The 111,031-nt window shown below is 62.1% G+C and carries 104 protein-coding genes and 4 tRNA genes (2 of these 108 running past the window's edge); 59 read left to right on the top strand and 49 right to left on the bottom strand.

Translation table 11 applies throughout. The features are described from left to right. Window positions 1-169, top strand: partial view of a DNA repair protein RadA gene (radA, locus tag PFLCHA0_RS26570; protein WP_011063580.1) — the 3' end only. Its footprint begins 1,199 nt before the window's first position; 169 of the gene's 1,368 nt are visible here — the last part of the coding sequence; its start codon lies off the left edge, out of view; it ends in the stop codon at window positions 167-169. Window positions 170-203: 34 nt separating this feature from the next. Then, window positions 204-932, top strand: a complete 729-nt coding sequence (locus tag PFLCHA0_RS26565) for a hypothetical protein (RefSeq protein WP_041752604.1) — start codon at window positions 204-206, stop codon at window positions 930-932. 7 nt (window positions 933-939) lie between these two features. On the opposite strand, the gene PFLCHA0_RS26560 is transcribed toward PFLCHA0_RS26565, so the two are convergent. Beyond that, window positions 940-1,308: a PilZ domain-containing protein gene (locus tag PFLCHA0_RS26560; RefSeq protein ID WP_011063578.1), complete on the bottom strand. Its 369-nt coding sequence runs from the start codon at window positions 1,306-1,308 to the stop codon at window positions 940-942. Window positions 1,309-1,362: 54 nt separating this feature from the next. Beyond that, a complete protein-coding gene (locus PFLCHA0_RS26555; RefSeq protein WP_015637107.1) occupies window positions 1,363-1,824 on the bottom strand; it encodes a methyltransferase family protein in 462 nt (153 codons plus the stop codon). A gap of 216 nt (window positions 1,825-2,040) precedes the next feature. On the opposite strand from PFLCHA0_RS26555, the gene PFLCHA0_RS26550 reads away from it, so the two are divergent. The 3 genes from PFLCHA0_RS26550 to yjiA all read left to right on the top strand — a co-directional run bounded on the left by PFLCHA0_RS26550 (window position 2,041) and on the right by yjiA (window position 5,407). Next, window positions 2,041-4,107 (top strand): carbon starvation CstA family protein, encoded by a 2,067-nt coding sequence (locus PFLCHA0_RS26550; RefSeq protein ID WP_011063576.1) that lies wholly within the window; start codon window positions 2,041-2,043, stop codon window positions 4,105-4,107. Window positions 4,108-4,123: 16 nt separating this feature from the next. Further along, window positions 4,124-4,321 (top strand): YbdD/YjiX family protein, encoded by a 198-nt coding sequence (locus PFLCHA0_RS26545; RefSeq protein ID WP_007937254.1) that lies wholly within the window; start codon window positions 4,124-4,126, stop codon window positions 4,319-4,321. 114 nt (window positions 4,322-4,435) lie between these two features. Continuing rightward, the gene (yjiA, locus tag PFLCHA0_RS26540; protein ID WP_015637106.1) at window positions 4,436-5,407 is read left to right on the top strand and encodes a GTPase; all 972 of its coding nucleotides are present in this window, start codon (window positions 4,436-4,438) and stop codon (window positions 5,405-5,407) included. Window positions 5,408-5,413: 6 nt separating this feature from the next. On the opposite strand, the gene PFLCHA0_RS26535 is transcribed toward yjiA, so the two are convergent. From PFLCHA0_RS26535 to PFLCHA0_RS26515, 5 genes are all read right to left on the bottom strand, one after another. Beyond that, window positions 5,414-6,109, bottom strand: coding sequence for a GntR family transcriptional regulator (locus PFLCHA0_RS26535; RefSeq protein WP_011063574.1), 696 nt, complete (start codon window positions 6,107-6,109; stop codon window positions 5,414-5,416). Between the two features lie 35 nt (window positions 6,110-6,144). Further along, the gene (locus PFLCHA0_RS26530) at window positions 6,145-6,858 is read right to left on the bottom strand and encodes a FadR/GntR family transcriptional regulator (protein ID WP_011063573.1); all 714 of its coding nucleotides are present in this window, start codon (window positions 6,856-6,858) and stop codon (window positions 6,145-6,147) included. A 79-nt stretch (window positions 6,859-6,937) separates the two neighbouring features. Further along, window positions 6,938-8,251, bottom strand: coding sequence for a C4-dicarboxylate transporter DctA (locus tag PFLCHA0_RS26525; protein ID WP_015637104.1), 1,314 nt, complete (start codon window positions 8,249-8,251; stop codon window positions 6,938-6,940). A 353-nt stretch (window positions 8,252-8,604) separates the two neighbouring features. Beyond that, the gene (glyA, locus tag PFLCHA0_RS26520) at window positions 8,605-9,858 is read right to left on the bottom strand and encodes a serine hydroxymethyltransferase (RefSeq protein WP_011063571.1); all 1,254 of its coding nucleotides are present in this window, start codon (window positions 9,856-9,858) and stop codon (window positions 8,605-8,607) included. A gap of 196 nt (window positions 9,859-10,054) precedes the next feature. Beyond that, window positions 10,055-13,903 carry a bifunctional diguanylate cyclase/phosphodiesterase gene (locus PFLCHA0_RS26515; protein ID WP_041752600.1) on the bottom strand — a complete coding sequence of 1,283 codons (3,849 nt, stop codon included), beginning with the start codon at window positions 13,901-13,903 and terminating at the stop codon, window positions 10,055-10,057. 282 nt (window positions 13,904-14,185) lie between these two features. Between PFLCHA0_RS26515 and ettA the strand changes: the two genes are divergently transcribed. Together ettA and gdhA are read left to right on the top strand one after the other, a co-directional pair. Beyond that, a complete protein-coding gene (gene ettA / locus PFLCHA0_RS26510) occupies window positions 14,186-15,850 on the top strand; it encodes an energy-dependent translational throttle protein EttA (protein WP_011063569.1) in 1,665 nt (554 codons plus the stop codon). A 287-nt stretch (window positions 15,851-16,137) separates the two neighbouring features. Next, on the top strand, window positions 16,138-17,475 hold the full coding sequence (gdhA, locus tag PFLCHA0_RS26505) for an NADP-specific glutamate dehydrogenase (protein ID WP_015637102.1): 1,338 nt from the start codon (window positions 16,138-16,140) through the stop codon (window positions 17,473-17,475). 6 nt (window positions 17,476-17,481) lie between these two features. On the opposite strand, the gene PFLCHA0_RS26500 is transcribed toward gdhA, so the two are convergent. From PFLCHA0_RS26500 to PFLCHA0_RS26485, 4 genes are all read right to left on the bottom strand, one after another. Continuing rightward, window positions 17,482-17,973, bottom strand: a complete 492-nt coding sequence (locus PFLCHA0_RS26500) for a GreA/GreB family elongation factor (RefSeq protein ID WP_041119949.1) — start codon at window positions 17,971-17,973, stop codon at window positions 17,482-17,484. 73 nt (window positions 17,974-18,046) lie between these two features. Continuing rightward, on the bottom strand, window positions 18,047-18,403 hold the full coding sequence (locus PFLCHA0_RS26495; protein WP_011063566.1) for a hypothetical protein: 357 nt from the start codon (window positions 18,401-18,403) through the stop codon (window positions 18,047-18,049). A 159-nt stretch (window positions 18,404-18,562) separates the two neighbouring features. Next, on the bottom strand, window positions 18,563-20,416 hold the full coding sequence (locus PFLCHA0_RS26490) for an Lnb N-terminal periplasmic domain-containing protein (protein ID WP_015637100.1): 1,854 nt from the start codon (window positions 20,414-20,416) through the stop codon (window positions 18,563-18,565). Window positions 20,417-20,508: 92 nt separating this feature from the next. After that, window positions 20,509-20,997: a DUF3015 domain-containing protein gene (locus PFLCHA0_RS26485; RefSeq protein ID WP_015637099.1), complete on the bottom strand. Its 489-nt coding sequence runs from the start codon at window positions 20,995-20,997 to the stop codon at window positions 20,509-20,511. 276 nt (window positions 20,998-21,273) lie between these two features. Between PFLCHA0_RS26485 and PFLCHA0_RS26480 the strand changes: the two genes are divergently transcribed. Both PFLCHA0_RS26480 and PFLCHA0_RS26475 read left to right on the top strand, forming a co-directional pair. Then, window positions 21,274-23,712: a Lon protease family protein gene (locus tag PFLCHA0_RS26480; RefSeq protein ID WP_015637098.1), complete on the top strand. Its 2,439-nt coding sequence runs from the start codon at window positions 21,274-21,276 to the stop codon at window positions 23,710-23,712. Between the two features lie 214 nt (window positions 23,713-23,926). Next, window positions 23,927-24,268: a PA4575 family protein gene (locus tag PFLCHA0_RS26475; RefSeq protein ID WP_015637097.1), complete on the top strand. Its 342-nt coding sequence runs from the start codon at window positions 23,927-23,929 to the stop codon at window positions 24,266-24,268. 3 nt (window positions 24,269-24,271) lie between these two features. On the opposite strand, the gene PFLCHA0_RS26470 is transcribed toward PFLCHA0_RS26475, so the two are convergent. Then, window positions 24,272-26,098 (bottom strand): hypothetical protein, encoded by a 1,827-nt coding sequence (locus tag PFLCHA0_RS26470; RefSeq protein WP_015637096.1) that lies wholly within the window; start codon window positions 26,096-26,098, stop codon window positions 24,272-24,274. 162 nt (window positions 26,099-26,260) lie between these two features. On the opposite strand from PFLCHA0_RS26470, the gene PFLCHA0_RS26465 reads away from it, so the two are divergent. The 3 genes from PFLCHA0_RS26465 (at window position 26,261) to PFLCHA0_RS26455 (ending at window position 27,935) form a co-directional block, all read left to right on the top strand. Continuing rightward, complete coding sequence (locus tag PFLCHA0_RS26465; protein ID WP_015637095.1) at window positions 26,261-26,749, top strand: TIGR00645 family protein; 489 nt, start codon at window positions 26,261-26,263, stop codon at window positions 26,747-26,749. Between the two features lie 135 nt (window positions 26,750-26,884). Continuing rightward, window positions 26,885-27,190 (top strand): DUF6482 family protein, encoded by a 306-nt coding sequence (locus tag PFLCHA0_RS26460; protein ID WP_011063559.1) that lies wholly within the window; start codon window positions 26,885-26,887, stop codon window positions 27,188-27,190. Between the two features lie 127 nt (window positions 27,191-27,317). Continuing rightward, window positions 27,318-27,935, top strand: a complete 618-nt coding sequence (locus tag PFLCHA0_RS26455; RefSeq protein WP_007924751.1) for an FKBP-type peptidyl-prolyl cis-trans isomerase — start codon at window positions 27,318-27,320, stop codon at window positions 27,933-27,935. A 90-nt stretch (window positions 27,936-28,025) separates the two neighbouring features. On the opposite strand, the gene PFLCHA0_RS26450 is transcribed toward PFLCHA0_RS26455, so the two are convergent. The 3 genes from PFLCHA0_RS26450 to PFLCHA0_RS26440 form a co-directional block, all read right to left on the bottom strand. Next, window positions 28,026-28,295 carry a PA4570 family protein gene (locus PFLCHA0_RS26450; protein ID WP_015637094.1) on the bottom strand — a complete coding sequence of 90 codons (270 nt, stop codon included), beginning with the start codon at window positions 28,293-28,295 and terminating at the stop codon, window positions 28,026-28,028. A gap of 206 nt (window positions 28,296-28,501) precedes the next feature. After that, the gene (locus tag PFLCHA0_RS26445) at window positions 28,502-28,843 is read right to left on the bottom strand and encodes a zinc ribbon domain-containing protein YjdM (protein ID WP_011063557.1); all 342 of its coding nucleotides are present in this window, start codon (window positions 28,841-28,843) and stop codon (window positions 28,502-28,504) included. Window positions 28,844-28,966: 123 nt separating this feature from the next. Further along, complete coding sequence (locus PFLCHA0_RS26440; protein WP_011063556.1) at window positions 28,967-29,935, bottom strand: polyprenyl synthetase family protein; 969 nt, start codon at window positions 29,933-29,935, stop codon at window positions 28,967-28,969. A 378-nt stretch (window positions 29,936-30,313) separates the two neighbouring features. Between PFLCHA0_RS26440 and rplU the strand changes: the two genes are divergently transcribed. From rplU to PFLCHA0_RS26415, 5 genes are all read left to right on the top strand, one after another. Then, a complete protein-coding gene (rplU, locus tag PFLCHA0_RS26435) occupies window positions 30,314-30,625 on the top strand; it encodes a 50S ribosomal protein L21 (RefSeq protein ID WP_003228361.1) in 312 nt (103 codons plus the stop codon). 35 nt (window positions 30,626-30,660) lie between these two features. Then, window positions 30,661-30,918, top strand: coding sequence for a 50S ribosomal protein L27 (rpmA, locus tag PFLCHA0_RS26430; RefSeq protein ID WP_003228360.1), 258 nt, complete (start codon window positions 30,661-30,663; stop codon window positions 30,916-30,918). Between the two features lie 195 nt (window positions 30,919-31,113). Continuing rightward, a complete protein-coding gene (gene cgtA / locus PFLCHA0_RS26425) occupies window positions 31,114-32,337 on the top strand; it encodes an Obg family GTPase CgtA (protein ID WP_011063554.1) in 1,224 nt (407 codons plus the stop codon). Between the two features lie 186 nt (window positions 32,338-32,523). Further along, window positions 32,524-33,642 carry a glutamate 5-kinase gene (proB, locus tag PFLCHA0_RS26420; RefSeq protein ID WP_011063553.1) on the top strand — a complete coding sequence of 373 codons (1,119 nt, stop codon included), beginning with the start codon at window positions 32,524-32,526 and terminating at the stop codon, window positions 33,640-33,642. Between the two features lie 19 nt (window positions 33,643-33,661). Further along, window positions 33,662-34,123, top strand: coding sequence for a CreA family protein (locus tag PFLCHA0_RS26415; protein ID WP_011063552.1), 462 nt, complete (start codon window positions 33,662-33,664; stop codon window positions 34,121-34,123). A gap of 116 nt (window positions 34,124-34,239) precedes the next feature. Here the strand turns inward: PFLCHA0_RS26415 and rpsT are convergent, their stop codons facing one another. Then, window positions 34,240-34,518, bottom strand: coding sequence for a 30S ribosomal protein S20 (gene rpsT / locus PFLCHA0_RS26410; RefSeq protein WP_007924739.1), 279 nt, complete (start codon window positions 34,516-34,518; stop codon window positions 34,240-34,242). Between the two features lie 252 nt (window positions 34,519-34,770). Here rpsT and murJ point away from each other — a divergent pair, with 252 nt between their 5' ends. From murJ to ispH, 6 genes are all read left to right on the top strand, one after another. Continuing rightward, window positions 34,771-36,309, top strand: coding sequence for a murein biosynthesis integral membrane protein MurJ (gene murJ / locus PFLCHA0_RS26405; protein ID WP_011063551.1), 1,539 nt, complete (start codon window positions 34,771-34,773; stop codon window positions 36,307-36,309). 128 nt (window positions 36,310-36,437) lie between these two features. Next, window positions 36,438-37,382, top strand: a complete 945-nt coding sequence (ribF, locus tag PFLCHA0_RS26400) for a bifunctional riboflavin kinase/FAD synthetase (protein WP_011063550.1) — start codon at window positions 36,438-36,440, stop codon at window positions 37,380-37,382. Between the two features lie 13 nt (window positions 37,383-37,395). Then, window positions 37,396-40,227 carry an isoleucine--tRNA ligase gene (gene ileS / locus PFLCHA0_RS26395; protein ID WP_015637091.1) on the top strand — a complete coding sequence of 944 codons (2,832 nt, stop codon included), beginning with the start codon at window positions 37,396-37,398 and terminating at the stop codon, window positions 40,225-40,227. Next, window positions 40,220-40,732 carry a signal peptidase II gene (lspA, locus tag PFLCHA0_RS26390; RefSeq protein WP_011063548.1) on the top strand — a complete coding sequence of 171 codons (513 nt, stop codon included), beginning with the start codon at window positions 40,220-40,222 and terminating at the stop codon, window positions 40,730-40,732. Before ileS ends, lspA begins: the two co-directional genes overlap by 8 nt. Continuing rightward, complete coding sequence (gene fkpB, locus PFLCHA0_RS26385; protein WP_011063547.1) at window positions 40,725-41,177, top strand: FKBP-type peptidyl-prolyl cis-trans isomerase; 453 nt, start codon at window positions 40,725-40,727, stop codon at window positions 41,175-41,177. The genes lspA and fkpB overlap by 8 nt, the downstream gene beginning before the upstream one ends. 102 nt (window positions 41,178-41,279) lie before the next feature. Beyond that, window positions 41,280-42,227 carry a 4-hydroxy-3-methylbut-2-enyl diphosphate reductase gene (gene ispH / locus PFLCHA0_RS26380; protein ID WP_011063546.1) on the top strand — a complete coding sequence of 316 codons (948 nt, stop codon included), beginning with the start codon at window positions 41,280-41,282 and terminating at the stop codon, window positions 42,225-42,227. Here the strand turns inward: ispH and PFLCHA0_RS26375 are convergent, their stop codons facing one another. After that, window positions 42,228-42,752 (bottom strand): GspH/FimT family protein, encoded by a 525-nt coding sequence (locus PFLCHA0_RS26375; RefSeq protein WP_015637090.1) that lies wholly within the window; start codon window positions 42,750-42,752, stop codon window positions 42,228-42,230. A gap of 131 nt (window positions 42,753-42,883) precedes the next feature. Between PFLCHA0_RS26375 and PFLCHA0_RS26370 the strand changes: the two genes are divergently transcribed. From PFLCHA0_RS26370 to thiO, 7 genes are read left to right on the top strand one after another with little or no spacing between them, the layout of a single operon-like run. Next, window positions 42,884-43,354, top strand: a complete 471-nt coding sequence (locus PFLCHA0_RS26370) for a GspH/FimT family pseudopilin (protein ID WP_041120713.1) — start codon at window positions 42,884-42,886, stop codon at window positions 43,352-43,354. Next, the gene (gene pilV / locus PFLCHA0_RS26365) at window positions 43,351-43,794 is read left to right on the top strand and encodes a type IV pilus modification protein PilV (protein ID WP_015637088.1); all 444 of its coding nucleotides are present in this window, start codon (window positions 43,351-43,353) and stop codon (window positions 43,792-43,794) included. Before PFLCHA0_RS26370 ends, pilV begins: the two co-directional genes overlap by 4 nt. Next, window positions 43,791-44,501: a PilW family protein gene (locus tag PFLCHA0_RS26360; protein WP_015637087.1), complete on the top strand. Its 711-nt coding sequence runs from the start codon at window positions 43,791-43,793 to the stop codon at window positions 44,499-44,501. The genes pilV and PFLCHA0_RS26360 overlap by 4 nt, the downstream gene beginning before the upstream one ends. Beyond that, window positions 44,501-44,983, top strand: coding sequence for a pilus assembly PilX family protein (locus PFLCHA0_RS26355; protein WP_015637086.1), 483 nt, complete (start codon window positions 44,501-44,503; stop codon window positions 44,981-44,983). Before PFLCHA0_RS26360 ends, PFLCHA0_RS26355 begins: the two co-directional genes overlap by 1 nt. Continuing rightward, entirely contained in the window at window positions 44,970-48,032 is a 3,063-nt protein-coding gene (locus PFLCHA0_RS26350) for a pilus assembly protein (RefSeq protein ID WP_015637085.1), read from the top strand. Before PFLCHA0_RS26355 ends, PFLCHA0_RS26350 begins: the two co-directional genes overlap by 14 nt. 15 nt (window positions 48,033-48,047) lie before the next feature. Then, the gene (locus tag PFLCHA0_RS26345; RefSeq protein WP_015637084.1) at window positions 48,048-48,449 is read left to right on the top strand and encodes a type IV pilin protein; all 402 of its coding nucleotides are present in this window, start codon (window positions 48,048-48,050) and stop codon (window positions 48,447-48,449) included. A 53-nt stretch (window positions 48,450-48,502) separates the two neighbouring features. Next, entirely contained in the window at window positions 48,503-49,603 is a 1,101-nt protein-coding gene (thiO, locus tag PFLCHA0_RS26340; protein ID WP_015637083.1) for a glycine oxidase ThiO, read from the top strand. Here the strand turns inward: thiO and PFLCHA0_RS26335 are convergent. The 3 genes from PFLCHA0_RS26335 to PFLCHA0_RS26325 form a co-directional block, all read right to left on the bottom strand. Then, complete coding sequence (locus tag PFLCHA0_RS26335; protein WP_041752595.1) at window positions 49,600-50,934, bottom strand: sigma-54-dependent transcriptional regulator; 1,335 nt, start codon at window positions 50,932-50,934, stop codon at window positions 49,600-49,602. The genes thiO and PFLCHA0_RS26335 overlap by 4 nt on opposite strands. Window positions 50,935-51,359: 425 nt before the next feature. Beyond that, window positions 51,360-51,593, bottom strand: coding sequence for a PP0621 family protein (locus tag PFLCHA0_RS26330; protein ID WP_015637081.1), 234 nt, complete (start codon window positions 51,591-51,593; stop codon window positions 51,360-51,362). A gap of 124 nt (window positions 51,594-51,717) precedes the next feature. Then, a complete protein-coding gene (locus tag PFLCHA0_RS26325) occupies window positions 51,718-52,743 on the bottom strand; it encodes an outer membrane protein assembly factor BamD (protein WP_011063536.1) in 1,026 nt (341 codons plus the stop codon). 150 nt (window positions 52,744-52,893) lie between these two features. Between PFLCHA0_RS26325 and rluD the strand changes: the two genes are divergently transcribed. The 7 genes from rluD to PFLCHA0_RS26290 all read left to right on the top strand — a co-directional run bounded on the left by rluD (window position 52,894) and on the right by PFLCHA0_RS26290 (window position 57,984). Then, on the top strand, window positions 52,894-53,856 hold the full coding sequence (gene rluD / locus PFLCHA0_RS26320; protein WP_011063535.1) for a 23S rRNA pseudouridine(1911/1915/1917) synthase RluD: 963 nt from the start codon (window positions 52,894-52,896) through the stop codon (window positions 53,854-53,856). After that, on the top strand, window positions 53,853-54,578 hold the full coding sequence (gene pgeF / locus PFLCHA0_RS26315) for a peptidoglycan editing factor PgeF (protein ID WP_015637079.1): 726 nt from the start codon (window positions 53,853-53,855) through the stop codon (window positions 54,576-54,578). Before rluD ends, pgeF begins: the two co-directional genes overlap by 4 nt. A gap of 130 nt (window positions 54,579-54,708) precedes the next feature. Next, window positions 54,709-57,273, top strand: a complete 2,565-nt coding sequence (gene clpB / locus PFLCHA0_RS26310) for an ATP-dependent chaperone ClpB (protein ID WP_011063533.1) — start codon at window positions 54,709-54,711, stop codon at window positions 57,271-57,273. Window positions 57,274-57,569: 296 nt separating this feature from the next. Beyond that, a tRNA-Asn gene (locus PFLCHA0_RS26305) sits at window positions 57,570-57,645 on the top strand. A 9-nt stretch (window positions 57,646-57,654) separates the two neighbouring features. Beyond that, window positions 57,655-57,731: transfer RNA gene (locus PFLCHA0_RS26300), tRNA-Pro, on the top strand. 5 nt (window positions 57,732-57,736) lie between these two features. Beyond that, window positions 57,737-57,812, top strand: a tRNA-Lys gene (locus PFLCHA0_RS26295). Window positions 57,813-57,907: 95 nt separating this feature from the next. After that, window positions 57,908-57,984 (top strand) — tRNA-Pro (locus PFLCHA0_RS26290). Window positions 57,985-58,207: 223 nt separating this feature from the next. Here the strand turns inward: PFLCHA0_RS26290 and PFLCHA0_RS26285 are convergent. Next, the gene (locus tag PFLCHA0_RS26285) at window positions 58,208-59,419 is read right to left on the bottom strand and encodes an aminopeptidase P family protein (protein ID WP_015637078.1); all 1,212 of its coding nucleotides are present in this window, start codon (window positions 59,417-59,419) and stop codon (window positions 58,208-58,210) included. Window positions 59,420-59,703: 284 nt separating this feature from the next. Between PFLCHA0_RS26285 and PFLCHA0_RS26280 the strand changes: the two genes are divergently transcribed. Further along, window positions 59,704-60,462 carry a LuxR family transcriptional regulator gene (locus tag PFLCHA0_RS26280; protein ID WP_015637076.1) on the top strand — a complete coding sequence of 253 codons (759 nt, stop codon included), beginning with the start codon at window positions 59,704-59,706 and terminating at the stop codon, window positions 60,460-60,462. A 95-nt stretch (window positions 60,463-60,557) separates the two neighbouring features. Beyond that, entirely contained in the window at window positions 60,558-61,448 is an 891-nt protein-coding gene (locus PFLCHA0_RS26275; protein WP_015637075.1) for a proline iminopeptidase-family hydrolase, read from the top strand. 57 nt (window positions 61,449-61,505) lie between these two features. On the opposite strand, the gene PFLCHA0_RS26270 is transcribed toward PFLCHA0_RS26275, so the two are convergent. The 3 genes from PFLCHA0_RS26270 to PFLCHA0_RS26260 all read right to left on the bottom strand — a co-directional run bounded on the left by PFLCHA0_RS26270 (window position 61,506) and on the right by PFLCHA0_RS26260 (window position 63,857). Further along, complete coding sequence (locus PFLCHA0_RS26270) at window positions 61,506-62,804, bottom strand: NAD(P)/FAD-dependent oxidoreductase (protein ID WP_015637074.1); 1,299 nt, start codon at window positions 62,802-62,804, stop codon at window positions 61,506-61,508. 60 nt (window positions 62,805-62,864) lie between these two features. Further along, on the bottom strand, window positions 62,865-63,038 hold the full coding sequence (locus PFLCHA0_RS26265; RefSeq protein ID WP_015637073.1) for a DUF3094 family protein: 174 nt from the start codon (window positions 63,036-63,038) through the stop codon (window positions 62,865-62,867). A 189-nt stretch (window positions 63,039-63,227) separates the two neighbouring features. Continuing rightward, window positions 63,228-63,857, bottom strand: a complete 630-nt coding sequence (locus tag PFLCHA0_RS26260) for a DUF1780 domain-containing protein (protein ID WP_011063528.1) — start codon at window positions 63,855-63,857, stop codon at window positions 63,228-63,230. A gap of 143 nt (window positions 63,858-64,000) precedes the next feature. On the opposite strand from PFLCHA0_RS26260, the gene PFLCHA0_RS26255 reads away from it, so the two are divergent. From PFLCHA0_RS26255 to PFLCHA0_RS26245, 3 genes are all read left to right on the top strand, one after another. Further along, the gene (locus PFLCHA0_RS26255; RefSeq protein ID WP_026019989.1) at window positions 64,001-64,468 is read left to right on the top strand and encodes a hypothetical protein; all 468 of its coding nucleotides are present in this window, start codon (window positions 64,001-64,003) and stop codon (window positions 64,466-64,468) included. Further along, window positions 64,465-65,154: an energy-coupling factor ABC transporter permease gene (locus PFLCHA0_RS26250; protein ID WP_015637070.1), complete on the top strand. Its 690-nt coding sequence runs from the start codon at window positions 64,465-64,467 to the stop codon at window positions 65,152-65,154. Before PFLCHA0_RS26255 ends, PFLCHA0_RS26250 begins: the two co-directional genes overlap by 4 nt. 63 nt (window positions 65,155-65,217) lie before the next feature. Beyond that, on the top strand, window positions 65,218-65,433 hold the full coding sequence (locus tag PFLCHA0_RS26245; protein ID WP_011063525.1) for a hypothetical protein: 216 nt from the start codon (window positions 65,218-65,220) through the stop codon (window positions 65,431-65,433). A gap of 19 nt (window positions 65,434-65,452) precedes the next feature. Here PFLCHA0_RS26245 and yacG read toward each other — a convergent pair whose 3' ends face one another. From yacG to PFLCHA0_RS26225, 4 genes are read right to left on the bottom strand one after another with little or no spacing between them, the layout of a single operon-like run. Beyond that, entirely contained in the window at window positions 65,453-65,656 is a 204-nt protein-coding gene (gene yacG / locus PFLCHA0_RS26240) for a DNA gyrase inhibitor YacG (RefSeq protein ID WP_015637069.1), read from the bottom strand. Beyond that, window positions 65,653-66,276 (bottom strand): dephospho-CoA kinase, encoded by a 624-nt coding sequence (gene coaE, locus PFLCHA0_RS26235; RefSeq protein WP_011063523.1) that lies wholly within the window; start codon window positions 66,274-66,276, stop codon window positions 65,653-65,655. The genes yacG and coaE overlap by 4 nt, the downstream gene beginning before the upstream one ends. Beyond that, the gene (locus PFLCHA0_RS26230) at window positions 66,273-67,145 is read right to left on the bottom strand and encodes a prepilin peptidase (RefSeq protein ID WP_015637068.1); all 873 of its coding nucleotides are present in this window, start codon (window positions 67,143-67,145) and stop codon (window positions 66,273-66,275) included. Before PFLCHA0_RS26230 ends, coaE begins: the two co-directional genes overlap by 4 nt. Window positions 67,146-67,147: 2 nt before the next feature. After that, complete coding sequence (locus tag PFLCHA0_RS26225; protein ID WP_015637067.1) at window positions 67,148-68,365, bottom strand: type II secretion system F family protein; 1,218 nt, start codon at window positions 68,363-68,365, stop codon at window positions 67,148-67,150. Window positions 68,366-68,694: 329 nt separating this feature from the next. Here PFLCHA0_RS26225 and PFLCHA0_RS26220 point away from each other — a divergent pair, with 329 nt between their 5' ends. Together PFLCHA0_RS26220 and PFLCHA0_RS26215 are read left to right on the top strand one after the other, a co-directional pair. Continuing rightward, window positions 68,695-69,111, top strand: a complete 417-nt coding sequence (locus PFLCHA0_RS26220) for a pilin (protein WP_011063520.1) — start codon at window positions 68,695-68,697, stop codon at window positions 69,109-69,111. A gap of 228 nt (window positions 69,112-69,339) precedes the next feature. After that, window positions 69,340-69,696, top strand: a complete 357-nt coding sequence (locus PFLCHA0_RS26215; protein ID WP_011063519.1) for a BON domain-containing protein — start codon at window positions 69,340-69,342, stop codon at window positions 69,694-69,696. A 210-nt stretch (window positions 69,697-69,906) separates the two neighbouring features. Here PFLCHA0_RS26215 and PFLCHA0_RS26210 read toward each other — a convergent pair whose 3' ends face one another. The 16 genes from PFLCHA0_RS26210 to dksA all read right to left on the bottom strand — a co-directional run bounded on the left by PFLCHA0_RS26210 (window position 69,907) and on the right by dksA (window position 91,484). Continuing rightward, the gene (locus PFLCHA0_RS26210; protein ID WP_041752592.1) at window positions 69,907-72,825 is read right to left on the bottom strand and encodes a DUF748 domain-containing protein; all 2,919 of its coding nucleotides are present in this window, start codon (window positions 72,823-72,825) and stop codon (window positions 69,907-69,909) included. A 105-nt stretch (window positions 72,826-72,930) separates the two neighbouring features. Then, a complete protein-coding gene (locus PFLCHA0_RS26205; protein ID WP_041752589.1) occupies window positions 72,931-73,947 on the bottom strand; it encodes a class I SAM-dependent rRNA methyltransferase in 1,017 nt (338 codons plus the stop codon). 240 nt (window positions 73,948-74,187) lie between these two features. Beyond that, entirely contained in the window at window positions 74,188-75,366 is a 1,179-nt protein-coding gene (locus PFLCHA0_RS26200) for an acetyl-CoA C-acetyltransferase (RefSeq protein ID WP_015637063.1), read from the bottom strand. 159 nt (window positions 75,367-75,525) lie between these two features. Continuing rightward, the gene (locus PFLCHA0_RS26195; protein ID WP_011063515.1) at window positions 75,526-76,392 is read right to left on the bottom strand and encodes an oxygenase MpaB family protein; all 867 of its coding nucleotides are present in this window, start codon (window positions 76,390-76,392) and stop codon (window positions 75,526-75,528) included. A gap of 53 nt (window positions 76,393-76,445) precedes the next feature. Beyond that, window positions 76,446-78,383 carry an acetate--CoA ligase gene (gene acs, locus PFLCHA0_RS26190; RefSeq protein ID WP_011063514.1) on the bottom strand — a complete coding sequence of 646 codons (1,938 nt, stop codon included), beginning with the start codon at window positions 78,381-78,383 and terminating at the stop codon, window positions 76,446-76,448. 128 nt (window positions 78,384-78,511) lie between these two features. Beyond that, on the bottom strand, window positions 78,512-80,176 hold the full coding sequence (gene pgi, locus PFLCHA0_RS26185; RefSeq protein ID WP_011063513.1) for a glucose-6-phosphate isomerase: 1,665 nt from the start codon (window positions 80,174-80,176) through the stop codon (window positions 78,512-78,514). 246 nt (window positions 80,177-80,422) lie between these two features. Next, the gene (locus tag PFLCHA0_RS26180; protein WP_015637062.1) at window positions 80,423-80,590 is read right to left on the bottom strand and encodes a hypothetical protein; all 168 of its coding nucleotides are present in this window, start codon (window positions 80,588-80,590) and stop codon (window positions 80,423-80,425) included. Window positions 80,591-80,695: 105 nt separating this feature from the next. Further along, window positions 80,696-81,556: a pantoate--beta-alanine ligase gene (panC, locus tag PFLCHA0_RS26175; RefSeq protein ID WP_011063512.1), complete on the bottom strand. Its 861-nt coding sequence runs from the start codon at window positions 81,554-81,556 to the stop codon at window positions 80,696-80,698. Next, a complete protein-coding gene (gene panB / locus PFLCHA0_RS26170) occupies window positions 81,553-82,353 on the bottom strand; it encodes a 3-methyl-2-oxobutanoate hydroxymethyltransferase (protein ID WP_015637061.1) in 801 nt (266 codons plus the stop codon). Before panB ends, panC begins: the two co-directional genes overlap by 4 nt. A gap of 394 nt (window positions 82,354-82,747) precedes the next feature. After that, the gene (gene folK, locus PFLCHA0_RS26165; RefSeq protein WP_015637060.1) at window positions 82,748-83,227 is read right to left on the bottom strand and encodes a 2-amino-4-hydroxy-6-hydroxymethyldihydropteridine diphosphokinase; all 480 of its coding nucleotides are present in this window, start codon (window positions 83,225-83,227) and stop codon (window positions 82,748-82,750) included. Window positions 83,228-83,230: 3 nt separating this feature from the next. Further along, on the bottom strand, window positions 83,231-84,622 hold the full coding sequence (locus PFLCHA0_RS26160) for a polynucleotide adenylyltransferase PcnB (RefSeq protein ID WP_011063509.1): 1,392 nt from the start codon (window positions 84,620-84,622) through the stop codon (window positions 83,231-83,233). A gap of 744 nt (window positions 84,623-85,366) precedes the next feature. Then, window positions 85,367-86,794 carry a sigma-54-dependent transcriptional regulator gene (locus tag PFLCHA0_RS26155; protein ID WP_011063508.1) on the bottom strand — a complete coding sequence of 476 codons (1,428 nt, stop codon included), beginning with the start codon at window positions 86,792-86,794 and terminating at the stop codon, window positions 85,367-85,369. A gap of 22 nt (window positions 86,795-86,816) precedes the next feature. Then, complete coding sequence (locus tag PFLCHA0_RS26150; RefSeq protein WP_015637059.1) at window positions 86,817-89,771, bottom strand: sensor histidine kinase; 2,955 nt, start codon at window positions 89,769-89,771, stop codon at window positions 86,817-86,819. Then, window positions 89,755-89,931: a hypothetical protein gene (locus tag PFLCHA0_RS31760; protein ID WP_003176118.1), complete on the bottom strand. Its 177-nt coding sequence runs from the start codon at window positions 89,929-89,931 to the stop codon at window positions 89,755-89,757. The genes PFLCHA0_RS26150 and PFLCHA0_RS31760 overlap by 17 nt, the downstream gene beginning before the upstream one ends. 77 nt (window positions 89,932-90,008) lie before the next feature. Further along, entirely contained in the window at window positions 90,009-90,905 is an 897-nt protein-coding gene (gluQRS, locus tag PFLCHA0_RS26140; protein ID WP_011063505.1) for a tRNA glutamyl-Q(34) synthetase GluQRS, read from the bottom strand. A gap of 138 nt (window positions 90,906-91,043) precedes the next feature. Then, window positions 91,044-91,484, bottom strand: coding sequence for an RNA polymerase-binding protein DksA (dksA, locus tag PFLCHA0_RS26135; protein WP_011063504.1), 441 nt, complete (start codon window positions 91,482-91,484; stop codon window positions 91,044-91,046). A 341-nt stretch (window positions 91,485-91,825) separates the two neighbouring features. Between dksA and PFLCHA0_RS26130 the strand changes: the two genes are divergently transcribed. Together PFLCHA0_RS26130 and sfsA are read left to right on the top strand one after the other, a co-directional pair. Next, window positions 91,826-92,998, top strand: a complete 1,173-nt coding sequence (locus PFLCHA0_RS26130) for a pyridoxal phosphate-dependent aminotransferase (RefSeq protein ID WP_011063503.1) — start codon at window positions 91,826-91,828, stop codon at window positions 92,996-92,998. Further along, window positions 92,998-93,711, top strand: coding sequence for a DNA/RNA nuclease SfsA (sfsA, locus tag PFLCHA0_RS26125; RefSeq protein WP_015637057.1), 714 nt, complete (start codon window positions 92,998-93,000; stop codon window positions 93,709-93,711). The genes PFLCHA0_RS26130 and sfsA overlap by 1 nt, the downstream gene beginning before the upstream one ends. Here sfsA and PFLCHA0_RS26120 read toward each other — a convergent pair. Then, the gene (locus PFLCHA0_RS26120) at window positions 93,708-94,025 is read right to left on the bottom strand and encodes a Rieske (2Fe-2S) protein (RefSeq protein ID WP_015637056.1); all 318 of its coding nucleotides are present in this window, start codon (window positions 94,023-94,025) and stop codon (window positions 93,708-93,710) included. The two genes, sfsA and PFLCHA0_RS26120, sit on opposite strands and share 4 nt — an antisense overlap. 219 nt (window positions 94,026-94,244) lie before the next feature. Here PFLCHA0_RS26120 and PFLCHA0_RS26115 point away from each other — a divergent pair, with 219 nt between their 5' ends. Genes PFLCHA0_RS26115 through PFLCHA0_RS26100 form a run of 4 tightly spaced genes read left to right on the top strand, consistent with a single transcriptional unit; the run spans window position 94,245 to window position 97,806 of the window. Then, on the top strand, window positions 94,245-95,120 hold the full coding sequence (locus PFLCHA0_RS26115; RefSeq protein ID WP_015637055.1) for a heme/hemin ABC transporter substrate-binding protein: 876 nt from the start codon (window positions 94,245-94,247) through the stop codon (window positions 95,118-95,120). Continuing rightward, window positions 95,117-96,154 carry a FecCD family ABC transporter permease gene (locus tag PFLCHA0_RS26110; protein ID WP_015637054.1) on the top strand — a complete coding sequence of 346 codons (1,038 nt, stop codon included), beginning with the start codon at window positions 95,117-95,119 and terminating at the stop codon, window positions 96,152-96,154. Before PFLCHA0_RS26115 ends, PFLCHA0_RS26110 begins: the two co-directional genes overlap by 4 nt. Next, a complete protein-coding gene (locus PFLCHA0_RS26105; RefSeq protein WP_015637053.1) occupies window positions 96,154-96,921 on the top strand; it encodes a heme ABC transporter ATP-binding protein in 768 nt (255 codons plus the stop codon). Before PFLCHA0_RS26110 ends, PFLCHA0_RS26105 begins: the two co-directional genes overlap by 1 nt. 21 nt (window positions 96,922-96,942) lie before the next feature. Next, window positions 96,943-97,806, top strand: coding sequence for a ChaN family lipoprotein (locus PFLCHA0_RS26100; RefSeq protein ID WP_015637052.1), 864 nt, complete (start codon window positions 96,943-96,945; stop codon window positions 97,804-97,806). 234 nt (window positions 97,807-98,040) lie between these two features. Here PFLCHA0_RS26100 and PFLCHA0_RS26095 read toward each other — a convergent pair whose 3' ends face one another. The 4 genes from PFLCHA0_RS26095 to PFLCHA0_RS26080 form a co-directional block, all read right to left on the bottom strand. After that, a complete protein-coding gene (locus tag PFLCHA0_RS26095; protein ID WP_015637051.1) occupies window positions 98,041-98,841 on the bottom strand; it encodes a Crp/Fnr family transcriptional regulator in 801 nt (266 codons plus the stop codon). A 13-nt stretch (window positions 98,842-98,854) separates the two neighbouring features. Continuing rightward, a complete protein-coding gene (locus PFLCHA0_RS26090; RefSeq protein WP_011063495.1) occupies window positions 98,855-99,127 on the bottom strand; it encodes a TfoX/Sxy family protein in 273 nt (90 codons plus the stop codon). A gap of 228 nt (window positions 99,128-99,355) precedes the next feature. Next, entirely contained in the window at window positions 99,356-99,700 is a 345-nt protein-coding gene (locus PFLCHA0_RS26085; protein ID WP_011063494.1) for a pentapeptide repeat-containing protein, read from the bottom strand. Between the two features lie 93 nt (window positions 99,701-99,793). Continuing rightward, window positions 99,794-101,350 carry a bifunctional aminoglycoside phosphotransferase/ATP-binding protein gene (locus PFLCHA0_RS26080; RefSeq protein WP_041752583.1) on the bottom strand — a complete coding sequence of 519 codons (1,557 nt, stop codon included), beginning with the start codon at window positions 101,348-101,350 and terminating at the stop codon, window positions 99,794-99,796. A gap of 115 nt (window positions 101,351-101,465) precedes the next feature. Here PFLCHA0_RS26080 and mrcB point away from each other — a divergent pair, with 115 nt between their 5' ends. From mrcB to msrQ, 9 genes are all read left to right on the top strand, one after another. After that, on the top strand, window positions 101,466-103,790 hold the full coding sequence (mrcB, locus tag PFLCHA0_RS26075; RefSeq protein ID WP_011063492.1) for a penicillin-binding protein 1B: 2,325 nt from the start codon (window positions 101,466-101,468) through the stop codon (window positions 103,788-103,790). 16 nt (window positions 103,791-103,806) lie between these two features. Continuing rightward, window positions 103,807-104,553, top strand: coding sequence for a tetratricopeptide repeat protein (locus PFLCHA0_RS26070; protein WP_011063491.1), 747 nt, complete (start codon window positions 103,807-103,809; stop codon window positions 104,551-104,553). Continuing rightward, the gene (locus PFLCHA0_RS26065) at window positions 104,553-104,888 is read left to right on the top strand and encodes a YqcC family protein (protein ID WP_011063490.1); all 336 of its coding nucleotides are present in this window, start codon (window positions 104,553-104,555) and stop codon (window positions 104,886-104,888) included. The genes PFLCHA0_RS26070 and PFLCHA0_RS26065 overlap by 1 nt, the downstream gene beginning before the upstream one ends. 582 nt (window positions 104,889-105,470) lie before the next feature. Continuing rightward, window positions 105,471-107,195, top strand: a complete 1,725-nt coding sequence (locus PFLCHA0_RS26060) for an acetolactate synthase 3 large subunit (protein ID WP_026019946.1) — start codon at window positions 105,471-105,473, stop codon at window positions 107,193-107,195. Between the two features lie 2 nt (window positions 107,196-107,197). Beyond that, window positions 107,198-107,689: an acetolactate synthase small subunit gene (gene ilvN / locus PFLCHA0_RS26055; RefSeq protein ID WP_011063488.1), complete on the top strand. Its 492-nt coding sequence runs from the start codon at window positions 107,198-107,200 to the stop codon at window positions 107,687-107,689. A gap of 44 nt (window positions 107,690-107,733) precedes the next feature. Next, window positions 107,734-108,750, top strand: a complete 1,017-nt coding sequence (ilvC, locus tag PFLCHA0_RS26050; RefSeq protein ID WP_007959661.1) for a ketol-acid reductoisomerase — start codon at window positions 107,734-107,736, stop codon at window positions 108,748-108,750. A gap of 146 nt (window positions 108,751-108,896) precedes the next feature. Then, window positions 108,897-109,754: a CDP-diacylglycerol--serine O-phosphatidyltransferase gene (pssA, locus tag PFLCHA0_RS26045; RefSeq protein WP_015637048.1), complete on the top strand. Its 858-nt coding sequence runs from the start codon at window positions 108,897-108,899 to the stop codon at window positions 109,752-109,754. Between the two features lie 63 nt (window positions 109,755-109,817). Then, window positions 109,818-110,831, top strand: a complete 1,014-nt coding sequence (msrP, locus tag PFLCHA0_RS26040; protein ID WP_015637047.1) for a protein-methionine-sulfoxide reductase catalytic subunit MsrP — start codon at window positions 109,818-109,820, stop codon at window positions 110,829-110,831. Next, on the top strand, window positions 110,831-111,031 hold the beginning of the coding sequence (gene msrQ / locus PFLCHA0_RS26035) for a protein-methionine-sulfoxide reductase heme-binding subunit MsrQ (RefSeq protein WP_015637046.1). Its footprint extends 420 nt past the window's final position; 201 of the gene's 621 nt are visible here — the first part of the coding sequence; the start codon lies at window positions 110,831-110,833; its stop codon lies beyond the right edge, outside the window. The genes msrP and msrQ overlap by 1 nt, the downstream gene beginning before the upstream one ends.

The raw sequence follows: 111,031 nt of genomic DNA, 5'->3' as shown, positions 1-111,031 counted from the left end.
TGAGGTGCGCCCGGTGCCCAGCGGTCAGGAGCGCTTGAAGGAAGCGGCCAAGCACGGCTTCAAGCGAGCTATCGTGCCCAAGGGCAACGCGCCGAAAGAGGCGCCGCCGGGCTTGAAGATCATTGCCGTGACCCGCCTAGAGCAGGCGCTGGATGCACTTTTCGAGTAAGCATGTAGGTCTTTTTTGAAAGGAAGCAGGTGATATGGCCATGAGCGGATTCAGGGGGCGGGTGTTGGGTTGGGGGTTGCTGGGCTATTGCGGCCTGGCCCTGGCACAGCCGGCCGAGGTGCCGGAAGGCTATCGGATTGCCCAGCAGGTGTTGGTGGGCGACGGTTCGGTGCTGGAGGTGCTGGAGGATGTGCGCATCACCCCCCAGTTGCATGCCGATAGCTGGGGCAATGGCCTAGACGCCGACAGCTTTGCCGAGCCGGAGGGGGATCAGCCGAGCGCGCCGTTGGGAGCCCAGGCGCGCCTGGTGTCCGATAGCGGCGAGGTACTGGCGCAGAAGTCCCTGGGCTACCCGATGGCCACCGTGGAAAAGGCACCGCTGAACGGCCTGCCGTCCCCGGCGTTTTTCCTGACCATCGACCAGACCGCTCCCATGGGCAGCTACAGCGGCCCGGCCACCCAAGTGCTGATGCCGGAACAGAATCAGTTGGACCCGGTGCTGTGCCAGGGGGAGGGCGCGGAGAAGCAGCCGCTGGTGTTTGCCCAGACCGGCAAGGCGGCCTGGCAGATCGTACCGTCCGTTGGTGGCGGCACGGAAAGCATCCAGCAGGTGTCGTCCGCTTCATCGATGGAGAACGAAGAGTTCGTTACCACCTATCGCACCTTCCGTTATGCCGACGGCCAGTGGACTGTCACCACGCGCCAGCAGGCGGGTTACTGGGACACGGAAAGCGAGTTTCCCGAGCCCGCGCTGTTTCCCTGAAAGGGCATCAGATATCGATCAAGGCCCCGAGCTCGCGCTCAAGCTCCTCGGGGTCTCCCAGGTTCAATTCGATCAGGCGCCTGAGGTGCTCGATGGACTCCAGGCCGATGTGCAGGCAGACGAAGCCCAGTTGGCCCTTATTGTCATGGGCCAGTTGTACGTCCATGCGCACATCGGCGTCGGAGCTCAGGTGAATGTCGGCCTCGAAGGGGCGCGCCGGGTCGCCCAGCCACGGATCGGGGCGCTCGATCAGCAGGCCCTTCAGTGAAAGATCCAGCAGCCGTACCGGCCAGCGGTGGGTGCCTTGGCTGAGTTCGGTCCGGGCATCGAAGGCGATGCGTTTGAAGCGTCGGCGGTCGTCGTGTTGCTCGGTCATGGGCTGGCCCTCTGCATGGTGCCCTGAACTATAGACCCCGGTTCGCGCCTGTCGCTACAACCAGCGCCGGACCTTGCGGCAGTAGTCACGGTAGGGCTGGCCAAAGAGCTCCAGCAGTTGTCTCTCGTCCGGGCGGATTACCGTGCGGTTCATCAGGTACAGCAGCCCCGGCAGCAACAGCCAGGGCCACAGGTTGCCCAGCAGCAGGGCAATGGCGCAGTAGCCCAGGGTGTCGCCCAGGTTGATCGGGTTGCGCGAGATGGCGAAGGGGCCATCGCGGAGCAACTGGTCGGGCTGGTCGAAGTTGCTGGAGGTGGTGCGCTGTTGCCGGAAACGCCACATGGCCCAGAACGACAAGCCCTGCCCGAAGACGATCAGGATCACTGCCAGGCTGCGCACGCCGTTATTGACCGGCAGCGGCAAGGGCAGCCAGCCGCTGAGAAACAGCGCCAGGGTCAGGCACAGTAAATACAGGAGTGGCGGTGGCAATGGCGGTTGTTCGGGTGGCGTTGACATGGAGGTTCCTGCACCAGGGCTCAAGCGTGCGACTGTCGGCAAGTGCCCAGGGTTCCGGTTTTTTCCTGGCGGGCGCCGCTCAGGCAGATCGGGAGCAAGAAAAACCGCCCTCATAAGTTAAAAGAAGGCTCTAGACCAACGTGGGGGGTGGTCTTTAAGAGCAGTAGCGCTACACTCGAAACGCGGTTTTTCTATCCTCCTGGCTGGAATAAAAAAATGAAAAATAATAATAGCCTGCTGCGCCATGTTCCTTGGCTGCTGCTGGCAATCGTAGGAGCTTGCGCCCTTGGCGTAGTTGCATTGCGTCGCGGCGAGGCGATCAACGCCTTGTGGATTGTGGTCGCCGCCGTGGCCATCTATCTGGTGGCGTACCGGTATTACAGTCTGTTCATTGCCAACAACGTGATGCAGCTGGACCCGGGACGGGCCACGCCCGCCGTGGTCAACAATGATGGTCTGGACTACGTCCCGACCAACAAGCACATCCTCTTCGGTCACCACTTCGCGGCCATTGCCGGCGCAGGCCCCCTGGTGGGCCCGGTGCTGGCGGCGCAGATGGGCTACCTGCCCGGCACCCTGTGGCTGATTGCCGGGGTGGTCCTGGCCGGTGCGGTGCAGGACTTCATGGTGCTGTTCCTGTCCACCCGGCGTAACGGCCGTTCCCTGGGCGACATGGTCCGTGAGGAAATGGGCCGTATCCCGGGGACCATCGCGCTGTTCGGCTGCTTCCTGATCATGATCATCATCCTCGCGGTGCTGGCGCTGATCGTGGTCAAGGCCCTGGCCGAGAGCCCGTGGGGCATCTTCACGGTGATGGCGACCATCCCGATCGCGGTGTTCATGGGCGTGTACATGCGCTACATCCGCCCGGGCCGCATTGGTGAGATCTCGTTGATCGGCGTGCTGCTGTTGCTCGGCTCCATCTGGCTGGGTGGCCAGGTGGCGGCGGATCCGGTGTGGGGCAAGATGTTCACCTTCACCGGCGTGCAGATCACCTGGATGCTGATCGGCTACGGTTTCGTCGCGGCAGTACTGCCGGTGTGGCTGATCCTGGCACCGCGGGACTACCTGTCGACCTTCCTCAAGATCGGCACCATCATCGCTCTGGCGATCGGCATCCTGATCACCATGCCCGAGCTGAAGATGCCGGCCCTGACCCAGTTCACCGACGGCACCGGCCCGGTGTGGAAAGGCGGCCTGTTCCCCTTCCTGTTCATCACCATCGCCTGTGGCGCGGTCTCCGGCTTCCATGCGCTGATCTCCTCGGGCACCACGCCCAAGCTGCTGGATAACGAAGCCAACGCCCGCTACATCGGCTACGGCGGCATGCTCATGGAGTCCTTCGTGGCGATCATGGCCATGGTCGCGGCCTCGGTGATCGAGCCGGGCGTGTACTTCGCCATGAACAGTCCGGCGGCCATCGTCGGCGGCGACGTGGTGGCGGTAGCCCAGACTGTCAGCAGCTGGGGCTTTGCGATCAGCCCGGACCAACTGCAGGCGGTGGCCAAGGACATCGGTGAAAACACCATCCTGGCCCGTGCCGGCGGCGCGCCGACCCTGGCAGTGGGGATCGCGCAGATCCTCCACCATGTATTGCCGGGTGAGAACACCATGGCCTTCTGGTACCACTTCGCGATCCTGTTCGAAGCCCTGTTCATCCTCACTGCGGTGGACGCCGGTACCCGTGCCGGGCGCTTCATGCTCCAGGACCTGCTGGGCTCCTTCGTTCCGGCGCTGAAACGCACCGAGTCGTGGACCGCCAACCTGATTGCCACCGCAGGCTGCGTGGCGCTCTGGGGCTACCTGCTGTACCAGGGCGTGATCGATCCTCTGGGCGGCATCAACACCCTGTGGCCGCTGTTCGGCATCTCCAACCAGATGCTGGCCGGTATCGCCCTGATGCTGGGTACCGTGGTGCTGATCAAGATGAAGCGCCAGCGCTACATTTGGGTCACCCTGCTGCCGGCTGTGTGGCTGCTGATCTGCACCACCACCGCAGGCTTCATCAAGCTGTTCGACGCCAACCCGGCGATCGGCTTCCTGTCGCTGGCGAAGAAATACAGCGATGCAATGGCCAACGGCCAGATCATCGCTCCGGCCAAGGACATCACGCAGATGCAGCACGTGATCTTCAACGCCTACACCAACGCGACCCTGACAGCCCTGTTCCTGCTGGTGGTGTTCAGCATCCTGTTCTACGCGCTCAAGGTCGGCATCGCCGCCTGGGGCAGCAAGGAGCGTACGGATAAAGAATCGCCCTATCAGGCCGTGCCGGACGCGTAACTCGAGGATTGCAACGATGTTCAATGACCTGAGTCGCCTCGGTAAATACCTCGGTCAGGCCGCGCGCCTGATGGTCGGCATGCCCGACTACGACAACTACGTCGAGCATATGCAAACCAAGCACCCGGACAAGCCGGTGATGTCGTACGAGGCGTTCTTCCGGGAACGCCAGGAGGCGCGATACGGCGGTAAGGGCGGTCCGAAGTGCTGTTGAAATACAGCGTTTGAGCCACACCCCTGTAGGAGCCGGTTTGCCGGCGATAGCGGTTCTTCGGACGCCATCGCCGACAAGCCGGCTTCTACGTTTTTATGCGTGGGAGATCCTGTTTTGCACAACCCTATTCCCGTGACCGTGCTCAGCGGTTTTCTTGGCGCCGGCAAGACCACTTTGTTGCGCCACCTGCTCAAGGCCGAGCACGGCCTGAAAATCGCCGTGATCGAGAACGAATTCAGCGATGCCGGCATCGACACCCAGTTGCTGGGCGAGCAGCCGGTACAGGTCATGACCCTGTCCAACGGCTGCGTCTGCTGCACTATCCACACCGACCTGACCAAGGCCCTGTACCTGTTGCTGGAGCGTCTGGACAGCGGCGAGATCGACTTTGACCGGCTGGTGATCGAGTGTACCGGGTTGGCCGATCCGGCGCCGGTGGCACAGACCTTCTTCATCGATGAGGAACTGCGCGAACGCTATATCCTCGACGGCATCATCACCCTGGTGGACGCCAAGCACGCCGAGTTCCACCTGACCCAGACCATTGCCCAGGCGCAGATCGGTTTTGCCGACCGGCTGCTGGTGAGCAAGCGTGACCTGGTGGACGAGGCGACTTTCGAAGCCCTCGGCCAGCGCCTGACCCGGATCAACCGCCGGGCACCGATCCGCCTGGTGGAGCACGGCCAGATCGACCTGGCCGAACTGCTGGATGTGCGGGGGTTCAATCTCAATGCCGACCTGGGGGGCGGTCTCAGCCTGCGGCCAGTGAGCAAGGCGCCGTCAGTGGACCGGATTTCCAGCCTGGTGCTGCGCACCGAGCAAGCCCTGGACCTGGATCGCCTGAGCGAATTCATGAATGAGCTGCTGGAAGACCACGGCAAGCAACTGCTGCGCTACAAAGGTGTGCTGAGCGTTATCGACGAGCCCCGGCGCATGGTGTTCCAGGGCGTGCTCAAGCTCTATGGCTTCGATTGGGACAGCGAATGGGCCGAAGGCGAAGTGCGCGAGAGCGTGATGGTGTTCATTGCCGACGATCTGCCGGAAGAGAAGATCCGGCAGGGGTTCGAGCGGATGCTCGCGGGCTGATGGCGGCTACAGGCCGCCCAGCAGGCGCTGCTCCAGGTGCGCCAGGTGCTGGTTCATCAGGGTTTCGGCCTTTTCGGCATCGGCCTCCTGTAGTGCATCGATGATCTTCGAGTGTTCCTGCCAGGAGCAGTAGTTGCGGGCCTGGCCCTCGAACTGGGCGATGGCCAGTGAGGTCAGGGGCACCAGGCTGCCGAGGAACTGTGCCAGGGGTCCGTTGCCGGCGATTTCCGCCAGTTGCAGATGGAACTCCCCGGACAGGCGGATAGCCGGCCCGCGCTGGTCGCGGGCAATGGCCTCGCGCTCCTGGGCGATCAACTCGCGCAAGGGTTGCAACTGGCGCCGGGGCTGCTGGCAGGCCAGGCGCACCAGGGTGATTTCCGTCAGGCGCCGGGCATGCAGGATCTGCCGGGTCTGTTCCAGGTCCGGCGCCGCCACCTGGGGCCGGTAATTGGGCCGCAGGATCACCACTTGCTGATGGGAAAGCCGCGCCAGGACCTGGCGCACTATGCTGCGGCTGACGCCGAAGGCCTGCCCCAGGCTGTCTTCGGTGAAGCGGCTGCCGGGAGCGATGCGCTGTTCGAGAATGGCGTCGAAGATCTGCGGGTAGACATCATCCACCAGCAGCTTCCTTTCGCCCCGCGGGCGCCTTGGCAGGCTGGCCACCCGGGTGAAGGGATTGTTTTTCAGGGCGTAGCTGACCATGGCCTGTCTCCAGTCCGGTTGCTGACTCGGGGGGATTACTGGGCGCTGTTGCCCAGGTGATCGTCCGGGATATTCAGTTCGATGCCCATGCGCTGGCCTTCCTGGAGGATGTGCCGGCGCATCTCGGCGCTGGCCAGGGCGCTGTTCTTGTTGCGGATGGCCCGCACCACCGCCTCATTTTCTTCCAGGCGTTCGGCCAGGTGCTCCGGTGAATTGCGCAGGATCTGTGCACTTTGCTTGAGGGCATTGCTGGTCTGTTGCACCACGTTCTGGAAGATCGGGTTGCTGGTCAGGGTGAAGAGTTCCTCGTGGAAGGCGATGTAGGCGTTGACCCCGGCTTCGCTGTCGCCGGCTTCAAGGGCTTCGCGCATGTCCATCAGCGTCAGGCGCAACTGGCCGACTTCCTTGCTGCTGATGGATTGCGCCACCAGGCCGACGATGAAGGGCTCCAGGGTGTAGCGCAGTTGCAGCACGTCTTCGAGGCTGGCCCCGGCCACTGCACTGTCGCTGTTCTGCGCTTCGTCCAGGGGGGTGTCCAGCACCACCACGCCTTTGCCGGGCATGGAGCGCACCAGGCCCAGGGTCTCCAGGACGATCACCGCTTCGCGCAGGCTGGGGCGGCTGATGCCCAGTTGCTCGGCCAATTCGCGTTGCCCTGGCAGCATGTCGCCGGAGCGCCACTGGCCGCGGGCCAGGGCGGCCCGGAGCTTTTCTACCACTGAATTCACCACTGTTGACGAGCTGATCACTGCTGACTCCATGAACGATTAATAGCGCGCTGTTGCCGCGCCGAGTGTTGTGCCTGCCGATGACAGGCACAAGGTCGGGTCAAAATTCCTGCTGGTGGGCGCCGGTCACCGGTTTTCGGGCCTGGAAGGTGTAGCCCTGCTGGCCGCTGAGCACCTTGTTGGCCCGCTGCACGTCGATGTCCTTTTCCCAGCGGGCGATGGCGACGGTGGCCACGCAGTTGCCGATCAGGTTGGTCAAGGCGCGGCCAATGCCCATGAACCAGTCCACCGCCAGCACCAGCACCAGGCCCACCACTGGAATCGCCGGGATTGCAGTCAGGGTTGCCGCCAGGATCACCAGCGCCGAGCCGGGGATGCCGTGGGCGCCCTTGGAGGTGATCAGCGACACCAGAAGAATGGTCAAGAGGTCCGACATGGACAGCGGAGTGCCGGTGGCGTTGGCAATGAAGACGATGGCCAGGGTCAGGTAGATGGAGAAGCCGTCGAGGTTGAACGAGTAGCCGGTGGGAATCACCAGGCCTACGGTGGAACTGCCGATCCCCAGGTGTTCCAGCTTGCGCATGATCTGCGGCAGCACGGCGTCGGAGGAAGCGGTGCCGAGGACGATCAGCAACTCTTCGCGCAGGTACTTGAGAAAGGGCAGCATGCGCAGGCCCGACAAACGCATCACCAGGCCCAGGATCACCGCGACGAAGGCAAAGCAGGTCAGGTAGAACAGCCCCACCAGGCTGCCCAGGTGCTGCAGCGAATCCAGGCCGTACTTGCTGGTGGTGAAGGCGATGGCACCGAACACGCCGATGGGCGCCAGACGCACGATCATGCCCATGATGCGGAAGATCACATGGCTCAGTTCGTTGATCAGCCGGGAGATGCCCGAGGCGGCTTCACCCACCAGGTTAAGGGCGCTGCCGAACAGCACCGAGAACAGCAGTACCTGGAGGATGTTGTTCTCGGCGAAGGCACCGATCACCGAGGTGGGAATCAGGTCCATGAGGAACTGAGTGGTGGTGTGCATGTGCTGGCCACGCTGGGCGATGTCGCCCATGTCCGCGGTGGACAGTTGCTCCAGATGGATGTTGGCGCCGCTGCCGATGCCGGTGCTGAAGGCCATGATCAGGCCGATCACCAGGGCCACGGTGGTGAGGATCTCGAAGTAGATCACCGACTTGAGGCCGATGCGGCCGACCTTCTTCAGGTCGCCGGCACCGGAGATGCCGCTGACGACCACGCAGAACACGATCAGCCCGATCAGCATCTTGATCAGCTTGATGAAACCATCGCCTAGGGGTTTGAGCTGGGAGGAGTATTCGGGGAGGGTGAGTCCGCACACGATGCCGAGCATCAGTCCGAGGACAACCTGGAGGAAAATCGAACGCGAGCACCATCTGAGCATGGGGGGGAATCCTGGTCGGTGTCCTGTCTGCCGTGCGCGGGGGACGCGCAACGGATGGAGGACTTAATTATTGTGGTCTTACCGGTATGTCCAGTGCAGGCGCAGTCTACGCTCGGGTTTTATGGATTTACAAGGGGGAGGGTGCAGATTGGCTTTACCGGTCTGACCAGTGGTTTTTCCTCCTCTGGCCACTGTAGCCGTTGTCGCAGGCTGCGATCGGCCGGACCAGCCGCCCGGGCATCTTGCGTTCGCAAGACCTCGCAGGCTCCTTTCACCGCCTGTCGCCGCGGCCCTGCGGGCACAAAAAAGCCCGGCACTGGGCCGGGCTTTTTCTGCTGCGGTCTGCGGGCTGATTAAGCGCCGTATACCGGCAGCTTCTTGCAGATGGCCTTGACCTTCTCACGCACAGCGTCGATCACCGCTTCGTTGTTCAGGTCCGCCAGGATGTCGCAGATCCAGCCGGCCAGTTCCTTGCACTCGGCTTCCTTGAAGCCACGAGTGGTCACGGCCGGAGTACCGAAGCGCAGGCCGGAGGTGACGAACGGGGAGCGTGGATCGTTTGGCACGGAGTTCTTGTTCACGGTGATGAAGGCTTTGCCCAGAGCGGCGTCGGCGTCTTTACCGGAGATGTCCTGCTTGATCAGCGACAGCAGGAACAGGTGGTTCTTGGTACCACCGGAAACCACGTCGAAACCGCGGGCGATGAACACTTCGGCCATGGCCTGGGCGTTCTTCACCACTTGTTCCTGGTAGGCCTTGAACTCAGGCTGCAGCGCTTCCTTGAAGCAGATCGCTTTAGCGGCGATCACGTGCTCCAGCGGGCCACCCTGGGCGCCCGGGAATACGGCGGAGTTGAGCTTCTTCTCGATATCGGCGTTGGCGCGAGCCAGGATCAGGCCGCCACGTGGACCGCGCAGGGTCTTGTGGGTGGTGGTGGTGACCACGTCGGCGAATGGTACTGGGTTCGGGTAGACGCCAGCGGCGACCAGACCGGCCACGTGGGCCATGTCGACGAACAGGTAGGCGCCCACTTTGTCAGCGATTTCGCGGAAACGCGGGAAGTCGAGGATCTGCGAGTAGGCGGAGAAACCGGCCACGATCATTTTCGGCTTGTGCTCGACGGCCAGGCGCTCGACTTCGTCGTAGTCGATCAGGCCGTTGGCGTCGATGCCGTACTGGATAGCGTTGTACAGCTTGCCGGAGGAGGACACCGCGGCGCCGTGGGTCAGGTGACCGCCGTGGGCCAGGCTCATGCCCAGGATGGTGTCGCCGCCTTGCAGCAGGGCCAGGTAGACCGCGGCGTTGGCCTGGGAACCGGCGTGTGGCTGGACGTTGGCGTAGTCGGCGCCGAACAGCTCCTTGGCGCGGTCGATGGCCAGCTGTTCAACCACGTCGACGTATTCGCAGCCGCCGTAGTAGCGCTTGCCTGGGTAGCCTTCGGCGTATTTGTTGGTCAGTACCGAGCCTTGAGCTTCCATCACCGCTGGGCTGGTGTAGTTTTCCGAAGCGATCAGCTCAATGTGCTCTTCCTGGCGCTGAGCTTCTTGCTCCATGGCGGCAAAGAGATCGGCGTCGTACTTGGCAATAGTCAAATCACGGCTGAACATGGCGGTCCTCAAGGATCGGGGGCAGAAAAGGGAGGCATTCTAACCCAATGGGTTTTAGATGGCATATGAAAGGACATCATGTCGCAGACAAGTGGCCTTCACTTGGGTACGGGCTTGTATAGGAGCTGGCTTGCCAGCGAAGAGGCCCCTGAGACCGCCTTCGCCGGCAAGCCGGCAATTACGCAAGCAGGGGATGTTAGTCGAACATGAACAGGGCGTCGTTGCTGAACTGCGCCTCGAAGCGGTTGGCCGGCATCGGCCGGCCGAACAGGTAGCCCTGGACCTCGTCGCAGCCATGTTCGCGCAGGAACTCCAGCTGTTCGTGGGTTTCCACGCCTTCGGCGATCACCGCCAGGTTCAGGCTGTGGGCCATGGCGATGATGGCGCGGGCGATCTGCGCATCCTGCTCGCCGGACGGCAGGCCGTCGACGAAGGTGCGGTCGATCTTCAGCACGTCGATGGGGAACTGCTTGAGGTAGTTCAGCGATGAGTAGCCGGTGCCGAAGTCGTCCACCGCGATGCTCAGGCCGAGGTTCTTCAAGCCATCGAGAATCTGCATCGCCTCGCTGACTTCGCGCATCAGGATACTTTCGGTCAGTTCCAGCTCCAGGCACGCCGGTGGCAGGCCGGTGTCCTTGAGGATGGTGGCGATGCGCATGCCCAGCTGGCCGTCGGAGAACTGCCGGGCGGAGATGTTCACCGAAACCTTCGGCACCCGCACCTTGGCCTGGTGCCAGGACTTGAGCTGGCGGCAGGCTTCACTGATCACCCAGTCGCCCACATCCACCACCAGCCCCAGTTCTTCGAGCACCGGAATGAAGTCACCCGGCGGTACCAGGCCGCGACGCGGGTGACGCCAGCGCAGCAGCGCCTCGGCGCCGGTCAGGCGCTTGCCGTCACCGCTGAACTGCGGTTGGTAATAAAGCACGAATTCTTCCTGCTCCAGGGCGTGGCGCAGGTCGCTTTCCAGTTCCAGGCGCTCCAGGGCGCTGGCGTTCATGTCCGCCTGGTAGAACTGGAAGTTGTTCTTGCCGCGTTCCTTGGCGTGGTACATCGCGGTGTCGGCGTTCTTCATCAGCTGGCTCAGCTCGTTGCCATCCTGGGGGCTCAGGGCGATGCCGATACTGGCGGTAACAAAGAACTCGCGGCCTTCGAGGACGAAGGGTTTGACCAGGCTGGCGAGAATCTGCTCGGCCACATGGATCGCCCGGTTCAGGGCCATCTCACGGCTGGAGCGCGGCTGCAGGAGCAGGGTGAATTCGTCGCCGCCCATGCGTGCCACGGTGTCGTCTTCATCGACGCAGCCCAGTAGGCGCGTGGCCATTTCCTTGAGCATGCGATCGCCGGCGGCATGGCCCAGGGAGTCGTTGATCGGCTTGAAGCGGTCCAGGTCGAGGAACATCAGCACCACCCAGGACTTCTGTCGTTCTGCCGATTGCAGGGCGGTGTGCAGGCGGTCCTGGAACAGAGTGCGGTTGGGCAGGTGGGTCAGGGCGTCGTAGTAGGCCAGGCGGTGGATGCGCTGTTCACTGGCCTTGCGTTCGCTGATGTCGCTGAAGAAGCACACGTAGCTGGCCAGGTCGCCTTCATCGTCGAGCACTGCGGTGATCCCGACCCACGCCGGGTAGTGCTCGCCATTGCGGCGCTTGAGCCAGACTTCGCCTTCCCAGGTGCTGTGCTGGTTCAGCTGCTTGAGTACATAGCGCAGGTGGGCTTCCTGCTGGTCGTCCACGGTGAGCATGTTCGGCAACTGGTCGAGCACCTGGGACACCGCGTAGCCGCTGACCCGGCTGAACGCCTCGTTGGCCTGGACGATATAGCCGGCGGGGTCGGTGATCAGGATCGCCGAGGTCGAGTGCTCGAATACCGTGGCCGCCATGCGCAGGTCCTTTTCCGCTCGGCGCTGCTGGCTGATGTCGCGGCCGACCCCGAGCACGCCCTCGAAGGCGCCATGCTCGTCCCACACCAGTACCAGGCGCAGTTCGATGGGGATCTTGCGGCCATCGGCCCGCAGGCAGTCGAACAGGAACAGCTGGGTCTGCACCTGGCTGCGCAATTGCGCCAGTTGCTCGGGTTTGTCCAGGGCCTTGCTGACCCGGTCCATGAGGGTGTAGATGCCGCTCAACTGCTGCGGGTTGGCGATGGTCGACTGCCAGCCGTTCTGGAAGATCCACTCCACGTCGTAGCCGAGCACCGCGTGCACCGAAGGGCTGACGTAGTTCAGCGAAAGCTTGCTGTCGGTGGAGAAAATCACGTCGCTGATGCTTTCGGCGAGCATGCGGTAGCGCTGCTCGCTGTCACGCAGGGACTCGCTGGCCTCGATCTGGTCGGTGATGTCCTTGGCTACGCCGATGATCCGCGTCACCTGGTCGTAGCGGTCCCGGGCCAGGGCCTGCTCGCGGATCTCGAAGCGCCGCCACTGGCCGCTGCGGTGGCGGAAGCGCAACTGGCATTGCAGCAATTGGGCATAGGCCGAGTGCCGCTGCTCCTGGCGCAGGCGGTGGTACAGGTCGGCGTCTTCCGGGTGCAGGAGGATTTCCCAGAAGTACTCGCCCATCTGGTGCAGCTCGGTCTTGTTGTAGCCCAGGGTCTGGCCCAGATGGTGGTTGCTGAAGATCATCCGCTGGCTGATCACATCCTGTACGTACAGGTGATCGGGCACGGTGCGCACCACGTCCGACCAGAACCCTTCGCGCTCCAGCAGTGAAAGTTCGATCAGCTTGCGGCTGGTGATGTCGCTGATGCTGAGGATCACCGCGCTGTAGTCCGCGATGGCCTCGGGCAGGCGCAGGACCAGCCACAGATGCTGGTCGTTGCCCTGGGCGTCGCTGAGCTTGATCTCCAGTTCCAGCTGTTTCTGCTGGTTGATCACGGCTTCGAGCAACTGGCTGCCGATGGCGTTGCCGTTCTTCGGGCTGCCTTCGATCAGCAGTTGCCAGGCCTGCTCGCTGGATTCGACGTTGAGCAGGCGCAGGGCAACCTGGTTGACCTCGGTGATGCGCAATTCACTGAGCAGTTGCAGGCGGTGGCCAGGATCGCTGGCCTGCCAGCGCTTGAGTTGGTCGCTGTTGTGCAGGTTGTGCTTGTCGAGCAAGCCTGGAAGCCCGGAGACATCCATGACGCACAAGGCCACGCCGGTGCCTTCGAAAATGTCCTGATAGCGCCGCCGGCCTTCGTGCAGTTGGCGCTGGCGCCGGCGCATGTTCAGCAGGGCGATCACCGGCAGCAGGGAGAAGGCCAGGCCCAGCAGGCACTTGCCAATGAAGGCCGGCAGTAGCGCCTCGAGCACGGCCCGCTGGTCGAACAGGCCGCGCAGTTGCCAGTCGCTGTTGCTCAGGGGCACCAGCAGCACGCTGCTGGCCATTTCGTCGGGATCCAGCATGCCTGGGGTCGAAGTGCTGCGCTCATCGCGCTTGATCACCTGGTGGCTGAGGCGGTTCTCGATCACCCAGGTGGGCTTGAAGCCCTCTTCGCTTTGCCGCACCAGGGTCTGCAGAAAGCTCGGAGCCAGGCGCAGGACCCAGTAGCCGCGGCTCCCTCCGCTGGACTGGTGCAGCAGGACATGCACCACCGAGCCATCGGCGGGGTTGCTGTAGTAGTAGCGTTGGGCACGGCTGCGCTGGACCAGCTCGGCGAGCCACAGGGCGTCCTGGCTGTCGGTGGCGCTGTCGCTGAGGATCTGCCCCTTGCTGTCCAGCAGGGCAAAGCTGCGTACGTCCGGCAGCGAGCGCTGGAGTTTCTGAAGCAGTTGCTGTTGCTGCTGGCTGTCTCGCGGTGCCTCGATGATGGGCAGCAGATTGAGGGCGATCTGGGCGTTGAGCGCCAGGTTCAGGCTCAGGTGGTCGGCCAGGTCGGCGCTGTAGTCGATGGCATGCTGACGCTGGTCCTGGCGGGTCTGTTGCAGTTGATCGAGCAACTGCCAGAACAACAGGGCCAGCAGCAACAGCACCAGCGTCGCCAGTGCGCCTTTGAGTGTGCCACGCATAGGATAGGCCGGCCCGGGGGCAGCGGCGCGCGCGGGCTTTGGCGAAGTGACGTTGAACAAGCTGTGATCCTGCGGTTTGGCTGGGCTGGCGCGACGTGCACTATAAGCCGGACGCCCGAAGGGCGGCTAGCATGCCTTGAGTTGTGGCAAAGTGCCAGTCCCGCCTGGCTGGACCTGGATCGTGCATTGAGGTAGTTTTGCCGGTTACGCGGGAGCGTTCCAGCTCCAGACAATCAGGCTTTTTCCGCCCGTCGGTATTGATCATGGTCAATGCCGGCGCAGCGCATGGCCTGGCCCGGGCCCGGCCCGTTCTATTCATCTGTCACTGACGCTAGGTTCACCATGGCTCAATACGTCTTCACCATGCATCGGCTGGGCAAGGTTGTTCCGCCGAAGCGGGAAATCCTGAAAAACATCTCCCTGTCCTTTTTCCCTGGCGCCAAGATCGGCGTGCTGGGCCTCAACGGTTCGGGCAAGTCCACGCTGCTGAAGATCATGGCCGGCGTCGACACCGAGTTCGAGGGCGAAGCCCGCCCGATGCCGGACCTGAACATCGGTTACCTGCCCCAGGAACCCCAGCTGGACCCGGCCAAGACCGTGCGTGAAGTGGTCGAGGAAGCGGTCAGCGTGATCAAGGATGCCCAGGCTCGCCTGGACGAGGTCTACGCCGCCTATGCCGAGCCGGATGCCGACTTCGACAAGCTGGCCGCCGAGCAGGCCAAGCTGGAAGCCATCCTGCAGGCCAGCGACGGCCACAACCTGGAGCGCCAGCTGGAAGTGGCCGCCGACGCCCTGCGCCTGCCGGCCTGGGACGCCAAGGTCGAGCACCTGTCCGGTGGCGAGAAGCGTCGTGTGGCCCTGTGCCGCCTGCTGCTGTCGGCCCCTGACATGCTGCTGCTCGACGAACCCACCAACCACCTGGACGCCGACTCCGTCGCCTGGCTGGAGCACTTCCTCCACGACTTCCCGGGCACCGTGGTTGCGATCACGCACGACCGTTACTTCCTGGACAACGTTGCCGGCTGGATTCTGGAACTCGACCGCGGCGCCGGCATTCCTTACGAGGGCAACTACTCCGGTTGGCTGGAAGCCAAGTCCGACCGTCTGGCCCAGGAATCCAAGCAGCAGTCGGCCCATGAAAAGGCCATGAAGGAAGAGCTGGAGTGGGTGCGCAAAGGCGCCAAGGCCCGCCAGTCGAAATCCAAGGCTCGTCTGCAACGCTTCGAGGAAATGCAGTCCCAGGAATTCCAGAAGCGCAGCGAAACCAACGAGATCTACATCCCGGCCGGCCCGCGCCTGGGTGACAAGGTCATCGAATTCAAGAACGTCACCAAGGGCTACGGCGATCGCGTGCTGATCGACAACCTGTCGTTCTCCATGCCCAAAGGCGCCATTGTCGGCGTGATCGGCGGTAACGGTGCCGGTAAATCGACCCTGTTCCGCATGCTCATGGGCAAGGAAACCCCGGATTCGGGCAGCATCGAGATCGGTGAAACCGTGCAGCTTGCCTGCGTGGATCAGAGCCGTGAGGACCTGGACGGCAGCAAGACCGTGTTCCAGCAGATCTCCGACGGCTCCGACCAGATCCGCATCGGCAACTACGAGATCCCGTCGCGTACCTACGTCGGCCGTTTCAACTTCAAGGGCGGCGACCAGCAGAAGTTCGTCAAGGACCTGTCCGGTGGTGAGCGCGGCCGCCTGCACCTGGCCCTGACCCTGAAGGAGGGTGGCAACGTCCTGCTGCTCGACGAACCTTCCAACGACCTCGACGTTGAAACCCTGCGCTCCCTGGAAGAAGCCCTGCTGGACTTCCCGGGCGCCGCCATTGTGATTTCCCACGATCGGTGGTTCCTGGACCGGGTGGCCACTCACATCCTGGCGTACGAAGACGACTCCCAAGCGGTGTTCTTCGAAGGCAACTACACCGAGTACGAAGCCGATCGCAAGAAACGCCTGGGCGAAGCCGCGGCGCAACCGCACCGGGTACGGCACAAGAAGCTGGCCTGATCGGTTAGCTGCTTGAAAAAACGGGGCCTTCGGGCTCCGTTTTTTTATGCCTGGCAGAAACCACGGCGGTTAATTTGGGGGCGTGACTCAACGTTCAAAGTGAGTGCAAAACAGTCAATTTTTGTCACCAATTCGGTGCGTAAAATACCTGTAAAACCGGGCTATTTATATTTATTGCACCATTTAAATTCATATCTGCGACATTTTGCGCTGTCGCGGTGCGGATTGAATTGATAAAGTCCCGGGCAAATCTCTTCTTAACGACAATAAATTTGCCGAGACTTCCCATGATCGAATCCGTCGAAGACTTCCTCGCCCGCCTGAAAAAACGCGACCCGGACCAGCCTGAATTCCATCAGGCGGTGGAAGAGGTCCTGCGCAGCCTCTGGCCGTTTCTCGAAGCCAATCCGCACTACCTGAGCTCCGGTATTCTCGAGCGGATCTGCGAGCCTGAACGCGCGGTGGTCTTTCGCGTGTCGTGGGTCGACGATCAGGGCAAGGTCCGGGTCAACCGCGGCTTCCGCATCCAGATGAACAGTGCCATCGGCCCGTACAAGGGCGGCCTGCGCTTCCATCCCTCGGTCAACATGGGCGTGCTGAAATTCCTCGCCTTCGAGCAGACCTTCAAGAACTCCCTGACCTCCCTGCCCATGGGCGGCGGCAAGGGCGGTTCGGACTTCAATCCCAAGGGCAAGAGCGACGCCGAGGTGATGCGCTTCTGCCAGGCCTTCATGAGCGAGTTGTACCGGCATATCGGTGCCGACGTTGACGTCCCGGCCGGTGACATCGGCGTGGGTGCCCGGGAAATCGGTTTCCTCTTTGGCCAGTACAAACGCCTGAGCAACCAGTTCACGTCGGTGCTGACCGGCAAGGGCATCAGCTACGGTGGCAGCCTGATCCGCCCCGAGGCCACGGGCTTTGGCTGCGTGTACTTCGCCGAGGAAATGCTCAAGCGCCGCGGTGATCGGGTCGAAGGCAAGCGCGTGGCCATCTCCGGCTCCGGCAACGTGGCCCAGTATGCGGCGCGCAAGGTCATGGACCTGGGTGGCAAGGTGATCTCCCTGTCCGATTCCGAAGGCACCCTGTATTGCGAGTCGGGCCTGAGCGAAGAGCAGTGGCTGGCGGTACTGGAACTCAAGAACGTGCAGCGTGGGCGTATCAGCGAGCTGGCGAGCCAGTTCGGCCTGGAGTTCCGCGCCGGCAAGACTCCGTGGGACCTGCCGTGCGATATCGCCTTGCCCTGCGCCACGCAGAATGAACTGGACGCCGAGGCGGCCCGTACCCTGCTGCGCAACGACTGCACCTGTGTCGCCGAAGGTGCCAACATGCCGACCACTCTGGAGGCTGTGGATATCTTTATCGACGCGGGCATCCTCTTCGCCCCGGGCAAGGCGTCCAACGCCGGTGGCGTGGCGGTGAGTGGCCTGGAAATGTCGCAGAACGCCATGCGCCTGCTGTGGACCGCCGGTGAAGTGGACAGCAAGCTGCACAACATCATGCAGTCGATCCACCACGCTTGCGTGCACTATGGCGAAGAGAATGGCCGGATCAACTACGTGAAGGGCGCGAACATCGCCGGCTTCGTCAAGGTCGCCGATGCCATGCTGGCCCAGGGCGTGGTCTGAACCGTCTCAGGCCGGTTCGATGCGGATGATCTCGATCAACTGATTGCCCGCCGGCCTTTGCCACAGGACTTCGTCCCCCGGTTGTGCTCCCAGTAGGGCACGACCCAGGGGCGAGGCCCAGTTGATCAGCCCCTTGGCCGCATCCGCTTGATCCTCCCCCACCAATTGCACGCTTTGCTGGCGATCCTGTTCATCGGCGAAGGTCACTCGGCTGCCGATCTGCACCTTGTCGGTTGAAGTGGCCGTCGTCACCACTTGGGCGCTGTGCAGGCGCTGGGTGAAATAGCGCAGGTCGCGCTCAAGCTCGGCCATTCGCTGCTTGTCGGCGTCATCCCCCAGGTCGTTTTGCTCGCTGTGCTGGCTGTGCAGCAGGGCAACCCTGGCCTGCAATTCGGCAAGGCCCTGGGGCGTGACGTAATTGGGTTGGGCGCTGATCTGGCGCTCCACCGGCTGCTCGGTCTGGGCGGCTTGATCTTCATTGACGAAAGCGCGGCTCACGGTTTTCTCCTTGAAGGGAGGCGGGTGGACCATGGTTGCAGGCTTTTCACCTGGGCGGTTACCTGAAAGCGACCTACGGCGAACGATAGGCCCGGGCCGCATCGCGGTCCTTTTCCTGCTGCCAGGCTCGCTCGCGCTCGTCCCAGTGCCGCTCTCGATACTCGTTGCGGTCCTGGTTCTCCAACATGGCCTGGCATTGGCGGAAACCATCGTTCCAGCCTTCGGCATATTGCGCGTCCTTGAGGTAGCGCGGTACGTCCTTGCGAAACTCTCCGCTCATGGAGCCTGCCGCCTGGCGGCCGCTGACGCAGCCGGCATCGAAGCCATCGGCAAAGGCCGGCGGATAGCCCTGCGCCAGCAGATGCTCATGGGTTGATTCACAGCCACCGACTAGCGCCAGCAACAGCGCTGCCCACCCGTACCGCCACATTTTCGTCTCCCAGGCTTCCTCTGCGTGAAGTCTAGAAGGGCGTTTGTCAGCAAGCCGTGAAAGCCGGGTGATCAACCCATTTATCCGTGGCCGCTGGTGCAGGCTGCGACAAGGTTCGCAGCACCTTCCAGGGCCCTTGAGAGCGGCCTCTGGCTGCCTTTAGTAGTGATACCACTTGAGTTCGAGCATGACCTCGTTGACCGGAGTCGCCAGTTGGCTGAACTCCCGCTGTGCGCTCAGGCGCAGGCCCAGGTTGCGCGACAGCTCCCACTGCTGGTTGAGGCTCAGGCTGCGGCGTACCTCGCCATTGGTGAAGTAGTCGCCCTTGGCCTCAAGGCTGAAGTTACCCAGCGGGTTTTTCCACAGCAGCCCGGAGTTGAAGCCCGCTGCCGGGGCGATGAAACCAGCAAAGTCGGCGTTGTGCTCGACTCGCACCGTGCCCAGGACAAAGCCCAGGGTGTCCTCGCCCAACTGCCAGGTGCCGCCGGCCCCGCCGTTGACGTGGCTGACCAGGGTCTGGTCGTCGTGTTTGCCCGGTACTCGCTCCAGGCCGCCGGTGACCTGCCAGGACCAGGGTTGCAGCAGGTCGTTGCGTGGGGTCAGGGAACGGATGGTCGCCAGGTCCAACTGTTGCAACTGCCAGTGGTTGCCTTCGTACTGGCGCAGCTTCATCTGCAGGATCTCGATCTGCGCCCCCAGGGGGAAGCCTTCGGCGTTGTCGTTGAGGTCGTGATAGGCCATGCGCAGGCCGTACTCGGCGAAGGCCTTGTCGTCCCGGGTGCCGACTCCCAGCTGCCAGGTGCGCGACTGGTGGCCGTCTTCCGGCAGGCCGGGGCGCTGGATCTGCAGCTCCGGTGCCGGGTTCTGGTTGATTGCCCGCAGCAGTTCGAAACTGCGTTGCGAGCGCTGCGCATCTCGCTCCAGGCCGTTGGCCCGGTAGCGTTCAAGACGGTAGGCGGCATCCACGATCAGGGCCTGGCGATCCCGGGGCAGAGCCTTCAGCTCAGGGGCCTGCAATTGCTTCTGGTCAGCGCTGACCTTGAGCACCCATTGCTGTTCTTCCGGGTCCAGGGGCTGGGCGCGGCTCAGCAGCTCCCGCTCCCGGGACGGGCGATAGTCGATGCGTTCCACCAGCCCGGCGTCCTTGACTGCCTTGACCGTATCGGTAGGGATCGCCGTCAGCGGGAACTGTTCGGTCAGGCGCAGGCTGGGGCGCGCCACTTGCAGCAGTTCCAGCAGCCGGTAGGAGCAGTTTTCATCGAAGAAGAAGTAGTCGAACTTGATCTGCTTGAGTTCCCAGACATGCTCCACCATGCGTTCGGTTTCGGCCTGGGTCAGGTTCAGGCGGTATTCCCACAGGTCGCGGTTTTCCAGGCTGCGGTATTCCGAGAGCTTCTCCTGGTAGGGCACCAGAGCGAACAGCCCCGGATAGCCGCCCATCAGGCCTTTCCAGGCGTAGAGAATGCTGTTGTCCGAGCCCTCGATATAGGCCCCGAAGTTGATTGCGTAGCTGAGCAGCGCGGTGTTGTTGCTCTGTACGTCCGCCTGATCGATGCGCAGCAGGGTGTGGCCGAACATCGACGAGGGGCTGTTCAGGTAGGCCGCGGGAAAGATCATCACCGTGCTGTGGGGCGAGACATCCTTGAACCATTGCTTGAACTCGGCGCACTCCACCGCAGGCAAGTCATTCAGGCCCAGTTGCGCCTTGAGCCAGCGGGCGCGGGACGGGTAGACGCACTGGGCATGCTGGTCACCCGCATCGGCGGGGGCGTAGAGGGCGTTCAGGGTCGCGGCCAGCTCAGCGTCGGGATGGTGGGCACCGTCGGCAGCGAGGAAGAATTTCGGGTCGCTGACATAACTGCGCCAGCCGCCGAGCTTGGCAGTTTCGTAGTGACCTATGGATATCCAGAAGGGGTCATTGGCCAGTTGCTGCAAACGTTGAGGGTCGATGTGAGGCGCGGCATACAGCGGGGCGCAGACACAGAGCGCCAGGTAGGCAAGGCGTTTGAGCATGTTGGGCAACTTAAGTCGGAAATACAAAGACCCAAGGTGGGCAAGGTCCGGAAAATAAAACCCGCTCCTCGCGAGGAGCGGGTGGGGCGAGCTTAAGCTGGGGTTGCGTACTTGGCCAGGCGCGCGTCGTTTTTCAACACGGCCAGGGTATTGGAGTGCACATCTTCCGCGGTCACGTCAGCCTTGCTGAAGATCTGTTGGAAGTGCTCGTGGGTAACCGCGGCAAAGTGCGCGCGATCCTCAGGGGCTACACCGAGTACCACGGCGTAGGTGGTCAGGGCTTCGCCTTGACCCTTGGCCATGTCTTCGGAGAGCTCGTTCATCATGCCGTTCATGGCGAACCAGGACTTGCCGCCATAGGTCAGCGAGGCATTGGTCGAGCAGCCGTTGGTACCGGAGGTCATGCCGAAAGTGGCGTTGCCTGAGGTGCCGTTGGTGGTGGATGCGAGGAAGTGCGCCGGAGTGCCGCGCTGGCCTTCGAACAGCATGTTGCCCCAGCCGCAATCCGGGCCGCCTGGCGCCTGGGCCATGGCGTTGAGGGATACAGCGGTGAAAAGAGTACCGAGAAGAATCCGTTTCATAGCGTTGTTCTCTTTGTGTGCATACCAATGGACAGGGAGACTGGCCCGTGTGGGCGCCAGTGGGCCGGTTATCTATCCAGCCGCGCAGTTTGGAGTTTAGGCAGGTTCCTCAGGTTCCGTAACTATTTACAAAACAATACCTGAAACAGCTGGTTTTACTTGGTGCGGGTCGTGGCCTGCGGCTTGGCTATGCTTTCCCCTGAGGCGCGCCTTGCCAGCCGGGCATACCCGGCGCCAGAATGCCGCCATCTGCCCCGCCTGATGTAAGGAAGCCCGATGCCTGATCCTGTTGCTGCCAGCCTGCGTCTTGCGCCTGAAGCGCTGACCCGTCCTTTCTCTGCTGAACAGTTCAGCTTCTCCACCACCAATGATCTGGAGCCCTTCCGCGGTGTGCTAGGCCAGGAACGTGCGGTCGAAGCCTTGCAGTTTGGCGTGGCCATGCCGCGCCCCGGCTACAACGTCTTTGTCATGGGCGAGCCGGGCACCGGCCGCTTCTCTTTCGTCAAACGCTATCTGAAGGCCGAAGGCAAGCGCCTGCAGACCCCGTCGGACTGGGTCTACGTCAACAACTTCGACGAGCCCCGGGAACCCCGGGCACTGGAGCTGCCAGCGGGGGCCGCGGGCAGTTTCATCAGCGACATCAACGGCCTGATCGATAACCTGCTGGCCACCTTTCCGGCGGTCTTCGAGCACCCTTCGTACCAGCAGAAGAAGAGCGCCATCGATCGCGCCTTCAACCAGCGCTATGACCGCGCCCTGGATGTGATCGAGCGCCTGGCCCTGGAAAAGGACGTGGCGCTGTACCGCGACAGCAGCAACATCGCCTTTACCCCGATGTTCGAAGGCAAGGCCCTGGACGAGGCTGAGTTCGCCCAGTTGCCCGAGGCCGATCGCGAACGCTTCCACGAGGACATTTCCGCCCTGGAGGAGCGCCTCAACGAAGAACTGGCGAGCCTGCCGCAATGGAAGCGCGAGTCGAGCAACCAGTTGCGCCAGCTCAATGAAGAAACCATCACCCTGGCCCTGCAGCCCTTGCTCGCGCCGCTGTCCGAGAAGTACGCGGAAAACGCCGCGGTCTGCGGTTACCTGCAGGCCATGCAGGTCTATCTGTTGAAGACCGTGGTCGAACAACTGGTGGACGACAGCAAGACCGACGCCGTGGCGCGCAAGCTGCTGGAAGAACAGTACTGCCCGAGCCTGGTGGTCGGTCACCCGGCCAGCGGTGGCGCCCCGGTGGTATTCGAGCCCCATCCGACCTACGACAACCTGTTCGGGCGTATCGAGTACAGCACCGACCAGGGGGCGCTCTACACCACCTACCGGCAGTTGCGCCCTGGCGCCTTGCACCGGGCCAATGGCGGTTTCCTGATTCTGGAAGCCGAGAAGATGCTCAGCGAGCCCTTTGTCTGGGACGCGCTCAAGCGTGCCCTGCAATCGCGCAAGCTGAAGATGGAGTCGCCACTGGGCGAGATGGGCCGCCTGGCCACTGTGACCCTGACGCCGCAGGTGATTCCGCTGCAGGTCAAGGTTATCATCATTGGCGCCCGCCAGTTGTATTACACGCTGCAGGACCTGGATCCGGACTTCCAGGAGATGTTCCGGGTACTGGTGGATTTCGACGAAGACATTCCGATGGTGGACGAAAGCCTGGAGCAGTTCGCCCAGTTGCTGAAAACCCGCACCTCGGAAGAGGGCATGGCGCCACTGACCGCCGACGCCGTGGCGCGGCTGGCCACCTACAGTGCGCGCCTGGCGGAGCATCAGGGACGCTTGTCGGCGCGTATCGGTGATCTGTTCCAACTGGTCAGCGAAGCCGATTTCATCCGGCACCTGGCTTCGGATGAAATGACCGACGCCGGGCATATCGAGCGCGCGCTGAAGGCCAAGGCCACGCGTACCGGGCGGGTGTCGGCGCGGATTCTCGACGACATGCTGGCGGGCATCATCCTCATCGACACCGATGGTGCCGCGGTAGGCAAGTGCAACGGCCTGACGGTGCTGGAGGTCGGGGACTCGGCCTTTGGCGTGCCGGCGCGGATCTCGGCCACGGTCTACCCCGGCGGCAGCGGTATCGTCGACATCGAGCGCGAGGTCAATCTCGGCCAGCCGATCCACTCCAAGGGGGTGATGATCCTCACGGGTTACCTGGGCAGCCGTTACGCCCAGGAGTTCCCCCTGGCGATTTCCGCGAGCATCGCCCTGGAGCAGTCCTATGGCTATGTGGACGGTGACAGTGCTTCGCTGGGCGAGGCCTGCACGCTGATTTCGGCGCTCTCCAAAACCCCGCTCAAGCAGTGCTTCGCCATTACCGGCTCGATCAACCAGTTTGGTGAGGTGCAGGCGGTCGGCGGGGTCAACGAGAAGATCGAGGGCTTCTTCCGTCTGTGCGAGGCCCGTGGCCTGACCGGGGAGCAGGGGGCGATCATTCCCCAGGCCAACGTCGCCACACTGATGCTCGACGAGAAGGTCTTGCAGGCGGTGCGAGCCGGGCAGTTCCATGTGTATGCGGTGCGCCAGGCCGATGAGGCCCTGAGCCTCCTGGTGGGCGAGCCGGCTGGCGAGCCGGATGCCGAAGGGCAGTTCCCCGAGGGCAGCGTCAATGCGCGTGTGGTGGAGCGGCTGCGGGTGATTGCCGAGATGATCAGCGAAGACGACCTGAAGGAGGCCGAGAAGGAACAGGCCCAGGAGGCGTTGGCCGATACCAAGCCGGCGTGATGCTGTTCGATGGCGAGGGGAGTATTCCCTCGCCATCGGCGCCAGGCCGCTGACGCCAATTTTTCAAAATAGACCATTCGGCGCCTGTTGGATCGGTCAACTTTGTTTATCAGGCTTTTCTTCTATTCTCAGGGCAAGGAGAACGACAGTCGTCGCTGGATCGAAACAGCCTTGCGTTGAAGGCTGAATAGTGGATCTACCGAGGGTCGCCGCCATGTCGCGCAACCTTTGCCTTACTCGCCAATGCCTTGGCCTGGTTACCCGTATCGAATGCATTGTTCGCCCTTTGGCGGGGGACAACGGTATGTGGACCCTTCTCTTCGCCGCCGGAATGGCCGGTGAACAACCCTCGGCGATCAAGTCCCAGGGGCCGTTCTGCGGACCTGTTGTGGCCGAATCGATCCTCGATTCGATCGTTGAAAGCCTGACCACCCACGGTTACCAACTGGCCGACGATCCGCAGATATGGTGCCTGCATCTGCAGGCCCAACTGCGGCAGATCAACGGTGAGCGGGGGCGTCACGCCGGGGATTTCCAGTTCCATCCCGAACATTGATGGCTAGGGTGGTGTCGGCTCGGCTTTGTCGAGTTTGACCTCGAAGCCGTATTCGACGGCATTGAGTTCGCTGCGCTCGTAGCTTTCCAGTTGGCTGGGCTGGCCGTAGAAGTAATGCACGTCGAACAGCGCGGGCCCGTTGTTCGAGGCTCCGTGGCTGACGGCAAGGATCTCCTTCAGGTACTGGCCACTGTCGTCCTTGGCATAGAAGCGCCAGGCATCCGCGGGAAAGAGCTTCTGATCGACTATCAGGGCATTGCCCTGGAGCTCCAGGCCCTTGGGCAGTTGCTGGGCACTGATGGTCTTTTTCTCGATGTTGGCGAGAAACAGCGGGATAGAGCCGACGGCATAGGCCGGGGTTTCCGGGAACAGGTTCAGGTCATAGGTGATGACGCCACGCATGGGGTCGATTTCAAAGGCCTCGTCCGGCAGTTCGATCGGTTCGCCACGCTGGCCCTTGTCGTCCTGAGTGAAGAAGGTCAGCGGGGTGTCGCCGGCATTGAACTCCGAGCCCAGCAGTTCGTCGTTGAAGGTCCGCGGATGGCTGAACTCAATGCGTGCTGCACTGGCATCTTCCACCGATTGGCTGATGGTCACGGACTTTTTCAATGAGTCCTCATCAAGCTCCGCGCCCTTGAGGTAGCTGGCGGCCTGATCGTCATAGACCACCACCGGCATCGGCAGTGGCTGGATGTTCTTGTCGGTGGTGAGCCGATCGAAGTGGTGTACCGGCAGGTCGAGGTTCTTGCGGGTCACGCTGGCCTGAGCGAAGTCGAGTACGGCGACCTCCAGCTTGTCGATCTGGCCGTTGAAATACACCTTGGCGTAATGCTGGGTGTGCTGTTGGTCAAAGGCTTTCTGCTCATCCTCCAGTTGCTTCTCGAAGGCCTCGCTCCAGCTCTTCTGCTTCTGCATCTCGGCCAGTTGCTGGCGGTAAAAGGCGACCTGCTGGGCGCTCTCATTGATCGAGCCCGACCGAGAGAGGATTTGCCCGCTGCTGTCCCGAGCCTGCGCCAGCAAGGGGTTGAGGGAGGCGTCGTCGGCTTCCTCAGGCAGGGCGGCGTTATTGCTCAGTTCGATTTCGGCGACATTCTTTTCCAGCGCCAGCAAGGTCAGGCTGATGTTGCCGTCCTGGCGTGGCTTGCCGATGTCGGCCCGGGTCAGTTCGAAGGTCAGGGTGCGGCCGGGAGCTATCACTTCCAGCTTGCCCTGCAGCGAGACCGGCTGCGGCTGGTTCTTGTTGTCCACTTCCAGGCCCTCGATGAAGGGATAGGTCACGGTCAGGTCATCCGGGTTGGTCAGGTTGGAACTGGACGGGCTGAGTTGAATCCCCGGGTCGGTTTCCGACCATTCGGGCTGAAAGGGGATGACCTTCTTGTTGCTCAGGGTGACGGACTGCCACTCCAGGCCATGGGGAAAGGGGAACTGCGCGGGCATGTTGAAGCTGAAGGGGAGCACCGGCTGCAGGTCGGTCAGGTAGTCCGAGCTGGAGGGCTTGCGCAGCACGAATAGGCCATTGATGTAGGTGTCCACCAGCGCCTGGGCCGTGGGGTAGTGCTTGAGCAGGGCCAGGCTGTCGTCACCGTATTCGGTTTCGATCGGCTTGCTGTCGAGCTTGATCTGCGCACGCTCCAGCAGCAGCAGTGAGCCGCCGAGGTCGGCGATGGCGTCTTTGAGCTTGGGGTCCTGGATGGCGTCCAGGGATTTTTCAAACTGTGCGGTCCTCTCTTCGAGGCTGGCCTGCTTCTTTTCGTCGCTGGGTGAACAGCCGCCGCTGATCAGCAGCGCCAGACCGAGGCCGAAGCTGGCCAAAGGCAATCGCAAATCCATTTTCCAGTCTTCCTGTCCAGTGTCGATGGGCGGTGGCAATGGCTTCGACACTAGCAGAAAAAACGTTCGGAAAAACCCGTGGGTCAGGGGATTGTCTGTGGTTTATGGGCTTTTGGCGCGCTGATATACTCGCCGCCGTTTTTACACCGGGTACGAGATTCAATGGAACGTTTTATCGAAAATGCAATGTATGCCTCACGCTGGCTGCTGGCGCCGATCTACTTCGGATTGTCCCTGGGCCTGCTGGCACTGGCATTGAAGTTTTTCCAGGAAGTCTTCCACGTTATTCCCAATGTGTTCTCCATGGCCGAGTCCGACCTGATCCTGGTGCTGCTGTCGCTGATCGACATGGCGCTGGTGGGTGGCCTGCTGGTGATGGTGATGATTTCCGGCTACGAAAATTTCGTGTCGCAACTGGACATCGATGAGGACAAGGAAAAGCTCAGCTGGCTGGGCAAGATGGATTCTTCGTCGTTGAAGATGAAAGTGGCGGCGTCCATCGTCGCGATCTCCTCGATCCACCTGCTGCGGGTGTTCATGGACGCCAAGAACACCCCCACCGAGTACCTGCTGTGGTACGTGGTGATCCACATGACCTTCGTGATCTCGGCATTTGCCATGGGGTACCTGGACAAGCTGACCAAGCACTGACCGCCCCCTGCCCACCGGACACCTGCCGCCCGGCCGTTGCGAAACGGACGGGCGGCGTTGTTTGTGGCTTGTGCTTTTTCCGGGCGGGGCATATGCCTGTAGGGGTCATGGCTTTCAATTGCACGAGGTGCGCTCATGAACCTGCAGGAAATGAATGCCTACGCCATTGCCGGAAAAGTCGATGAGTTGAACCTGATTTCGCTGGAAGGCGGAATCTACCTGCTTGAGGCGCGCATGCACGGGGCTGCATACCCGTTGAGCGATGCCCATGGGCAGATGTTTCATCTGCGTTCGGTGGAGCATGCCCGTGAAGTGCTGCAGTCGTTTCCCAAGCTGCCGTTCAACCTGATCCACACCTCGGTGCATGACGAGATGTGCGGGTTGTCTGCCAGCGCCGAGGAAAGCCTCAAGGTGCCGATCACCCTGCACTCCGGCTGGTAGCGCCGGGGTTGCGCTGATTGTCGCCGGACTTCTGTGCTAGTCTGCTCGCCCTTTTGGTTCCGGGCGCTCCGGAAGGTGCTGTGTTTCCACGGCCTTTCCCGAGCCGTCCGCACAGCGGAGCAGTGTCATGTCCGAAGTAAATCTGTCCACCGACGAAACCCGCGTCAGCTACGGCATCGGCCGTCAGCTGGGCGACCAACTGCGTGACAACCCGCCACCGGGCGTGAGCCTGGATGCAATCCTGGCCGGTCTGACCGACGCTTTCGCCGGTAAGCCAAGCCGTGTGGGTCAGGAAGAAATGTCTGCCAGCTTCAAGGTCATCCGCGAAATCATGCAGGCTGAAGCCGCTGCCAAGGCCGAAGCGGCTGCCGGTGCCGGTCTGGCATTCCTGGCGGAAAACGCCAAGCGTGAAGGCATCACCACCCTGGCTTCCGGCCTGCAGTTCGAAGTGCTGACCCAGGGCGAAGGCGCCAAGCCATCCCGTGAAGACAGCGTTCGCACTCACTACCACGGCACCCTGATCGACGGCACTGTGTTCGACAGCTCCTACGAGCGCGGCCAGCCTGCCGAATTCCCGGTTGGCGGCGTGATCGCTGGCTGGACCGAAGCGCTGCAACTGATGAACGCCGGTAGCAAATGGCGTCTGTACGTGCCGAGCGAACTGGCTTACGGCGCACAAGGCGTGGGCAGCATCCCGCCGCACAGCGTTCTGGTGTTCGACGTCGAGCTGCTGGACGTTCTGTAACCCCTGTAGGAGCCAGCTTGCTGGCGATGAAGTCTGCGCACTCGCGGTCTGCTCATCGCCGGCAAGCTTGCCCCTTGATCGGCTTTGGTTTCATAGACGGATTTTTGCGCTCAGGCTTTGACCATCGGTGCCGGTCGGCCGCAAGGCTCTGGCGTAGCAGAACAAAAACAGGTTGCGCACCAATTCCTTGAGTACCAGCGGTTCGCTGGAGCTCAGGCCGTTCAGGTCCAGATCTCCCTGGTCCTGCAGCTCGTTCAGGGCTTCCTCTTCCAGTACCGCACAGACTTCCCCGGTTTCCCGATGCAGGATTCGCAGGTAAGGGTGTGGGCGGTCCAGCCAGGCATCAATCAAATAAGTCATGGTCGTCATCTCCTTGAATGGGGTTCAATGAGAATAATTCTTATTCAATGAATAGCAAGTGCCTATTGGCGGTTTCTGCTTTTTTCTGTGCAGAAATTGTTTTCGATCAAATCGACTGGCTTTTTGCTAGCAAGGTTGCGGGTTGACCGAGCGGGGAGGGACGCAGGGGGGGAACCCTCTCGCGGCGGGCGCGAGAGGGGCTGGATTCAGACCTTGCGGACGAACTCGGACTTGAGTTTCATCGGGCCGATTCCGTCGATCTTGCAGTCGATGTCATGGTCGCCATCGCACAGGCGGATGTTCTTGACCTTGGTGCCGACCTTGACCACCAGCGAGGTGCCCTTGACCTTGAGGTCCTTGATCACGGTAATGGTGTCGCCGTCTTGCAGCACGTTGCCCACCGAATCTTTCTTCACGGCTTCATCGGATACGGCTTCGGCTTCACCGCTGGCGGACCACTCGTGGGCGCACTCAGGGCAGATCAGCTGGGTGCCGTCCTCGTAGGTGTATTCGGAATTGCATTTTGGGCAGGGTGGCAAAGTGCTCACTTAAGCTCCTCAAAGTCAGGATGGCTAAAAAGCGCACATTGTATAGGGTTTTGTGGGCGAGAGGGGATGAAGGGGGGGGCAGAGCAACGAGCCGGCTCCTGTGATGAGCAGGAGCCGGGCTGTTTAGTGGGTGCGGGCGACGGCGAATTCGCTCAGTTCCACCAGGGCATCGCGGTACTCGCTCGGTGGCAGGGCTTCCAGGCAAGTGATGGCGCGCGCGACGTAATCGCGGGCCAGTTGTGCGGTGTAGTCCAGGGAACCCGAGGCCTCGACGGCGGCACGGATGCTTTCCAGATCTTCGATGCCGCCTTTCTGGATCGCCTGGCGAACCAGGGCTGCCTGCTCCGGTGTGCCTTCGCGCATGGTGTAGATCAGCGGCAGCGTCGGCTTGCCTTCTGCCAGATCGTCACCGACGTTCTTGCCCAGGGTCTCGGCATCGCCGCGGTAGTCCAGCAGGTCGTCCACCAGTTGGAAGGCCACGCCCAGATGGTCGCCAAAGGTGCGCAGGGCTTCGGCCTGTTCCTCGGTGGCGCCGGCCAGTGCGGCGGCGCTGTGGGTCGAGGCTTCGAAGAGCATCGCGGTCTTGCCGCGGATGACTTCCATGTAGGTTTCTTCGGTGGTGCTGGCGTCACGCACCTTGGAGAGCTGCAGGACTTCGCCTTCAGCGATGATCCGGGTGGCCTGGGACAGGATGCGCATGACCGGCATCGAGCCGAGCTCGACCATCATTTCGAACGAGCGCGAGTACAGGAAGTCGCCCACCAGTACGCTGGGAGCGTTGCCCCACATGGCGTTGGCGGTTGAGCGGCCACGGCGCATGCCGGACATGTCGACCACGTCGTCATGCAGCAGAGTGGCGGTGTGCAGGAATTCGATGGTGGCGGCCAGCAGGCGCAGGTCGTCGCCTTCGCGGCCCAGGGCCTTGCCGCACAGCAGCACCAATAAAGGACGCAGGCGCTTGCCTCCGGCCGAGGTGATGTAATCGCCGATTTTGGAAACCAGCGGAACTCGGGAGGTCAGCTGTTTCTTGATGATGCCGTCGACGGCGCTAAAATCGTCCGCCACCGCGCGGTAGAAAGCTTGGGGTTGCATCAGCGACAGGTGCTCCAGAAGGGTTGCGCGGCATGCTAGGACCCACGTCCGCGGGTGTCAAGGCGCGGTCCCGCAAGGCTAAAGCCCCGACGGGCTGTAATTTGTCAGGGTAAAACACTGGGGTATAGTCGCGTGCTGCCATTAAACCCAGGTTTCAGGGGGTTAGGTCCCCGGCGCCAGGGCTGGCAGCGTTGTCCGGCGTGGCCTGAACGGCACTTGCAAGGCCATTGAGCCTTGCGTACAATCGCGCACCCTGAACTTCCTGGGCAGCACCTGCCTTACGCAATTGCACTTGGGCCGTTCCAGCCCCATGCAGCCATGCCAGCCAATACCTCTTCTTATAAAGAGCTGGGTGAGCAGGATTATCGGAGAAATACCATGTACGCAGTAATCGTTACCGGCGGTAAGCAATACAAGGTCGCTGAAGGTGAATACCTGAAGATCGAAAAACTGGAAGTCGCTACTGGCGAATCCGTGACTTTTGACCGCGTTCTGTTGGTCGCCAACGGCGACGACGTGAACATCGGCGCACCTGTTGTTGCTGGCGCAACCGTCAAGGCTGAAGTGATCTCCCAAGGTCGTCACGATAAAGTCCGCATCATCAAGTTCCGTCGCCGTAAGCACCACATGAAGCGTATGGGCCACCGCCAGTGGTTCACCGAGATCAAAATCACCGGTATTCAGGCTTAATTTCAGCCTAATTCCTCACTAGGAGAATTGAACTCATGGCACACAAAAAAGCTGGTGGTAGTACCCGTAACGGTCGCGACTCAGAAGCCAAACGCCTTGGCGTGAAGATGTATGGCGGCCAGGTCATCAAGGCCGGCAACATCATCGTGCGTCAGCGCGGCACCCAATTCCACGCTGGCTACGGCGTTGGCATGGGTAAAGATCACACCCTGTTCGCGAAAATCGAAGGCGTGATCAAGTTTGAAGTAAAAGGCGCCTTCGGTCGTCGTTACGTGAGCGTCGTCGCAGCTTAATTGCGCGATCGCTGGAAAAGCCCTGTCTCGCGACGGGGCTTTTTCGTTTGTGGGATGAGTCTCTTGCAAAACTGTTTGTACGAGCTGCCAGCGTTGGATGTTTCGGTCGTTGATTGAGGTCGCTGCGCTCATTTTTGCAAGAGTCTTATGTCTTAGTGCTTTTCAGCTCGCCCGTGTGGCGAGAGGCGTTTGAACATGAAGTTTGTTGATGAAGTATCGATTCGAGTAAAGGCTGGCGACGGCGGCAATGGTTGCATGAGTTTCCGTCGGGAAAAGTTCATCGAAAACGGTGGTCCCAACGGTGGTGATGGTGGTGATGGCGGCTCGATCTACATGGTCGCCGACGAAAACCTCAATACCCTGGTGGACTACCGCTACACCCGGCACTTCGATGCCGAGCGCGGCTCCAACGGCGGCAGTACCGACTGTACCGGCAAGAAGGGTGAGGATCTGGAGCTGCGGGTTCCGGTCGGTACCACGATCATTGATGCGGGCACTCAGGAAGTCATTGGCGACCTGACCAAGGCTGGCCAGCGGTTGATGGTGGTGCAGGGCGGCTGGCACGGTTTGGGCAACACCCGTTTCAAGTCCAGTACCAACCGTGCGCCGCGCCAGACCACTCCGGGCAAGCCGGGTGAGCAGCGTGATCTCAAGCTGGAGCTGAAGGTGTTGGCGGACGTGGGTCTGCTGGGCTTGCCGAATGCGGGCAAAAGTACCTTTATCCGCTCGGTGTCCGCGGCCAAGCCGAAGGTGGCCGATTACCCGTTCACCACCCTGGTGCCGAACCTGGGTGTGGTCAGCGTCGATCGCTGGAAGAGCTTCGTGATCGCCGATATTCCGGGTCTGATCGAGGGTGCTTCCGATGGTGCCGGCCTGGGGATTCGCTTCCTCAAGCACCTGGCGCGTACGCGCATCCTGCTGCACCTGGTGGACATGGCGCCGCTGGATGAAAGCAGCCCGGCGGATGCGGCAGAGGTGATTGTCAATGAGTTGATGAAGTTCAGCCCGTCCCTGGCCGAGCGCGAGCGCTGGCTGGTGCTGAACAAGTCCGATCAGATCCTCGAGGAAGAGCGCGAGGAGCGGGTCAAGGAAATCGTTGATCGCCTGGAGTGGACGGGGCCGGTATACGTGATCTCGGCCATCTCCAAGGATGGTACCGAGCGCTTGAGCCGCGACATCATGCGTTACCTGGAGGATCGTGCCGATCGCCTGGCAGCCGACCCTGCCTATGCCGACGAGCTGGCTGAGCTGGATCAGCGCATCGAAGACGAGGCGCGTGCCCAGTTGCAAGCCCTCGACGATCAGCGTGCTCTGCGCCGCAGTGGCGTGAAGAGCGTCCATGACATCGGTGACGATGACTGGGACGAAGAAGACGTTGACGATGAAGATGGTCCGGAAATCATTTACGTCCGCGACTGATTCGGCAGGAGCGGGCTTGCCCCGCGAAGACGGTTTATCTGGCAGGGTGCGGTGTTATCATCGCTGCCAAGCCAGCTTCCAAGGCGCCGCTCATTTGAGCGGCGTTTTGGTGTCTGCAGGATACAAATACGAATAACCCCATGAGTGGCGCTCGGTCGCGTCGCTCGCTGGCAAAGGTTGAATAAGATGCGGAGCAAGGTGACAGGTGCGCAGCGCTGGGTCGTTAAGATCGGCAGTGCGCTGCTGACGGCGGACGGCAAGGGGCTGGATCGCACGGCAATGGGTGTGTGGGTGGAGCAGATGGTGGCCTTGCATGAGGCCGGCGTCGAGCTGGTACTGGTTTCCTCCGGTGCTGTAGCGGCCGGCATGAGCCGCCTGGGCTGGACCGCACGACCGAGTGCGATGCATGAGTTGCAGGCCGCTGCGGCCATCGGCCAGATGGGGCTGGTGCAGGCCTGGGAGTCGAGCTTTGCCGAGCATGGCCGGCATACTGCACAGATTCTCCTGACCCATGACGACCTCTCCGATCGCAAGCGCTACCTCAATGCTCGCAGTACCTTGCGTGCCCTGGTGGAGCTCAAGGTGATCCCGGTGATCAACGAGAACGACACCGTGGTGACCGACGAGATCCGCTTTGGCGACAACGATACTCTGGCGGCGCTGGTGGCCAACCTGGTTGAGGCTGATCTGCTGGTGATTCTTACCGACCGTGACGGCATGTTCGATGCCGACCCGCGTAACAATCCTGATGCCCAGCTGATCTATGAGGCGCGGGCCGACGACCCGGCGCTGGATGCGGTGGCCGGTGGTACGGGCGGTGCGCTGGGGCGTGGCGGCATGCAGACCAAGTTGCGTGCGGCGCGGCTGGCTGCGCGTTCCGGGGCGCATACAATCATCGTTGGTGGGCGTCTGGATCGCGTGCTGGACCGCCTCAAGGCTGGCGAGCGCATCGGCACCTTGCTGTCGCCGGAGCGCGGCATGCTGGCGGCGCGCAAGCAGTGGCTGGCCGGGCATCTGCAGACCCGCGGCACCCTGGTGCTGGATGAGGGGGCGGTGTCGGCTCTGTCCCAGGGTAACAAGAGCCTGTTGCCGGTGGGGGTCAAGCAGGTCCAGGGTGGTTTCCGGCGTGGTGAGATGGTGGTGTGCGTAGCGCCGGATGGTCGTGAAATTGCTCGTGGCCTGGCCAACTACAGTGCGCTTGAGGCGCAGAAGATCATTGGTCAGCCGTCCGACGCTATTGTCGGTGTCCTGGGGTATATGGCGGAGCCTGAACTGGTACACCGCGATAACCTGATTCTGGTGTAAGTGGCGTAAGGAAAAGCGTATGCGCGTAGCAAAAGGATTGTTGGGCTTGCTCTTGGCGATGCCGTTCATGGCTTCGGCCGAGGAGATTGGCCAGGTGTCCACGGTGTTCAAGTTTGTCGGGCCGAATGACCGGATCGTGGTCGAGGCGTTCGATGATCCCAAGGTCGATGGGGTGACGTGCTATCTGTCGCGAGCCAAGACGGGTGGGCTCAAGGGTGGCCTGGGCCTGGCGGAAGATCGTGCGGAAGCCTCCATTGCCTGTCGTCAGGTGGGGCCTATTGCGTTCAAGGGTGAGCTCAAGGATGGCGACGAGGTATTCAAGGAGCGCACCTCGCTGGTATTCAAGACCATGCAGGTGGTGCGTTTCCTGGATAAGAAGCGCAATACCCTGGTGTACCTGGTCTACAGCGATCGCCTGATCGAGGGCAGTCCGCAGAATGCGGTGACGGCTATCCCGATCCTGCCCTGGCCGCACCCGTAACGGAGTTTCTCCTGGCATGCTGGCCCTCTGTTGAAGGCGGGGCTGGTTTGCCGGGTGGGTAAATCGCGGGCAATAAAAAACCGACCCTTGGGTCGGTTTTTTAACAAGCGTGTCGCTTAGGCTGCAGCAGCAAGGTTCAGAGCCTTGATGTGGCCATTCAGACGACCTTTATGGCGAGCAGCCTTGTTCTTGTGGATGATGCCTTTATCGGCCATGCGGTCGATAACTGGCACAGCCAGAACATAAGCAGCTTGCGCTTTTTCAGCGTCTTTTGCGTCGATGGCTTTAACTACATTCTTGATGTAGGTACGAACCATGGAACGCAGGCTGGCGTTGTGGCTGCGACGCTTCTCAGCCTGTTTTGCACGTTTTTTGGCGGAAGGTGAGTTGGCCACCGTCGAGCTCCTCGAAAGACTTTTTGGGAAATAGCAAACAAAATAGGCCGCGAATCATGCCGATGAGTTGAAGTCTTGTCAAGGGCGGGTGATGCGTTCCGCTGAGTGGTCGATCTGAAGAGGCGGGATATTTATTTCCGGCGCTTGACCTGTAAACTCGCGAGCTTTGGCTCTGTGCTGTTGCGGCGCGGAGTATCGCATAAGTGGGTGTCTTTTCGCCTGCTGTTTATCTACAAGGCGCAAAACCTTTTCATGAACCTGCTCAAGTCGTTGGCCGCCGTCAGCTCTATCACGATGCTTTCCCGGATACTGGGGTTTGTGCGTGACACCATCATCGCGCGCACTTTCGGTGCCGGGATGGCCACCGATGCCTTCTTCATTGCCTTCAAGCTGCCCAACCTGCTGCGGCGCATCTTTGCCGAAGGAGCGTTCTCCCAGGCGTTCGTGCCGATCCTGGCGGAATACAAGAGCCAGCAGGGGGAAGAGGCGACCCGTACCTTCATTGCCTATGTCTCGGGTCTGCTGACCCTGGTCCTGGCGCTGGTGACGGCTTTGGGCATCATCGCCGCGCCCTGGGTGATCTGGGCCACGGCACCGGGGTTCGTCGACTCTCCGGAAAAGTTCGCCCTGACCTCTGACCTGTTGCGGGTGACCTTTCCTTATATATTGCTGATCTCGCTGTCGTCTCTGGCCGGGGCAATCCTCAATACCTGGAATCGTTTCTCGGTGCCGGCCTTCGTGCCGACCCTGCTCAACGTCAGCATGATCATTTTTGCGGTGTTTCTCACGCCGTACTTCGATCCGCCAGTGATGGCTCTGGGCTGGGCGGTGCTGGCTGGTGGCCTGGCGCAGTTGCTGTATCAGCTGCCGCACCTGAAGAAGATCGGCATGCTGGTGCTGCCACGCCTGAACCTGCGGGATACCGGGGTCTGGCGGGTGATGAAGCAGATGCTGCCGGCGATTCTCGGGGTTTCGGTGAGCCAGATCTCGTTGATCATCAACACCATCTTCGCCTCTTTCCTGGTAGCCGGTTCGGTGTCGTGGATGTATTACGCCGACCGCCTGATGGAGCTGCCGTCCGGTGTGCTGGGGGTGGCGCTGGGCACCATTCTTCTGCCGACCCTGGCCAAGACCTACGCCAGCAAGGACCGCCACGAGTATTCGCGGATTCTCGATTGGGGCCTGCGCCTGTGTTTCATCCTGGTGCTGCCGTGCTCCCTGGCCCTGGGTATCCTCGCTGAGCCGCTGACTGTGTCACTGTTCCAATACGGTGAGTTCAGTGCCTTCGATGCGTCCATGACCCAGCGTGCGCTGGTGGCTTATGCCGTGGGTTTGCTGGGGATCATCGTGATCAAGGTGCTGGCGCCGGGCTTCTATGCGCAGCAGAACATTCGTACACCGGTGAAAATCGCCATCTTTACGCTGATCGTCACCCAACTGCTGAACCTGGCCTTTATCGGCCCCCTGAAACACGCGGGCCTGGCCCTGGCCATCAGCGCCGGGGCCTGTATCAACGCCGGACTGCTGTTCTACCAGTTGCGCAAGCAGCAGATGTTCCAGCCGCTGCCAGGGTGGGGGCGGTTCACCTTGAAGTTGCTGTTGGCGGTCGCGGTCATGTCCGCGGTATTGCTGGGCCTGATGCATTTCATGCCGGCCTGGGATCAAGGCCACATGCTCCAGCGGTTCCTGCGCCTGGGCGTGCTGGTGGTGGCTGGGGTGGTGGCATATTTCGGCATGCTGGCGCTGCTGGGCTTCCGTTTGCGCGACTTCAATCGCAAGGCCTTGAACTGACGGCTGTTTAGTCGCCAGGGCAGGGCAGGCATCGGTTTTGTCGGATCAACCACATTGGGTGCGGTGCTGCCTGTCGTCGGCCGCCGGGTGTGGTTATAATCGACCACTTTATGAGCAAGAAGCGCGTTATGCAGCTGGTTCGAGGCCTCCACAATCTGCGCCCCCAGCATCGGGGCTGCGTCGCCACTATTGGCAACTTTGACGGTGTTCACCGTGGTCACCAGGCTATCCTGGGCCGGCTGCGCGAACGTGCGCTCGAGTTGGGCGTGCCCAGCTGCGTGGTGATTTTCGAGCCCCAGCCGCGGGAATTCTTTGCCCCCGAGACGGCTCCGGCGCGTCTGGCCCGCCTGCGGGACAAGCTGCAGTTGCTGGCTGACGCCGGTGTCGACCGGGTGCTGTGCCTGGCCTTCAACCAGCGCCTGAGCAAACTCAGCGCCAGCGAGTTCGTCGAGCGAATCCTGGTGGATGGCCTGGGTGTACAGCACCTGGAAGTGGGTGATGACTTCCGCTTCGGTTGCGACCGGGTCGGTGATTTTGACTTCTTGCAGCAGGCCGGAGCCACCCACGGCTTTACCGTGGAGGCGGCGCAGACCGTCGAGCTCGACGGCCTGCGGGTGAGTAGTACCCAGGTTCGCAATGCCCTGGCCGCCGCCGATTTCGATCTGGCCGAGCGCCTGCTGGGTCGCCCGTACCGCATTGCCGGGCGGGTGTTGCACGGCCAGAAACTGGCGCGCCAGTTGGGTACGCCCACTGCCAATGTGCAGTTGAAGCGCCGTCGCGTGCCGCTTTCCGGGGTGTACCTGGTGAGCGTCGAGCTCGATGGCAGGACCTGGCCCGGCGTCGCCAATATCGGCGTGCGGCCCACGGTTGCAGGTGATGGCAAGGCCCACCTGGAAGTACATCTTTTAGATTTTGCCGGCGATCTGTATGACCGGCGTTTGACGGTGGTTTTCCACCACAAGCTGCGTGAAGAGCAGCGTTTCGCCTCCCTGGAGGCGTTGAAGACGGCGATCAATGCGGATGTTGCCGCCGCCCGTGCCCAAGTGGCACGTATCCATAGCGCCAATCGCTAATGAAGAGCCTTAAATGACCGACTATAAAGCCACGTTAAACCTTCCGGACACCGCCTTCCCAATGAAGGCCGGCCTGCCTCAGCGCGAACCACAGATTCTGCAGCGTTGGGACAGCATTGGCCTGTACGGAAAGTTGCGCGAGATTGGCAAGGATCGTCCCAAGTTCGTACTGCACGACGGTCCTCCCTATGCCAACGGCTCGATTCACATCGGTCATGCGGTCAACAAGATTCTCAAGGACATGATCATCCGCTCGAAAACCCTGGCGGGTTTCGACGCGCCTTACGTTCCTGGCTGGGACTGCCACGGTCTGCCGATCGAGCACAAGGTCGAGGTGACCCACGGCAAGAACCTGTCCTCGGACCAGACCCGCGAGCTGTGCCGCGCCTACGCTTCCGAGCAGATCGAAGGGCAGAAGGCCGAGTTCATCCGCCTGGGTGTGCTGGGCGACTGGGCCAATCCCTACAAGACCATGAACTTCGCCAACGAGGCCGGCGAGATCCGTGCCCTGGCGGAAATGGTCAAGGGCGGCTTCGTGTTCAAGGGCCTGAAGCCGGTGAACTGGTGCTTCGACTGCGGCTCGGCCCTGGCTGAAGCAGAAGTCGAGTATCAGGACAAGAAGTCCGCGACCATCGACGTGGCCTTCCCGGTCGCCGACGAAGCCAAGCTGGCCGGCGCCTTCGGCCTGGCCAAGCTGGCCAAGCCTGCTGCCATCGTGATCTGGACCACCACCCCCTGGACCATCCCGGCCAACCAGGCGCTGAACGTACACCCTGAGTTCAACTATGCCCTGGTCGACACCGGCGAACGCCTGCTGGTGCTGGCCGAAGAGCTGGTGGAATCCTGCCTGGCCCGCTACAACCTGGAAGGCTCGGTGATTGCCACGGCTCCAGGTTCGGCCCTGGAACTGATCAATTTCCGTCATCCGTTCTACGATCGTCTGTCGCCGGTGTATCTGGCCGAATACGTGGAGCTGGGTGCCGGCACTGGCGTGGTTCACTCGGCCCCGGCCTATGGTGAAGACGACTTCGTGACCTGCAAGCGTTATGGCATGGTCAACGACGACATCCTCAACCCGGTGCAGAGCAACGGTGTCTACGCGACATCGCTGGAGTTCTTCGGCGGCCAGTTCATCTGGAAGGCCAACCCGGCCATTGTCGACAAGCTGAGCGAAGTCGGTGCGCTGCTGCACACCGAAACCATCAGCCACAGCTACATGCACTGCTGGCGCCACAAGACCCCGCTGATCTATCGCGCCACCGCGCAGTGGTTCGTTGGCATGGACAAGCAGCCGGAAGCCGGCGACACCCTGCGCCAACGCGCCCTGCAAGCCATCGAAGACACCCAGTTCGTACCGGCCTGGGGCCAGGCACGCCTGCACTCGATGATCGCCAACCGCCCGGACTGGTGCATCTCCCGCCAGCGCAACTGGGGTGTGCCGATCCCGTTCTTCCTGAACAAGGAAAGCGGCGACCTGCACCCACGCACTGTCGAGCTGATGGAAGAAGTGGCCCAGCGCGTCGAGCAGGAAGGCATCGAGGCCTGGTTCAAGATGGACGCCGCTGAGCTGCTGGGCGACGAAGCCGCCCAGTACGACAAGATCAGCGACACCCTGGACGTCTGGTTCGACTCCGGGACCACTCACTGGCACGTGCTGCGCGGTTCGCACCCCATGGGCCACGAAAGCGGTCCGCGGGCCGACCTGTACCTGGAGGGCTCCGACCAGCACCGTGGCTGGTTCCACTCGTCCCTGCTCACCGGTTGCGCCATCGACAACCACGCGCCGTACCGCGAACTGTTGACCCACGGCTTCACCGTGGACGAGAACGGCCGCAAGATGTCCAAGTCCCTGGGCAACGTGATCGCGCCACAGAAGGTCAACGACACCCTGGGTGCCGACATCATGCGCCTGTGGGTCTCGGCCACCGACTACTCCGGCGAGATGGCGGTTTCCGATCAGATCCTGCAGCGCAGCGCCGACGCCTACCGGCGGATCCGCAACACTGCGCGTTTCCTGCTTTCCAACCTGAGCGGCTTCAACCCGGCCACCGACCTGCTGCCGGCCGAAGACATGCTGGCCCTGGACCGTTGGGCCGTGGACCGTACCTTGTTGCTGCAGCGCGAGCTGGAGCTGCACTACGGCGAATACCGCTTCTGGAACGTCTACTCCAAGGTGCACAACTTCTGCGTGCAGGAGTTGGGCGGCTTCTACCTCGACATCATCAAGGACCGCCAGTACACCACCGGCGCCAACAGCAAGGCGCGCCGCTCGGCGCAGACCGCGCTGTACCACATCTCCGAAGCGCTGGTGCGCTGGATCGCACCGATCCTGGCCTTCACCGCCGATGAGCTGTGGGAATACCTGCCGGGCGAGCGTAACGAATCCGTGATGCTCAACACCTGGTACGAAGGCCTGACCGAATTGCCCGCGGACTTCGAACTGGGCCGCGAGTACTGGGAAGGCGTGATGGCCGTCAAGGTTGCGGTGAACAAGGAGCTGGAAGTTCAGCGCGCGGCCAAGGCCGTCGGTGGCAACCTGCAAGCCGAAGTCACCCTGTTTGCCGAGGATGGCCTGGCCGCTGACCTGGCCAAGCTGAGCAACGAACTGCGTTTCGTGCTGATCACCTCGACCGCCAGCCTGGCCCCGTTTGCCCAGGCACCAGCGGACGCCGTGGCCACCGAAGTACCGGGCCTCAAGCTCAAAGTCGTCAAGTCGGCCTTCCCCAAGTGCGCCCGTTGCTGGCACTGCCGTGAAGACGTCGGTGTGCACCCTGAGCACCCGGAAATCTGCGGTCGTTGTGTAGACAACATCAGCGGAGCAGGCGAGGTCCGTCACTATGCCTAACGCCGCAGGCCGTTTCGGCCGTCTGGGCTGGCTGTGGTTGAGCGTGCTGGTCCTGGTCATCGACCAGGTCAGCAAGCTGCACTTCGAAAGTTCGCTGAGCATGTACCAGCAGATTGTGGTGATCCCGGATTACTTCAGTTGGACCCTGGCCTACAACACCGGCGCCGCCTTCAGCTTCCTCGCTGACGGCTCCGGCTGGCAGCGCTGGCTGTTCGCCCTGATCGCGATTGCGGTCAGTGCGGTGCTGGTGGTCTGGCTCAAGCGTCTGGGGCGCAATGAAACCTGGCTGGCCATCGCTCTGGCGCTGGTGCTGGGCGGGGCCCTGGGTAACCTGTACGACCGCATCGCACTGGGCCATGTGATCGATTTCATCCTGGTGCACTGGCAGAACCGCTGGTACTTCCCGGCATTCAACTTCGCCGACAGTGCCATTACCGTTGGCGCGGTGATGCTGGCCCTGGATATGTTCAAGAGCAAGAAAACCGGAGAAGCCGTTCATGACTGAACAGGTATTGACTGAGCAACGCATCGGTCAGAACACGGAAGTCACTTTGCATTTCGCATTGCGCCTGGAGAACGGCGACACCGTAGACAGCACGTTCGACAAGGCCCCGGCGACCTTCAAGGTCGGCGATGGCAACCTGCTGCCAGGGTTCGAGGCGGCGCTGTTCGGCTTCAAGGCCGGCGACAAGCGCAACCTGACCATCGAACCGGAAAACGCCTTCGGCCAGCCCAACCCGCAGAACGTGCAGGTCATCCCGCGTTCGCAGTTCCAGGACATGGAGCTTTCGGAAGGCTTGCTGGTGATCTTCAACGATGCGGCGAACACCGAGTTGCCAGGTGTGGTCAAAACTTTCGATGACGCGCAGGTGACCATCGATTTCAACCACCCGCTGGCCGGCAAGACCTTGACCTTCGACGTTGAAATCATCGACGTCAAAGCGCTTTAAAAGCATCGCCGGCATGCCGTCTTCTATTATCCAGGAGCCGGCTGCAGGCGATCCGCTGTCTACAACGATCTAACTTCTTGCGCGCAAGACACGAGGCACAGCATGCAAATCAAACTCGCCAACCCCCGTGGCTTCTGCGCCGGCGTGGACCGGGCGATCGAAATCGTCAATCGCGCCCTGGAAGTCTTCGGGCCGCCGATCTACGTCCGGCATGAAGTGGTGCACAACAAATTTGTCGTCGAAGACCTGCGCAATCGTGGAGCGATCTTCGTCGAAGAGCTGGACCAGGTGCCGGATGATGTCATCGTCATCTTCAGCGCCCACGGTGTTTCCCAGGCGGTGCGCAGCGAGGCTGCAGGTCGTGGCCTCAAAGTGTTCGACGCCACCTGCCCGCTGGTGACCAAGGTGCATATCGAAGTGGCGCGCTACAGCCGCGACGGCCGTGAATGCATCCTGATCGGCCACGCCGGCCACCCCGAGGTCGAAGGCACCATGGGCCAATACGACGCCAGCAATGGCGGCGCCATCTACCTGGTGGAAGACGAAAAGGATGTGGCCGAATTGCAGGTGCGCAACCCCGAGCGCCTGGCATTCGTGACCCAGACCACCTTGTCCATGGATGACACCAGCCGGGTGATCGATGCCTTGCGCACGCGCTTTCCGGCCATCGGCGGGCCACGCAAGGACGACATCTGCTACGCCACGCAGAACCGTCAGGACGCGGTCAAGCAACTGGCCGACGAATGCGACGTGGTGCTGGTGGTCGGCAGCCCCAACAGCTCCAACTCCAACCGCCTGCGCGAGCTGGCCGAACGCATGGCCACCCCGGCCTACCTGATCGACGGTGCCGAAGACCTGCAGCGCAGCTGGTTCGATGGAGTGGAGCGCATCGGCATTACCGCCGGCGCCTCGGCCCCGGAAGTGCTGGTGCGTGGCGTGATCCAGCAACTGCAGGCCTGGGGTGCCACCGGCGCCGATGAGCTGGCCGGCCGCGAAGAAAACATCACCTTCTCCATGCCCAAAGAGCTGCGGGTTCGCTCGCTGCTCTGATCAGCCGACGCCTGCACACAAGGCCTGCTCGGCGTTTTCCCTGCGCAGGCTGACCCTCCCGCTACGTGACAGCACCACTTGATGGCGGCTGTACTCCTGGCCTGCCTGGCAGACATGGAGTGTTCCGGCCTGGAAGGCGCCACTGGGCAGCAGCGGATGGCCCAGGGCACTGAAGCGCACGAAGTGCTGCACCGGGCGATTGCCCACGATCAATACCTGCCCACTGCCTTGGCGCTCGATCAGTTGCGGGTTGCGTGCGTCCTGGGCGCCCTTGCCGCTGATATCCAGGATGATCCTCCAGCCCCGGCTCCAGTCGTCCTCCAGCCCATGGATCAAGACCGTGCGCTGGTGCAGGATCGCTGCCGCCCGGGCGTTGCGCAGGCCACTGGCGAGCATCTGCGCGGCGTCCTGCTGGCGATTGGAGCGCAGCAGCTCACTCATGGCGCTACCGGAAAGCGGCAGCAGCAGGGCCAGCAGAACCAGTGTGGTCAGCAGTTCAATCAGGCTGAAGCCTTTCTCATGCATGGGGTCTCCCTCCCTGGGGACGACGGTTTCACGCAATCCGTGCGTGTTCATTGAGCAAATGGCCAAAGCGCCGGTCTATGGAGGGTCCGGGCGCTTGCCTGTTATAGCCGATGACACTTCCAAGGCCGGCCATGAATTTGCATACAAAGGGTTTCACCTTGCTGGAATTGCTCGTCGCCCTGGCGATCGCGGCCCTTCTTCTGGGCCTGGTGGTGCCAGCCTATCGCACCACCGTGCAGCGAGTGCGTGCCGACACCGAGATCAATCAACTACACCAGGCCCTGGCTTACGCACGGTTGGAAGCGATCAATCGCCGCCAGAGGGTCGGGATTCGCCCGGCTGCCAAGGACGCTCCCTGGAACGGCGAATTAATGGTGTATGCGGGGCAGGACCCCGGAGGCAATGTATTGCGGGTTGTTCCAGCCATCAGTCCGGGGGCCACCCTGACGCTAACCTCAGATGACCACAGCATCGATTTCAATCGCCTCGGCGGCTTGGCGGCCAGTGATGCGCTGCACATCGTCTATGGACTGGACCAGCAGCGGCGGGTGATCAGTGTCTGTCTCAATGGGCGGGTGATAGCAGCGGAGAACTGCGGATGAACGTGCGGGATGCACAGGATGGCATGACCCTGATCGAGGTGCTGGTGGCGCTGTTGATACTGGCGGTGGGCCTGCTGGGTGCGGCGGCGGTGCAGATCAAGGCGCTGCAGTACACCGACAGCTCACGGATGACCACCCAGGCCAGCTTTATTGCCTATGACATGCTCGACCGGATCCGCGCCAACGCCGCCGCCGACTACAGCGTGGCGATACCGGCCGAGGGCAACCCGGGCAATGTGCGGGATCAGGACCTGTACGACTTCGCCGCCAATATCGCGAGCTTCGCCGGCCCCAGCGGCAAGGGCAGCATCAGCGTCAAGCAGCATGTCTACACCATTCGCATCACCTGGGACGACTCCCGTGCCGAAGGCCGGGAGGGCAGCCTGCGTAGCCTGGAGCTCAGCAGCCGGGTTGCAGCGCAACCGGGAGGCTTGCCGTGAACCGGGCCGATAGTGGCTTCGGCCTGGTGGAGATGATGCTGGCACTGGCCTTGAGCCTGGTGCTGGTACTGGGGGTGGCCCAGGTATTCATTGCGGCGAAGAACACCTACCAGAGTCAGAGCGCTGCCGCCTACCTGCAGGAGGATGCTCGCTTTGTCCTGAGCAAGATGCTTCAGGAAATCCGCATGGTGGGGCTGTTCGGTTGCCTGCGGACCATCAGTGATGCCAGCACGGCACGGGAGTTCTCGCACTATGCGGCGACACCGATCCAATGGGACAACGCCGAGCAGAAACTGACCCTGATCACCGCCGATGTCGGGGACGATGGCGGTACGCCGACCTGGAGCGTGGTCAGCGACTGCCAGCGCAGCGCCGTAGCCTATTCAGGCGCTCATCGAGGGGCCGGCGCTGAGCAGGTGTTCGCCCTGCGCCGGCTGTTCTACAGCCTGAAGAATCGCCAGTTGCTGCTGGGCAGTGGCCTTGGCAAGCAGCAAGCGGTGCTGCTGGACAACGTCGAAGCCTTTGATGTGAGTTTCGGCATGGCCCGTTCGGCCACAGACATTGCCGCCTCCAGCTACAGTCGCAACCCGTTGGACCCGGAACGGATCCGCAGTGTGCGCTTGCGCCTGACCCTGGTCGACCCCCATGACCGCGTGCGCCCGCAGACCTATAGCGTGGTCGCGGCCCTGCGCAACAGGTTGCCCTGATGACGCGCTTGCGAGGTCGGGTTCCTCTCGGGCAGCGGGGCATGGCGTTGCTGGTCAGCCTGGTTTTCCTGTTGCTGCTGACCCTGATCGGGCTCTCGTCGCTGCAGAACGCTACCCTGCAGGAAAAAATGGCCGCCAGCCTGACTCTGCACAACCACGCATTCCAGGCCGCCGAAGCTGCGCTGCGGGTGGGGGAGAGTGCGGTGCAGCAGGATGATTTCCGCTTGCCGGTATGTGCCAGCCCTGTTCAGTGCGCGCCTCCCGCCGAATCAGCGCTGGTCAAGGCTCCTGGAGTCAATGCTGCTTCGGCGGTGCTGTGGATCGCCAGCGGCTCTGGCTTCTACGGGGTGCAGAACCTCGGTGTTTCACAGGATGCGGTGAATGTGCCGAGCAATACTCCGGCCACCTTGTATCGCGTGACCGCTGTCGGTCTGGCCGGGCAATCGCGCAGTGTGCTGGAGAGCATCTATGCCAAGTATTGATCGGGGCATGCGTCGGCGCGGCTGGCGAAGCCTGGGCGCGCTGCTGCTGAGCCTGTTGCCGGTACCTCTAGCCATGGCGTTCAATCCTGCCAGCACCCCGCTTCTTGGTGCCGCGGCGGTGGCGCCGAACGTGATGCTGGTGCTGGATGACTCCCTCGGCATGAACAGCATTGTCCATGCCCGGGAGTTCGATCCGCTGCTCGCCCGGGCTGCGGTCTGGCGCTGTGCCGGAGTGGGGGGCGAGTGTGCTCGGGGTGAGCGACTTGCAGGCCAGGCGATTGCCTTGTCCAGCCTCGGCGAGTCGGGGTGCCGGGCAGGCTTTCACAGCTTCCATGATCCCGAGCGTGGGGTGCGCTGCCTGAAGCTGCCGGACCCGGTTGGGGCGGGAAATACGCTGTACTCCGCGGACTACCTGTCCTGGCTACTGGCGCAGGCCAAGGGACGGGAGCGAGACTTCACTGACGGTTCCATTCCCAACGACTACCGGATGAATGTGGCTCGGCGGCTGGCCACGGCCCTGGTGACCCGGTATCGCTGGCTGCGCCTGGGGTTGGCCACCTTCAACCCGCCGGCCCCGGGTGATCCGGGCCCTGGGGGTTACATTGCCCGTCCCATCAGCGACCTGTCGGCCATTGAAGGCGCTGTGAGCCCGGTCCAGGCCGAGGCCAATTACCAGGCCCTGCTGGCGACAATCAACGGCCTCAAGGCCGGCGGTCATACGCCGTTGGCGGAAACCTACTACGAGATCACCCGCTACCTGCGCGGCATGGTGCCGTACTACAACCTTTCACCGGCGCTCTACAGCAGCCCCATTCAATACCGTTGCCAGAAGAACTACGGGGTGGTGATCAGTGCCGGCGCGGCGGATCACGATACTCAGTTCCCGCTCAACGACCCTTTGGGGGCGGGGCGCCTGCCCAACTGGGACGGGATCGGCAACGATGGTGGCGAGCGCGATGGGCAGACCCTGTTCCTCGATGACCTGGCCAAGTTCGCCTTCGATATCGACTTGCGTGGCCCAGGAGTGGATGAGGCCGGTAAAAGCTGGGCGGCGGTGGATTTCCCCCGTCAGTACCTGAATACCTTCACGGTGGGTTTCCAGGCCCACAATCCTCTGCTGATGGGCGCTGCGGACTACGGCCAGGGTGAGTATTTCCAGGCCCGCAGCAACCTTGAACGCGTGCTGGCAAGCGTTCTGGGCGAAGGCGTAGCCAGTGCCGTGACTGCCGGCAGTGGTGTACTGGATGCCGCCAGTGGTCGTTATTACCAGAGCCAGTACGACCCGGTCGATTGGCATGGCACGATCCGCGCCTACGGCATCGACAATCAGGGCCGAGTGGCTGTCGGTTCGCCGTTGTGGAGCAGCGATAGTGGCGTGGATGGTGCCGGCGCGGCGGTAATCCATGAGACCTGGAACACTGCCAGCCGGCGTCCGGTGAGCCTGGCCTACGGCAACTTGTCCACCGCTCAGCGTGGCGAACTTGAGCAGTCGTTGCCTGCAGGTGTCAGTGGCGCCGAGTTACTGCGCTGGAGCCAGGGCCGCTCCGTGAGCGGGCTCAGGGAGCGCCGCTATCAGTTGGGAGATATCGTCAATTCGCCGCTGGTGCTGGCAACTGCCGGGCAGCGCAGTGCTGTCGATGGGGCTGCCGGGGGCGACTACAGCCGCTACCTGGCACAGAAAGCCACGGCCATGGCGACGCGCTTGTTGGTGAACAGCAATGACGGGTTGTTCAATGTGCTGGACCCGGCCAGCGGTGAGCGCCTCTATGGCTACATGCCCTCCAGCGCGTTGGGCGCCCTGGCGCAGGTCGCCGATCCCGGTTATCGGCGGGGCGAGCGCCATCGCTATCTGGTGGATGGTCCCCTGGCGGTGTTCGATGGGCAGCGGGGCGGTGCCTGGCAAACCCTGGCCCTGGGGGGCGTCGGGGCGGGCGGCAAGAGTTTCTTTGCGGTGCGTCTGTTCGACGCCGTGCACGGCAATACGCCTGGCGCCTTGTGGGAAATCGGCGCTCCTCCCGAGCCGGACCGCAATCATCCTTTCAATGACCTGGGGTATGCCTATGCCCGCCCACAGGTAGCGCGCTTGGCCGATGGTCGCTGGGCGGCCTTCATCGGCAATGGCTACGGCAGCCATTCCGGGGTGGCAGCGCTGTATGTGGTGGACCTGAATGATGGCTCGCTGATTCGCGAGATCGCCATTGACGACCAGCCTGACAATGGCCTGTCGTCCGTCACCCTCAAGGTCAATGCACGCAATGAAGTGCAGGCGGCCTATGCGGGCGACCTCAAGGGGCGACTGTGGAAATTCGAGCTGTCCGGCAACGATAGCGCCAGCTGGCATCTGGCATTTGCCGGGCAGCCCTTGTTCCGCACCGCGGGAGGCGCCAGCCAGCCGATCAGCGCACCGCCGCGCCTGCTCGATCATCCCCGTGGTGGCCAATTGGTGCTGTTCGGTACGGGCAAGCTCAACGAGACCCGGGACAAGCAAAGCCGGGCGCGCCAGGGATTCTATGGCGTGTGGGACGCCGAGGGCGGTCCTGGGGGCATTGGCGAAAGTCAGTTGCAGGTGCAGCACCTTGAGGCCGGGTTCAGCGCGGCGGCCGGCAGTTTCCTGCGCAGCACCCTCAACGAGGTGCGTTATCCGGCGCAGCGCGGCTGGTACCTGCCCCTGGTACAAGGTGGCCTGGCAGCCGGCGAGCGGGTGCTCAACGAGGCGACCCTGGTGGCCGGCAGGGTGGTGTTCAGCACCCTGCAACTGGAGCCCGACGACCCTTGTTCGAGTGCCGGCAGTGGGAAATTGATCGAGCTGGAGGCGTTCAGCGGTAAGATGCTCGACGCTGCGGTGCTCGACACCAATGGCGACGGGGTCGTGGATGACCAGGACCAGCCCTCCAGCGGCGTGCGCTACGTCGGCACCGTGCCCAGCCTTGGCGGAGTTGCCAGCAATGGCGCCCGCAAGATCATCAGTGACTCCAGGGGTGGCATCAGCACCCTGGTGGAAAGGCCCGGCGGTGGCAGCCGGCGCATCCTGTGGCGACAAATCCAGTAAGCGAGATTCTTGACCATGCGCAGATCCAACCAAGGTTTTACCCTGATCGAAATCATGATCGTGATTGCGATCATCGGTCTGGTCCTTACGTTGAGCCTTCCCAGCATCACCGAATACGTGAAAAAACCGCACCGCAGCGAAATCGCGGTACTGCTTACCGAGCAGGCGCAGCAGCTTGAACGGCATTTCTCCAAGGCTGGGGTCTACAGCAACGCCCCGGACCTGAGCGCCGGCAATGAGTACTACAGCATTGCCGCAACCCTGACCGACACCGGCTTCTCCCTGACCGCGACCCCGAAGGACGATGGGCTGATGGCGGCGGATAAATGCGGCAGTTTCAGCATCGACCAGACCGGCGCGACCCGCATCAGCGGCCAGGCCGAAGGGCTGACCGCCAAGGATTGCTGGGGGCGCTGAGCACCTGATTCGGGCCGCGGCGCCCACTGTCTTTCTCATGATTGGATCGGACTATGGCTAAGCAACAGCAAGTGCTGGTGGTGGGCGGCGGGGTGATCGGCCTGCTCACCGCCTTCAATCTGGCGTCCCAGGGCCAGCAGGTACGGCTTCTGGAACGTTCGGACCTGGGGCGTGAATCGTCCTGGGCCGGTGGTGGGATCGTCTCGCCGCTTTACCCCTGGCGCTACAGCCCGGCGGTCACTGCCCTGGCGCACTGGTCGCAGGATTTCTACCCACAACTGGCCCAGCAACTGTTCAATGCCACCGGTGTCGACCCGCAAGTGCATGTCACCGGCCTCTACTGGCTGGACCTGGAGGATGAAGCCCAGGCCCTGGAGTGGGCCAAGCGTGAAGGCCGGCCGATGAGTGCTGTGGATATCTCGGCGGTGTATGACGCGGTGCCGGTGCTGGGCAATGGTTATCAACAGGCGATCTACATGGCCGATGTGGCCAACGTGCGCAACCCGCGCCTGGTCAAATCCCTGAAGGCGGCGTTACAGGCGTTGCCTAATGTGCAAATCGATGAGCAATGCACCGTCAGTGGTTTTATCCGCGAAGGCCAGCAAGTGGTGGGGGTCGATAGCTCGCTGGGCGAGGTTCGCGCTGATCAGGTGGTGCTCTGCGCGGGGGCCTGGAGTGGCGAACTGCTGGGCAGCCTGGGCCTGGAACTGCCGGTGGAGCCGGTGAAGGGGCAGATGATCCTCTACAAGTGTGCTGCCGACTTTCTGTCCTGCATGGTCCTGGCCAAGGGGCGCTATGCCATCCCGCGGCGCGATGGCCACATTCTGGTGGGCAGCACCCTGGAGCATGAAGGCTTCGACAAGACCCCGACCGTTTCGGCCCTGGAGAGCCTCAAGGCCTCCGCGGTCGAGCTGATTCCCGCCCTCGCCGAGGCCGAGGTGGTCGGGCACTGGGCCGGGCTGCGCCCGGGCTCTCCGGAAGGCATTCCCTACGTGGGGCCGGTTCCGGGCTTTGCTGGCCTGTGGCTCAACTGCGGGCACTACCGCAATGGCCTGGTGTTGGCGCCGGCCTCCTGCCAGCTGTTCTGCGACCTGCTGCTGGGGAACCCGCCGATCATCGACCCGGCGCCTTATGCGCCTGAAGGTCGGATCTAGTCCAGCCCGAGCTTCTTCATGCGGTAACGCATCGAACGAAACGACAGGCTCAGCCGCCGGGCCGCCGCCGTGCGGTTCCAGCGGGTTTCCTCCAGGGCCTGGAGCAGCAGCTGGCGCTCCACCTGTTGCAGGTGCAGCGCCAGGTCTAGCTGGGTGGCCGCCGCCGATGATCGGGCTTCAAGGCTGTCGGCTCTGGGCAACTGCAGGTCGTCTGTTTCTATCCAGCGTCCTTCGCATAGGGTCTGCGCCCGTTCCAGCAGGTTTTCCAGCTCTCGCACGTTGCCCGGAAAGTCATAGCGCTCCAGGGCTTGCAGGGCTTCGGGACGTAGCTGGACGGCAGGCTGTCCGCTGTCCCTGGCCAGGCGCTGCAGGACGTGCCCGGCCAGTGCGGGGATGTCGCCACGGCGCTCGCGCAACGCAGGGACTCGCAACTCGATGACGTTCAGGCGGTAGTAGAGGTCCTGGCGAAAGCGTCCGGTCTCTACCTCGTTTTTCAGGTCCTTGTGGGTGGCACAGAGAATCCGCACGTCGACGGTTTTTTCCTGTTGGCTGCCTACAGGGCGCACGGATTTTTCCTGCAAGGCTCGCAGCAGTTTTACTTGCATGGCCAGGGGCAGGTCGGCGACCTCATCAAGAAACAGGGTGCCGCCGTGGGCGGCTAGAAATAACCCGGGCTGATCGCTGACGGCGCCACTGAAGCTGCCTTTGCAATGGCCGAAGAGTTCACTCTCCATCAATTCGGAAGGAATCGCCCCGCAGTTGACCGGGACGAACGGGTATCGGGCCCTGGGGCCAAGCTGGTGGAGCAGGCGGGCGACCCGTTCCTTGCCACTGCCGGATTCACCGCTGATATAGACCGCCGCCAGGCTGTGGGCCAGCTTGTCGATGTGGCGACGCAGGGCATTCATGGGCGCCGAGTCTCCCAGCAATTGCCGGGCTGGGTCATCCGTTGCGCAGTCCGTGGCCTGCTTCAGGCTGGCACCTACCCAAGCGCGCAGTTGCTTGAGGTCCAGAGGCTTGTGCAGCAACTGGCAGGCTCCGGCCTGCAGGGCGCCCGCGCTGGCCTGTGCACAGGCGCCGTTGCTTAGCAGCGCCACAGGAAGGTTGGGGTGGGACTGGCGGATGTGCCGCAGCAGCTCCAGCCCGCTGCCGTCCGGTAGCTGCAGGTCGGTCAGGCACAGGTCAAAGCGCTCCCGGGCCAGGCGGCCACGGGCTTCCTGCAGGGTGCGCGCACTTTGGGTGTGCAAGCGCATTCGGCCCAGAGTGATCTCCACAAGGGCGCGGGTTTCCGTGGCGTCATCGACCACCAGCACCGATTGCCGTGGGTTCATGGCGGCTGCAGTTTTCATCCGTGAGTGAGGAGCGGGCGACAGTGCTCGCCCGATGGGCGTGAACTCAAGTCTAGGCCCGACGGGGTAGCGGCGCAGGGGATGGGCCACTGGTCATCCTGCCGGGCATCCTGAAGGTGCGCGTCGTCGGGACGTTGTGGTGCCCATGGATGGGGGGCTACAGCGCTCTGCCCGAGAGCGAAACGGCGAGTGGGCGCCAACAGGCTATTTTGTCGCCAATTGTTCGGCCGGGGTTGGCACTTGGGCCTTCCCGTTCCTGGGTAGAGGTTCGAAGCCTGGGAGAGGCGAGGGAGGAAGGGGGCGACGAGCCGGTTCATGCGCTGACCAAGGCCTGGAATAGTCCGTGTCAGACGCCATTTTTCGCCCCCGAGTTCCTTGCCTCGGGTATCCGCAGTGGGCCTGGGGGCTCAGCGGTCCTGGTTTCCCGGCCCTTGTTGCAGGTGTGCCTGGCTGCAGTACCACTGTTGCGACTGGCTCAGGGCCCGGTCCTGGGGCAGGTGCACGCCGCAATGGGCGCAACGCACCATGGGCGTAGTGGCCGGTTCATTGGGGGAGCGAGGGGCGGCGACAGGACGCTTGAACTTGCGCCAGAACCATACCGCGGCGGCAATCAGAGCGATCCAGAACAGTAGACGAACCATGGCAACCAGCTTTTTGAAGGGGGAGGGGGCAGTTTAGCCAAGCGCCCGACGGGCGCACAGGCCCATCAGTGTGCGGGCATAAAAAAGGGAGACTTCAAGTCTCCCTTTCCGGCCTGCGGGGTGATCAGTCGAACACGCCGAAGGTCATGTAGCTGAACCAGGAGCGGTCGCTATTGTTGTTGCCGGCAGCCTCGTGCTCTTCTTCCTCGACCACGTCGCCGTTGCTGTCTTTAGGCTTGAGCTCGGACGGAATGGCGTCCTTGGCATCCTGGTACTGCTTCATCACGTCCTGGTTGGCGCGGGTTTCTCCCGGCGGCAGCGGAGGACGGGACTCGATCAGGCCCAGGGTGGCCTTGCTCAGCCACGAACGGTTGTCGGCTTCAGCCACGCGTGGCACGAACTGACCGTCCACCAGGCTAGGGTGGTTGGGGTAGTTGAGCTTGAGAGTTTCCAGGCTGGTGGCAGCCAGTTCATCCAGGTGCAGGCGCTGGTAGGCCTCGGTCATCACCGCCAGGCCGTCGCCGACCGATGGGGTTTCCTGGAAGTTCTCCACTACGTAGCGGCCACGGTTGGCGGCGGCGACATAGGCCTGGCGTGTCAGGTAATAGTCGGCTACGTGGATCTCGTAGGCAGCCAGCAGGTTGCGCAGGTAGATCATGCGCTGCTTGGCGTCCGGCGCGTAGCGGCTGTTGGGGAAGCGGCTGGTCAGCTGGGCGAACTCGTTGTAGGAGTCGCGGGCGGCACCCGGGTCACGCTTGGTCATGTCCAGCGGCAGGAAGCGCGCCAGCAGGCCGACGTCCTGGTCGAACGAGGTCAGGCCCTTGAGGTAGTAGGCGTAGTCCACGTTCGGGTGCTGGGGGTGCAGGCGAATGAAGCGCTCGGCGGCGGACTTGGCGGCCTCCGGCTCGGCATTCTTGTAGTTGGCGTAGATCAGCTCGAGCTGTGCCTGATCGGCGTAGCGACCAAAGGGATAGCGCGATTCCAGGGCCTTGAGCTTGGCGGTGGCGCTGGTATAGCTGTGGTTGTCCAGGTCGGTCTGCGCCTGCTGGTACAACTCGACTTCGCTCAGGTTTTCGTCAACGACTTCCTTCGATGAGCAAGCAGCGGTCAGTGCGAGGATGGCGATCAGCAGCAGGTGTTTCACTTGCATGGCGGCTTGCGTCCCTATGACGGCCGCTGTCTTGGGCGGGGCCGTCCTGTTATGATGAGCGCCCCGTTGAAAGCCTCGGGGCAAAAGACGCCGTATTTAACCACAAGCGCGCAGCCGAAACCAAAGGCTGTGCCGACGCCCAGTCCGAGCATGTCCGATAAAATTGAACTTCGCGCAGAGGTGCCGTCCGAACTGGGCGGTCAACGCCTCGATCAAGTCGCCGCCCAACTATTCGCTGAGCATTCGCGCTCGCGCCTTTCCGCCTGGATCAAGGACGGTCGCCTGACTGTGGACGGAGCGGTCATCCGCCCGCGGGACATCGTGCACGGCGGCTCCATTCTTGAGCTGACTGCCGAGCAGGAGGCCCAGGGCGAGTGGATCGCCCAGGATATCGAGCTGGACATCGTCTATGAAGATGACGACATCCTGGTGATCAACAAGCCTGCGGGCCTGGTGGTGCACCCGGCTGCCGGCCATGCCGACGGCACCCTGCTCAATGCCCTGCTGCATCACATCCCGGACATTATCAATGTGCCGCGGGCCGGTATCGTCCACCGCCTGGACAAGGACACCACAGGACTGATGGTGGTGGCCAAGACCATCCAGGCGCAGACCCAACTGGTGGCCCAGCTGCAAAGCCGCAGTGTCAGCCGCATCTATGAATGCATCGTGATCGGCGTGGTAACCGCCGGGGGCAAGATCAACGCTCCGATCGGCCGTCATGGCCAGCAGCGCCAGCGCATGGCGGTGATGGAAGGCGGCAAGCAGGCCGTCAGCCACTACCGGGTCCTGGAACGTTTCCGTTCCCACACCCATGTGCGGGTCAAGCTGGAAACCGGTCGTACCCACCAGATCCGGGTGCACATGGCCCACATCAACTTCCCGCTGGTGGGGGATCCAGCCTACGGCGGCCGCTTCCGCATTCCGCCGGCGGCGAGCCAGACCATGGTCGACTCGCTGAAGAACTTCCCGCGCCAGGCCCTGCATGCACGCTTCCTGGAGCTGGATCATCCGACCACCGGTATCCGCATGAGCTGGGAATCGCCGCTGCCGGACGATTTCGTCTGGCTGCTGTCGCTGCTCAAGCAGGACCGTGAGGCGTTCATCGGATGAATGACTGGCTGATTCCCGACTGGCCCGCGCCGGCCGGAGTCAAAGCCTGTACTACCACCCGCGCTGGCGGCGTCAGCCTGACGCCGTTCGACAGCCTCAACCTGGGCGACCATGTCGACGATCAGCCGCAAGCAGTGGCCGAGAATCGCCGTCGCCTGAGCGAACACTTCGGCATCGCCCCGGCCTGGCTGCAACAGGTGCACGGGGTGGCCGTGGCCCACGCCGACCCTTCCATGGTCGCGACCGCGGACGCCAGTTGGTCCGCCACCCCGGGCGTTGCCTGTGCGGTGATGACGGCCGACTGCCTGCCGGCACTGTTCTGCAACCATGCCGGAACCCGAGTCGCCGCGGCCCATGCCGGCTGGCGCGGGTTGGCGGCGGGAGTGCTGGAAGCCACCCTCGACAGCCTGCATACGCCCTGCGCCGAGGTGCTGGTGTGGCTGGGGCCGGCCATTGGCCCGCAGCGCTTTGAAGTGGGGCCCGAGGTGCGTGAAGCCTTCGTCGCCCAGTTGCCGGCAGCCGAGCAGGCCTTTGTGCCGAGCGCCAATGCCGGGCGCTTCATGGCCGATATCTATCAGCTGGCGCGCCTGCGACTGGCTGCCTGTGGTGTGACTGCCGTGTACGGTGGCGGCTATTGCACCGTCAGCGATCCCCGCTTCTTTTCCTACCGGCGCAGCCCGCGCACCGGGCGTTTTGCCTCCCTTATCTGGCTTGAGCGCTAGACTAATCTGACTTGTGTCAAGCTGCTGACGCTTGAATCTCCCAGAATCGACCGCATCTAGTGAAACATCTGGCAGGTTTCTCTATTTAGGTGTGTCCATCGCTCCGGCCTGCTCAAAAGGAAGGTGACTAATGCGTATAGACCGATTAACCAGCAAATTGCAGCTGGCCTTATCCGATTCTCAATCTCTGGCGGTTGGCCTCGATCATCCGGCCATTGAACCGGCGCACCTGATGCAGGCGCTGCTGGAACAGCAGGGCGGCTCGATCAAGCCTCTGCTGATGCAGGTGGGCTTCGACGTCAACAGCCTGCGCAAGGAACTGAGCAAAGAGCTCGACCAGCTGCCGAAAATCCAGAACCCCACTGGCGACGTCAACATGTCCCAGGATCTGGCGCGCCTGCTCAACCAGGCCGACCGCCTGGCGCAGCAGAAAGGCGACCAGTTCATCTCCAGCGAGCTGGTGCTGCTGGCCGCCATGGATGAGAACAGCAAACTCGGCAAATTGTTGCTGGGCCAGGGCGTGAGCAAGAAAGCCCTGGAGAACGCCATCAACAACCTGCGTGGCGGTGAGGCGGTGAATGACGCCAACGTCGAAGAGTCGCGCCAGGCCCTGGACAAGTACACCGTCGACCTGACCAAGCGCGCCGAAGACGGCAAGCTTGATCCGGTAATCGGCCGTGACGACGAAATTCGCCGGACCATCCAGGTGCTGCAACGCCGGACCAAGAACAACCCGGTGTTGATTGGTGAACCAGGCGTGGGTAAGACCGCCATCGCCGAAGGCCTGGCCCAGCGGATCATCAACGGCGAAGTGCCCGATGGCCTCAAAGGCAAGCGCTTGCTGTCCCTGGACATGGGCGCCTTGATCGCCGGTGCCAAATACCGTGGCGAGTTCGAAGAACGCCTGAAGTCTTTGCTTAATGAACTGTCGAAGCAGGAAGGGCAGATCATCCTGTTCATCGATGAGCTGCACACCATGGTCGGCGCTGGTAAAGGCGAAGGCTCGATGGATGCGGGCAATATGCTCAAGCCGGCCCTGGCCCGTGGCGAGCTGCACTGCGTGGGCGCCACCACGCTCAACGAATACCGCCAATATATAGAGAAGGACGCAGCCCTCGAGCGGCGCTTCCAGAAAGTGTTGGTGGATGAGCCGAGCGAGGAAGACACCATTGCTATCCTGCGCGGCCTGAAAGAGCGCTATGAGGTGCACCACAAGGTGGCGATCACCGACGGCGCGATCATTGCCGCGGCCAAGCTCAGCCATCGTTACATCACTGACCGGCAACTGCCGGACAAGGCCATCGACCTGATCGACGAGGCCGCCAGCCGCATCCGCATGGAGATCGACTCCAAGCCGGAAGTGCTGGACCGTCTGGAGCGGCGCCTGATTCAGCTCAAGGTTGAATCCCAGGCCCTGAAGAAAGAAGACGACGAGGCCGCGATCAAGCGCCTGGAAAAACTCCAGGAAGAGATTGTCCGCCTGGAGCGTGAATACGCTGACCTGGAAGAAGTCTGGACCTCGGAGAAAGCCGAAGTACAGGGTTCTGCGCAGATCCAGCAGAAGATCGAGCAGTCGCGCCAGGAACTGGAAGCGGCGCGTCGTAAAGGCGATCTCAATCGCATGGCCGAGCTGCAGTACGGGGTGATTCCGGACCTGGAGCGCAGCCTGCAGATGGTCGATCAGCACGGCCACAGCGAGAACCAGTTGCTGCGCAGCAAGGTTACCGAGGAAGAGATTGCCGAAGTGGTGTCCAAGTGGACCGGCATTCCAGTGTCGAAAATGCTTGAAGGCGAGCGCGACAAGCTGCTGAAGATGGAAAGCCTGCTGCACGAGCGGGTGATTGGCCAGAACGAAGCCGTGGTGGCGGTGGCCAACGCTGTGCGCCGTTCCCGAGCCGGGTTGTCCGACCCGAACCGGCCCAGCGGTTCGTTCATGTTCCTCGGCCCGACCGGCGTGGGTAAGACCGAACTGTGCAAGGCCCTGGCGGAATTCCTCTTCGATACCGAAGAGGCCATGGTGCGGATCGACATGTCCGAGTTCATGGAGAAACATTCCGTGGCTCGCCTGATCGGTGCGCCACCAGGCTATGTCGGTTATGAAGAGGGCGGTTACCTGACCGAAGCCGTGCGTCGCAAGCCGTACTCGGTGATTCTTCTGGACGAAGTCGAGAAGGCGCACCCGGATGTGTTCAACATCCTGCTGCAGGTCCTGGAAGATGGCCGTCTGACGGACAGCCACGGGCGTACCGTGGATTTTCGCAATACGGTGATCGTCATGACCTCCAACCTGGGGTCGGCGCAGATCCAGGAGCTGGTAGGGGATCGCGAGGCACAACGTGCGGCGGTGATGGACGCGGTGTCCACCCACTTCCGGCCGGAGTTCATCAACCGGGTCGACGAAGTGGTGATCTTCGAGCCTCTGGCACGGGATCAGATCGCCGGCATCACGCAGATCCAGTTGGGTCGCCTGCGCAGTCGCCTGGCGGAGCGCGAGCTGAGCCTGGAACTGAGCGACGAGGCCTTGGACAAGCTGATCGCTGTGGGTTACGACCCGGTGTATGGCGCACGACCGCTGAAACGGGCCATCCAGCGCTGGATCGAGAACCCGTTGGCGCAGTTGATCCTCTCCGGCGGTTTCCTGCCGGGAGCTACGGTTACCGCCTCGGTGCAGGACGACGAAATCGTCTTCGCCTGATCGCTGATCGGTGGGTTTATAGAGGAGGCCTCGCATTGCGAGGCCTTTTTTTTCACTAGGGCGTTGAACTGTAAGGAAAAGGCTTGTAAAGTGCGCCCCGCAGTCAGTCACCCCCGAGGTTTTTTCTGTTCAAGAAGAAACCGGCAATGAAGTCGCAAATCATTGTCTTAAAAGCAATTTAAGGGGTTGACAGGGGTTTTTAAGATTGTAAAATAGCGCGCCTCAGAGACATGAACGTAGCGATACGAACAAGTCGAAGAGGATGAAGTAAAAAGTTGTAACTTGAAATATGTAGTTCCGTGATAGCTCAGTCGGTAGAGCAAATGACTGTTAATCATTGGGTCCCAGGTTCGAGTCCTGGTCACGGAGCCAATTTCAAACCGGGGTATAGCGCAGTCCGGTAGCGCGCCTGCTTTGGGAGCAGGATGTCAGGAGTTCGAATCCCCTTACCCCGACCATTTTTGGGTCGTTAGCTCAGTTGGTAGAGCAGTTGGCTTTTAACCAATTGGTCGTAGGTTCGAATCCCACACGACCCACCATTTTTGAAACCAGTTAGCGCTGGAATCGAATCTTAAGAACAGAGGCCAAAAGCGCTGTTCGAAGAAGGCGCCTCTAGAAGGTGCCTTTTTTTTACCGGGGTATAGCGCAGTCCGGTAGCGCGCCTGCTTTGGGAGCAGGATGTCAGGAGTTCGAATCCCCTTACCCCGACCATATTCACGAAAAAGGGCACCTCATTGAGGTGCCCTTTTTCGTATGTCCGTGGAAAAGTTCGCAGCCCCGCTGGCGTCGAGCCTGGGTAGGGTACCTACGGCCCTTGATGCCTCGATTGTGCTTGTGCTGAATGTTCTCCGTCACTGTATTTGGCTGATGACTCGAGTCATGGCTGAAGCGGCGAGCCTTTTCTGTGGGGGAGGGCGTTTTCCAGGCAGTTGAGTCAACTGCCAATGATGTTGTACCGCGGCCCGTACGGCAGCCCGGTGATATTGCACGCGCCGTGCTCGTCGACGATCAGGATGTCGTGTTCCCGATAACCGCCGGCACCGGGCAGGCCTTCGGGCAGCCTGATCATCGGTTCGATGGACACCACCATGCCGGGCTCAAGAATGGTCTCCACATCCTCACGAAACTCCAGCCCGGTCTCGCGCCCATAGTAGTGGTTGAGGATGCCGAACGAATGGCCATAGCCGAAGGTACGGTATTGCAGCAGGTCGTGTTCCAGGTAGAGGGCGTTCAGTTGTCGAGCGATATCGCTGCAGCGTGCGCCGGGCTTGACCAGTTGCAGCCCGGCTTCATGCACCTGGACGTTGATCTCCCACAATCGTAGGCAGGCGTCGGGGCAATGGCCGAGGAACAGCGTGCGCTCCAGGGCGGTGTAGTAGCCGGCGATCATCGGGAAGCAGTTGAGGCTCAGCACTTCTCCTGGGCTGACCCGTCTCGAGGTCAGTGGATTGTGGGCGCCATCGGTATTGAGCCCGGACTGAAACCAGGTCCAGGTATCCATCAGTTCGGCCCCCGGAAACGCCTCGGCAATCGCCCGCACCATGGCCTGGGTGGCGTGTCCGGCCACTTCGTATTCCGGTACCTGGTCGTGCAGGGCTTCGATGGCGGCGGCCCCGCCGATGTCTGCAATCCGCGCACCCTGGCGGATCAGCGCTTGCTCTTCGGCGGACTTGAGCATGCGCAGGTTCATGCAGGGCGCGGCGATGTCCAGTAACTGTGCCTGGGGATAGAGCTCGGCAAAGGCCCGGTGATTGGGCAGGGTCAGATGATCGAACTCCAGCCCCAGGCGCGAAGCGCGGGGCAGGGCCTGCTTGACCGCGACGAAGAAATTGCCCCGCTGCCAGTCGGTGTAGATCACCTGGGCATCGCAGGTCGCCCGCCGTCCCGGTTGGCCGCCGTCGATATTGGCGCTGATCAGCACGCTGTGTTCCTGGGTCACCACGAGGGCGTACTGGCGGCCGAAGGAGCAATACAGGAAGCCGGCGTAGTAGTTGATGTTGTGGTACGAGGTGAACAGCGCGGCGTCAATGTCCTGTTGCGCCATGTAGGCCCGCAGGGCGCCCAGGCGTCGAGCGTATTCTTTGGGGGAGAAGGTGGCAGGGGCTTTGTCACCGTTGTGCAACTCAAGCGTCTGGGGCATCTGCATGGCCTGGGTCCTTGTCTGCTATGAGCGATGCATGGCGCCACACGGGGTGGGCCGTGACACTGCATTGCAGCAGATAGGGCGGGGGCAGGCATGTGCGGTACCGACCTTGAGCTGGTTGTCAGCGCTGTTTTGCGGGTCATGGCCATGGGCGCCGATGACGCCGGGGCAAGTGCTGGTTGTACCGCAAACCTGGTATTTCTTATAGGTTTTGCCTGGCCCGTTGCTGCCGGGCGTGGCATTCTGGCCCTTCGCTGTTAAGGATCAACAGTAAGGGAGCGGCAAGGATGCAGAGCAGGCTCGCGGAATTTGATACCCATCTTTTGTCCGGAAACTCGCTGCATGAGCGAATGACGGGAACCATGACACTGGCCTCGGAACTGGGTTTCGATGCCCTGGTTTATGACTACAGCCCGGTGCCTTTCGATCAGGCAGGCGAGCTGATCATCCCCAGTGCCATGGTCTGCAATACCCCCAGGGACTGGCTGGAGCTCTGGTGCGATCAGGGTTACTACCATATCGACCCGGTCCAGCAGGTTGCTCTGGACAGTTCCTCGCCCTTTATCTGGTCCTACAAGCCCGAGGCGGAAACCGTCCTGCGTCAGGCCCTCGGGCAGCAGCACGCTCCGGTATCCAGTTACCTGCACCATCATCAAATGGCCCACGGCATGACCGTGCCCATCCATTTACCCAGGGGCGGTTTCGCCAGCCTCACCGGTTTGCGCTCCGGCAATGCCACGGTGGCATTACAGGACTTGCAACAGGTTCAGGGCCACTTCACCCTGCTTGCTCATGCGTTGCAGGAGCATCTCTATCCACAGCTCAGCAAATGCGTTCGCAGTTATCCGGTTGATCTGACCCGGCGTGAACGCGAGTGCCTGAAATGGGCTGCAGAGGGCATGACTTCCGGCGAGATTGCCGAGCGCCTGCAGCGTTCGCAGGCCACGATCAACCTGCACCTGACCTCGGCGATGCACAAGCTGGGCGCCAGGAATCGGGTTCAGGCGGTGGTTCGCGCGATTCACTATCGCCTGCTGGGTAACTGAGGCGAGTAGCACAGGCTCTGCCGCACTGGAGGCGTTGGAGCGCGGAACGGAAGATTGAACGACACAGGCTGATTGTCATCAGGGAGCGATGCGCAATGAATGCAAGCAAACCACCACTGGAAGGCTATGCCTCCTTTGGCGTCCATCAGACGTGGTATCGGGTCACCGGGGATCTGCACAGCGGACTTACGCCCCTGGTGATTCTGCACGGCGGTCCGGGCTGCACCCATGACACCCTGGACGCCTTCAGGGATGTGGCCGCCAGTGGTCGGGCGATCGTTCAATTCGATCACCTGGGAAGTGGCCTCTCCACTCGTCTGGATGGCAAGCCGCCGTCGTTCTGGAGCCTTGAACTCTACCTGGAGCAGCTGGACAACCTCCTGGACCACCTGCGCATCAGCCAGGACTACGCCCTGCTGGGTCACTCCTGGGGAGCTGCGCTGGCCAGCGAGCACGGGGTGCGCGCGCCGGCCGGCTTGCGTGCGCTGATCCTGGCCAATGCGCCAGCCGACATGCGCACCTGGGAAGCCGAGACCCTGAAACTGCGCACAGCCCTGCCTGAGGAAGCGTTGCAGGTGCTGGCCTGGCATGAGCAGCCGGGCTCCCCTCGTGGCGCCGAATATGTGCAGGCCTGGCAGTTGTACTTTGAACGGCATGTATGTCGGCTGCGCCCGTGGCCTGAAGAGGTGGCGCGGATGTTTGCCCAGGGCCGTGGTACCGATGGCGCGGAGCGGGGGGGAGGTTTTCCGCTGATGGACAACCTGCGGGACTGGAGCATCGTCGAGCGCCTGGAACGCATCGAGGTGCCGACGCTTTTGATCTGTGGCCGCTACGATGAAGCCACGCCCGTTGTGGTCAGACCCTACCTGGAGAAGATTCCCGGCATTCGCCTGGCGTTGTTCGAACACTCCAGCCACATGCCCCACGTCGAGGAGCGGGTCGCCTGCATGGGCACCGTCGTGAGTTTTCTCGATGAATGCCTGTAACCGCACGCCAGCAGCCCCCGCTACGTTACGTAGCGGGGGGCGTGGTTTTTCAGGGGCCTAGTGCAGCTTCAGGCGTGGATCGGTACCGCGGCCGATTCGGCTGCCAAGCATCAGCATCGCGGTGCGGAAGACTCCGTACAGCGCCATCTGGTGCATGCGATACAGCGAGATGTAGAACATCCGCGCCAGCCAGCCTTCGAGCATCACGCTGCCAGTGAGGTTGCCCATCAAGTTGCCCACCGCCGAGAAGCGCGACAGCGAGATCAGTGAGCCGTAGTCGGTGTACTTGTAGGTCGGCAGGTCCTTGCCTTCGATGCGCAGCTTCAGCGACTTGGCCAGCAACGAGGCTTGCTGGTGCGCGGCCTGGGCCCGTGGCGGCACATTACGGTCGCTGCCTGGTTGCGGGCAGGCGGCGCAGTCGCCGAAGGCAAAGATGTTCTCGTCGCGAGTGGTCTGCAGGGTCGGTAGTACCTGCAGTTGGTTGATGCGGTTGGTCTCCAGGCCGTCGATGTCCTTGAGGAAGCCTGGCGCGCGAATGCCCGCGGCCCAGACCTTGAGGCTGGCGGGAATGGTCTGGCCGTCGGCGGTGATCAGGCTGTCGGCGGTCACTTCGCTGACCGAGGCGTTGGTCAGCACCTTGACCCCGAGTTTCTCCAGGGTCTTGTGCACCGGGCCGCTGATGCGTTCGGGCAGGGCAGGCAGCACCCGTGGCCCGGCCTCGATCAGGGTGATGTGCATGTTTTCCGGGAGAATCCGGTCCAGCCCGTAGGCCGCCAGTTCATGGGCCGCGTTGTGCAGTTCTGCCGCCAGTTCCACGCCAGTGGCGCCGGCGCCGACGATGGCCACGCTGATCTGCTCCACGGTATCGGTCTGCCCGGCATGGGCTCGCAAGTAGTGGTTAAGCAGTTGCTGGTGGAAACGCTCGGCCTGCTTGCGGGTGTCGAGGAACAGGCAATGCTGGGCCGCGCCTTGGGTGCCAAAGTCGTTGGTGGTGCTGCCCACGGCGATCACCAGGGTGTCGTAGCCCAGCTCCCGGGCCGGTAACAGCTCCACGCCTTCTTCGTCGTAGGTGGCGGCCAGTTGGATCTTCTTGCGCTGCCGATCGAGCCCGCTCATGCGGCCCAGCTGGAACTCGAAGTGGTTCCATTTTGCTTGGGCGACGTAGTTGAGTTCGTCTTCGGAAGAGTTCAGCGAACCGGCAGCCACTTCGTGGAGCAGCGGTTTCCAGATGTGGGTCAGGTTGGCGTCCACCAGCATCACACTGGCGGTGCCGCGCTTGCCCAGAGTCTTACCCAGGCGGGTCGCCAACTCCAGGCCGCCGGCGCCGCCGCCAACGATGACAATACGATGAGTCATGGGGATATCTCGCAAGGCTAAAAGAAATCGGTGCAGTCAACCGAGCGAGCGCGAAGCAGCTCATAGCGTCAGGTAACTGATGAAACGGCTCAACAGGCCCAGGGCGACAGTCACCGCAATCACCACCACGAGGAGCATCCACGGCCGGAAGGGCCGGCGCTCGACTCGATGCTGGGGCAGTTGCAGGTATTCTTCGACATGGCGTTGGTCGTCGGGGTTCAGGCGGCTGCTCATAAAAGACCTCGTCAGATAGACGTCGCAACGTTGAGGAATGTTACAGCGCGGTGTTATCCGGCATGAACGGAGCATAGCCGCTGCCGCGTGAGGGCTCGCTGGCACGGGCCCGGCGTTGGCAGGCAAGTGTGCTTTTTTACCATTGCCGGGCGGATTGCGCCATGGCTACACAGGCCGCATTGACCGGCGTTACAAACTGATGCCGACGTCGAAGAGGATGCTGCGGCCCAGGTTGCTGCGCAGGAACTCCGGCGCATCCGGGTGGGCGAACAGCACGCGGGCGAACGTCGGCCCCACCAGGGACAGCGAGCGCCAGCCCTGGCGCAGGTATTCGGTGGGGGGCGGGAAGTGGCTGTTGAGGTCCAGGACTTCGCGTTTCAGGGCGGCGAAGGCAATGATGTCCAGCTCGCCGAGGTTCATTCCGCGCTCCTGATAGTTGTGGGCCTTCTTGCGCAAGGTCGGTGCCAGGCGCAGCAACAGTTCGCTAGCCGGGATGCGCTTGGGCTTGGCTTCGCGGCGCACCAGCTGGCTCAGGGAGAACGCGCTGCGCCGGCGCTGCAATTCGTCGCGCCATTCATCGTTGAGCCTGCGGCCTTCGTCGAGGACGAAGAACACTTCGAAGCTGGCCTCGCGAAACAGCACATCGGGGGGCTCTTGCCCGGCGGCGGTGAACTCGTCGTTGCGGTAGGGAATGTTCAGGCCTTGCAGCAGGCGCTGGCAGACCCAACGCTCACGCTCCCATTTGCGGGCATTGGACAGGAACGCGTTGGCTTGTTCGGCCTGGATGGTAAGCAGGCGCAAAAAATCTGAGTCATCCATACCCCCAAGCTTAGCGCTCAAATATGACCTTAAAAACCACGGCCGTGCAAAAACCTCCGCAGGCGTTGCCGGCAACCTCGCTGGAGCCTGCCCAAGGGCGGTGTAGACTGTTTGCCGTCCAACCATTCGATAAGGAGTGCGCAGTGAAGCGCTGGTCAATGCTGTTGCTGGCCCTGTTGCCGTTGTGGGCCCAGGCCCTGGAAATAGGAGAGCGCCTGGCGCCCTGGACCCTGCTGGATCAATTCGACCAGCCCTACAGCCTCGATTCCCAGGCGCGGATCCTGTTGGTGGCACGCAGCATGGACGCCGCCAAAGTGGTGAACGCGGCGCTCAAGGACAAACCCAAGGGCTACCTGCAGGAGCGCCACGGGGTGTTTGTCGCCGATATCCAGCGCATGCCGACAGTGATCGCCAAACTGTTTGCGGTGCCGGCCATGAAGGATTACCCCTACCGAGTGATGCTCGATCGCGATGGGCGCGTGGCACCACGCTATCCCGCCGCCGAGGATCAGGTGCTGTGGCTGCAGCTGCAGGATGGGCAACTGGTCGCCCGGCAGGCGTTCGCCACGGCCGCGCAATTGGCTGCGGCGCTGGAGCGGGCCCAGCCATGATCAGCGCGGCGCTGCTGTCGCCGCAAAGCCTGATTGGCGGCTGGCTGCTGTATGTGCCAGTACTGATCTGGGCGGTACTGCGGGCGCCCTGGGTCGAGCTGTTTACCGACAGCCGGCGCCAGCACTTGCTGTTTGGCACGGTGTTCGCCTTGTTTCTGCTGTGGCTGGTGCGCCGGGATTTCGACACCGGGGTCTCCTACCACTTCATCGGCATGACCGCAGTAACCCTGCTGCTGGACTGGCCGCTGGCGATAGTTGGCGGCTTGATCGCACAGTTGGGCCTGCTGGCCCTGGGCCGGCAGGACCTGGCGGCGCTGGGGGTCAATGGAGCCTTGCTGATCCTGCTGCCGGTGGCGGTCACCGAGGCCTGCGCCTGGCTGGTGGAACGGGCCCAACCGCGCAGTCCCTTCGTCTATATCTTCTGCTCGGGGTTCTTTGCCGCGGCACTCTCGGCATTGTTATGCCTGCTCTGCGGCCTGGGCCTGCTGTGGTTCGACGAACGCTTTGCCATGCCCGAATGGCTGGAAGATTTTGTCGGCTACCTGTGGCTGATCATCTTCCCGGAAGCCTTTATCAACGGCATGGTGATCAGCGCCCTGGTGGTGTTCTGCCCGGAATGGCTGGAAACCTTCAACCGCACCCGCTACCTGTCGGCGCCCTGGAAAGACGAGGATCCGCGCCCTTGATCCATATCAATCCACGGTGTTTTGCCGGGCTGCATGCTCGGTAAAAATCTCAGGAGTGCGGTCATGAGTGTCTACCAGTGGGCCCGGCAGGAAGTGCGCGACAGTCTGCACAATGCTCAGCAGGAAGGTTTTGAACCGGGGTTGAGCCTGCGCGCCCTGCTCAGTGCGGTGGTGCAGCAAAGCAAGAGTGTGCGCAGCATCGAGGACCTGGCAGACGAGCTGCAGTTTCTAGCGGAGAACCTCGACGACGATCAGGACTACAGCTTCATGCGGCCCTGACCGGCGCCGGGGTGAGCACTCAGTGAGCGCGAGGGGGCAGCTCTTCGGAGAACAGCTCGTCCTCGGCATCCGGGCTCACCGGAATCTTGTGCTCCTCGGCAGCCCAGGCGCCCAGGTCGATCAGCTTGCAGCGATCGGAACAGAAGGGCCGGTTGATGTTGGTCGCGGTCCATTCCACAGGGGCGCCACAGGTTGGGCATTCGACGGTCAGGGGTTGGCTCATGACTGGCCTCCACGCAAAGTTAGGTAAAAGTGATGCAGGCGCTCGACCTCGCTGCGCAACCAGGCGTGGTCGCGGTCGTTGACCAGCACGTCATCGGCATGGCGCAGGCGTTCCTCACGGCTGGCCTGGGCCTGGAGAATCGCCTGGACCTGCTGTTCGCTGATCTGGTCGCGCTGCAGGGTACGCTCGATCTGCAGTTGCTGGGGCACGTCGATCACCAGAATCCGCTGGGTCATCCGCGACTGGCCGGATTCGATCAGCAGCGGCGACACCAGGATTGCGTAGGGCGATTCGGCGCGGGCCAGGTGGCTGACAATTTCCTCGGCGATCAGCGGGTGCAGCAGGGCCTCCAGCCAGCGACGCTGTTCGGGTACCTCGAAGATCAGCTTGCGCAGAGCCGCGCGATCCAGTTGGCCGTCGGCCTGCAGCACGCCTTGGCCAAAGTGCCGGGCAATCTGTTCCAGGGCCGGGCGGCCGGGCTCCACTACCCAGCGGGCGGCATGATCGGCATCGATCACATGTACCCCCAGGTCGATGAAGTGCTGGGCGGCGGCACTTTTGCCGCTGCCGATGCCGCCGGTCAGGCCGAGGGTCCAGGGTGTGTTAACGGAGCGAGTCATTGGAAACCGACAAACTGCAGATAGAAGTCGGTTATTTGACCACCCCAGAGCAAGGCAATCCAGCCGGCAATGGCCAGAAAGGGTCCAAAGGGGATTGGCGTCGAGGTCTTTTCCCGGCGCAGGCGCAGCAGGATCGTGCCGAGAATCGCCCCCAACAGGGATGACAGCAGCAGGGTCAGCGGCAGGATCTGCCAGCCGCCCCAGGCCCCGAACAGGGCCAGCAGCTTGAAATCACCGTGGCCCATGCCCTCCTTGCCGGTCAGCAGCTTGAACAGCCAGAACACCGACCACAGGAACAGGTAGCCGATCACCGTCCCCCACAGCGCATCCTCCAGGCTGATCAGCAGGCCGAAACTGTTGGCGATCAGCCCCAGCCACAACAGTGGCAGCACCAGCACATCCGGCAGCAACTGGTGATCGGCGTCGATCAGGCTCATTGCCAGCAGCCCCCAACTGAGGATCAGCATCAGCCCGGCCGCCCAGCCGAAGCCGAAGTGCCAGGCGATAAAACCCGAGATCAGCCCGCAAGCCAGTTCGGTCAACGGGTAGCGCGGGCTGATGGAGCTATTGCAGTGGGCGCAGCGGCCACGCAGCCACAGGTAACTGAGCAGCGGAATGTTTTCCCAGGGGCGGATTGCCTGCGCACAGTGCGGGCACTGGGAGCGCGGCAGCATCAGGTTATAGGGCGCAGTCACTGGTTCCGGCTCCAGCCCCAGCACGTCGCGGGCCTGGGCTCGCCAGTCGCGTTCGAGCATTTTCGGCAGGCGCCACACCAGCACGTTGAGAAAGCTGCCGACGATCAGGCCCAATACCAGGGCCGCAGCCACGAATGCCATGGGGTAGAGAGTGAGGGCGTCAGTCAGGGGCATGTTCAGATCGCTGTACCGAGTTGGAAGATAGGCAGGTACATGGCAACCACCAGGGCGCCGACGATACCCCCCAGGACCACCATGATCAACGGCTCCATGAGGCTGGTCAGGCTGTCCACCAGGTTGTCCACCTCGACCTCGTAATGGATCGCGACTTTTTCCAGCAGATGATCCAGGGTTCCGGACTCTTCGCCGATGGCGGTCATCTGGATCGCCATGGTCGGGAAGACGCCGCTGGCGCGCATGGCAAAGTTCAATTGCATGCCGGCGGCGACCTGCTGGCGGATCCGTTGCACCGCTTGCCTGAAGACAGGGTTGCCGCTGGCTCCGGCCACTGAATCCAGGGCCTGTACCAGGGGAACGCCGGCGGCGAAGGTGGTGGCCAGGGTCCGTGCGTAGCGGGCCACCGCGGATTTATGCAGCAGTGGCCCGGCCAGGGGCATGTGCAAAAGGCCGACATCCAGGCGGTCACGCAAGCTCGGGGAGCGCTGATAGGCCAGGCGCGCTGCGAGCCCGCCCAGCACACCGGCAGCCAGCAGCAGCGCCCCCTGCTGCTGGATGAAATGTGACAGAGCGATGACCCACTGGGTGAGCAGTGGCAGCTCGGCATTGAAACCGGCGAACAAGCTCTGGAACTGGGGGACCACCTTGAGCAGCAGGATGCTGCTGACCACGACCGCCACGCCGATCACCGCCAAGGGATAGACCATGGCTTTCTTCAGCCGCGCCTTCAGGTTCTCGCTCTTTTCCTTATAGGTGGCGACTCTTTCCAGCAGGGTATCCAGGGCGCCGGCCTGCTCGCCGGCGTCCACCAGGTTGCAGTACAGCGGGTCGAAGTGGCGCGGCTGTCTGCGCAATGCCGTGGCCAGGCTGGAGCCGGCCTCGATGTCGCGCTTGAGGCTGGCCAGCAGTTGACGCATCTGCGGATGCTCGAAACTTTCGGCAATGATGTCGAAGGATTGCAGCAGCGGCACCCCGGCCTGCATCAGCGTGGCCAACTGCCGGGTGAGCAGGGCAATGTCCCGTGCCCCTACTCGCTGATGCAGGCGCAGCCAGCCCTTGGGTTTGCGTCGGACTCGGGTTGGGGTGATGCCCTGTCTGCGCAATTGCGCCCTGATCAGGGCCGGGGTCGCGGCGCTGAGTTCTCCGGTGAGGGGGCGGCCCTGGCTGTCGGTGCCGTGCCAGAGATAGACACTGGTCGCGGGTGCTTTTACCGCCATGGTTCGATCCTTGGTGCAAGGGTGGATAGGGAGGCGCAAGCGCCCTGCTGTGTTCGAACGGGTGATAGATCACCCTGACCCCCGGACGTTCCTTGGTGGGGGCGCGAGCCGACTGTCGGGTCGCCATGCACCTGTCCAAGCCTAGCTGGCGAGGCGCTGCCCGAGAGGGGCAGGGGCTGACGAAATTTGTCAGTTTGTGCGACTCCTTGCGCTCAAGGCCATGGGCTATCGCGCCTGCAGGCCACGTAATCCGTGGGTTATCCCCTGGCACAGGCTGTGCTTCACGCCTTTGTGCTCATGCAACATTCGTCCATGCCAGGAGGCAACCCATGAAACATCAATCCGGTTTTACCCTGATCGAATTGCTGGTGGTGGTAGCCATCATCGGCATCCTCGCCACCGTGGCGATGCCGATGTATGCCAAGTACCAGGCGCGGGCCAAGGTGATTGCCGCCCTGGCCGAGGCGTCGGCCCTGAAGGTCAACGTCGAGGATCTGCTGAACCAGGGGACCGATCCGACCCTGGCCCTGGCCGGGGGCACGGCCCAGACCGCCAACTGCCGGATGAGTGCCGGCGGGACGGCGGCCACCGGTGAAGGAAGCATTGGCTGCACCCTGCTCAATGCGCCGGGGCCGGTGCTGAACAAGACCCTGACCCTGACCCGTTCGGCGACTTCAGGATGGACATGCACCACCACTGTGGAGGCCGACTATGCGCCCAAAGGCTGTGGTGCGGAGGGGGCTTGAGGAGGCTTTTCACGATTGGCCAGGCCGCGCTGAAAAAGCCGCAACTTGCATGCAGATTGGCGGGCAGTCATGCATTTTGCATGATGCCGAATTATTTTGGATTTTATAACTTATTGATTTTTATGAATATTTATAGGCTCCCAGACTTGGCACAGCACCTGCAATATCCCTCATAACCCTGTTGCCAGGACACGGCGCAGGCTTTCTTAAAGAACAGGAGTTACTCGTATGAAGAAGTTCGCTATCGCTGCCGCAACTGCTACCGCTCTGACCCTGACCATGGCTAACGCAGCATTTGCGCAGACCACTCAAAACACCCAGTCGCCCATGGTGGTGGCTGCCGGTGAAGTGACCAAGGCCAAAGAGGCCACCTCCGATACCTGGATCACCACCAAAGTGAAAAGCGATCTGGTAACCGAGAAAGGCATTCCTGGCACCGACATCAAGGTTGAAACCAACAAGGGCGTTGTTTCGCTGTCGTCCACTGTTGCGGTAACCGAGGCTCAGAAAGCTACCGCCGTGGCCATCACCAAGAAAATCAAAGGCGTCAAGGCAGTTTCTGCTGACGGCCTGAAAGCCGAGTAACACTCACGCTTCTCGCCTGGACAGGGAGAGGGTGCGGTAGACGAGCCGAGTGATACGTCTGCCGCTTCTCAAAAGGGTTCATGCGGAAGATCACAGGGAAGTGATCATTACAGGCCCCGGCACTGAGTGTCGGGGCCTGTTCTATTGTGGGCGCCAGGCAGGCGCTGCAGGAGATACCGGCCGGGCTGGGTGGAGCCCGGCGCGAGAGGTTTATTCGCTGTCCAGGTGCAGCGGGGTGACGACCCGGCCATCGCTTTCGGCCTGGCCCAGGTTGGCATCGATGAAGTAGACCCGGTCGTCGGCCAGTTGGCCCTTGTCCACCAGGAAGTCCTTGATGCTGCTGGCGCGCTCCTGACCCAGTTGTCGCAACAGCACGTCGCTGCTGCTCCAGAACTTGATCAAACCTTCACGCAGCTTGGCGCTGCGTTCGTCGCGGCTGAGCTGGGTCCATTCCGCCGGCGGCTGCTGTTTCAGGCGGGTGCGGTAGATGCCTTCCAGCAGAGGGGCTTTTTCGCCCTCGGGAACCTGCAGCAGGGACGCCTGGGCGGGGACCTTGTCACCGCGGCGCTGGAGGATCTTGTAGTAGTTGTACTGGTATTCGCGCTCCAGCCGCTGCTCGGCGATCAGCGGGCCGTCACTGCTCTGGGCGCTGGTACCTTCGATTTCCAGGCGCAGGGTCGGACGCTCCTTGAGCGCCTTGGCCAGGGTGGTCAGGGCCGACTCGGATTCCTTGCTCAGGTCGCTGGAGCCTGGAGCGAAGGACACGTTGCTCAGGTCTTCCGAGCCACCACCGCTGACCAGCCCGCCAATGAACTTGAAGGGTGCCTGGGCGGCGCGCAGCACCAGATTGCGCAGGGTCTGCCAGACAATCGGCATCACGCTGAACTGCGGGTTGTTCAAATCACCGGAGATAGGCAGCTCGATGGAGATCTTGCCGTCCGTATCTTTCAGCAAGGCCACTGCCAGGCGGATCGGCAGATCCACGGCGTCCGGGCTGTCGACCTTTTCCCCCAGTTGCAACTGCTCGACCACCAGTTTGTTCTCGGCCTTGAGCTGGCCCTTGGTGATCATGTAGTGCAGGTCGAGGTTGAGCCGGCCCTTGCGGATGCGGAAACCGGCGAATTTCCCGGAGTAGGGGGTCAGGGTGGTCAGTTCAACTCGTTTGAAGCTGGTGGCGATATCCAGGGCGGCCATCGGATCGAACGGGTTGACGCTGCCCTTGATGGTCACCGGCGCATAGCGGTCGACCTTGCCCTTGACGTCCACGTCTGCCGGCTTGGCCTGGCGGCTGTCGATGGTGCCGACATGGCCGTTGAGCTGCTGGATGGCGGTAGCGAAGTTAGGCGTCAGGCTCAGGTCGGCGAAGTTCGCCGAACCGTCGTTGATGGCGATTTCACCGATGTGGATGCCCAGGGGCTTGCTTGAGCTGGGCTCGGACTTCGTCGAGGATTTGCCACCACTGCTGGGTGGTTGTGGAATCAGCAGGTCGTCGATATTGGTGGTGCGGTCATCGTTGATGATGAAGCGTGCATAGGGCTGCATCAGGTTGACCCGGCTGATGGTCAGGCTGTCACCGTGCTGATAGTTCAGGCCTTCGACCACCACTTGTTTCCATTTCACGAAGTCGCGGGTCTTGAGGGTGTCCAGGGTGTGCAACTGGTCCACATTGGCCCGGCCGGTGACGCTGAAAGTCAGGGGTTCGACTTTCTTCAGGTCCACTGCCAGGTCACTGCCGAGCATGCCGCTGCGCAGTTCCAGGCGGATGAACGGGCTGATATAGGACTGGGCGACGCGCAGGTCGATGTCCCGGGTCTGCACCTTGAGTTTGGCGCTGACGGGGTTGAGGTTGACCTCGCCAGTGGCGTTGACCTTGCCTTGTTTGCCCAGGCCAGTATCGAGCTTGAGGGTGAAGGGCGACTGGTTGAGGCTGTCGAAGTTCTGCAGGTCCAGGTTCAGCGGCCCCAGCTCCAGGGCTACGGCGGGCTTGGCCTTGCGATCGGCCAGGTGCACCTGGTAGTTGCGCAGTTGCACGTCCTTGAGCAGCACCTGCCAGGGTTTGCTCGGTACTGCCGGTTCCTTGGGGGCGTCGGCGGCGGCCGGCTCGGGTTTTGGCGCCGGTTTGGCCGGCTGACTGGCGAAGAGCTTTTGCCAGTCCAACTGGCCGTCGGCTTCAAGGGCGGCCCAGGTTTCGAGCTTTTGGCTGCGGACCTTGCCGACAATCACGTGCTGCTTGGCCAGGTCGACTGTGGTTTCGCTGACGTCCAGGCGCTCCAGACGCGCCAGTGGGCGACCGTCCGGGGCCTTGATGGCAAAGGGCGCGACGCTGATGGAGGTGTTGTCCAGCAGCAGCTCGGTTTCCTTGGTCAGGCTGAATTTGTAGTGGGTACTGAGGTTGACCACGCCGTCTTCCAGCACCAGCGGCACCGCATCGCGCACATAGGGCCACCAGGCTTTCATCTTGCCGTCGGTGACTTTCAAGGTGCCTTCGGAGGTCAGCGGCGTCACGCTGAAGTTGCCGCTCCAGTCGATCTGCCCGCCCTCGGGGCCGGTGGCCACCAGCGTCATGTCGGCGCTGTCGTCCGGCAGGGTACTGAGGTTCTTCAGCTCAAAATCGAGCTTGTTGTAGAGGAATTCGATGGGTTCGCTGGGGCGCAGGTCCTGGAAATGCAGGTAGCCGCCGGCCAGATTGATGCGTTCGATGCGTACCGGGAAGGGTTTGGCGTTGGGGTCGCTTGGGGTCGGTTCGCTGGCCGGCAGCTTGAACAGGGCCAGGAGGTTGAGCTTGCCTTCCTTGTCGAAGAGGATTTCGGTCTTGGGCTGGTCCAGCTCGACATCCGCCAGGTGCAGCGCACGTTTCCACAGGCTGTCCAATTGCAGATTGGCGTAGAGGCGATCGAAGGCGATCTGCTCCTTGCCAGGTTCACCGATGCTCAGGCCCCAGAGGGTCAGCTCCAGGCTGAAGGGATTGAGCTCGATGCGCTGGATATGGGCTGGGGTGGTGGCGTAGTTGGCCAATTGCTGGTTGGCCACCCGCAAGGCAATGCCCGGCAGAATCAGAAAGCCCAGCAGACTGTAAAGGGCGAGAGCGGTCAACAAGGCGCAAAGAGCGCGAATCAATCCTTTGGTCATGCGAGGCTTCATCTATCTGAATCGGAAGTGCCTTGGAGTATGGCACGCGTTTACGGTTCCGAAACCACTCCAGTCTTCAGGATTGTTCAGATTTCCTGCTCTTGGTCAAAGTTGCAGGATCAAGGTTTTCAGTGGGGGTTGCCCGTCTTGGGAAGGGAAGTCCACGGCGGGTACCAAGACCTGGCAGTCGCGCACCGGACGCCCGGCCTTCTCGGCGCAGCGCAATACTTGTTCACGCCAGTCCGGCATCGAGACCTTGGCCAGGTTGTTGCAGCAGATCAGCACGCCGTCTTCGGCGGTGGCCAGCAGTGCCGGCTTGAGTAGGCTCTGGTAATCACGCAGCAGGTCGACCGTACCGAAGGCGCTCTTGGCCCAGGCTGGCGGGTCCAGCAGTACCAGGTCGTACTGGCGCTGTTCAAGGCGCGGATAGCTGGGCAGTTTCTGCCCGCGGCGCTGGCTGATGGGCAGGCCCGCCAGTTGGCGGATGGCCGGGAAATAGTCCGACTGCACGAACTGCATCTGTGGCAATTGCGGGTTGAGCTGGCCGTTCTCCCGTCCGACGGCCAGGTTGCCCTCGGCGAAGTCCAGGTTGCACACCTCGCGCGCGCCGCCAGCTGCGGCGCTGAGGCCTACGCCACAGGTGTAGGCGAAGAGGTTGAGCACGCTTTTACCCGCGCTGTGTTGCTTGACCCAGCCACGGGCGTTGCGCAGGTCGAGAAACAATAGTGGGTCCTGCCCGGCGTGGCGTCCACGCACGCGGTAATTCAGGCCCCATTCGTGGCCAACCAGGTCCTCGAGGGCAGCCTCTTCGGCGCGGTACACCGAGTCTTCGCGGTCGATCCGCGAGTTGCCCCGGGAGCGGTCGTTGTAGACCAGCAGGGTCGACAGGTTCAGATGCTGATTGATGCTGTCGTGCAGTTGCAGCAGGGCGTCGCGTTCCAGCGTCTGGTGAAAGCTCTGTACCAGCAATTGCGGGCCATAGCGGTCGATGGTCAGGCCGCCGGCACCCTCCTGGCTGCCGTGGAACAGGCGATAGCAGTCGGTGCCTTGCTGATGCAGCTCGGCGAGCAGGTCCTGGCGGTGATCGAGAGCGGCGCGCAGCGCCTGATTCAAGGAGGACATGCGGAGCGCCTTGGAGCTGAGGAGTGAGGCGCGGCAGTTTACCAGCGTCCCGTCCGTTGTAGGAGCCAGCTTGCCGGCAAAGACGATCATGCGCACGCCTTGCCCGTAGGAGCCAGCTTGCTGGCGAAGGCGATCGTGCACGCGCCTTGCCTGTAGGAGCCAGCTTGCTGGCGAAAGCGCTCTCACGGGCACCTTCGCTGGCAAGCCAGCTCCTACAAGGAGGGCGGTTTTGCGCGGAGGTTAGCGCTCGATCGCCAGGGCCACGCCCTGGCCGCCGCCGATGCACAGGGTCGCCAGGCCCTTTTTGGCATCACGCTTGATCATTTCATGCAGCAGGGTCACCAGCACCCGGCAGCCCGATGCACCAATCGGGTGGCCGATGGCGATCGCACCGCCGTTGACGTTGACCTTGCTGGCGTCCCATTCCAGTTCCTGGGCCACCGACAGCGACTGCGCGGCGAAGGCTTCGTTGGCTTCGATCAGGTCCAGCTGGTCCAGGGTCCAGCCGGCCTTGTCCAGGCAGCGGCGGGTGGCCGAGACCGGGCCGATGCCCATGATCGCCGGGTCGACGCCGGCGTTGGCGTAGGCGGCAATTTTTGCCAGCACCGGCAGGCCCAGGGCCCGGGCCTTGCTGGCGCTCATCAGCATCACCGCGGCAGCGCCGTCGTTCAGCGCCGAGGCGTTGCCGGCGGTGACGCTGCCGTCTTTCTTGAACGCCGGCTTGAGCTTGGCCAGGGCCTCGGCGGTGGTGCCGGGGCGCGGCTGTTCGTCGGTGGCGAAGGTCAGCGGCTCGCCCTTGCGCTGGGGAATCTGGATCGGGGTGATCTCGTCGACAAAGCGCCCGGCCTCGATGGCCGCCGCGGCTTTCTGTTGGGAAGCGGCGGCGAAGGCGTCCTGGGCTTCACGGCTGATGCCGTATTTCTCCACCAGGTTCTCGGCGGTGATGCCCATGTGGTAGTCGTTGAAGGCATCCCACAGGCCGTCGCTGATCATGGAGTCGACCATCTGGCTGTGGCCCATGCGCAGGCCGGTGCGGGCGCCGGGCAGCACGTAGTTGGACAGGCTCATGTTTTCCTGGCCGCCGGCGATGATCACCTCGGCATCGCCGCAGCGGATGGCCTGGGCGCCCAGGTGCAGGGCCTTGAGGCCGGAGCCGCAGACCTTGTTCAGGGTCATGGCGGGTACCGCGTGGGGCAGGCCGGCCTTGATCGCGGCCTGGCGGGCGGGGTTCTGCCCGGCGCCGGCGGTGAGCACCTGGCCCATGAGCACTTCGTCGACCTGGGCCGGGTCGATGCCGGTCTGGGCCAGCAATTGGCGGATGACCGCGGCGCCCAGGTCAACGGCGGGAATGTTCGCCAGGGAGCCCTGGAAACTGCCCACGGCGGTGCGGGTGGCGGCAACGATTACGACGTCTTGCATGATCGGGTCCTTGTGTTCGGTGGCGGGGACCTGTGGCGTGGTGCGGGTGTTGGCCGGGCGGCACAGGCACTGGAAATTGGCGAAATCATGGTTGCACACAACCCCGGGAGCCGGCCAATCGCGAACCGGCCGGTCGGGTTGTGCTTGAACGGTCGGTTTTTACAGGCCCATGCGTCGTTTCGCCCGGTGCACGGAACTGTCCCGTACCGCCCAGCGCAGCATCGGCGTGCTGCGCTTGACGCTGGCACGAATCAGTTGGCGTTGCAGCGGGTTCTGATTGACCTCGAGCATGGCGCTGGCCCAGTCCGGCAGCAGGTCGATGCCGGCCTGCATCATCAACGAACCGAAGGGTTTGGCCAGGCGGCTGGGGGCTGGGGCAGCCAGCAGCAGGCGCAGGACCTCCCGGCTGCGCTGGTCGCAGAGCAGTTGGGGGCGCATGGCCTGCAGGTAGTCGGCCACGGCGCGTCGCGAGCGCGGCACGTCCCGGGCTCCCAGGCGTTCGGCGATCAGGGCGATCTCGTCGTAGTAGCGATCCTGGTCAGCCCCGGAGAGATGAGGGTTGAGGTAACGCAAGTGCGCGGCAAGAAAGCTGCTGACCTCAGCCACGTGAACCCAGGTCAGCAGATCGGGGTCGCTGGCGGCATAGGGGCGGCCATCGGGGGCGGTGCCGACTATGTGCAAGTGAATGCTGCGTACCTTGTCGATCAGCCATTCGGCGTCCTGGCGGGAGCCGAAGGTGGTGCCGGAGATGAACTGCCCGGTGCGGCGCAGCCGGCCGATCATGTCCTGGCGAAAGTTCGAGTGATCCCAGACGCCGGCCAAGGCCAGAGGATGCAGGGCCTGCATCAACAGGGCGCTGATGCCGCCGATCAGCATGCTGCTGAAGTCGGCGTGCACCTGCCAACTGACGGACCCCGGCCCGAACAGGCCGGGGTCACCTTTGGGATGTTCCAGGTCGAGTTGGCCCAGAGACAGGCCGGACAGGCTCATGACCTGGCTTTCGATGCGGCTGCGAATGAATTCCATGACAGCTCGGTGTGGCTATTTAAAAAAGAAGCGCGGCGGATGCCGCGCCGGTTTCAAACGTTCAGGCGTTTGTCGATCAGGCCGTCCACCACGCTGGGGTCCGCCAGGGTCGAAGTGTCACCCAGGGTATCCAGTTCGTTGCAGGCGATCTTGCGCAGGATACGCCGCATGATCTTGCCCGAGCGAGTTTTCGGCAGGGCCGGAGCCCACTGGATCAGCTCCGGCTTGGCGAAACTGCCGATCTCGCGGCTGACCAGGGCCAGCAGTTCCTTCTTCAGTGCCTCGTCGGGCTCGACGCCCTGCATCGGTGTGACGAAGGCATAGATTCCCTGGCCCTTGAGATCATGGGGGTAACCGACCACCGCCGCTTCGGCGATGCTGTCGTGCAGCACCAGGGCGCTTTCCACTTCGGCGGTGCCGATGCGGTGCCCGGAAACGTTGATCACGTCGTCGATGCGCCCGGTGATCCAGTAGCTGCCATCCTCGTCGCGCCGGGCACCATCACCGGTGAAGTAATAGCCGGGGTAGGGAGCGAAATAGGTTTCGACCATGCGCTTGGGATCGCCATAGACGCTACGGATCTGCGCCGGCCAACTGGCCTTGATTGCCAGGATGCCGCTGCCTGCCCCATGGATTTCCTTGCCCTGGTCGTCCAGCAGCACCGGTTGTACGCCGAACATCGGGGTCGAGGCGCATCCGGGCTTGATCTGCCGGGCGCTGACCAGGGGGCTGAGCATGATGCCGCCGGTTTCGGTCTGCCACCAGGTATCGACAATCGGGCAGCGTTGTTCGCCGACCACGTTGAAATACCACTCCCAGGCTTCCGGGTTGATCGGCTCGCCGACGCTGCCGAGCAAGCGCAGGCTGGCGCGGGAGGTGTTCTGTAGCGGGGCGCTGCCTTCGCGCATCAGGGCACGCAGAGCGGTGGGCGCGGTGTAGAAGATGTTCACCTGATGCTTGTCCACCACCTCCCAGAAACGCGAGGTGCTGGGGTAGTTGGGCACGCCTTCGAAGATCAGCGTGGTCGCGCCGTTGGCCAGGGGGCCGTAGAGGATGTAGCTGTGGCCGGTGACCCAGCCGACGTCGGCGGTGCACCAGAAGACCTCACCGTCGCGGTAGTCCAGCACGTACTTGAAGGTCATGGCGGCCTGTAGCAGGTAGCCGCCGGTGGTGTGCAGCACGCCCTTGGGTTTGCCGGTGCTGCCGGAGGTGTAGAGGATGAACAGCGGGTCTTCGGCGTCCATCGGCTCGGGGGCGCATTGGTTGCTAGCGCCAGCCACGGCCTGTTCATAGGAAATGTCGCGATCTGGCACCCAGTTCACCGGGTTGCGGGTGCGTTCGACCACCAGCACGCTGCTGACATCCGGGCAACTGAGCAGGGCCTTGTCGACGTTGCTCTTCAGCGGAATCAGTTTGCCGCCGCGCACGCCTTCGTCGGCGGTGATCACGGTGCGGCAGTCGGCGTTGAGAATGCGGTCGCGCAGGGCCTCCGGCGAAAAACCGCCGAACACCACCGAATGCACCGCGCCGATCCGGGTGCAGGCGAGCATGGCGTAGGCCACTTCGGGAATCATCGGCATGTAGATGCACACCCGGTCGCCCTTCTTCACGCCACGGCTTTTCAGCACGTTGGCCAGGCGGCAGACCCGGTCGTGGAGTTCCTGGTAAGTGATGCGCTGGGAGTCTGCCGGGTTGTCACCTTCCCAGATGATCGCCGCCTGATTGCCGCGTTTTTCCAGATGACGGTCGATGCAGTTGTAGCTGACGTTGAGTTGGCCACCGCGAAACCAGTTGGCCTCGCCGGTGCGCATGTCGTGGCTGTGGACGCTGTCCCAGGGGCTGCTCCAGTGCAGGAAGCGCCTGGCCTGCTCGGCCCAGAACTGGTCCGGCTGCTCAATGGACTGGCGGTAGAGGTGGTGGTAGTCGTCCTGGCTCATTTGTGCCGCCCGGCGGACGGCATCGGCTTTCGGAAAAGTGCTGATATCGAACATGACGGTTCCTTATTCTTGTTTTGCGACAAGTCATAAGGGTGCGCACAAGTGCCGGGAAGGTTCAAGTGGGGAAGGGCAGGGGCCCGGACAGGAGCCGGTGTGGCCGGCTCCTGGGGTGACAGGGTCGATCAGCCGCGGTGACGGCCGCGGAAGTAGTTGATCAGGCCTTGGGTCGATGCGTCGTCGGCCAGGGTTTCGTCGCTGCCGACCAGGCGGTTGTAGACGCCTTTGCCCAGCTCCTTGCCCAGCTCCACGCCCCACTGGTCGAAGGCGTTGATGCCCCAGACCACGCTTTGCACGAAGACCTTGTGTTCATACAGCGCCACCAGTGCGCCAAGGCGCCGCGGGCTGATGCGCTCCACCACCAGGGTGTTGCTCGGACGGTTGCCGGGAATCACCTTGTGCGGTGCCAGCTTCGCGATTTCGGCTTCGCTCAGGCCTTTCTCGCGCAGTTCGCTCTCGGCTTCGGCGCGGGTCTTGCCCAGCATTAGTGCCTGGCTCTGGGACAGGCAGTTGGCGTACAGCCATTGATGGTGGTCGGCCACCGGGTTGAAGCTGACGATCGGCACGATGAAGTCGGCCGGAATCAATTGGGTGCCCTGGTGCAGCAACTGGTGGTAGGCATGCTGGCCGTTGCAGCCCACGCCGCCCCAGATCACCGGGCCGGTATCGGTGGCCACCGGGGTGCCGTCTTGGCGCACGCTCTTGCCGTTGGATTCCATGTCCAATTGTTGCAAGTGCTTGGTGATGTTGCGCAGGTAGTGGTCGTACGGCAGGATCGCGTGGCTCTGCGCGCCCCAGAAATTGCCGTACCACACGCCCAGCAGCGCCAGCAGCACCGGCATGTTCTGTTCGAATGGGGCGCTCTGGAAATGCTGGTCCATGGTGTAGGCACCGGACAGCAGCTCCTTGAAGTTGGACATGCCGATGGCCAGGGCGATCGGCAGGCCGATGGCGGACCACAGCGAGTAGCGCCCGCCGACCCAGTCCCACATCGGGAAGATGTTCTCTTCGCGAATGCCGAAGGCCACTGCCGCCGCATTGTTGCTCGACACGGCGATGAAGTGGCGGTGCAGTTCGGCCTCCGAGCCGCCCTGGGCCAGGTACCAGGCCCGTGCTGCCTGGGCGTTCTTCAGGGTTTCGAGGGTATTGAAAGACTTGGAGGAAACGATGAATAGCGTAGTTTCTGCACGGATTTTCGCAGAAAGCTCATGGAACTCGCTGCCATCGATGTTCGCCAGGTAATGGCAGCGCACGCCTTTCTGGGCGTAGGACAACAGCGCTTCGGAAACCAGCTCCGGGCCGAGGAAGGAGCCGCCGATGCCGATGTTCACCACGTCGGTGATGGGCTTCTCGGTGTAGCCGCGCCACAGGCCGTCGTGGATGCGGCCCACCAGCTCGGTGATCTGGTTCAGTACCTTGTGCACTTCGGGCATCACGTTGACACCGTTCACCGACAGCTTGTCGCCCACCGGGCGGCGCAGTGCGGTGTGCAAGGCCGGGCGGCCTTCGGAAGCGTTGACCAGTTCGCCGGTGATCATGGACTTGATGGCGTCTGAGAGGCCGACTTCCTTGGCCAGGTTCACCAGCAGGTCGCGGGTTTCGCTGGTGATCAGGTTCTTCGAATAGTCGAGAAACAGCCCGCAGCTGCTCAGGGTGAATTGGCTGAAGCGCTGCGGATCGGCATTGAACGCCTCGCGCATGCTGAAATCCTGCATGGCTTGGCGGTGGTCTTTCAACGCTTGCCAGGCGGGCAGAGCGGTAACGTCATGAGGAGTGCGGTAGTACGCCATCGCTGCGGTTTTCCTTTTGCTTGAACTGCCTTTTGGACACTGAAAAGCCCGGAACGTCCTGCGCGGTCTCAAGGACCCGTTGGGCCGGCCTTGTGCTGATACGTTTAATCACTCGGGGGGATAACAGTAACCCCGGCGTGCTGTTCTGTCTTGGCTTTGTCCGACTGGTGGCCAGTACTATTTTGTACTCAGCGGGCCTGCCTGGTCTGGATTCGGGTTTTCAATGGGTAGAAATAGGGGGAAGCGTCAGGCGACCTGATCCGCAATCGCAGGGCTGGTAAGGCTCTGCTCATTGCCAGGGGCCATGTGCAGCATGCGCGGCCTGGAACCGAGCGGTTCGGCTTCACTGCAGGGAGCATAGGTACAGAGGGTCGCTCGATCACCGACCTTGGCCTTGAACATGATGGTGTACATGGGGTGTTCCCTGGGGCGGATCCTTGAACGGGGCCCGCAGTCATGGGCTGCAGGCCCCAGCCGGCGGCAGTTTGCCCGAAGGTTGGAGTTCGGGCAATCGGGCGTTCATGCCGGTGTGTCGAGGTCCAGGTGCAGGTTGTCGATCAACCGTGTCGCGCCCAGATAGGCTGCCACAAGAATCACCAGTTCACGGTCTTGCGCGGTGGCTGGACGCAGGTTCTGTGCCTGGCGGATTTCCAGGTAGTCACGGCGCAGACCGGCGGCTTCAAGCTGCTGCTGTTGTTCGGCCACAAGCTTGGGATAGTCGCGTTCGCCGTTCCTGATGGCCTGGGCAATCTGGCTCAGGCTGCGGTACAGCACCGGGGCGATAGCGCGCTGCTCTTCGCTCAGGTAGCCGTTGCGCGACGACAGGGCGAGGCCGTCGGCGGCACGTACCGTTGGCTCACCGATGATCTGGATCGGCATGTTCAGGTCGTGCACCAGGGCCCGAATCACTGCCAACTGCTGGTAGTCCTTCTGGCCAAACACCGCGAGATCGGGCTGGACCATGTTGAACAGCTTGCTGACCACTGTAGCCACGCCTTCGAAATGCCCGGGACGGCTGGCGCCGCACAGGCCTTCGGATAGCTGGGGAACGCTGACCCGGGTCTGCCCGGCCATGCCGTCGGGGTACATTTCTTCGACGGTGGGGGCAAACAGCAGGTGGCAACCGGCTTCCAGCAATTTTTCCTGGTCGGCGGCGAGGGTGCGTGGGTACTTGTCCAGGTCTTCGCCGGCACCGAACTGCAGTGGGTTGACGAAGATGCTGGCGACCACGAAGTCCACCCGCTGGGCGGCTTTGGCCACCAGGGCGGCGTGGCCACTGTGCAGGTTGCCCATGGTGGGCACGAAGCCGATCCGCTTGCCCTCACTGCGCGCGCGGGCGACCGCGGCGCGCAATTCGCGCACGGTTTTGACTGTATTCATGCAGAGAACCCGTGTTCGGCGCCAGGGAAGGTGACGGCTTTGACTTCTTCGACATAGGCGCTCAAGGCGGCCTGGATACTGTCCTTGCCTGCCATGAAGTTCTTCACGAACTTCGGCGAGCGGCCGCTGAGGGACAGCCCCAGCATGTCGTGGAGCACCAGGACCTGGCCGTCGGTAGCACTGCCGGCACCGATACCTATTACCGGGATCTTCACCGCCTGGGTGATTTCCGCCGCCAGCTCGCTGGGCACGCACTCCAGCAGCAGCATTGCCGCGCCGGCCTGCTCCAGGGCGATGGCATCGGCACGCATCTGCCGCGCCTGGCTTTCATTGCGGCCCTGCACCTTGTAGCCGCCCAGAACGTTCACGGTCTGTGGCGTCAGCCCCATGTGCACGCAGACCGGCACTCCACGCTCGTTCAGCAGGCGCACCGGCTCGGCCAGCCAGGCTGCGCCTTCGATCTTGAGCATATGGGCGCCGGCCTGCATCAGCTGGGCCGAACTGCTCAGGGCCTGTTCAGTGGTGGCGTAGGACATGAATGGCAGGTCGGCCAGGATCAGTGCCCCGTTGTTGCCGCGCTTGACCGCCGCGACGTGATAGGCCATGTCAGCGGTGCTGACGGGCAGGGTGCTGTCGTGTCCTTGCAGCACCATGCCCAGGGAGTCGCCTACCAGCAGGACTTCGACGCCTGCCTCGCAGCAGGTGTGGGCGAAGGTGGCGTCGTAGCAGGTCAGCATGGTGATTTTCTCACCTTTCTGCTTGAGGCTTTGCAGGGTGGTCAGAGTGATATCTGGCATGAAAGGGGTCCTCATTTCAGGCGCTTTGGAAACTACTGCGAGTAACGCGCGTGATTCTTCGTTATTCAGGCGCACGGTCTTTTGTCGTGCTTATACAGCCTGGTTCCAAGCGATTTGAACGGGCTTGCGGGAGTCGCGCCTGTGGCGTCGGGCCCATCATTCTGTGCCCAGAAGAGGTGCCATGCCAGCGGGTGCCACCGCCGTTGCACAACTGCCCCTGCCTGGCGTTTCCCGGGCTCGCCGCGAACCGGCCTCACTTGAATTGCGCCCTTTAGCGCCGTGATGGCGGCAACGGGACGCCTATAGTCGTGAGGAGAACTCGGGAAGTCAATTAGATGTGTTACCGCATTGTTACGCTGCCAGTGTTACCGCCGTTACTGATGCGTTTCAGCGGTCAGGCCAGGCGTTCCAGGCCGACAAATGGGCAGGCAGCGAGCAGTTCGTGCAGGGTGCGGCCGTCAGCCAGTTGCAGGTCGGCAGGGGCCAGTTCCGCCAACGGGTAGAGCACGAAGGGGCGCGCCTGCATGTGGTAATGGGGGACTTTGAGGCGGGGTTCGTCGATCAGTCGATCGCCGAACAACAGGATGTCCAGATCCAGGGTACGTGGGCCCCAGCGCTCATTTCGCTCGCGGCCTTGCTGGTTTTCGATGGCCTGCAAGGCGTCCAGCAGGGCTAGCGGCGCCAGCGCGCTGTCCAGCGCCGCGACGGCGTTGGTATAGCGTGGCTGGCCTGGGAGCAATGAGTCGCTCTGGTAGAAGGCCGATACGCCGTGCAGGCGGCTTTCGGGCAACTGCGCGAGGGCCTCGGTGGCACTGCGCAGTTGTGCTTCAGGGGCTGCCAGATTGCTGCCCATGCCGATGTAGATGCGTTCCATCTATTACTCGCCCGATGCGCCGCTGCTGCGCTTGCGCTTGGCACCGCTGCTGCGCCGGCGCTTGCGTGGCGCGCCACTGGCGTCTTCCTTGCCGCTGAGGTCGCGGATCATGTCGCGGCGTTCGGCGTCATTGGCGTCCTGATAGTCGGTCCACCATTCTCCCAGGCCATCGGTCTGCTCGCCGGCGCTTTCGCGCAGCAGCAGGAAGTCGTAGCCGGCGCGGAAGCGCGGATTGTCCAGCAACTGGTCGGCGCGCTTGCCGCTGCGCCGTGGCAGGCGTTCCTGCATATCCCAGATTTCGCGGATCGGCATGGTGAAACGCTTGGGAATAGCGATGCGCTGGCACTGTTCGGCGATCAGCTCGTGGGCGGCTTCCTGCATGGCCGGAATCGGCGGCATGCCACGCTCCTGCAGGCGCAGCACCCGGGCCGGCAGGGCTGGCCAGAGCAGGGCGGCGAACAGGAAGGCTGGGGTCACCGGCTTGTTCTGCTTGATCCGCAGGTCGGTGTTGACCAAGGCTTCGCTGATCAGCGTATGGGTGTAGGTCGGGTTGTACTCCAGGGCTTCGGCGCTGGCCGGGAACAACGGGTCGAACAGTTGCAGGTCCACCAGCATTTCGAAGGTGTCCGCCGCGTAGCCGGAGAGGAACAGCTTGAGCACTTCTTCGAACAGGCGCGCCGAGGGGATTTCCCGCAGCATCGGTGCCAGTTCGCGAATGGGCGCGGCGGTGTGTTTCTCGATGCCGAAGTTCAGTTTTGCTGCAAAGCGTACTGCTCGAAGCATACGTACCGGGTCTTCCTGATAACGCTGGCGAGGATCGCCGATCAGGCGGATCAGGTTGTTGCGAATGTCGTGTACGCCATTGGCGTAATCGAGAATGCGTTCGCTGACCGGATCGTAGTACAGGGCATTGATGGTGAAGTCGCGACGTTGCGCGTCCTCTTCCAGGGTGCCATAGACGTTGTCCCGCAGGATCCGCCCGCTTTCGTTGCGCGATGACTGGTTACTGTCCTCGTCGTCTTCGTTTTGCGGGTGATTGGCGCGGAAAGTCGCAACTTCGATGATTTCGCGACCGAAGTGGATGTGCACCAGCTTGAAACGCCGGCCAATGATGCGCGCGTTACGGAACTCGGCCTTGACCTGTTCCGGCGTGGCGCTGGTGGCGACGTCGAAGTCCTTGGGGGTGATATTGAGCAGCATGTCGCGCACGCAGCCACCCACCAGGTAGGCCTGGTAGCCGGCGTTCTGCAGGCGTTCGACGATATTCACCGCATACCGGCTGAACTGGGCACGTTGCAGCGAATGCTGGCTGCTATTGAGCACTTCAGGCGTGCTGCGTTTATGTTGCGTACGACGCAAGGGAGAACGGAATGACTGGAACAGCTTCTTCAGCATGGGATGCACTGTTTGAAGGAATATTCGGCCAAAACGAAGAGTGGCCGCATGATGGGCGGGGATTCTAGCATTTAGTCGAAGGATGGTGTAGGAAGCTGCCGCGACTTGTACAGGCTGGCGCTGAGCTGCGGTTTGGCGAGGTTGGATGGGGGCGGGGGAGTGAAAACACGAATTCCGGAAACCACAAGGGGAGCCGAAGCTCCCCCAGAATAGTTGCGTGCTCTATTTTTATTATTGGTTTCGGGCTTCTTGTTTTTGTTAAACGCCCTTGTCATCTGGTTTACCCAGGATGACCCTCCCAATCGGGAGCCAAGAGCAAACGGATTGCTTTGATCGCTGAGTTGCAATGACCTTTCGATCCAACCAGTTCAGGCTCTGCCTTAGGGCAGTTTTTGTTGTTCTCGGCCTGGTTGTGGGGCAAGCCCCAAATACAACGCCTCTCCAAAAGAATCAGTTAGCTGCGCCTCCGCCGTGTTGTTTTTATTATGCGTGAGTCGATTCGTCTTATTTTTATTGTCTTGTGCATTGCTTGTTATTGTTCTTGTACCAAACATATAGCAGGTGCCGTGCCAACTTTTGAGATCCCCAGTAAAACAAGGGGTTAGGCGTGCCGTTGGGTGTTTTTCAGGGCAAAAAAAACCGGGGCTTCGTTACCTTTAGCCCCGGTTCCTGTTACGTGCGATGGAGCAGGTAACAGTTTTTTTCACAAAAGCGAGTGTTACCCGCGTTTTCGTCAGCCGTAGTTCAGCTTTCGCTGGCGACCCCGCTCTTGCGCCGTGGGATGCCCAGGCGCTGACGACGTTCCCACAGGCACTTGCGGCTGACGCCCAGTTTGCGTGCCAGCTCGGTCTCGGTCATGTGGTCCTGGTGTTCGAGGACGAAGTGCTGGAAGTAGTCCTCCAGGGACAGGTCTTCGGTCGGTTCGTGGCTGGTGTTACCCGCTTGTGGGGGCAGGCCGACGAAGTCGTCGTCTTCCAGGTCGCTCAGTTCGATGTCGATGCCCAGCAGGTCGGCCGAGATTTCCGGGCTTTCGCACAGAATGACCGCACGCTCGACAGCGTTCTCCAGTTCGCGCACGTTCCCCGGCCAGGAGTAATGGCGGATGGCCTGTTCTGCATCGGCGGCGAACTTAAGGTCCGTGCGGCCGACGCGCGCGCTCTGGCGGGCCAGAAAGGCATTGGCAATTTCATTGACGTCTGCACCGCGCTCACGCAGGGCCGGCAGTTTCAGGGCAATCACGTGCAGGCGGTAGTACAGGTCTTCACGGAACTGGCCTATTTTCGACAGGCTTTTCAGGTCGCGGTGAGTGGCTGCAATCAGGCGCACATCGACTTTCTGTGACTGTACCGAGCCGACACGGCGGATCTCGCCTTCCTGCAGTACTCGCAGCAATCGCGCCTGCGCCTCCAGCGGTAGCTCGCCAATCTCGTCGAGGAACAGGGTGCCGCCGTCCGCAGCTTCTACCAGGCCGGCACGGCCGGCGCTGGCGCCGGTGAACGCGCCTTTCTCGTGGCCGAACAGTTCGGACTCGATCAGAGTTTCCGGAATGGCTGCGCAGTTCACCGAAATCATCGGTGCCTTGGCACGCTTGGACAGGTTGTGCAGGGCCCGGGCTACCAGTTCCTTGCCGGTACCGGATTCACCCTGAATCAGTACATTGGAGTCAGTGGGCGCCACTTTGCGGATCTTGCTGTACAGATCCTGCATGGGAGCGCAGGAACCGATGATGCCGATTTCGCCATTGTTGTTGCCCGCACCGGCCCGCTCCGCAGTGGCGCCAGCCTTGGCGGCCGGACGGTCTGGCGGGGCATTTTCGGCGCTTTGCCGATCCCGCAGGATCCGCGCCACGGCCTGGAGCATTTCATCGTGATCGAACGGCTTGGCGATGTAGTCCACCGCGCCCATTTTCATCGAGTCCACGGCTGAGCGCAGGCTGGCGTAGCTGGTCATGATCAGCACCGGAGTGCCCTGGCCGAGCTTGATCAATTCGGTGCCCGGGGCGCCTGGCAGGCGCAAGTCACTGACGATCAGATCGAAAGTGGGAATGCTGAAGCGTTCCTGTGCCTCCTGCACTGAGCCGGCTTCGCTGACCTGGTACTGGTTGCGTTCCAGCAGGCGGCGCAGGGCGGAGCGGATAATGGTTTCGTCTTCGACGATCAGAATATGCGGCATTGATTCAATTCTCTCGACGGTCTCAGTTCACAGCGGACGTCGCTTCGACATGACGCGGTAAAGTCACCCGGATACGGGTGCCGCGTTGGCTTTGAGGATCGGCCGGGCTGTCGATGGTGATTTGTCCATAATGCTCTTCAACGATGGAATAGACCAGTGCAAGGCCCAGACCGGTGCCTTCCCCAGGGTCCTTGGTGGTGAAAAACGGTTCGAACAATCGGTCCATGATGTTCTTCGGAATGCCGCTGCCTTCGTCCTCCACGATCAGGTCGACCGTGTGCTCGAAAGCCTCGCTCTTGACGCGTACCGCGCTGCCAGGAGGGGAGGCGTCGCGGGCGTTGGAAAGGAGGTTGATCAGTACCTGGGCAAGGCGCTGGGGATCACCGTCGACCCAGTGGTCGGGATCGCACAGGTTGAAGAACTGCACCTCGAAATTGCGCCGGTTCAACGCCAGCAGGCCAATGGCGTCCTGGGCCACTTCGGCCAGGCACACCGCCTCGTCGTTGTGCTGATGGCTGCCGGCGTGGGCGAAGCTCATCAGCGACTGGACGATACGCGAGATGCGTTTGGTCTGTTCGAGGATCTGCTCGCTGATTTCCGTCAGTTCGCCGTCCTCTTCCCGTTCTTCGCGCAGGTTCTGCGCCAGGCAGGCGATGCCGGTAATCGGGTTGCCGATCTCATGGGCCACCCCGGCCGCCAGGCGCCCGATGCTGGCCAAGCGTTCGGAGTGCACCAGCTTGTCTTCCAGGGTCTGGGTTTCGGTCAGGTCTTCCACCAGCAGTACCAGGCCGCTGTTGCCCGGGGCCAGAGGCTCATCGATGGCGGCCTTGTGCAGGTTCAGCCAGCGGGTCTGGCCATCGAGGGCCAGGTGCTGTTTGTGCAAGTGTTCGTCCGGCAGGTTGATAAAGCCCTGCAGCAGGTCCTTCCACGGGTTGGTAATGGTGCTCAGGCGTGAGCCCACCACGTGCTGGGCTGGTATGCCGGTGAGCTCCTCCATGGCCTTGTTCCACATGAGGATCTCCTGGTCCTTGGCCAGGGAGCAGACCCCCATCGGCAGCTCTTGCAGGGTTTGCCGGTGATAGCGGCGCAGGGCATCGAGCTCGGCGGCCAGGCCGGTGAGGCGTGAGTGGTAGTCCTCCAGCCGGCTTTCGATGAAGTGGATGTCCTCGGTGACGTAGTTTTCTCCACCGGCCTTGTAGGGCAGGAAGGTTTCCACCATGTCCTGGGCGACGCTGGGGCCCATCAATCCGGACAGGTTGGCTTCGATGCGGTCGCGCAGGCGCCGCAGGGCGTAAGGTCGGCGTTCGTCAAAGGGCAGATACAGATCTCGCAGGGCCTGCTCCACTTCCTTCTGGGCTGCCTTGGCCCCCAGCGGCTTGGCCAGTTGGGTGGCGAACTCCTGGGGCGAGGCGGCGTGCAGTTCCCGGCGCTGCGGACGGCGCACGTTGTCCACGGCACAGGCTTCGGCGGCGCTGGCCTCCTCGGTGCTGGCATTGGTGAACAGCGAGATCAGGGTGAACATCAGGACGTTGGCCGCCAGCGAGGCGATGGCCGCCATATGCCAACTGGTGTCGTCCAGGACGTAGATCATGTTCAGCAGCGGGATGTAGAAACCCTGCAGGTTGCCGATCAACGGCAGCAGCATGGTCACCAGCCACACCAGGATCCCCGCCAGCAGGCCGGCGATGAAGCCCCGGCGGTTGGCGGTCGGCCAGTACAGTACCGACAGCACGCCCGGAAGAAATTGCAGGGTGGCGACGAAGGCCACGATCCCCAGGTTGGCCAGGTCCTGCTCGGCGCCCAGCAGCAGGTAGAAGGCGTAGCCGGCCATGATAATGGCGACGATCAGGGCGCGGCGGGTCCACTTCAGCCAGCGGTAGATGTTGCCCTCCGCCGGCGGCTGGTAGAGCGGCAGCACCAGGTGGTTCAGGGCCATCCCCGAGAGCGCCAGGGTGGTGACGATGATCAGGCCGCTGGCGGCCGACAGCCCGCCGACATAGGCCAGCAGAGCCAGGGCCGGGCTGTTGGCGGCGATGCCGATGCCCAGGGTGAAGTATTCCGGGTTGGTGGTAGCGCCGAGCTTGAGGCCGGCCCAGAGAATCAGCGGCACTGCCAGGCTCATCAGCAGCAGGAACAGCGGCAGCCCCCAACTGGCGCTGACCAGGGCGCGAGGGTTGAGGTTCTCGGTAAAGGTCATGTGGTACATGTGCGGCATGACGATCGCCGAGGCGAAGAACACCAGTAGCAGGGTGCGCCACGGGCCTTCCTGAAGGGGTGTATGCAGTGCGGCAAGGGCAGTCTGGTTCTGCAGCAGCCAGAGTTCCAGCTGTTGCGGGCCGTCGAATACCCCGTACAGCGCGTACAGGCCGACACCGCCAATGGCGATCAGCTTGATCACCGATTCGAAGGCAATGGCGAACACCAGGCCTTCATGTTTTTCCCGGGTGGCGATATGCCGCGAGCCGAAGAAGATCGTGAACAAGGTGATCAGCGCGCAAAAGCTCAGCGCCACCCGATGCTGCACCGGCTCGTGGGTGAGAATGCCAATGGAGTCGGCCACGGCCTGGATCTGCAGCGCCAGTAATGGCAGCACGCCGATCAGCATGAAGATCGTGGTCAGCGCACCGGCCCAGGTACTGCGAAAACGGAAGGCGAACAGGTCGGCCAGGGATGACAGCTGGTAGGTGCGGGTGATTTTCAGGATCGGGTAGAGCAGTACCGGTGCCAGCAGGAAGGCCCCGGAAACCCCCAGGTAACTGGACAGGAAGCCATAGCCGTACTGGTAGGCCAGGCCAACCGTGCCGTAGAACGCCCAGGCACTGGCATAGACCCCGAGTGACAGGGTGTAGGTCAGCGGGTGGCGAATGATCGAGCGGGGGATCATCCCGCGCTCACTGATCCAGGCAACGCCGAACAGCACCGCCAGGTAGGCGGCGCTGATCAGGATCATCTGGGGCAGGCTAAAGCTCATCGGCATCTTTTTGGCTCTGCAGGATGAAGGTCACGACGATCAGAATCAGCCAGAGCAGATACGGGCGATACCAGGCGCCAGTAGCATCGATCCACCAATCCATGATGGCGGGGGAGAACAGATAGATCCCCACTACCAGGAGCAGGACCAAGCGATAGATGTACATCTCGGCCTCTCTTTATTGTGTGCGTGCCCGAAAACGTGCGGCGATGGTAACGGATGGGCGCCAAGCTGCAAGTGGCGTCAGCTTAATTGCGCTTCCGGCACGCTCAGTGTGCGTGGAATCAGGGCGGCATCCCAGTGGGCCATGCCCCAGGCCATTATCTGCGCGACGCTGGCGCCATCGAGGTCGGCCGGTGGCTTCTGGCCCAGTGCCCGCAGGGCGCGCAGCAGCAGGGGCGGGGCCTGATCCTCGGTCAGCGGGGGCGAGCGGTAGGACTTGCCCAGTTTGTGCCCGTCCGGCTGGGTGATCAGCGGTACATGCAAGTAGCGGGGCTGGGAAAGGCCCAGCAGTTCCTGCAGGTACAGCTGGCGCGGTGTGGAATCCAGCAGGTCGGCGCCGCGCACGATATCAGTGATGCCTTGCCAGGCATCGTCGAGCACCACGGCCAGTTGGTAAGCGTAGAGACCGTCGCGGCGGCGGATCACGAAGTCCCCCACTTCCCGGCCCAGGTGCTGGCGGTATTCGCCCTGGACCCGGTCGACGAAGCGATACTCCAGTTCGGGTACCCGCAGGCGGATCGCGGCGTCGTCCTGGGCGTGGCCGAGGTTGCGGCACAGTCCCGGGTAAATGCCATGGTAGGGCTCCAGCTGTTTGCGCGAACAGGTGCAGGCATAGGCCAGGCCCTGCTGGAACAGGCGATTGAGGACTTCGCCATAGGCGTCGTGGCGATCGCTCTGGCGGATCATCTGCCCGTCCCATTCGAAGCCGTAGCTTTCCAGAGCCTTGAGAATGGCCGCCTGGGCACCGGGCTCTTCCCGAGGCGGGTCAAGGTCCTCCATGCGCAGCAGCCAGCGGCCGCCGACGGCGCGGGCATCAAGATAGGAGGCAAGCGCGGCAACCAGAGAGCCGAAATGCAGATAGCCGCTGGGAGTGGGGGCGAAGCGCCCGATGTACGAGGAAGAGGTGGAGGCAGTCATGGAGCGGATGTTACTTCGTCTGGCCCCGGGGTGACGATGGTGCCGGGGGATCGCTTTGGCGAGCGGGCTTGCTCTTGCAGGGAAGGCAGAAACGAAAACGGAGCGTGGGTACGCTCCGTTTCAGGTTCCAGCCGGCGATTATTTGCCGACCTGTTTTTCCTTGATTTCCGCCAGTGTCTTGCAGTCGACGCACATGTCGGCGGTTGGGCGGGCTTCCAGCCGGCGGATACCGATCTCGACGCCGCAGGATTCGCACCAGCCGTATTCTTCGTCTTCGATCAGTTGCAGGGTCTTGTCGATCTTCTTGATCAACTTGCGCTCGCGATCGCGGGCCCGCAGTTCGAGGCTGAACTCTTCTTCCTGGCTGGCACGGTCAGCCGGGTCGGGGAAGTTGGCCGCTTCGTCTTTCATGTGATCAACAGTGCGGTCGACTTCCTGCATCAAGTCCTGTTTCCACTTGTTCAGGATCTTGGTGAAGTGCTCGCGCATGGGCTTGCCCATGTACTCTTCGCCCGCAGTTTCAACGTAAGGTTCAAAACCGCTGATCGATTGAATCTGTTGCTTTGCTTGGGTGGGCATGAATGGACCGCCTCTACTCTTGTAATCCATTGCGCAGGATTGCTCCATCTCCGACACTTGCCGGCCCTGCGGCTGCAAGCGGGCGAACTTACCAGATCAAACCAGAGCGCGCTACTCCCGGTTGTCGAGCCTATGTCCTGCTTCGTCCATGGATATGGGAAAAGCCTGACATGGCTTGCTGATCGGTTCGTTCAATCATTGATTTTAGTCAAGTCTGCGGGTTGTGTTGGCGCCAGTTGGCGCAAGCAACAGACCGCTCGGATCTGCCTGGGTTCTCCCGGGCTTGATCAGATGGGTAGAATCGGTCCTTTGCTCCCCCTCGAATCAATGAAGGAAGGCTAATGGCTCAGCCCTACAGTGCGCGTAGTCGCGCTATCGAACCTTTCCATGTCATGGCCTTGCTGGCCCGCGCCAATGAGCTGCAAGCCGCCGGGCATGATGTGATTCACCTGGAAATCGGCGAACCGGACTTCACCACCGCCGAGCCAATCATCAAGGCCGGGCAGGCCGCGCTGAGCGCCGGCAAGACGCGCTACACCGCAGCCCGCGGAATTCCCGAGCTGCGAGGGGCGATTTCCGGCTTTTATCAGCAGCGTTACGGCCTGGACATCGATCCCGAGCGGATCATGATCACCCCCGGAGGTTCCGGTGCCCTGCTGTTGACCAGCAGCCTGTTGGTGGACCCGGGCAAGCACTGGCTGCTGGCGGACCCGGGTTATCCGTGCAACCGGCATTTTCTGCGTCTAGTGGAAGGCGCTGCGCAGTTGGTCCCGGTGGGGCCGGATGTGCGTTACCAACTGACGCCGGACCTGGTGGAGCGCTATTGGGATCAGGACAGCGTGGGCGCCCTGGTGGCCTCGCCGGCGAACCCCACCGGCACGGTCCTGAGCCGGGACGAGTTGGCGGGGTTGTCCACCGCGATCAAGGCTCGCAACGGGCATCTGGTGGTGGACGAGATCTACCATGGCCTGACCTATGGCACCGATGCCGCCAGCGTTCTGGAAGTGGATGACAGCGCTTTCGTCCTGAATAGTTTCTCCAAATATTTCGGCATGACCGGCTGGCGCCTGGGCTGGCTGGTAGCTCCGCCGGCAGCCGTGGGTGAACTGGAAAAGCTGGCACAGAACCTCTATATCAGTGCGCCGAGCATGGCCCAGTATGCTGCGCTGGCTTGCTTCGAGCCGCAGACCTTGGAGATCCTCGAGGAGCGCCGTGCCGAGTTCGGGCGCCGCCGGGATTTCCTGCTGCCAGCCTTGCGTGAGTTGGGCTTCGGCATCGCTGTGGAGCCTGAAGGGGCGTTCTATTTGTACGCGGACATCAGCGCCTTCGGCGGTGATGCCTTCGCCTTTTGCCGGCACTTCCTGGAAACCGAGCACCTGGCCTTTACCCCTGGCCTGGACTTCGGCCGGCATCAGGCTGGCCATCATGTGCGCTTTGCCTATACCCAGAGCCTGGAACGCCTGCAGGAGGCGGTTGAGCGTATCGCCCGTGGCCTGCAGAGCTGGCACGCCTGATGCGCTTCGATCCTCCCCTGGAAGAGGGGCGTCTGCTGCGTCGTTACAAGCGCTTCCTGGCGGACATCGAAACCACCACCGGCGAGCTGTTGACCATCCATTGCCCCAATACCGGCTCGATGCTCAATTGCATGGTCGAGGGCGGGCAGGTGTGGTTCAGCCGCTCCAATGACCCCAAGCGCAAGTTGCCGGGCACCTGGGAAATCAGCGAAACCCCTCAAGGCCGCCTGGCCTGCGTCAACACCGGGCGGGCCAACGGGCTGGTGGAAGAAGCCTTGCGGGCGGGGCTTATCAGCGAGTTGAACGGCTTCACCGGGCTCAAGCGCGAGGTGCCTTACGGGCAAGAGAACAGCCGCATCGATTTTCGCCTGGATTACCCGGACGGTCCGGCGTACGTCGAGGTCAAAAGCGTCACCCTGGGCTTCGATGGCACGCCGGTGGCAGCGTTTCCCGATGCCGTGACCCAGCGCGGCGCCAAGCATCTGCGGGAACTGGCGAGCCTGGCCCGGGAGGGCGTGCGGGCGGTTCAGCTGTATTGCGTCAACCTTTCGGGCATCGACGCGGTGCGGCCGGCGCAGGAGATCGATCCGGGTTACGCCGCTGCCCTGCGCGAAGCCCGCGCGGCGGGGGTTGAGGTGCTGGCCTATGGTGTGTGCCTGACGGCCGAGCAAGTGTGCATCGACCGACGTCTTGAAGTGTTGCTCGGGGATTAGAGGTCCACCCAGATCCCCAGGCTGTCTTCATGGCAGCCGATGCTCTCCAGGAACTGGCCGGCGCAAGGTCCGGCCACGCACTCTCCGCTCTCGATCAGAAACAGGGCGCCATGGGTGGCGCACTGGATCAGGCTGGCGCTGGGGTCGAGGAACTGGTCAGCTTGCCACTCCAGCGCCACTCCCCGGTGCGGGCAGCGATTGGCATAGACATAGGCTCGCTGCTCGCGCCGCACGGCGAACAGCTTCAGCCCCGCGAGCTGGAAGCCCCGGCTGCCGGCTTCGGGCAGATCGTTGCCGGCGCAAAGAAATTTCATGGCTATCCTCTTGGTCCGAAGGCTCTGCGTCCAGGCTGTCACAGTTTCTTTCCGGCTGCAGGATGAAACATGTCGGCGCTTGACGGCTAAATGAAAACAATTATCAAATGGCCGCCCCGCCCGTTACGGGGCGCTTGTTCCTTTCGATGCCCGGCCTGTCCGGCATGTCACATGGACAGCAGCTGCGCGGGCCCCCACTTTAATGAAGGAAATGTTCTTATGCGCCTGAGTGCCTGCGCCATTGCGTTCTGTGCCGGATTGCTGGTGAGCCAGTGGGCCACCGCTGATGAGTTGCCGCAGCGTTGGGTCAGTGCAGGTGGGGCCTTGTCCGAGTGGATAACGGCTCTGGGGGCCGAGTCCAAGCTGGTGGGCGTCGATACCACCAGCCAGCATCCGGAGTCGCTCAAGGCGCTGCCGAGCATCGGCTATCAGCGTCAGTTGTCGGCCGAAGGCATTCTCAGCCTGCGGCCGCAGATTCTGGTGGGTACCGAGGAGATGGGGCCGCCGCCAGTGCTTTCGCAGATCCGCAGTGCCGGGGTCAAGGTCGAACTGTTTTCCGCCCAGGCCGACTTGCCGACCTTGCAAGCTACCCTGCAGCACTTGGGGCTATTGCTGGGCCGAGAAGAGCAGGCCGGGCAACTGTTCCAGGGCTATCAGCAACAACTTGGGCAGCAGCAGGCGTGGGTCGCCCAGGCTCAAGCGCAGCACGCGGCGCCCGGGGTGCTGTTGTTGCTCGGGCATGCCGGCGGCAAACCCCTGATCGCCGGCAAGGACACCGCCGCGAATTGGCTATTGCAACAGGCCGGTGGGCGCAACCTGGCGACTCATACCGGCTATAAGCCATTCTCGGTCGAATCCCTGGCGGGCTTGAATCCGGATGTGCTGGTGTTCTCCGATCGCAGCCTGACCGGTGACGCCGCTCGTGCCGCACTGTTCAAGGAGAACCCGCTGCTGGCATCCACACCGGCGGCCAAGGCCGGGCGGGTGGTGGAACTGGACCCGACCTTGCTGGTGGGAGGCCTGGGCCCTCGCTTGCCTGATAGCCTGAAACGCCTGTCCAGCGCCTTTTATCCCCAGGCCAAGCCGGCCCAATGAGTCGTCTGGTCAAGCCTCGAACACTGTTTATCGGGCTGGGTGTCCTGAGCCTTGTGGCGATCTGGCTGTCCCTGGCCCTGGGCCCTGTCAGCCTGCCCTTATTTGATACCTTGCGTGCCGCCTTGCGCCTGCTTGGATTGCCGATCGACGGGCAGGGCCTGGAGCAGGCGGAACTGATCCTGGGGCAGATTCGCTTGCCCCGGACTCTGCTCGGTCTTGCGGTGGGCGGAGTTCTGGCGCTGTCCGGGGTCGCCATGCAAGGGCTGTTTCGCAACCCCCTGGCGGACCCGGGGCTGGTGGGGGTTTCCAGTGGTGCAGCATTGGGCGCGGCCATCGCCATTGTTGGCGGCTCGATGTTCGGCGGCCTGCCAGAGGCTGTCGGCCCTTATTTGCTCTCCCTGTGTGCCTTCCTTGGCGGCCTGGGGGTGACGGCGCTGGTGTATCGCCTGGGGCGGCGCAACGGGCAGACCCATGTGGCAACCATGCTGCTGGCGGGGATTGCCCTGACGGCGCTGGCCAGTTCGGCGGTGGGATTGTTCACCTATCTGGCGGACGATGCCACGTTGCGCACTCTGACTTTCTGGAACCTGGGCAGCCTGAATGGTGCCAGTTACCAGCGCTTGTGGCCCTTGCTGCTGGTGACCGCCGCGGTTGCGCTGTGGCTGCCGCGCCGGGCCAAGGCGTTGAATGCACTGTTGTTGGGCGAGTCCGAGGCCAAGCATCTTGGCATCGATGTCGAAGGTCTCAAGCGCGAGCTGGTGTTCTGCACCGCGCTGGGTGTGGGCGCTGCCGTGGCGGCGGCGGGAATGATCGGTTTTGTCGGCCTGGTGGTGCCGCATCTGGTGCGCCTGTTGTCCGGTCCGGATCACCGGACCTTGCTCCCAGCCTCGATCCTGGCCGGAGCCAGCCTGCTGCTGTTGGCTGACTTGGTGGCGCGCCTGGCGCTGGCGCCTGCCGAGTTGCCCATCGGTATCGTCACGGCCTTTATCGGTGCGCCATTCTTTCTGTACCTGTTGTTGCGAGGACGTGCCTGATGCTGCGAGTCGAGAACCTGCATGTGCGGCGCGGCGGCAACGACGTCCTGGCTGGCATCGACCTGCAGTTGCTGCCGGGCGAGGTGCTGGGAGTACTCGGCCCTAATGGTGCAGGTAAAAGCAGCCTCTTGGGGGGCTTGAGTGGTGAACTGGCGGCTCATCAGGGACAGGTGTTGCTGGATGATCAGGAACTGGCTCATTGGTCGGGCGCCGAGCGTGCGCAGCGCCTGGCAGTGCTGCCCCAGGCTTCGAGCCTGGATTTCGCCTTTCGTGTGGAGGAGGTGGTGGCGCTGGGGCGTTTGCCCCATCAGACCGGGCGCGTGCGTGACGAGGAAATCGTCAACGCTGCTTTGAATGCTGCCGATGTGGCGCACCTGTCGGGGCGCAGCTATCTCGCGCTGTCCGGCGGCGAGCGCCAGCGGGTGCATCTGGCGCGGGTCCTGGCGCAACTGTGGCCGGGCCAGCCAGGGCACAACCTGCTGCTGGATGAGCCGACTTCTGCACTCGACCCCTTGCACCAGCACGTCACCTTGCAGGCCATTCGAGCCTTTGCCGACCGCGGGGCGGCGGTGCTGGTCATCCTGCATGACCTGAATCTGGCTGCGCGTTATTGTGATCGGGTCTTGTTGCTTGAAGGCGGCCGTCCGCATTCATTGGGAACACCGACCGCGGTACTACGGCCTGAGCCCCTGAAGGCGGTGTTCGGCCTGGAAGTTCTGGTGCAGGAGCATCCCGAACGCGGGCACCCGTTGATCATCGCCCGCTGAGGCGAAGCCCGGAGAGACCTGATGCGCGTATTGCCGTTGTTGCTGGCCATGCTGCTGGCCGCCTGTCACAGCATGCCGGGGATCCTGCCGCCGCCGGTGGCTTCGGCGCCCGGCAGTATCATTGAGCTGCGCAGTGCCCAGGCGCTGACCCCTGTCGAACTGGTAGGGCGCCTGGCACGGGCCCCCCGAGTGATCATTGGCGAGCAGCATGACAATCCCGATCATCATGCCCTGCAACTCTGGCTCTTGCGCTCCATGGCCCGGGAGCGGCCACAGGGCAGTCTGTTGCTGGAAATGCTCAACCCGGATCAGCAGCCAGAAGTCGATGGGGTAAAACGCTCCCTTGATGGGGGGCGTTTGCCTGATGACCTACCCGGCAGGTTGGCCTGGCAATCAGGCTGGGACTGGAGCCTCTACGGCCCGCTGGTGGGTTTTGCCCTGCGTCAGCCCTATCCCTTGCTCGCTGCCAATCTGGATCGCCAGGAGGTGCGTGCCATTTATGCACGGGCGCCCGTCCTGACCGGCACACAGAGCAACGCATCGTCGGTGATCGAGGCATTGGCCGGGCAAATCCGCGAATCGCACTGTGGCTTGCTGCCGGAGAGCCAGGTGCCGGCAATGCGGGCGGTGCAGCAGCAACGGGACCGACGCATGGCTGAACAGCTGCTGGCGGCTCCGGCTCCGGCCCTGTTGCTGGCCGGGGCGTTTCACGGTCGCAAGGATCTTGGCGTGCCCCTGCATCTTGCCGATCTGGACCGAAGCCAGGAGGTGGTGGTGTTGATTCTGGCGGAGCTGGGGCAACAGGTTGCCGCGGCATCGGCCGACTACGTCTGGTATACGCCGCCCCAGCCCGCCAAGGACTATTGCGCGCAACTGAGGCCCTGATCGGAGGGCTTTTCTGCGGGCAAAAAAAAGACCCGGCAAGAGCCGGGTCAAATAACCGTGATTAGCCTGATGAGGAGATAATCTGAGAGTCCGAACCACTGGTCTTCCAGGTTATCGACTGATCTCGCGACCAGTTGTGATAATCATAACGATTCTCATTTCGAAGTCAACAAGGCTTTTCAGATTTCTGCATATTTTGCCAAACGTCCGTTTGGATCTGCTTGGAATCCGGGTTCAGTTCGGGTTGTTCAAGGTCATGAGCCGGGTCACTTCCTTGTTTAGCAGGTCGATGCGGCGCGCCATGCTTTCGATCAGGCTGTGGGCAATGCGCGGATTGCTCTGGGTCAGGCTGAGAAACTGGTCCTTGGGAATCAGCATGATGGTGCTGGGTTCGCTGGCGATCACGCTGGCGCTGCGTTTTTCTCCGGTGAACACTGCCATGGCGCCGAAAATCTCGTCCTTGGGGACGTCGCCGACCTTGTGCCCGTCGACGAAGGCCTGTGCATGGCCTTCGAGTATTACAAACACATGATCTGCCTCATCCCCCTGGGTAATCAGCCTTTCGCCCGCCTCCACGCGCTTGAAGCCGTTGCTGCTGCGCAACTCTGGCGGCTTGAGACGGGCAATGGCATCGGACAGCAGGGCGGTCTGGCCGATCAGATACTGTACGAGCAGTTCCGAGCGTTGTACGTCGGCCTGGATGTGCCGAAACACTTCAGTCCTCAGATAGGGAATCAGTTGCAGCGGCGTATCGCAGTGCATTTGCCACTGCGGGAGTTCGATGCCGCGCCGCAGCCCCACCAGGTCGCCTTCATGCAGGTAGAACAGTGGCCGCTCTTCGACACTGGCCTGGATCACGCCACTTGCCAGCAGGAACAACTGGTCGCCGGGCAATACGCTGGACAGCTCAGCGATGGGGCCAAGCTCCAACGTCGGGCCGCTGGGCGCAAGCCCGTCCAGCAATTGCGGCGGAATGCTCTGCAGTCTGTTGATCAAGGCGTCGGCGTAAGCCGGCTGCTCCCCCATTAGATACATTTGGCTCTGCCAGTCAGTTTTTGTGACGAGAGGAAATGGCGTCCAGTTGCTTGTTCAACGCCTCTTTGCGTTCGGCGGGAAGGTCGTTCCAGTGCATGTCCATCAGGGCGCCCTCAATGGCATAGAGCAAGACTTTCGACGCACGAAAACCACGGGTCCGCACGGCCCGGTAGGCGTCCACCGCACCCAGGCGGCGCAAGTCGGAAGCGCTATGGATGCCCACTGCATGCAGCCATTGTGCCGATGTCTTGCCAAGGTTCTTCAGGTGTTGCAGTTCATCATTCATTAAGCCTCCTGGCGATGGCCGAATGGTGAGTGGGCAGCCTCAGAGGAGTGTAGCGCTCAGTAGAAAACGCGCTGTTCTTTGGTCGGGTTTGGCGCAAATGCTTCTAAGGGCGCAGCGGTGAAGCTCGAAGGGAGGAGGGGGCAGGCCATGCGAAGGGCAGGGTGCAGGCGAGAAAGCGGACCAGGTCCGGCGCTAAACAGAGCGCCGGACAAAGACGGGCGGCGGGGGTCAGCGAGTGCGGTAACGCAGGCGGGTGCCGAAATTGACCGACATGAGAATCTCGTCGGCGCTCAGTTCCACCGGAAAGTAGGCGCCGGAAATCTGTGCATGGGCGAGGCTGGCGCCTTCCATGGACGAGTTTCTCAAGTCCAGCCCCCGCAGATCCGCGGAGCGAAAGTAGGCGTCAGTGAAATCGATGCCTTGTGCGTTCAGTTCCCGCAGGTCGAGGCCGCGGAAATCCCCGCCGCGCATGTCGATGGGTTGATCTTTCGGGCGTTCGCGGTTGAAGCCGACGATGTCGTCTTTATGCAGCAGGGCGTAAAGCGGAGTGTCGAGAAGTTTCGGTTGGCTCATGGCGACGTCACCAGTGTTGGATTTATGACGCCAGTATAGTGCCACTATTTTTCAGCCGTGAAGTCTTTGCCACTTCACGGCTGAAATGACCGTTTACAGGCCTGGGAGGCGTAGGCGAATGTTGGCAACCAGGGCGTCCAGGCTGCCGCTTTCGTTGGTTTCTATGCGCTTGCTGCGCAGCAGCTCTTCGTCGGTCAGCGCTTCGCGAGTGGCTTGCTGGTTGGCAATCACTTCCAGAGTGGCGTCGGATGGATCGTTCTGATCAGCCTGGCGCTGGGCCAGCCAGCTGGCAACCACTGCCTCAGGAGCGTTGCAGTCGATGATCAGGCAGGGCGTACCAGTGGCCTCGGCCACTTTGGCCGCGGCATCGCGCTGGGCACGTTTGAGGTAGGTCGCGTCGATCACTACCGGGAAGCCGGCACGCAGGATGGTTTCGGCGATTTCATGCAGGCGCGCGTAGGTGGCGCTGCTGGCTTCGCTGCTATAGATGCCAGCGTGTGGGTCGTTGGGCACCTGTTGCTCGCCGAACAGGCGCTTGCGCTCTACGTCGGAGCGCAGGCGAATGGCGCCCAGTGCCTCTACCAGGCGCATGGCCACGCGGCTCTTGCCGACCGCCGAAATGCCTGAGGTGATGGCCAGGAAACGCGATGGAATGGTGCTGTAGCTCTCCGCCAGATTGGCGTAGTTGCGGTACTGGCGCAGGGTGGTGGCGCGCTGCACCGGCGTGGCTTCGGCAGGCATGCTGAACAGGCTGACCTTGGCGCGTACCAGGGCACGGTAGGCCTTGTAGAAATTGAGCAGCTCCAGGCCCTGGTAGTCGCCGGTCAGCTCCAGGTATTGGCTGATGAAGCGTCGCGCCAGGCTCTTCAGGCCGCGGTCTTCCAGGTCCATGGCAAGGAAGCCGGTATCGGCGTAGACGTCGGTGAAACGAAACGGTTCGTTGAATTCGATGCAGTCGAAAATCACCACCTTGCCGTCGATCAGGGTGGCGTTGCCCAGGTGAATATCGCCATGGCATTCACGGATGAAACCTTCGCTCTTGCGTTGGGCCAGCAGAGGCTTGAGGCGTTCGAAGCTGGTTTCGGCCCAGGCTTGCAGGGCTTCAAGTTGTTGCAGGTCGGCCTTGTCGCTGAGGAACGGGCGGATTTGCTCGAAGTTCTGACGCACCGGAGCCATCACGCTCTCCGGGGTGCCGGCTTCATGCTCAGCTGGAACCTTGGGCGCGTTGAGGTGGAAGTGGGCGATCTGCCTGGCCATCTCATCGATGTGCGCAGTGGTCAGCTCGCTGTTGGCCTGCAAGGTGCTGAGCAACTGGCTTTGCGGGAACTGACGCATTTTCAGTACGTATTCGATAGCCGGACCATCGCCGCCCAGCACCGGGGCTTCGGCGCTACCGGTGATCGGCAGGACTTCCAGGTACAGGTCTTCGGTCAGGCGCTGGTTCAGGCGCAACTCTTCGCCGCAGAAGTGTTCGCGGGCGTCCAGGCTGGTGAAGTCGAGGAAGCCGAAATTGACCGGCTTCTTCACCTTATAGGCAAAGGGGCCGGTGAGCAAAACCCAGGAGATGTGGGTTTCGATGACCTGAAACCCTTCTACGGGATGAGGAAACAAGGCGGGGTTTTGCAGGGCAGCGATCAGTGACTGGCTCACAGGCGATCCTTCAGAGTCGGGAAAATCGAGGGCGTCATTATGGCCGCTGAGCGCACTAAGGCAAACCTCGGGTGGCGCATGTTGAGGATGAATAAAGTGCGTATAATCCGCCGCCATGACTCGTACCCGATCCCCTCGTTCTGCTAAAAAAACGCCGTCTGGTGGCCTGCGCCCCTGGCTGGGCTGGGCCCTCAAGCTCAGCCTGGTCGGTCTTGTGGTGCTCGCCGGCTTTGCGGTTTACCTCGATGCCGTGGTCCAGGAAAAATTCTCCGGCAAGCGCTGGACCATTCCGGCCAAGGTCTACGCCCGCCCGCTTGAGCTGTTCGTCGGACAAAAGCTCAGCAAGGATGATTTCCTCACGGAACTCGACGCTCTGGGCTATCGCCGTGAAAGTGTCGCCAACGGCCCGGGCGCAGCCTCGGTCAATGGCAATACCGTGGACCTGAACACCCGCGGCTTCCAGTTCTACGAAGGGCTGGAGCAGGCTCAGCCGGTGCGCGTGCGCTTCTCCGGCGATTACGTGGCGGAACTGTCCGGCAGCAAGGGGGCCAAGCTCGCGGTGGTGCGCCTGGAGCCATTGCTGATCGGTGGCCTGTACCCGAAGAACCTCGAAGACCGGATCCTGATCAAGATCGATCAGGTTCCGCCATATCTGCTGGAAACTCTGGTAGCGGTGGAAGACCGCGACTTCTATTCACACCACGGGGTGTCGCCCAAGTCGATTGCCCGTGCGATCTGGGTCAACACCTCGTCCGGCCAGATGCGCCAGGGCGGCAGTACCCTGACCCAGCAGTTGGTGAAAAACTTCTTCCTGACCAACGAGCGCAGCCTGTCGCGCAAGCTCAATGAAGCGATGATGGCGTTGTTGCTGGAGCTGCATTACGACAAGCGCGAGATTCTCGAGGCCTACCTCAACGAGGTCTTCGTCGGCCAGGACGGTCAGCGTGCGGTGCACGGTTTCGGTCTGGCCAGCCAGTTCTTCTTCAGCCAGCCCCTGTCCGAACTCAAGTTGCACCAGGTGGCGCTGTTGGTCGGGATGGTCAAAGGGCCTTCCTATTACAACCCGCGGCGCTACCCGGAACGTGCTCTGGAGCGGCGTAACCTGGTGCTCGATCTGCTGGCACAGCAGGGCGTGGCTACCCCGGAACAGGTGGAGGCGGCGAAGAAGATGCCGCTGGGCGTAACCAAGCGCGGCAGCCTGGCGGACAGTTCCTTCCCCGGTTTCCTCGACCTGGTCAAGCGTCAGTTGCGCGAAGACTACCGTGATGAAGACTTGACTGAAGAAGGCCTGCGGATCTTCACCAGTTTCGATCCGATCCTGCAGATGAAGGCCGAAGCCTCGGTCAACGACACCTTCAAGCGCCTGGCCGGGCGCAAGGGCTCGGAAGACGTCGAGGCGGCGATGGTGGTGACCAACCCGGAAACCGGTGAGGTCCAGGCCATGATTGGCAGTCGTCAGGCCAGCTTTGCCGGTTTCAACCGGGCCTTGGATGCGGTGCGTCCGATCGGCTCGCTGATCAAGCCTGCGGTCTACCTGACCGCCCTGGAAAAGCCCAGCCAGTACACCCTGACCAGTTGGCTGTCGGATGAGGCGTTCTCGGTAAAAGGTGCAGACGGCCAGGTGTGGAAGCCGCAGAACTATGACCGGCGCTCCCACGGTACGGTGTTCCTCTACCAGGGCCTGGCTCACTCCTACAACTTGTCTACCGCACGGCTCGGTCTGGAAGTGGGTGTGCCCAATGTCCTGAAGACCCTTGGTCGCCTGGGGGTGACCCGCGAGTTTCCAGCCTTCCCATCGATGCTGCTGGGGGCAGGGGGCATGAGCCCGATGGAAGTGGCGACCATGTACCAGACGCTGGCCAATGGCGGTTTCAATACGCCGATGCGCGGGATTCGCAGCGTGTTGACAGCGGAAGGCGAGCCGCTCAAGCGCTATCCGTTCCAGATTCAGCAGCGTTTTGATGCCGGTTCGATCTATCTGATTCAAAGCGCGATGCAACGGGTGATGCGCGAGGGCACCGGCAGCTCGGTGTACAACGTGTTGCCCAAGACTCTAGCGTTGGCGGGCAAGACCGGTACCAGTAACGATTCCCGTGACAGCTGGTTCGCCGGTTTCAGCCAGGACCTGCTAGCCGTGGTCTGGCTGGGCCGCGACGATAACGGCAAGACGCCGTTTACCGGTGCTACCGGTGCCTTGCAGGTGTGGACCAGTTTCATGCGCAAGGCCGACCCGCTGCCGCTGGATATGCCGCAGCCGGACAACGTGGTTCAGGCCTGGGTCGATTCGCGTACCGGGCAGGGCTCCGATGCCAACTGTCCTGGGGCTGTGCAGATGCCGTATATTCGCGGCAGCGAACCGCCTCCCGGTGCTTCCTGTGGGGGAGAAAACCCGGCAGGCGGCGATTCGGTGATGGATTGGGTCAAGGGCTGGATGAACTAAGCGATGAGGGTTTGACGTGAACAAGTGGTGGATTCCAGCTATTACAGCTCTGGCGTTGCTCAACGGTTGCGCCAGTGTGCAGCGCGGCTCTATTCCCGTCGTGGATTCCGGCACTGCCGTGTCCAACAGCGAGCGGATTTCCGCCTCCGGAGGCTTTCGCCAGACGACCATCAAGCGCCCGGCGCAGGCTCAGGCACAGGCGATTCCGGAAGATTCCGGCGTAGTGGTAATGGTTCCGGGCGGCGGCGCTACGGCCTCGGCGCCGATCAGCAGTTCGCCCATTACTCCGGGGCCGGTCACTTCAGGGCCTATTACCCCGGGGCCGGTGGACGGCTCCGGTTATCAGTCGGCGCCGATCAGCCAGGGCACTTACAACATGCCCTCTACGCCCAGTGGCATCCCTTCGGCCCGGGCCGGTGGTCTGTCGGCCGATGAGCAACTGGATGGCCCGGTGCTGGCGTTGCTGACCACTGCGCAACAGCAGCAGTCCAGTGGTGACTTGAACGGTGCTTCCTCCAGCCTCGAGCGAGCGCAGCGTGTTGCGCCACGCGAGCCGCAGGTGCTGTATCGCCTGGCTCAGGTACGCATGGCCCAGGGGGATGCGCCCCAGGCCGAGCAGTTCGCTCGCCGTGGCCTGAGCTTTGCCAACGGCCGCCCTGATCTCCAGGCAAGCCTGTGGGAGCTGATTGCCCAGGCGCGTGAGAAACAGGGTGATGCCGCAGGTGCAGCGCAGGCGCGCCAGAAAGCTCGGGTTTCGCTGTGATGGATGGGCGCTTTCCCAGGATCGCCGAACAGTTGCTGCTGATCGAGCGTGAGTTGCGTGTGCAGGGCCTGTGGGACGACGCTGTGCCCAGCGCCGAGGCACTGGCCAGCACTCAGCCCTTTGCCGTGGATACTCTGGAGTTCGAGCAATGGCTGCAGTGGATCTTTCTGCCCCGCATGAAGATGATTCTGGAGCAGGATTTGCCGCTGCCCAATGCGTCAGGTATTCAGGAAATGGCCGAGATGGTGTTCTCCACTCGTCCGATGCAGGGGCGCGACCAGCAGTTGCGAGTTCTGCTCAAAGAGTTTGATCAGCTCATCGTTGCTACTCGCTGAAACACGACTGCCAGGTATGCCTGGCAGTCGCCTCCCTCCATACTGCCCACTTCAGTCTCGCTCTCTCGAGGTGACAACTTCGGAGGGTTCATGTCTGTCCGTGCATTGCTGTTGTTGTAGTGCATGACGTTCCTCTCGGCTCTCTGGCAATGGGGTTTCGCCCAAAGTCCGGGTTCGCATTTCTGAGTTGCTTGCCGAAGATTGCGCAATTGAAGCGCAGACAGCAGTCGTTTTTGGGTTTTTTCTTGCGTTCTCATGCGCTTAGTTCGAATTAACCACATAGACGACTTGACTTGAAGAGGACGAAACAGAAGAATCCAAAGTCCGCTGTAGAGGGACTGCCAGAAGCAGACCCACTCAGCAGATCATGAGGCGCACATCCGCGCCGAAGTGCTACACCCGCAACGCGTTACCTCGCGCTGGGTGGGAAAACCCCGCAACACTTTGGGGCGCTCCCAATACTTGCTCAGTCAGTGCTGACGTAGTCGGCGACCACCGTCGCTCATGCTCTGCTGAGAAGTAAACCTATTAAGACCCGCTCCCTTTTGAGGGCGGTATTCTGGCGTTTTAGAGGTGAACAACGTGGAGCTTTTATCTGGCGGTGAGATGCTCGTCCGCTTTTTGCGTGACGAAGGCGTCAAATATATCTACGGGTACCCGGGTGGTGCTCTCCTTCATGTTTACGATGCCCTGTTCAAAGAACCGGAAGTGACCCACATCCTGGTTCGTCACGAACAAGCGGCGACCCATATGGCTGACGGCTATGCCCGTGCCACCGGTAAAGCCGGCGTGGTACTGGTGACCTCCGGCCCGGGCGCGACCAATGCCATTACCGGTATTGCCACCGCCTATATGGACTCGATTCCCATGGTGATCATTTCCGGCCAGGTGCCCAGCACCATGGTGGGCACCGACGCGTTCCAGGAAACCGACATGATCGGTATCTCCCGGCCGATCGTGAAGCACAGCTTCATGATCAAGCACGCTTCGGAAATCCCGGAAGTCATGAAGAAAGCCTTCTACCTGGCGCAATCCGGTCGTCCTGGTCCGGTGGTGGTCGATATCCCCAAGGACATGACCAACCCGGCTGAAAAGTTCGAATACGTTTTCCCCAAGAAAGCCAAGTTGCGCTCCTACAGCCCAGCTGTTCGCGGTCACTCCGGGCAAATCCGCAAGGCGGCAGAAATGCTCCTGGCGGCCAAGCGCCCTGTGCTTTATGCAGGTGGCGGCGTGATTCTCGGCGGCGGTTCCGCACCGCTGACCGAACTGGCCAAGATGCTCAATCTGCCAGTGACCAATACCTTGATGGGCCTGGGCGCCTATCCGGGCACCGACCGGCAGTTCGTGGGCATGCTCGGCATGCACGGCAGCTACACCGCCAACCTGACCATGCACCATGCCGACGTGATCCTGGCCGTGGGCGCGCGCTTCGATGACCGGGTGATCAACGGTGCACCGAAGTTCTGCCCGAATGCCAAGATCATCCATGTCGATATCGACCCGGCTTCCATCTCCAAGACCATCAAGGCCGATGTGCCTATCGTTGGTCCAGTGGAGAGCGTCCTGACCGAAATGGTCGCGGCACTCAAGGAAATCGGCGATACCCCGAACAAGGAGACGGTCGCCAGTTGGTGGAAGCAGATCGAAGAGTGGCGTGGCGATCGCGGCCTGTTCCCTTACGACAAGGGCGACGGCAGCATCATCAAGCCACAGACCGTGATCGAAACCCTGTGCGAAGTCACCAAGGGCGATGCCTATGTGACCTCCGACGTGGGGCAGCACCAGATGTTCGCGGCGCAGTACTACCGGTTCAACAAGCCCAACCGCTGGATCAACTCCGGTGGCCTGGGCACCATGGGCTTCGGTTTCCCGGCGGCCATGGGCGTGAAATTGAGCTTTCCGGATAATGATGTCGCCTGCGTCACCGGTGAAGGCAGTATCCAGATGAACATTCAGGAGCTGTCGACCTGTCTGCAGTACGATCTGCCGGTCAAGATCATCAATCTGAACAATGGTGTGCTGGGGATGGTGCGCCAGTGGCAGGACATGAGCTACGGCAGCCGTCATTCGCACTCCTACATGGAATCGCTGCCAGACTTCGTCAAGCTGGTCGAAGCTTATGGTCACGTGGGCATGCGTATCACGGATCTGAAGGATCTGAAGCCGAAGATGGAAGAAGCGTTCGCCATGAAGGATCGCCTGGTGTTCCTCGATATCCAGGTCGACACCAGCGAGCACGTCTATCCGATGCAGATCAAAGACGGCTCCATGCGCGATATGTGGCTGAGCAAGACGGAGCGTACTTAATCATGCGGCACATTATTTCCTTGCTTCTGGAAAACGAACCGGGTGCTCTGTCTCGTGTTGTAGGTCTGTTCTCGCAACGCAACTACAACATCGAAAGCCTGACGGTGGCGCCGACTGAAGACCCGACACTGTCGCGTCTGACCCTGACCACCGTTGGCCATGACGAGATCATCGAGCAGATCACCAAGAACCTGAACAAGCTGGTTGAGGTGGTGAAGCTGGTAGACCTGTCGGAAAGCGCGCACATCGAGCGTGAACTGATGCTGGTCAAGATCAAGGCCACTGGCGCCCAGCGCGCCGAGGTCAAGCGCACTACCGATATTTACCGTGGGCAGATCGTTGATGTCAGCGCCAGCGTGTATACCGTTCAACTGACCGGTACCAGCGACAAGCTCGACAGCTTCATTCAATCGATCGGCACCGCATCGATTCTGGAAACCGTACGCAGTGGTGTCACCGGGATTGCCCGTGGCGACAAAGTACTGAGCATCTAACTCAAATTAGCGAATGGCCGGACGGCCTGATATAGGGGAAATTCATGAAAGTTTTCTACGATAAAGACTGCGACCTGTCGATCATCCAGGGTAAGAAAGTTGCCATCATCGGCTACGGTTCCCAGGGCCACGCTCAAGCATGCAACCTGAAGGATTCCGGCGTTGATGTGACTGTCGGCCTGCGTAAAGGCTCGGCTACCGTTGCCAAGGCTGAAGCCCACGGCCTGAAAGTGACCGACGTTGCTGCAGCCGTTGCCGGTGCCGACCTGGTCATGATCCTGACCCCGGACGAGTTCCAGTCCCAGCTGTACAAGAACGAAATCGAGCCGAACATCAAGAAGGGCGCTACTCTGGCCTTCTCCCACGGCTTCGCGATCCACTACAACCAGGTTGTGCCTCGTGCCGACCTCGACGTGATCATGATCGCGCCGAAGGCTCCAGGCCACACCGTACGTTCCGAGTTCGTCAAGGGCGGTGGTATTCCTGACTTGATCGCGATCTACCAGGACGCTTCCGGCAACGCCAAGAACGTTGCCCTGTCCTACGCCGCAGGCGTGGGCGGCGGCCGTACCGGCATCATCGAAACCACCTTCAAGGACGAGACTGAAACCGACCTGTTCGGTGAGCAGGCTGTTCTGTGTGGCGGTACCGTCGAGCTGGTCAAAGCCGGTTTCGAAACCCTGGTTGAAGCTGGCTACGCTCCAGAAATGGCCTACTTCGAGTGCCTGCACGAACTGAAGCTGATCGTTGACCTCATGTACGAAGGCGGTATCGCCAACATGAACTACTCGATCTCCAACAACGCTGAATACGGCGAGTACGTGACTGGCCCAGAGGTCATCAACGCCGAATCCCGTCAGGCCATGCGCAATGCTCTGAAGCGCATCCAGGACGGCGAATACGCGAAGATGTTCATCAGCGAAGGCGCTACCGGCTACCCATCGATGACCGCCAAGCGTCGTAACAACGCCGCTCACGGTATCGAAATCATCGGCGAGCAACTGCGCTCGATGATGCCTTGGATCGGTGCCAACAAAATCGTCGACAAAGCCAAGAACTAAGTTCGAGTCTTGTCAGGGAAAACGCGGCCTAGGCCGCGTTTTTTCGTTTGCATGGATAGGTTCTGGTATAAAGCTGGATCCTTTGTGGCCGAATCGCGGCCCTGGGTATCTGTCGAAACTTTTCACACCGTTGCAAGGTAATGTCCATGAGCGAACGTCCCGAAGAGCCAAACCAGGCCTCTGACGCCGAAAGCCTGCTACCGATCGATGAGCATGTCGAAGAAGGGCATGACGCTGAAGGCCGTAAAGTCCGGCATCGTGGTATCTATCTTCTGCCGAATCTGTTCACCACTGCGAACCTGTTCGCGGGGTTCTATTCCATCATTAGCTCCATGAGCGCCCAGAGTGCAATGAGCGCCGGAGATGCGGCCGGGGCGAGCAAGTACTTTGCCTTCGCCGCGATCGCCATTTTCGTGGCCATGGTGCTCGATGGCCTGGATGGGCGTGTTGCCCGCATGACCAACACACAGAGTGCTTTTGGCGGTGAATACGACTCGCTGTCCGATATGGTTGCATTCGGCGTAGCGCCGGCGTTGTTGGCCTTTGGCTGGGCTCTGGGTGACATGGGCAAGGTCGGCTGGATGGTCGCCTTCATCTATGTGGCAGGCGCGGCCTTGCGTCTGGCGCGTTTCAATACTCAAGTCGGTACTGCCGACAAGCGTTATTTCATCGGGCTTGCCAGCCCGGCAGCGGCGGGTGTGGTGGCTGGTATCGTCTGGGCATTCAGCGACTACGGGATCCAGGGGTCGAAGATGTCGTTCCTGGTGGCGTTGATGGTGGCCGCCGCAGGCATGCTGATGGTCAGTAACATCAAGTACAACAGCTTCAAGGACCTGGACCTGAAAGGGCGCGTACCTTTTGTGGCGATCCTGGCGGTGGTGCTGGTGTTTGCGGTGGTGTTCAGTGATCCGCCGCGCATTCTGCTTTTGGTGTTCCTCGCCTATGCGGCGTCGGGCCCTATCCAGTACCTGTTGCACCTGCGTCGTCGCAAAAGCGTCGAGTGATGTAATTTCCCCCATACTCCGCAGTCTATTGGTACATCTGTCCTCCAATACTGCGGAGTTGCCATGTTATTCAAATTCCCCAAGTCGTCCGACTGCAATGAGTCTGAGGTTACGCCCGAATCTCTTTACCTCTCTCGACGCAGCCTGCTGAGTGGTGCGGTTGCGGGCATGGCGTTTGCCAGCTTGCCGCGATGGGCAGCAGCACAGGACGCGTCGCGTTATGCCGATGTTGAGCCGGGCCAGACTCCCGCGTGGTTCTCCGACAAGCTGTCGACCACTCAGTGGCAAGCAGTAACCGTCAGGGATGAGGCGATCACGCCTTTCAAGGACGCGACTCACTACAACAACTTCTACGAATTCGGCACTGACAAGGGGGACCCCGCGGCCAACGCGGGCGCGCTCAAGACTCAGCCGTGGAGTGTGGTCGTGGATGGTGAGGTGGCTAAGCCAGGCCGCTACGCCCTGGAGGATTTCATGAAGCCTTACTCGCTGGAGGAGCGTATTTATCGACTGCGTTGTGTCGAGGCCTGGTCGATGGTGATTCCCTGGATAGGTTTTCCAATCTCAGCCTTGCTCAAGCAGGTGGAGCCCACCAGCAACGCCAAGTTCATTCGGTTTGAAACGTTGCAGGATCCCAAGAGTATGCCGGGCCAGCGCTCCGGCTTTGCCTTGATCGACTGGCCCTATGTCGAGGGATTGCGTCTTGATGAGGCAATGAATCCATTGGCGATTCTTGCGGTGGGGATGTACGGGCGTGAACTGCCTAACCAGAATGGTGCGCCGCTGCGCCTTGTAGTGCCTTGGAAATATGGCTTCAAAAGTGTGAAGTCGATTGTGCGCATCAGCCTGGTCAGCGAGCAGCCCAAGACTACCTGGCAGAGCATTGCGGCCAACGAATATGGTTTTTACGCGAATGTGAATCCAACGGTTGATCATCCTCGCTGGACCCAGGCCCGGGAGCGGCGCCTACCCAGCAGTCTGTTCAGTCCCAATGTGCGGGAAACCCAGATGTTCAACGGTTACTCGGATGAAGTCGCTTCTTTATATAGCGGCATGGATCTGCGGAAGAACTATTGATGCGTTATTCGTTCTGGCGTATCGGCGTCTTCATCGCTGCGGCTATCTGGCCGCTGTATTGGCTGTATGAGGCTTGGGCTTCGGTCTTGGGACCGGACCCGGGCAAGGTGCTGGTTGATCGTCTGGGGTTGGGCACGCTGGTGCTGTTGTTGATCACCTTGGGCATGACTCCTTTGCAAAAACTCACGGGGTGGCCGGGC

Origin of the sequence: Pseudomonas protegens CHA0 (assembly GCF_000397205.1) — a bacterium.
Taxonomy (GTDB): domain Bacteria; phylum Pseudomonadota; class Gammaproteobacteria; order Pseudomonadales; family Pseudomonadaceae; genus Aquipseudomonas; species Aquipseudomonas protegens.
The sequence above is the reverse complement of the archived record's forward strand: the minus strand, read 5'-3'. Positions and strand labels throughout refer to the sequence as shown.

What these genes read in the sequence shown, in the direction of transcription:
- PFLCHA0_RS26565 (WP_041752604.1), top strand. Translation starts at nt 204, where the DNA reads ATGGCCATGAGCGGATTCAGGGGGCGGGTGTTGGGTTGGGGGTTGCTG.
- PFLCHA0_RS26560 (WP_011063578.1), bottom strand. Translation starts at nt 1,308, where the DNA reads ATGACCGAGCAACACGACGACCGCCGACGCTTCAAACGCATCGCCTTC.
- PFLCHA0_RS26555 (WP_015637107.1), bottom strand. Translation starts at nt 1,824, where the DNA reads ATGTCAACGCCACCCGAACAACCGCCATTGCCACCGCCACTCCTGTAT.
- PFLCHA0_RS26550 (WP_011063576.1), top strand. Translation starts at nt 2,041, where the DNA reads ATGAAAAATAATAATAGCCTGCTGCGCCATGTTCCTTGGCTGCTGCTG.
- PFLCHA0_RS26545 (WP_007937254.1), top strand. Translation starts at nt 4,124, where the DNA reads ATGTTCAATGACCTGAGTCGCCTCGGTAAATACCTCGGTCAGGCCGCG.
- PFLCHA0_RS26535 (WP_011063574.1), bottom strand. Translation starts at nt 6,109, where the DNA reads ATGGTCAGCTACGCCCTGAAAAACAATCCCTTCACCCGGGTGGCCAGC.
- PFLCHA0_RS26525 (WP_015637104.1), bottom strand. Translation starts at nt 8,251, where the DNA reads ATGCTCAGATGGTGCTCGCGTTCGATTTTCCTCCAGGTTGTCCTCGGA.
- glyA (WP_011063571.1), bottom strand. Translation starts at nt 9,858, where the DNA reads ATGTTCAGCCGTGATTTGACTATTGCCAAGTACGACGCCGATCTCTTT.
- ettA (WP_011063569.1), top strand. Translation starts at nt 14,186, where the DNA reads ATGGCTCAATACGTCTTCACCATGCATCGGCTGGGCAAGGTTGTTCCG.
- gdhA (WP_015637102.1), top strand. Translation starts at nt 16,138, where the DNA reads ATGATCGAATCCGTCGAAGACTTCCTCGCCCGCCTGAAAAAACGCGAC.
- PFLCHA0_RS26495 (WP_011063566.1), bottom strand. Translation starts at nt 18,403, where the DNA reads ATGTGGCGGTACGGGTGGGCAGCGCTGTTGCTGGCGCTAGTCGGTGGC.
- PFLCHA0_RS26490 (WP_015637100.1), bottom strand. Translation starts at nt 20,416, where the DNA reads ATGCTCAAACGCCTTGCCTACCTGGCGCTCTGTGTCTGCGCCCCGCTG.
- PFLCHA0_RS26485 (WP_015637099.1), bottom strand. Translation starts at nt 20,997, where the DNA reads ATGAAACGGATTCTTCTCGGTACTCTTTTCACCGCTGTATCCCTCAAC.
- PFLCHA0_RS26480 (WP_015637098.1), top strand. Translation starts at nt 21,274, where the DNA reads ATGCCTGATCCTGTTGCTGCCAGCCTGCGTCTTGCGCCTGAAGCGCTG.
- PFLCHA0_RS26475 (WP_015637097.1), top strand. Translation starts at nt 23,927, where the DNA reads ATGTCGCGCAACCTTTGCCTTACTCGCCAATGCCTTGGCCTGGTTACC.
- PFLCHA0_RS26470 (WP_015637096.1), bottom strand. Translation starts at nt 26,098, where the DNA reads ATGGATTTGCGATTGCCTTTGGCCAGCTTCGGCCTCGGTCTGGCGCTG.
- PFLCHA0_RS26465 (WP_015637095.1), top strand. Translation starts at nt 26,261, where the DNA reads ATGGAACGTTTTATCGAAAATGCAATGTATGCCTCACGCTGGCTGCTG.
- PFLCHA0_RS26460 (WP_011063559.1), top strand. Translation starts at nt 26,885, where the DNA reads ATGAACCTGCAGGAAATGAATGCCTACGCCATTGCCGGAAAAGTCGAT.
- PFLCHA0_RS26455 (WP_007924751.1), top strand. Translation starts at nt 27,318, where the DNA reads ATGTCCGAAGTAAATCTGTCCACCGACGAAACCCGCGTCAGCTACGGC.
- PFLCHA0_RS26450 (WP_015637094.1), bottom strand. Translation starts at nt 28,295, where the DNA reads ATGACTTATTTGATTGATGCCTGGCTGGACCGCCCACACCCTTACCTG.
- PFLCHA0_RS26440 (WP_011063556.1), bottom strand. Translation starts at nt 29,935, where the DNA reads ATGCAACCCCAAGCTTTCTACCGCGCGGTGGCGGACGATTTTAGCGCC.
- rplU (WP_003228361.1), top strand. Translation starts at nt 30,314, where the DNA reads ATGTACGCAGTAATCGTTACCGGCGGTAAGCAATACAAGGTCGCTGAA.
- rpmA (WP_003228360.1), top strand. Translation starts at nt 30,661, where the DNA reads ATGGCACACAAAAAAGCTGGTGGTAGTACCCGTAACGGTCGCGACTCA.
- cgtA (WP_011063554.1), top strand. Translation starts at nt 31,114, where the DNA reads ATGAAGTTTGTTGATGAAGTATCGATTCGAGTAAAGGCTGGCGACGGC.
- proB (WP_011063553.1), top strand. Translation starts at nt 32,524, where the DNA reads ATGCGGAGCAAGGTGACAGGTGCGCAGCGCTGGGTCGTTAAGATCGGC.
- PFLCHA0_RS26415 (WP_011063552.1), top strand. Translation starts at nt 33,662, where the DNA reads ATGCGCGTAGCAAAAGGATTGTTGGGCTTGCTCTTGGCGATGCCGTTC.
- murJ (WP_011063551.1), top strand. Translation starts at nt 34,771, where the DNA reads ATGAACCTGCTCAAGTCGTTGGCCGCCGTCAGCTCTATCACGATGCTT.
- ribF (WP_011063550.1), top strand. Translation starts at nt 36,438, where the DNA reads ATGCAGCTGGTTCGAGGCCTCCACAATCTGCGCCCCCAGCATCGGGGC.
- ileS (WP_015637091.1), top strand. Translation starts at nt 37,396, where the DNA reads ATGACCGACTATAAAGCCACGTTAAACCTTCCGGACACCGCCTTCCCA.
- lspA (WP_011063548.1), top strand. Translation starts at nt 40,220, where the DNA reads ATGCCTAACGCCGCAGGCCGTTTCGGCCGTCTGGGCTGGCTGTGGTTG.
- fkpB (WP_011063547.1), top strand. Translation starts at nt 40,725, where the DNA reads ATGACTGAACAGGTATTGACTGAGCAACGCATCGGTCAGAACACGGAA.
- ispH (WP_011063546.1), top strand. Translation starts at nt 41,280, where the DNA reads ATGCAAATCAAACTCGCCAACCCCCGTGGCTTCTGCGCCGGCGTGGAC.
- PFLCHA0_RS26375 (WP_015637090.1), bottom strand. Translation starts at nt 42,752, where the DNA reads ATGCATGAGAAAGGCTTCAGCCTGATTGAACTGCTGACCACACTGGTT.
- PFLCHA0_RS26370 (WP_041120713.1), top strand. Translation starts at nt 42,884, where the DNA reads ATGAATTTGCATACAAAGGGTTTCACCTTGCTGGAATTGCTCGTCGCC.
- pilV (WP_015637088.1), top strand. Translation starts at nt 43,351, where the DNA reads ATGAACGTGCGGGATGCACAGGATGGCATGACCCTGATCGAGGTGCTG.
- PFLCHA0_RS26355 (WP_015637086.1), top strand. Translation starts at nt 44,501, where the DNA reads ATGACGCGCTTGCGAGGTCGGGTTCCTCTCGGGCAGCGGGGCATGGCG.
- PFLCHA0_RS26350 (WP_015637085.1), top strand. Translation starts at nt 44,970, where the DNA reads ATGCCAAGTATTGATCGGGGCATGCGTCGGCGCGGCTGGCGAAGCCTG.
- PFLCHA0_RS26345 (WP_015637084.1), top strand. Translation starts at nt 48,048, where the DNA reads ATGCGCAGATCCAACCAAGGTTTTACCCTGATCGAAATCATGATCGTG.
- thiO (WP_015637083.1), top strand. Translation starts at nt 48,503, where the DNA reads ATGGCTAAGCAACAGCAAGTGCTGGTGGTGGGCGGCGGGGTGATCGGC.
- PFLCHA0_RS26335 (WP_041752595.1), bottom strand. Translation starts at nt 50,934, where the DNA reads ATGAACCCACGGCAATCGGTGCTGGTGGTCGATGACGCCACGGAAACC.
- PFLCHA0_RS26330 (WP_015637081.1), bottom strand. Translation starts at nt 51,593, where the DNA reads ATGGTTCGTCTACTGTTCTGGATCGCTCTGATTGCCGCCGCGGTATGG.
- PFLCHA0_RS26325 (WP_011063536.1), bottom strand. Translation starts at nt 52,743, where the DNA reads ATGCAAGTGAAACACCTGCTGCTGATCGCCATCCTCGCACTGACCGCT.
- rluD (WP_011063535.1), top strand. Translation starts at nt 52,894, where the DNA reads ATGTCCGATAAAATTGAACTTCGCGCAGAGGTGCCGTCCGAACTGGGC.
- pgeF (WP_015637079.1), top strand. Translation starts at nt 53,853, where the DNA reads ATGAATGACTGGCTGATTCCCGACTGGCCCGCGCCGGCCGGAGTCAAA.
- clpB (WP_011063533.1), top strand. Translation starts at nt 54,709, where the DNA reads ATGCGTATAGACCGATTAACCAGCAAATTGCAGCTGGCCTTATCCGAT.
- PFLCHA0_RS26285 (WP_015637078.1), bottom strand. Translation starts at nt 59,419, where the DNA reads ATGCAGATGCCCCAGACGCTTGAGTTGCACAACGGTGACAAAGCCCCT.
- PFLCHA0_RS26280 (WP_015637076.1), top strand. Translation starts at nt 59,704, where the DNA reads ATGCAGAGCAGGCTCGCGGAATTTGATACCCATCTTTTGTCCGGAAAC.
- PFLCHA0_RS26275 (WP_015637075.1), top strand. Translation starts at nt 60,558, where the DNA reads ATGAATGCAAGCAAACCACCACTGGAAGGCTATGCCTCCTTTGGCGTC.
- PFLCHA0_RS26270 (WP_015637074.1), bottom strand. Translation starts at nt 62,804, where the DNA reads ATGACTCATCGTATTGTCATCGTTGGCGGCGGCGCCGGCGGCCTGGAG.
- PFLCHA0_RS26265 (WP_015637073.1), bottom strand. Translation starts at nt 63,038, where the DNA reads ATGAGCAGCCGCCTGAACCCCGACGACCAACGCCATGTCGAAGAATAC.
- PFLCHA0_RS26260 (WP_011063528.1), bottom strand. Translation starts at nt 63,857, where the DNA reads ATGGATGACTCAGATTTTTTGCGCCTGCTTACCATCCAGGCCGAACAA.
- PFLCHA0_RS26250 (WP_015637070.1), top strand. Translation starts at nt 64,465, where the DNA reads ATGATCAGCGCGGCGCTGCTGTCGCCGCAAAGCCTGATTGGCGGCTGG.
- PFLCHA0_RS26245 (WP_011063525.1), top strand. Translation starts at nt 65,218, where the DNA reads ATGAGTGTCTACCAGTGGGCCCGGCAGGAAGTGCGCGACAGTCTGCAC.
- yacG (WP_015637069.1), bottom strand. Translation starts at nt 65,656, where the DNA reads ATGAGCCAACCCCTGACCGTCGAATGCCCAACCTGTGGCGCCCCTGTG.
- coaE (WP_011063523.1), bottom strand. Translation starts at nt 66,276, where the DNA reads ATGACTCGCTCCGTTAACACACCCTGGACCCTCGGCCTGACCGGCGGC.
- PFLCHA0_RS26230 (WP_015637068.1), bottom strand. Translation starts at nt 67,145, where the DNA reads ATGCCCCTGACTGACGCCCTCACTCTCTACCCCATGGCATTCGTGGCT.
- PFLCHA0_RS26225 (WP_015637067.1), bottom strand. Translation starts at nt 68,365, where the DNA reads ATGGCGGTAAAAGCACCCGCGACCAGTGTCTATCTCTGGCACGGCACC.
- PFLCHA0_RS26220 (WP_011063520.1), top strand. Translation starts at nt 68,695, where the DNA reads ATGAAACATCAATCCGGTTTTACCCTGATCGAATTGCTGGTGGTGGTA.
- PFLCHA0_RS26215 (WP_011063519.1), top strand. Translation starts at nt 69,340, where the DNA reads ATGAAGAAGTTCGCTATCGCTGCCGCAACTGCTACCGCTCTGACCCTG.
- PFLCHA0_RS26210 (WP_041752592.1), bottom strand. Translation starts at nt 72,825, where the DNA reads ATGACCAAAGGATTGATTCGCGCTCTTTGCGCCTTGTTGACCGCTCTC.
- PFLCHA0_RS26205 (WP_041752589.1), bottom strand. Translation starts at nt 73,947, where the DNA reads ATGTCCTCCTTGAATCAGGCGCTGCGCGCCGCTCTCGATCACCGCCAG.
- PFLCHA0_RS26200 (WP_015637063.1), bottom strand. Translation starts at nt 75,366, where the DNA reads ATGCAAGACGTCGTAATCGTTGCCGCCACCCGCACCGCCGTGGGCAGT.
- PFLCHA0_RS26195 (WP_011063515.1), bottom strand. Translation starts at nt 76,392, where the DNA reads ATGGAATTCATTCGCAGCCGCATCGAAAGCCAGGTCATGAGCCTGTCC.
- acs (WP_011063514.1), bottom strand. Translation starts at nt 78,383, where the DNA reads ATGTTCGATATCAGCACTTTTCCGAAAGCCGATGCCGTCCGCCGGGCG.
- pgi (WP_011063513.1), bottom strand. Translation starts at nt 80,176, where the DNA reads ATGGCGTACTACCGCACTCCTCATGACGTTACCGCTCTGCCCGCCTGG.
- PFLCHA0_RS26180 (WP_015637062.1), bottom strand. Translation starts at nt 80,590, where the DNA reads ATGTACACCATCATGTTCAAGGCCAAGGTCGGTGATCGAGCGACCCTC.
- panC (WP_011063512.1), bottom strand. Translation starts at nt 81,556, where the DNA reads ATGAATACAGTCAAAACCGTGCGCGAATTGCGCGCCGCGGTCGCCCGC.
- panB (WP_015637061.1), bottom strand. Translation starts at nt 82,353, where the DNA reads ATGCCAGATATCACTCTGACCACCCTGCAAAGCCTCAAGCAGAAAGGT.
- folK (WP_015637060.1), bottom strand. Translation starts at nt 83,227, where the DNA reads ATGGAACGCATCTACATCGGCATGGGCAGCAATCTGGCAGCCCCTGAA.
- PFLCHA0_RS26160 (WP_011063509.1), bottom strand. Translation starts at nt 84,622, where the DNA reads ATGCTGAAGAAGCTGTTCCAGTCATTCCGTTCTCCCTTGCGTCGTACG.
- PFLCHA0_RS26155 (WP_011063508.1), bottom strand. Translation starts at nt 86,794, where the DNA reads ATGCCGCATATTCTGATCGTCGAAGACGAAACCATTATCCGCTCCGCC.
- PFLCHA0_RS26150 (WP_015637059.1), bottom strand. Translation starts at nt 89,771, where the DNA reads ATGCCGATGAGCTTTAGCCTGCCCCAGATGATCCTGATCAGCGCCGCC.
- PFLCHA0_RS31760 (WP_003176118.1), bottom strand. Translation starts at nt 89,931, where the DNA reads ATGTACATCTATCGCTTGGTCCTGCTCCTGGTAGTGGGGATCTATCTG.
- gluQRS (WP_011063505.1), bottom strand. Translation starts at nt 90,905, where the DNA reads ATGACTGCCTCCACCTCTTCCTCGTACATCGGGCGCTTCGCCCCCACT.
- dksA (WP_011063504.1), bottom strand. Translation starts at nt 91,484, where the DNA reads ATGCCCACCCAAGCAAAGCAACAGATTCAATCGATCAGCGGTTTTGAA.
- PFLCHA0_RS26130 (WP_011063503.1), top strand. Translation starts at nt 91,826, where the DNA reads ATGGCTCAGCCCTACAGTGCGCGTAGTCGCGCTATCGAACCTTTCCAT.
- sfsA (WP_015637057.1), top strand. Translation starts at nt 92,998, where the DNA reads ATGCGCTTCGATCCTCCCCTGGAAGAGGGGCGTCTGCTGCGTCGTTAC.
- PFLCHA0_RS26120 (WP_015637056.1), bottom strand. Translation starts at nt 94,025, where the DNA reads ATGAAATTTCTTTGCGCCGGCAACGATCTGCCCGAAGCCGGCAGCCGG.
- PFLCHA0_RS26115 (WP_015637055.1), top strand. Translation starts at nt 94,245, where the DNA reads ATGCGCCTGAGTGCCTGCGCCATTGCGTTCTGTGCCGGATTGCTGGTG.
- PFLCHA0_RS26110 (WP_015637054.1), top strand. Translation starts at nt 95,117, where the DNA reads ATGAGTCGTCTGGTCAAGCCTCGAACACTGTTTATCGGGCTGGGTGTC.
- PFLCHA0_RS26105 (WP_015637053.1), top strand. Translation starts at nt 96,154, where the DNA reads ATGCTGCGAGTCGAGAACCTGCATGTGCGGCGCGGCGGCAACGACGTC.
- PFLCHA0_RS26100 (WP_015637052.1), top strand. Translation starts at nt 96,943, where the DNA reads ATGCGCGTATTGCCGTTGTTGCTGGCCATGCTGCTGGCCGCCTGTCAC.
- PFLCHA0_RS26095 (WP_015637051.1), bottom strand. Translation starts at nt 98,841, where the DNA reads ATGTATCTAATGGGGGAGCAGCCGGCTTACGCCGACGCCTTGATCAAC.
- PFLCHA0_RS26090 (WP_011063495.1), bottom strand. Translation starts at nt 99,127, where the DNA reads ATGAATGATGAACTGCAACACCTGAAGAACCTTGGCAAGACATCGGCA.
- PFLCHA0_RS26085 (WP_011063494.1), bottom strand. Translation starts at nt 99,700, where the DNA reads ATGAGCCAACCGAAACTTCTCGACACTCCGCTTTACGCCCTGCTGCAT.
- mrcB (WP_011063492.1), top strand. Translation starts at nt 101,466, where the DNA reads ATGACTCGTACCCGATCCCCTCGTTCTGCTAAAAAAACGCCGTCTGGT.
- PFLCHA0_RS26065 (WP_011063490.1), top strand. Translation starts at nt 104,553, where the DNA reads ATGGATGGGCGCTTTCCCAGGATCGCCGAACAGTTGCTGCTGATCGAG.
- ilvN (WP_011063488.1), top strand. Translation starts at nt 107,198, where the DNA reads ATGCGGCACATTATTTCCTTGCTTCTGGAAAACGAACCGGGTGCTCTG.
- ilvC (WP_007959661.1), top strand. Translation starts at nt 107,734, where the DNA reads ATGAAAGTTTTCTACGATAAAGACTGCGACCTGTCGATCATCCAGGGT.
- pssA (WP_015637048.1), top strand. Translation starts at nt 108,897, where the DNA reads ATGAGCGAACGTCCCGAAGAGCCAAACCAGGCCTCTGACGCCGAAAGC.
- msrP (WP_015637047.1), top strand. Translation starts at nt 109,818, where the DNA reads ATGTTATTCAAATTCCCCAAGTCGTCCGACTGCAATGAGTCTGAGGTT.